The organism is Cellulomonas sp. 73-92, from assembly GCF_001898175.1.
Lineage (GTDB): Bacteria > Actinomycetota > Actinomycetes > Actinomycetales > Cellulomonadaceae > Cellulomonas.
The window spans coordinates 1-115343 of sequence record NZ_MKTH01000002.1; the positions used below are offsets into that span (position 1 = coordinate 1).

The following is a 115343-nucleotide window of genomic DNA, read 5'->3' on the forward strand; positions in this document are numbered from 1 at the left end:
CAGAAGGGCATTCGCGTCTCACGACCCGCCCATGACCGCGACCTCATCAGCGGATCCGGGCTGAACGGCCACCGCGGGATCCGCCGGGCGAGGGCCGTGATCGGCCTGGCCGATGGTGGCGCGGAGTCGCCGGGTGAGACTGCCACTCGCTTCGTCGTCCTGCGAGCGGGGCTCCCGGTGCCGCAGACGCAGATCGAGGTGACAACGAGGCTCGGCACCTTCTGGGCGGATCTCGGCTGGGAGGAGTGGCGGGTCCTCATCGAGTACGACGGGCGGCCGAAGTACCGGTCCGTCGACGACCTGATCCGCGAGAAGCGGAGGCACGACGCCCTGCTCGAGGCAGGTTGGCGGGTGCTGCGCGTCACGACGGAGGACCTGCGGTCGCCCGTCGCCCTCCTGGCTCGAGTCGAGCGGATGCTCCCCGCCGGCGTGATCCGCACCCCGCGTACAGCCCTGCGCGCCTGACCACCGGCCTAACGAGGCGCATCGACGCCCAGCTGACCACCGGGCGGACGAGACCCACCGGCGCGCAGCCACCCCGGCGTGCGCCACGCACTCCGGTTGGCCGTCGCCGGCACGCGGAGTACGGCACCCTCGGCCTCCACCGGCCTAGCGCGTCGAGTTCGACCGCCGCCACGTGACAGGCATCGAGGTCGGTCTTCGCCGGCACGCCAGGGCCAGTGGGACCGGCATCCGCCACGGGTGCGGCGGCATGGCGGTCGATCGTGCCGGTCGACCGCGGCGACGGGAGGGACGGCGAGATCGACCACGGCCACGGGAGGGGCGGCTGGGTCGATAGGCGCCGTCGACGTCGATGGCTGCAGCTATCGACGTGACGTGAAGCTACCGACGTCGCGTGGCCGCGGGGGGCGGGAGGGGCTTCGGAGGGGGCGGAGGGGCGCCCCCGGGGGCGGGCCGGGCCGGCTGGAGCTCGTGCCGCGTCAGCGGACGGTGATGCCGGCCGCGCGCAGCGCGCGCTTGACCTCGTGCACCGTCAGCGTGCCGAAGTGGAACACGCTCGCCGCCAGCACCGCGTCGGCACCGGCCCGAGCCGCCTCGACGAAGTGCTGCGCCGTCCCGGCCCCGCCCGAGGCGATGAGCGGCACGTGGACCGCGGCCCGCACGTCCCCGATCATCTCCAGGTCGAACCCGTCCCGCGTGCCGTCGGCGTCCATCGAGTTGAGCAGCACCTCACCGGCACCGAGGGCCACGGCGCGGCTCGCCCACGCCACCGCGTCGATGCCGGTGCCCCGCCGGCCGCCGTGCGTGGTCACCTCGTAGCCGGAGTCGGTGCGCACCTCGCCCGTCACGCGCCGGGCGTCCACCGACAGCACCAGCACCTGCGAGCCGAACCGGCGTGCGATCTCCGAGACGAGCTCGGGGCGCGCGATGGCCGCGGTGTTGACGCCCACCTTGTCGGCGCCGGCGCGCAGCAGCGCATCGACGTCCTCGACCGACCGCACACCGCCGCCGACGGTCAGCGGCACGAAGACCTGCTCGGCGGTGCGCCGCACCACGTCGTAGGTCGTCTCCCGCCCACCGGACGAGGCCGACACGTCGAGGAACGTCAGCTCGTCGGCGCCCTCCGCGTCGTAGCGCGCGGCCAGCTCGACCGGGTCACCGGCGTCCCGCAGGTTCTCGAAGTTCACGCCCTTGACGACGCGGCCGCCGTCCACGTCGAGGCACGGGATCACCCGCAGCGCGAGGCTCATCGGGAGACCCCCTCGGGCTCGGAGGCCAGGATGTCGACGACGAACACCAGCGTCTGCCCCGCCAGCGCCTCGCTCTGGGTGGCGCCGAGGTCGTACGTCGGCGGCACGACGAGCAGCACCTGGGACCCCGTCGTCTGCTCGGCCAGGCCGTCGGCGAACGCCGGCACGTCGGACAGCGCGAAGCTCGACGGCTGCCCGCGGTCCCAGGTCGAGTCCACCGCCTCGCCCGTGGTCCACGAGAAGCCGGCGTACTGCACCGTGACCACGTCCGTCTTCTCCACCTGCCGCCCGGTCCCGCGCTGCAGGGGCTGGATCACCAGGGTGCTCGGCGCGGCAGTGCCCGTCGGCGTGATCGTCGGGGCACCGTCGGCCGCGAGCGTCACCCCCGGCAGGCCGGGTTGCGGCGGCACGGCCGTCCCGTCGGCCTTGGTCGGCAGCACGTCGACGACGGTGACCGCCGGGAACGCCTGCTTCGGGTCGTCGCCCGCCGGCGTCACCTGCAGCAGACGCGCCCCCACGCGCTGGCCCTTGAGGGTCCGGTAGAGGTCTGCGCCGAGGTCGCTCTCGCTGAGCACCTGCGGGATCGGGGACGTCGAGTAGTTCTCCGAGACGAGGGTCGCCGTCCGGCCGTCCTCGACCCAGTAGCGCAGCAGCACCGGCCCCCCGTCGACGAGCGCGGGGCCCGTCCCCGACCAGATCGTCCGTCGGTAGGCGTGATCGACGGTCAGCGGCGCGACATACGTCACGGTCGGCGTGCCGCCCGCGTCACCGGAGACGGTGACGTCGGGGTCACCGGGGGTCGCGGCCTGCGAGCACGCGGCGAGGAGTCCGACGGCGAGCGCGAGCAGCAGCGCGATGGCACGTCGACGCACCGTTCCCCTCCTCGTCGTTCGACCGTCCCGGCGGGCGCCCACTGTACCGACCGCCGCTGGAGGCCTACATCGACTCGATGAGCCGGTCCACCCGCTCGTCGACGGCACGGAACGGGTCCTTGCACAGGACCGTGCGCTGGGCCTGGTCGTTCAGCTTGAGGTGCACCCAGTCGACCGTGTAGTCGCGGCGGGCCTCCTGGGCGGCGCGCACGAACTCTCCACGCAACCGCGCCCTCGTCGTCTGCGGCGGCCTGCTGGTCGCCTCGAACACGTCGAGGTCGGAGGTGACCCGCTCGACGAGCCCCCGGGCCGCGAGGAGGTTGTAGAGACCCTCCGTCCGCGAGATGTCGTGGTACGCCAGGTCGAGCCGCTGGATGCGCACGTCCGCCAGGTCGAGCCCGTGCTTGGCGCGGTAGCGCTCGATCATGCGGAACTTGATCGCCCAGTCCAGCTCCCGGTCGACGAGCGACAGGTCGCCGGTGCGCAACGCCCGCAGCGCCCGCTCCCACAGGTCGAGCACCGCCTTGACCTCGGGGCTCGGCCCCATCTCGCTGCCGACGAAGTCGGAGACGCGCGCCAGGTACTCCTCCTGGATGTCGATCGCGGTCACGGTGCGGCCGTTGGCGAGCGTGACGGGGTGACGGCCGGTCATGTCGTGGCTGATCTCGCGGATCGCCCGGATCGGGTTCTCCAGCGTGAGGTCGCGCACGGGCGCGCCGGCCTCGACGAGCCGCAGCAGCAGGTCGGTCGAGGCGACCTTGAGCATGGTCGTCGGCTCGGCCATCGAGGAGTCGCCGACGATGACGTGCAGCCGGCGGTACAGCTCCGCGTCGGCGTGCGGCTCGTCGCGCGTGTTGATGATCGGACGGGACCGGGTGGTGGCCGACGAGACGGCCTCCCAGATGTGGTCCGCCCGCTGCGACAGGCAGTACACCGCGCCCCGCGGCGTGACGAGCACCTTGCCGGCGCCGGTCATCACCTGCCGCGTGATGAGGAAGGGCACCAGCACGTCGGACACCTTGCCGAAGTCGCCCTGCCGGCGGACCAGGTAGTTCTCGTGGCAGCCGTAGGAGTTGCCCGCGGAGTCGGTGTTGTTCTTGAAGAGGTGGATCTGCCCGGGCAGCCCCTCGTGCTCGAGCCGCTGCTGGGCGTCGACGACGAGCCCCTCGAGGACCCGCTCCCCCGCGCGGTCGTGCGTCACCAGCTGGCGCCAGTCGTCGCACTCGGCGGTCGCGTACTCCGGGTGCGACCCGACGTCGAGGTACAGGCGGGAGCCGTTGCGCAGGAAGACGTTCGACGAGCGTCCCCACGCGACGACCTTCCGGAAGAGGTAGCGGGCGACCTCGTCGGCGGACAGCCCGCGGCCGTCGACGGCGGCGCAGGTCACGCCGTACTCGGTCTCCAACCCGAAGATGCGTCGGTCCATCGCCGTGCCTCCCTCCGTCACGGTGCCGGCGTGGCGTCGCCGGGCTCGTCGGCCACACCGGACCGCTCGGCGGCGTGCGCGCCGCCCTTCCCGGGCATGAGGCCCTCCAGCGCCGGGCCGGTCAACCGGCGGAAGGCCCGCCGCGGCCGGGTGCGGTCCAGCACGCCGACCTCGAGCCCGGTCGCCTCCAGGGTGCGCGGCTTGCCGCCGTCGTCGGTCGCCGTGCCGAGCACGCGGACGGCCAGCGCCAGAGCGTCGCGCAGCGTCATGCCGGCATGCCAGCCGTCCCCGAGCACGGACGCGAGGCGCTCGGCCTGCCCGCCCATGACGACCCAGCCGTGCTCGTCGGCCACGGAACCGTCGTAGGACAACCGGTAGATCTGGTCGGTCGCCGGCTCGCTGCCCACCTCGACGACCACCAGCTCGACCTCGAGCGGCTTCGACTCCGTGGTGAACACCGTGCCGAGCGTCTGGGCGTAGGCGTTGGCCAGGCCGCGGGCCGTGACGTCCACCCGGTCGTACGAGTAGCCGCGCAGGTCGGCGTAGCGGACGCCGGCGACCCGCAGGTTCTCGAACTCGTTGTACTTGCCCACCGCGGCGAACGCGATGCGGTCGTAGATCTCCGAGACCTTGTGGAGCGCCCGCGACGGGTTCTCCGTCGCGAAGAGCACGCCCTCGTCGTACTGCAGCACGACGACCGAGCGCCCGCGGCTGATGCCCTTGCGCGCGTAGTCGGCCCGGTCCTTCATCAGCTGCTCGGGCGAGACGTAGAACGGCATGCTCATCTCGGGGCCCCCGCGGAATCGTGAGCGCGGCGAACAACTGCGTGGGGTGAGGTCATCGGGGATCGCCTCCCCGGGCCGCCCGACGAGCCGCGAGCACGCCGTCGGTCGCCGCCGCCAGGTCGCCGTCGGGCACGCGCCGGTAGCCGCCCGCGCCCACGGTGGCCACCACCGGGTAGATCGCACGCTCGGCGTCGGGGCCGCCGGTCGCCGAGTCGTCGTCCGCCGCGTCCATGAGGGCCTCGACGGCGACGGCGACGGCCCCCACCTCGTCGAGCCCGGGCCGCCAGCGCTTCTTGAGGGAGCCGCGCGCGAACACCGAGCCCGACCCGACCGCATGGTGGTCGTGCTCCTCGTAGCGACCGCCCGTGACGTCGTACGAGAAGATCCGGCCCGTGGCCCTGTCCAGGTCGTAGCCGCCGAAGAGAGGCACCACCGCAAGGCCCTGCAGCGCAAGCCCGAGCTGGCTGCGGATGATCGTGGCCAGCCGGTTCGCCTTGCCGTCCAGCGACAGGAGCGAGCCCTCGATCTTCTCGTAGTGCTCCAGCTCGAGCTGGAACAGCCGGACGAGCTCGACGGCGAGGCCCGCCGTGCCCGCGATGCCGACCGCGGAGTACTCGTCCGCGGGGAACACCTTCTCGATGCTCCGGCTGGCGATCATCGAGCCCATCGTGGCGCGACGGTCGCCGGCCATGACGACCCCGCCCTCGTAGACCAGGGCGACGATCGTCGTCCCGTGCGGCGCGGACAGCTCGGCCGCCCACGAGCCCGCTGGCAGCGCCCGGTTGCCCGGCAGCAGCTCAGGGGCGTAGGAGGAGAGGAAGTCGACGAACGATGCGGTCCCCGGCGTCGTGAACGCGTCCGGCAGCCGCCCGGAGGGGTTGGCGTCGGTACGGCTCATCTGGGCTCACTGACCGCCCTTCTGGACGAACCCGCGCACGAACTGCTCCGCGTTCTGCTCCAGCACGTCGTCGATCTCCTCCAGGAGGGCGTCGACCTCGGTGTCGCGGCTCTGGGCGGCGGGGGCGACGGGTTCCGGCTCGTCCCCCGGCTCGTCGTCGCGGTGCGGCTGGACGTACTCGTTGCCGGCCATGTCGAACTCCCGTCGATCGCTCCTGATCCCACACTAGGCCCTCGTCCCGACAGAACGCGGTGGCCGGCCGGTGTCAGCCTTCGAGGGCCTTGAGCAGGGTCGTCGCGTCCGGGCTGGCGTCCAGCAGGGCGCCGACGTGGGCGCGCGTGCCGCGGGACGGGTCGCGCATCGGGACGCGCTGCAGGGAGTGGGCGCCGGGGACGTCGAAAACCACGGAGTCCCAGCTGGCCGCCGACACCTCGCTCGGGTACCGGCGCACCGCCTCGCCGCGGAAGAACGCCCGCGTGTCGTCGGGCGGCTCCTTCACCGCGGCGGCCACCGCCTCGTCGTCCACGAGCCTCTCGACGGCGCCCGCCGCCTCCAGCCGGAAGTACAGCCCACGCTCCGGGCGCACGTCGGACCACTGCAGGTCCACGGCCGCCAGCCGCGGGTGGTCCCACGCCAGGTGGTCGCGGCGGCGCATGCCCTCCAGGAGGCGCAGCTTGGCGAGCCACTCGACCTCGCGGGCGCACGACGACGGGTCGTCGGCCAGCCGCCTGAGCAGCGAGTCCCAGCGGGCGAGGACGTCCGCCGTCTGCTCGTCGGGCGCCACGCCACCCAGCGCCGCCCTGACCGTGTCGAGGTACGTGCGCTGCACCTCGATCGCGGTGAGCTGCCGGCCGTCCGCCAGGTCCAGCGGCTTCCCGAGCGTCAGGTCGTGGCTGACCTGGTGCACGGCGTCGACGGGGTCCGCGAGCCGCAGCCCGTCGATCGCCGCCAGCGCCGCCCGCGTCGCCGCGTCCTGCTGCGCCCGCTCGAGCAGCCACAGGACGAGGGAGGTGGTGCCCATCCGCAGGTACGTGGCGGTCTCGAGCATGGTCGCGTCGCCGATGATGACGTGCAGCCGGCGCCAGCGCGCCGGGTCCGCGTGCGGCTCGTCGCGCGTGTTGACGATCGGCCGGCGCAGCGTCGTCTCGAGGCCGACCTCCGCCTCGATGTAGTCGGCGCGCTGCGAGATCTGGAAGCCCGCCTCCTCGCCGTGCTGGCCGAGGCCCACCCGACCGGCCCCGGTGAAGACCTGGCGCGTGACGAGGAACGGCATGATCCGGGAGGCCAGCTCGACGAACGGGACGGCCCGGTCGACGAGGTAGTTCTCGTGCGTCCCGTACGTGGCGCCCTTGCCGTCGACGTTGTTCTTGTACAGCGCGACGTCCGGCAGAGCCTGCGTGCTCGCCAGGGCGCGGACCGACTGGAGCATCACGAGCTGGCCCGCGCGGTCCCACCGCACCACGTCGAGGGGGTTGGTCACCTCCGGGCTGGAGTACTCGGGGTGGGCGTGGTCGACGTACAGGCGCGCCCCGTTCGTCAGTACGACGTTCGCCGCCCCGGGGTCCTCGTACTCCTCCACGGTGGCGCGCGGCAGCAGCTGCGTGCCGTCGCCCGAGGGCGCCGGCCGGAGCGGGTCGTCCGTCAGCAGCGACGGGTGCGCGGAGGCCCGCTGCAGGTGGAAGCCGCGCGCGTCCTTGAGCGGGTCCTCGTCGTCGTAGTCCCACCGCGCCCTGGCGCGGGCCCCCTCCCGCGCCGCCGCGTGGACGGCGACGACGTGGGACGAGAGCAGCATCGGGTTGGCGAGCGGGCGGCCCGGCTGGAGCACGCCGTACTCGGTCTCGATGCCCATGATCCGGCGGACGGTCACGGGCTCCACCCTAGGGCGGCTACAGGTACTGCCCCGTGCTCGTCACCGTCTCGATGGTGCGAGAAGTGTCGACCCCCTTCTTGCCCTGGACGATCGTGCGGATGAAGACGATGCGCTCGCCCTTCTTCCCGCTGATGCGCGCCCAGTCGTCGGGGTTGGTCGTGTTCGGCAGGTCCTCGTTCTCGCGGAACTCCTCGACGCACGCCGTCAGCAGGTGGTCCACGCGGATGCCCCGCTGCCCGCTGCCGAGGAAGTCCTTGATCGCGGACTTCTTCGCGCGGTCGACGATGTTCTGGATCATCGCCCCGGAGTTGAAGTCCTTGAAGTAGAGCACCTCCTTGTCACCGGACGCATAGGTCACCTCGAGGAACCGGTTCTCCTCGCTCTCGGTGTACATCCGCTCCACGGTGCGGGTGATCATCGCCTCGACGGCGTCGGCCGGCGAGCCGCCGTGCTCGGCCAGGTCGTCGGCGTGGATCGGCAGGTCGGCGGTGAGGTACTTGCCGAAGATCTCCTTGGCGCCCTCGGCGTCCGGCCGCTCGATCTTGATCTTCACGTCGAGGCGTCCCGGCCGCAGGATCGCCGGGTCGATCATGTCCTCGCGGTTCGAGGCACCGATGACGATGACGTTCTCCAGGCGCTCGACGCCGTCGATCTCGGAGAGCAGCTGCGGCACGATCGTCGTCTCCACGTCGGAGGAGACGCCCGTGCCGCGGGTGCGGAACAGCGACTCCATCTCGTCGAAGAAGACGACGACCGGGTGCCCCTGCGAGGCCTTCTCCCGCGCCCGGGCGAAGATCAGGCGGATGTGCCGCTCCGTCTCGCCGACGTACTTGTTGAGGAGCTCGGGGCCCTTGACGTTGAGGAAGTACGAGCGCGCCTCGGCGTCGGGACGGCCGGCGGCCGCCGTGGACGCGAGCGAGTGGGCGACCGCCTTGGCGATGAGCGTCTTGCCGCATCCCGGCGGGCCGTACAGCAGCACGCCCTTCGGCGGCTTCAGCCCGTGCTCGCGGAACAGCTCGGGGTGCATGAACGGCAGCTCGACCGCGTCGCGGATCGCCTCGATCTGCGGCCCGAGGCCGCCGATGTCCTCGTAGTCGATGTCCGGGACCTCTTCGAGGACGAGTTCCTCGACCTCGGCGCGCGGGATGACCTCGAACACGAAACCGCTGCGCGAGTCGATGGTCAGGGCGTCGCCGATGCGCACGCCCGAGGCCGTCACCTGGCCGGCGAAGCGCACCACACGCTCCTCGTCGCCGCGCCCGACGACGAGCGCCCGGTCGTCCCCGATCATCTCCTTGACCGTCACGAGCTCGCCCACGCGCTCGTAGCCGCCGGCCTCGACGACCGTCAGCGCCTCGTTGAGCATGACCTCCTGGCCGGGGGCCAGCCGGGAGAGGTCGAGGGACGGGCTGGCCGCGACGTGCATCTTGCGGCCCGCCGACATGATGTCGACGGTCCCGTCGTCGCGCGCGCCCAGGAAGACCGCGTACGTCCCCGGCGGCTTGGCCAGCTCGTCGACCTGCCGCTTGAGCTCGACGATCTGCTCACGCGCCGCGACGAGGGCCTCGGTCAGCCGCTCGTTCTTGGCGGCCAGCACCGACAGCTCGCGGTGCAGGTCGCGACCGGCACCCGCCGGTGTCGCCGAATCCGTCATCCCGGCCTCCTTCGCACGTGTGCCGCACGCCGGTGTGCCTGCTCTTCTCGACACACTAACCACGCGGGGAGACAGAACTCACGCCGTGACACGGACGAAACCTCGCGTCCCACGATCCGGACGACGTCGACCGGATCGCGATCAGCCCTCGGGCGGCCGCCCGACGGCGCGGCGCGCCCGGCGGATCTTCTTGGGCGACACGGGCGCATCGCCGAAGTCCTCCTCGGTCCAGACGGCGTCGTCCTCGGTCGCCGACGGCACCGGGTACGCCCCCGGCGCCGGGCGGCGCTTGCGGACCGGCGGCTCGACGCCGTCGGCCAGGCGCCGCGTGGTGAGCAGGAAGCCGGTGTGACCGACCATCCGGTGGTCGGGCCGGACCGCGAGCCCCTCGAGGTGCCATGTCCGCACCATCGACTCCCAGGCGGTCGGCTCCGTGAACCGGCCCTCGTCGCGCACCGCCTCCGCGAGCCGCGACAGCTGGGTCGCCGTCGCGACGTAGCAGCACAGCACCCCGCCCGGCGCCAGCGCGTCGGCCGCCACCGCGAGGTTCTCCCACGGCGCGAGCATGTCGAGCACCACGCGGTCGACCGTGCCAGGCTCCGCGATGCCCGGCAGGGCGTCGGCGAGGTCACCCACCGTGAGCCGCCACGCCGGGTGAGGCGCGCCGAAGTAGCCCTCGACGTTGCCCTGCGCCACCGCCGCGAAGTCCGCGCGCCGCTCGACGGAGTGCACCAGCCCGTGATCGCCCACGGCGCGCAGCAGGTACGTCGTCAGCGCGCCGGAGCCGACGCCGGCCTCCACGACGCGCGCGCCCGGGAAGACGTCCGCCATGGTGACGACCTGCGCGGCGTCCTTCGGGTAGACGACCGCCGCGCCGCGCGGCATCGACACGACGTAGTCCGACAGCAGCGGCCGCAGCGCCAGGTACTCGACCCCGTAGGTCGTGCGCACGACGGTCCCCTCGGGGCGCCCGACGAGGTCGGCGTGCGGCACGAAGCCCTTGTGGGTGTGGAAGGCGCCGCCCTCCTCGAGGGTGATCGTGAAGGGGTGGCCCTTGGTGTCGGTCAGCTGCACGCGGTCGCCGAGGCGGAAGGGGCCGCGGCGGCCGGCCGCACCGGTCGGCTCGCCGGTCTCGTCGCGCAAGCGGGGATCGTGGGCGTCGTCGGGCACGGTGGGCTCGCTCGTCTCGTCGGTCGTCGTCACGGCCGGAGCGCCGCCACGACGTCGGGGGTCTTGATGAGGGCGGCGACGCGGCCGTCGACGAGCGCGACGAGGACCGGCGACAGCCGGGACGCCTCGGAGAGAGCGGCCAGCAGGGGCTCGCCGGTGAGGCGGCCGTCGACGACGGCTCCCCCGGGCAGGGGTACGGCCACCGCGGTGACCGGGGTGAGACCCGCCTGCTCGCGCGGCACCGACGAGGCAGCCGCCGCGTCGATGTACGCCGAGGGCCTGCCGTCCGGCGAGAGCACGACGACCTCGCTCGCACCCGCCGCCGCCGCCCGGGCGCCCGCCGCCGCGACCGACTCCTGGAAGCCCACCGCCACGGCCGGCCGCCCGATGACCTGCACCGACAGCCCGCGCACCGCGCGCTGCTGGCGCGCGCCGTGCAGCACCTGCGAGGCGCCGGACCACAAGAACATCGCCACCATGACCGTCCAGATGACGGTGTAGATCGTCGGCTGCCGGCCCTGCGCCAGCGGCCACAGCAGCGACCACGCGACGACGCCGACGGCGACGACCCGCCCGCACCACGCCGCGGCGACCATGCCGCGCATGCGGTCCTTCGTCACCGCCCACACCAGGGACTCGAGCAGCTGGCCACCGTCCAGCGGCAGGCCGGGCAGCAGGTTGAACGCGCCGACGAAGCCGTTGGAGAACGCCCCGGACCACAGGATCCACTGGATGAGCGACCCGTCCGGCACCGCCCGTGCGGCCGCGAGGAAGATCCCGCCCAGCACGAGGTTGGTCACCGGTCCGGCCACCGCGACGAGCGCGGCGCTGCCTGGCCCGGGGGCGGCGTTGCCGAAGGACGTGTGCCCGCCCCACAGCGTGAGCACGAAGGCCGTGGGCTGCTGGCCGCGGGCGCGCCCGACGAAGCCGTGCGCGAGCTCGTGGCAGAACACCGATCCGAAGAGCAGCACGACGAAGACGAGGGCGACGACGTACGCGCCCGTGCCGAGGCCGGTGGCGGCCTGGACGGAGGGCGTGAACGCCCCGGTCAGGACGACGGCCGCGAGCAGGAAGCTCGGCGAGAGCACCACCGGCGCGCCCGCGATCCGGCCGATCACCCACCCGCGGGGGGTCTGGCTCGGGGCGGGTCGCTGCGCACTCACCGGACCAGCGTAGGGGCGCGGCAGCGGCACGGTGTCGGCGCCCGCTCCTACGCTCGTGCTGTGAGCATCGAGGAGACCGAGCAGGTCGAGGGCGCCGACGACATCGCCGTCACGGGTGACGACGACGTCGAGCGCCCGGCGTCCCGCCCCGGGCTGTCCCCCTCGCGCGCCAACGACTTCCAGCAGTGCCCCCTGCTGTTCCGCTACCGCGTCGTCGACCGCCTCCCGGAGCCGACGAGCGCCGCGGCGGCGCGCGGCACGCTGGTGCACGCCGTGCTGGAGCGGCTGTTCGACCTGCCGGCCGCCCAGCGCACCCTCGAAGCCGCGCGCTCGATGCTCCCCGGCCAGTGGCGGGAGCTGCGCGAGCGGGCCCCGCAGTACGACGAGCTCTTCACCGACGAGGTCGACGAGGCCGCGTGGCTCGGCGGTGCGGGCGACCTGCTGGGGACGTACTTCACGCTGGAGGACCCGACGCGGCTCGAGCCCGAGTCGCGCGAGCTGCGGGTCCGACTCGACCTCGACGACGGCCCCCAGCTGCGCGGCATCGTCGACCGCGTCGACGTCGCCCCGAACGGCTGGGTCCGGATCGTCGACTACAAGACAGGCCGCTCGCCACGCCCCGGCTACGAGGGGCACGCGCTGTTCCAGATGCGGTTCTACGCGTACGTGCTGTGGCGCACGCGAGGCGTCCTGGCGCGCCTGCTCCAGCTGGAGTACCTCGCCGACGGCCAGGTGATCCGGCACGAGCCGAGCGAGGCCGAGATGGCCGTCCTCGAGGCGCGGGTGCGGTCGCTCTGGACGTCGGTGCAGGAGGCGGCGCGCACGGACACGTGGCCGGCCCGCCCGTCGGCGCTCTGCGAGTGGTGCTCGTTCAGCGCGTTGTGCCCGGCGTTCGGGGGCACCCCTCCCGCCGTCGACGACGACGCCGTCGAGCGCGCGACGGGTGTCAGACCCGATCGCCCCTGAGCTCGAGCACCTCGCCGGCCGCGATCCGCGCCAGGTCGTCGAGCCGCACGGTGAGCAGCGAGTCGGCCACCGAGAGGCGGTGGTCGTCGGGCAGCTCGACCTCGGACTCGACGGCGAGCACGTGAGCGCCGGAGGCCAGCCCGGCGGCGACGCCGACGCGCGAGTCCTCGATGACGACGCACCGCTCCGGGGCGACGCCGAGCCGGCTCGCCGCCAGGAGGTAGGGCTCGGGGTCGGGCTTGGCGTGGGAGACCTCGTCGCCGGGCACGACGACGGCGAAGGCGCCGTCCGCGTCGCGCACCGCGGGTCCGGTCAGGTTGCGGTACGACGAGGTGACGAGCGCCTGCGGCACCCCGGCCGCCCGGAGCGCGGCCACGAGCTCGCGAGCACCGGGCTGCCAGCGGGCCGACTCGGACTGCCGCGCGATGATGCGGGTGGACAGGCGCGCGATGATCTCGTCGGCCGGCAGGTCCACCCCCGCGGCCTGCAGTGCGCTGGCGTAGACGGGCAGCGCGGTGCCCACCAGCGCCAGCCCGTCCTCGAAGGTCCAGGTGCCCCCGCGCTCCGCGACGAGCGCCGCCTCCTCCTCACGCCACAGCACCTCGGTGTCGACGAGCGTACCGTCGAGGTCCCAGAGCACCGCGGCGGGCAGGGGCGCGGGCGTCATGACAGGACCTCCGGAATGGTGGGGGTGAGGTGACGAGGCTACCCCGGCCGACGTCCGGACGGCTCCGGCGGCCAGCGCTTAGGCTGGTCGGATGAGCGAGAGCCAGGCCGGTGACCTGCCCGTCGGCGCCACGGTGCTGCTGGCGGCGTTCGAGGGCTGGAACGACGCGGGCTCGGCCGCGACGCAGGCCGTCGCCTACCTCTCGGAGGTCTGGGACGCCGAGCAGGTCGACGAGCTGGACCCGGAGGAGTACCACGACTTCCAGGTGAACCGCCCCGTCGTCGGGCTCGGCCCGGACGGCACGCGCGAGATCACCTGGCCCACGACGTCGGTCTCGCTGGCCACCGCACCGGTCACCGGCCGGTCCGTCGTCCTGGTCCACGGCATCGAGCCCTCCATGCGCTGGCGTCGGTACTGCACCGAGCTGCTCGACATCGCGGCCGGCCTCCACGTGGAGTGGGTCGTGACGATCGGCGCGCTGCTCGCCGACGTCCCGCACACCCGCCCGATCCCCGTGACCGTCTCGGCCGACGACCCCGACGTCGCGCAGGCGCTCGACCTCGAGCGCAACACGTACGAGGGGCCGACGGGCATCGTCGGCGTGCTCCAGCACGAGGCGGCCGCCCGCGGTCTCAAGGCCGTCTCGCTGTGGGCGGCCGTGCCGCACTACGTGGCCCACCCGCCGTCGCCGAAGGCGACGCTCGCGCTGCTCCACCAGGTCGAGCAGCTGATCGGCGAGCCGATCCCGCTCGGTGAGCTGCCCGAGGACGCCGCGGCGTGGCAGGCCGGCGTCGACGAGCTGGCCGGCGAGGACTCGGAGATCGGCGAGTACGTGCGCCAGCTGGAGGAGGCGAAGGACACGGCCGAGCTGCCCGAGGCCTCCGGCGAGGCGATCGCCCGCGAGTTCGAGCGCTACCTGCGGCGCCGCGACAAGGGCTCGGGAACCTAGAGCCGCACGCCCAGCAGGGCGTCCAGCGCCCGGGCGACGACCCCGGGAGCCCCTTCCACCGGCGCCACGGCACCGGCCAGCGCGGCGTCGGCCCACGCATCGACGGCGGCGAGCGCGGCAGGTGCGTCCAGGTCGTCCGCGAGCGCGGCGCGCACCGCGGCGAGCGTCTCGTCGGCCGCCGGCCCGCCCACGCCCGACAGCGCGGCACGCCACCGACCCAGGCGCGCCTCGGCGGTGGCGAGGACCTCGTCGCTCCAGTCCCAGTCGTCCCGGTAGTGGTGCGCGAGGATCGCCAGGCGGATCGCCATGGGGTCCACGCCGGCCGCCCGCAGCGTCGAGACGAGCACGAGGTTGCCCCGCGACTTGCTCATCTTCTCACCGTCGAGCCCCACCATCCCGGCGTGGACGTGCGCGCGCGCACCCGACGACGGGGAGCCCGTCAGCGCCCGCGCGTGCGAGCAGCTCATCTCGTGGTGGGGGAAGGCCAGGTCGGAGCCGCCACCGAGCACCGACAGCGGCGCGCCGAGGTTCCCCAGGGCGATGACCGCGCACTCGATGTGCCACCCGGGACGTCCACGGCCCAGCGACCCGCCGTCCCAGGCGGGCTCGCCGGCGCGCTCCCGGCGCCACAGCAGGGGGTCGAGCGGTCCCTTCTTGCCGGGCCGCCCCGGGTCGCCGCCGCGCTCGGCCGACAGCGCGAGCATCTCGTCGCCGTCCAGGCGGGCCGCCTCCCCGAACTGGTCGTCCGCCGCGAGGTCCGCGTAGACGTCGCCCAGCTCGGCCGCGCTGAGGGCGTCGGCCGTCGGCACCCGGTAGGCCGTGCCCGCCGCCAGCATCTGCTCGACGGCGGACACCACTGCCGGGATCGACTCGACGGCGCCGAGGTAGGCGTCCGGCGGGATGACCTGCAGGGCCGCCATGTCCTCGGCGTAGAGGGCGATCTGCTCGGCGGCGAGCGCGCGCCAGTCGACGCCGGTGGCGGCCGCACGCTCGAGCAGCGGGTCGTCGACGTCCGTGACGTTGGACGCGAACCGCACGGCGACGCCCGCATCGCGCCACGCCCGGCCCAGCAGGTCGAACGCCACCGCCGTCGCGGCGTGCCCCAGGTGCGTCGCGTCGTACGGGGTGATGCCGCACACGTACAGCGTCGCGGCGCCGTCCTGCACGGGGTCGACGAGCGTCCCCGTCGCCGTGTCGAGCACGCGCACCGCCGGTCCGTGTCCGGGCAGCCTGGGCAGGGAGGGGGTGGGCCAGCTCAGCACGCCCCGAGCGTAGTCGCGCGTCGCCGACGGCCCCGCGGCCGTCCGGCGGACAATGCCCGGGTGCCCGACGAGGTCTACCAGCAACGCGGCGAGGCGTGGGTCCGGACCGACGCCGCCGACTCCCCCGACCGCACCGGACCCACGTGGGTCGTCGTCCACGACCTCGCCGACCTGCCGGCCGTCGCCCGGGCGTGGGGCCTCGACGACCACACCGTCGCTATGCTGGCGCACCGCGTCGCGACGTTGACCAGCGCCGACAGCCCGCGGACCGCGTACGCGCACGTGGACCGCTCCCCCGCCGGCGACCTGCTGATGTCCACCCCGACCACGTGGTTCGACGAGACGACCCGCCAGGTGTCCACGGGCGAGGTGACGACGGTCTCGTGCCCGGACCTCGTGCTGACGGCCGAGGCCGGCCCGGGCGGTGTCCTGTCCCGCGTCGTCGACCGGCTCACCGATGGCATCCCGACGCCGGACAGCGGCGCCCGCGAGGTCCTCGCCGCGCTCCTCTTCACCGTCCTCGGGCAGGCCAGCGAGGTCGAGCTGGGGCTCGGCGAGGCCGTGCAGGCGACCGAGCGGCTCGTCTTCTCGCAGCACCATGCCGACCCGGTGCAGCAGATCTACGACCTCAAGCGGGAGATCGCCGAGGCGCGTCGTGCCCTCAGCCCGCTCATGGCGGCGCTGCCCGAGTTCGAGGCGCTGGCCGACGACGAACGCGTCCAGCGGCACGGCTGGACGTGGCTCGACAACGTGCAGGCGACGGTCGACCGGCTCGACCGCCACCTCGTCGGGCACGACGAGCTGCTGCGCGACATGCTCTCCGCCCACCTGGCGCAGGTGAGCGTGCGGCAGAACGAGGACACCCGCAAGATCTCCGCGTGGGCGGCGATGATCGCGGTCCCCACACTGATCGTCGGCATCTACGGCATGAACTTCCACCACATGCCCGAGCTGACCTGGACGTTCGGCTACCCGCTCGCCCTCGCGGTCATGGCCGGCATCTGCTGGTGGCTGTACCGCGCCTTTCGGAAGAGCGGCTGGCTGTAGCCCCGCGCCTCGGCGCCGGGTGGCCGGCCTGGGCGCGCGCTGGGCTCATCAGTTGAGGATCGCGGCGTTCGCCTCGAGCGCGCCCGTGACCAGGAGGATCACGACGACGACCGCCAGGCCGATCCGGTACCGCACGAACCCCAGGTAGCTGTACGTCGTCACGATCTTGAGGAAGGCGATGATGACGAGGTAGCCGACGACGAACGCGACGATCGTCGCGATGATCGTCGCGCCGAACCCGGGCGTGTTGCCCTTGCCGAACTGGTCGAAGCTGGTCGCCAGCTCGAACAGGCCGGAGCCGAACACGGCGGGGATCGCCAGCAGGAACGAGTACCGCGCCGCGGCCTCGCGCGTGTAGCCCAGCAGGAGCCCGCCGGTGATGGTCCCGCCCGAGCGCGAGACGCCGGGGACGAGGGCGAGCGACTGCCACAGGCCGAACAGCAGGGCGTGCCGTGGCGTCAGCTCCTGCACCGTGCGCTGCTTGGCGCCGCGGCGGTCCGCCCAGCCGAGGATCAGGCCGAAGACGACGAGCACCGTGGCCACGATCCACAGGTTGCGCAGCGCGCCCTCGATGGCGTCCTTGAACGCCAGGCCGAGCACGACGACCGGGATCGAGCCGATGACGATGAACCACGCCATGAGCGCGTCGTGGTCGGCGGGCTTCCCGACGGGTGCACCGGCGCGCGAGCGCCAGTCCGTGCCCAGCCCGCCGCGCACCGCGCGCCACCAGTGCACGCAGATGCGCACGATGTCCCGGCGGAAGTACAGCACCACCGCCGACTCCGTGCCGAGCTGGATGACGGCGGTGAACGCCGCGCCCGCGTCGTGCCCGGTCAGCAGCTCGCTGACGATGCGGATGTGCGCGCTCGACGAGATCGGGAGGAACTCGGTCAGGCCCTGGATCAGCCCCAGCAGCAGGGCGGCGCCTGCACCCAGTCCATGCGTCATGGTCGGTCACCTTATCCGCGCGAGCCGTGCGAAACGGGCAGTGACGCCCCGCTAGGGTGCGGTGGCATGGAGCACCGCCGGCTGGGACGCACGGGGTTGCAGGTGTCCTGGCTCGGACTGGGCACCATGACGTGGAGCCGCGACACCGACGAGCACGACGCCCGGGAGCTCCTGCGCGACTTCGTCGACGCCGGCGGCACGCTCGTCGACACCTCGGCGTCGTACGCCGAGGGCGGCGCGGAAGCGCTGCTCGGCTCCCTGCTCGGCGGCGCGGTCGCCAGGCGCGACGTCACCATCGTCACCAAGGGCGGGGTCCGGCGCACGGCCGACGGCGCCGTGGTCGACGCCTCACGCGGCGCCCTGCTCGACGCCCTCGACGGCTCGCTCGACCGGCTCGGCACCGACCACGTCGACGTCTGGCTGGTGCAGACCCCCGACCCCCGCACCCCGCTCGAGGAGACCGCCTCGGCGCTGCGCCTGGCCGTGAGCTCGGGCCGCGCGCGCTACGTCGGGCTCTCGAACCACGCCGGCTGGCAGGTGGCCCGCGCCGCGTCGCTGCTCGAGGCGGACCCGGGGCTGGCCGCCGTCGAGGCGGAGTACTCGCTGCTGCAGCGGGGCGTGGAGCGCGAGGCGCTGCCGGCGGCGGAGAACCTCGGCGCCGGGCTGCTCGCCTGGTCGGCGCTGGGGCGGGGCGTGCTCACCGGCAAGTACCGCCGCACCGTCCCCGCGGACTCCCGGGCCGCGTCCGCCCACCTCGCGGGATTCGTGCAGCCCTACCTCACCCGCCCGGCGGCCGCCGTGGTGGAGGCGCTCGTCACCGCCGCCGACGGCCTGGACCGCACGCCCGCCGAGGTCGCCCTCGCCTGGCTGCGGGACCGCGTCGGGGTCGCCTCCGCGCTCGTCGGGCCGCGCACGCCGGTGCAGCTGCACCAGCTGCTGGCCGCGGACGACCTCGAGCTGCCGCGCGAGCTGGCGACCGCGCTCGACGACGTCAGCGCGCCGACGCTCGGCTACCCCGAACGTCTGACCGTCGGCTGACGGCGCGCCCGGTGCCGCTCAGCGGCTGACGGGCTCGTCCACGTCGTTCTCGTCGGACCAGTCGCCGTCGTCGACGTCCACCTCGTCGTCGAGGTCGTCGTCCACGTCGTCCACGTCGTCCTCGTCGGACTCCTCGTCGTCGGACTCCTCGTCCTCCGCCTCCTCGTCCTCCTCGCCGAGGTAGAACGGGGTGGCCTCGCCGTACACCGTGCCGAGCGCGTCGTCGTACACCTCGAACGCGTCCGCGAGAACGTCGTAGGCGTCGTCGACCGCGGGGTCGTCCTCGCCGTGGCGGGCCTGGACGGCGTTGAAGTGGGCTTCGAGCGCGGCGATCAGCCGGTCGAGAGCGGCACGCGGGTCGACGGTCATGCCCTGACGGTATCGCCGCGGGGGGCACAATGGCACAGCGTCCGCGCGTCGGATCGGCCACGCGCGCGGCATGACGGGTCGAGGTGGTGCATGGACGGAGAACTCACGACGGGCAACCGTGCCCGGGCGCCGCGACGCTTCGTGCGGATGGGCGGTCAGTACGAGGTTCGGATGCTGACGATCCCCCGCTCGACCAGCGGGAGCGATGCCCGCAAGATGCTCACCGACGAGGCGGAGTACGGCCGCTGGGAGCTCAGCCGCACCCGCCTGTACCCCGGCGGCGAGCGCAAGGTGTGGCTGCGCCGCAAGATCATCCGGGTCCGCCCGACGTTCGACGAGGACCCCGAGGACTGACCGCGATCGGACGCCGAGGCGGGTCCGTCAGCAGGTCGACAGCAGGCGGTCCAGGACGCGGCAGCCGAAGCGGAGCGAGTCGACCGGCACGCGCTCGTCGACGCCGTGGAACATCGCGGTGAAGTCGAAGTCGGCTGGCAGCCGCAGGGGCGCGAAGCCGTAGCCCGCGATGCCGAGCCGGGCGAGCGACTTGTTGTCGGTGCCCGCGGCGAGCATGTAGGGCAGCACGACCGACCCCGGGTCCTCCGCGATCACGGCGGCCGCCATCGCCTCCACCAGCGGGCCGTCGATCGGCGCGGCGGGAGCGATGTCGCGGTGCACGTTCGTGATCCGCACGTGCTCGCCCGCCAGCGCGCGGACGGTCGCGTCGAACTCCTCCTCGCGGCCCGGCAGGTAGCGGCCGTCGATCGTCGCCTCCGCGCGGCTCGGGATGACGTTCGACAGGTAGCCGGCGTCCAGGCGCGTCGGGTTCGTCGTGTGCTGGAGGGTGGCGCCGACGAACCGCGAGGCGGGGCCGAGGGCCGCGACGAGGGCGTCGATCGTCGCGTCGTCGTGCTCGTCGAACGGCAGGCCGGTCAGGTCGGCCACGCCCTCGAGCAGGCGGCGGACCGTCGGGGTCAGCACGCGCGGCCACGGGTGGGCGCCGATGCGCGCCACGGCCTCGGCCAGATGGGTCACCGCGTTATCACGGTTGACCTGGCTGCCGTGGCCGGCGCGGCCGTCAGCGACGAGGCGCAGCCACGCCAAGCCCTTCTCGGCCGTCTGCAGCAGGTAGGCGCGGCGACCGGCGACCTCGACGGAGTAGCCGCCGACCTCGCTGATCGCCTCGGTGGCACCCTCGAACAGGTCCGGGCGGTGGTCGACCGCCCAGCTGGCGCCGTGGACGCCGCCGGCCTCCTCGTCGGCGAACATCGCGACGACGACGTCGCGGGCCGGCCGGCGGCCCTCCCGGGCCATCTGGCGGACCACCGCCAGCACCATCGCGTCCATGTCCTTCATGTCCACCGCGCCGCGGCCCCACAGGACACCGTCGACCTCCTCGCCGGCGAACGGCGGGACGGTCCAGTCCTCGGCGCGGGCGGGCACGACGTCGGTGTGGCCGTGCAGCACGAGCGCCGGGCGGCTCGGGTCGGTGCCCTCCAGGCGCACGACGACGTTCGCGCGCCCGGGGGTCGACTCGAAGAGCTCCGGCTCCAGGCCGACGTCCGAGAGCAGCGCCGCGACGTGCTCGGCCGCCGCGCGCTCACCGGGGCCGGAGCCGTCGCCGTAGTTGCTCGAGTCGATCCGGATGAGCTCCTGGCAGATCCGCGCCACCTCGTCCTCGGCGCGGAGCGGCTGGGCGTGGGGAGCGGTGGTCATGCCCGGCACCGTACCGCGGGGTCCGGCGGGCCCCGTCGGGTCCCCGGTCCCGGCAACCGGGATGGCCACCGTGTCCGCCGCGGTGGGGCCTCAGCGGTCCCCCGGGGTCAGGCGGCCGGGCCGGCCAGCCCGCGCCGCGCCAGCAGGGGCGCGATGTCCGGCGCACGGCCGCGGAGGTCCTCGAACGCCTGGAGGGCGTCGAGCGAGCCGCCGCGGGAGAGGACCTTGGCGCGGAAGGCGTCCCCGTTCTCGCGGCGCAGCCCGCCGTGCTCGCCGTACCAGGTGACCGTGTCGGCGTCGAGCACCTCCGACCAGATGTACGAGTAGTAGCCAGCCGAGTAGCCGCCGGAGAACACGTGGTTGAAGTACGTCGAGCGGTACCGCGGCGGCACGGGTCCGTAGGCGATGCCGGCGCGCTCGAGCGCTGCGCGCTCGAAGGCCTCGACGTCGTCAGGGCTCGTGGGCACCTCGTCGGGCGTCAGGCGGTGCCACGCCTGGTCGAGGAGGGCCGCGCCGAGATACTCGGTGGTGGCGAAGCCCTCGCCGTCCTGCCGGGCGTCGAGCAGGGTCTGCACCCACTCGGCCGGCATCGGCTCGCCGGTGACGCGGTGCACCGCGAAGCCCCGCAGCACCTCCGGCTCCCACGCCCACATCTCGTTGACCTGGCTGGGGTACTCGACGGCGTCGCGCGGCACGGCCGTGCCCGACTGCGACGGGTACCGCACGTCGGAGAAGATCGCGTGCAGCGCGTGGCCGAACTCGTGGAAGAGCGTCGTCACCTCGTCCCACGTCAGGAGCGTCGGCTCCCCCGGCGGCGGCTTGGGGATGTTGAGGTTGTTGACCACGACGCAGCGCTCGTCGAGCAGCCGGGACTGGTCGACGAGGTTGTTCATCCACGCGCCGCCGCGCTTGCTGTCGCGGGTCCAGGGGTCGTGGAGGAAGAGGGCGCGAGGCGTGCCGTCGGTGTCGAACACCTCGTAGACGCGCACGTCCGGGTGGTACCCGGTGAGGTCCTCGCGCCGCGCGAAGGTCAGGCCGAAGACGAGGTTCGCCGCGCGGAACACCCCCTGCTCCACGACCCGGTCCAGCTCCAGGTAGGGACGCATCGCGGACTCGTCGAGCGCGCGCCGCTCGCGCCGCACGCGCTGCGCGTAGAACGACCAGTCCCACGGCTCCAGATCGGCGCCGGGCTCGTCGTGCTCGAGCGCCTGCTGCAGCGCCGCGGCCTCCGCGCGCGCGTTCGCGACCGCAGGGCCGACGAGGCCGCCGAGCAGGTCGGCGACCGCGTCCGCACCGTGGATCGTCAGGTCGGAGGCGACGTAGTCGGCGTGGTGGGCGTACCCGAGGAGGCCGGCCCGCTCGGCCCGCAACGCCACGGTCTCCAGCAGGATCGGCCGCGTATCGTGCTCGCCGCCCAGGCCGCGGGTCGACGACGCCTCGAAGACCCGGCGCCGCAGCGTGCGGTTCTCCAGCTGGGCCAGCACCGGCTGGCCGGTGGGCAGGATCAGGTCGATGAGGAACGCGCCCGGCTCGTCGTGCCGCTCGGCGGCCGCGGCGGCGGCGGCCTTGGCGTCGTCCGGCAGGCCCGCCAGCTCGTCCTCGTCGGCCACGAGAACGGCGGCGGCGTTCGTGGCGGCCAGCAGAGTGCGGCCGAACCGCGCCTCCAGCGTGGTCAGCCGCTCGTTGATCTCCCGCAGCCGCGCCTGCGCCTCGTCGGCCAGCCCCGCGCCGGCGCGGCGGTGGGCGACGCGCCGCCGCTCCAGCAGGTACGCCGTGTCCGGCTCGAGCTCGAGCCGGCCTTCATCGGCCTGGCGGCCCAGCTCCTCGACCCGTGCCGCCAGGGCCGCGTCCAGCCAGATCGCGTCGTGGTGCGCGGCGAGCAGCGGCGCCACCTGCTCCTCGATGGCCTCGAGAGCGGGCGTCGCGTCCGAGCTCAGCTGGTTGCAGAAGACGTTCGCCACCCGCTCGAGCACCCGGCCGGTGCGCTCGAAGGCGACGAGGGTGTTCTCGACCGTCGGCGGCTCCGCGGTGCTGGTGATCGCCGCCACCTCGTCCCGCTGCTCCGCCATGCCCGCGAGGAAGGCGGGCAGGTAGTGCTCCTCGCGGATCGCCGCGTAGTCCGGCAGGCGGTACGGCAGGACCGAGGGCGCGGCGAAGGGGTTCGACGGGTCGAGAGGGGTCACGCCCTCATCATGGTGGACGCCGCGCCGTCCCAGGCGCGCCAGGGCAGCCCGTGGGCGGTGGCGACCGGCTCGCTGAACAGCTCGCCGGCGTGCGTCGTCAGGCCCGCAGCGAGCGCGCGGTCGGCCGCGAGCGCATCCCGCCAGCCCCGGTCCGCGAGCGCCGCCAGGTAGGGCGCGGTGACGTTGGTCAGCGCGACGGTGGACGTCACCGGGACGGCGCCCGGCATGTTCGCCACCGCGTAGAAGACGCTGCCGTGGACCTTGTAGGTCGGGTCGTCGTGCGTCGTCGGGTGGGTGTCCTCGAAGCACCCGCCCTGGTCGACGGCGACGTCGACCAGCACCGAGCCCGGCCGCATCCGGGCGACGAGCTCGTTGCTCACCACGTGCGGAGCCTTGGCGCCGGGGACCAGGACGGCACCCACGACGAGGTCGGCGTCCAGCAGCTCGCGCTCGACGGCCCACGCGCTCGACGCCAGCGTCCGTACGCGGCCGCCGAACTCGGCGTCCACCTCGCGCAGCCGGTGCATCGACAGGTCGAGCACTGCGACGTCGGCGCGCATCCCGACGGCGATCTCGGCGGCGTGCCGCCCGACGGTGCCGCCGCCGATGATGACCACCTTCGCCGCGTCGACGCCGGGCACCCCACCCAGGAGCAGGCCGCGGCCGCCCTCGTTGCGCATGAGGTGGTAGGCGCCCACCTGCGCGGCGAGCCGCCCGGCGACCTCGCTCATCGGGGCGAGCAGCGGCAGCGAACCGTCCGCCAGCGCCACCGTCTCGTAGGCGATCGACGTCGTGCCGGCCGCCAGCAGCGCGTCCGTCCCGGGCCGGTCGGCGGCCAGGTGGAGGTAGGTGAACAGCACGAGGTCGGGACGCAGGAACGCGTACTCCTCCGCCACCGGCTCCTTCACCTTGCAGACGAGGTCGGCCGACCATGCCGTCGCGGCGTCGGGGACGATCGTGGCGCCGGCCGTCCGGTACTGCGCGTCGCTGATGGCCGAGCCGCCGCCCGCGCCGGTCTCGACGAGCACCTCGTGCCCCGTCGACACCAGCCGGTGGACACCGGCGGGCGTCACGGAGACGCGGTACTCACGGTTCTTGATCTCGCGCGGGATGCCGATCCGCATGGTGTCGCTCCTCGTCGAACGCTGCTGACCAGACCGAGTGTGAACTTCCTCGATTTCGTCGCGATGAACACGGCGGTTCCTTCGCTATTGTGCGTCCATGTCCGTCGATTCTTCGCGCGGGGCCGTTGCCCGGCCCGGCAGCCGCACACGCTTCGGCGCGCTCGACGACGTCGACCGCGACATCCTGCGCGAGCTCGAGCGTGACGGGCGCATCTCCAACAAGGACCTCGCCGACCTCGTCGGCGTCGCACCGTCCACGTGCCACGCGCGGGTGCACGCGCTGCGGGAGTCCGGCGTCATCCGGGGGTTCTCCGCGGACGTCGACCCGCGGGCCCTGGGTCGCGGGCTCCAGGCGATCATCTCCGTGCGGCTGCAGGCGCAGGCGCGCGCACGGCTCGGCACGTTCGCCCGCGAGCTCGCGGGCCGGCCCGAGGTGCGCGACGTGTACCTGCTCGGCGGCACGGACGACGTGCTGGCGCACGTCCAGGTCGCCGACAGCGACGCCCTGCGGCAGTTCGTCATCGACCACCTGTCGACGCGGCAGGAGGTGGCGCACACGCAGACCTCCCTCGTGTTCGAGCACGTGCACCAGCCCGCGTCGATCCCGCCGCGCTGACGCCCCTGCGGTGCCCGACCCGTTCCGCAAGTCGCGCGCCGGCGCGCCCGCCGGGTTCTTCCGCTGCGAGGCGGCCGGGCTCGAGTGGCTGCGCGCCGCCGGAGGCGCCCGCGTGGTCTGGGTGCTCGGCGTGGGCGACGACCACCTCGACCTCGTCCGCCTGTCCCCAACCCGCCCGACGCCGGACGCGGCCCGCGCCTTCGGCCGAGACCTGGCCGCGACCCACGACGCAGGGGCGGCCGCGTTCGGCGCCCCGCCCGACGGCTGGCCGGGCGACGGCTTCTTCGGGCCGCTGGACGCGCCCCTGCCGATGGCCGCCGGGCACCACGCCTCCTGGGGCGAGTTCCTCGCGGAACGGCGGCTCCGGCCCCTGGCCGGGTGGCTGCGACGTGCCCGGGCGGCCGACGAGGCCACGCTCACCGGCCTCGACCGCCTGAGCGACCGGCTGGCCGGCGGTGACCTGGACGACGACGACGCCCCCGCCCGGCTGCACGGCGACCTGTGGTCGGGCAACGTCGTCTGGACCGCGGAGGGCGCCACCCTCATCGACCCCGCGGCGCACGGCGGGCACCGCGAGACCGACCTGGCGATGCTGGCGCTGTTCGGCCTGCCTTTCCTCGACGAGACGCTGGCCGGTTACCAGGAGGTGCATCCGCTCCGCACCGGCTGGCGCGGGCGTGCGGGGCTGCACCAGGTGTACCCGGTGGGGATCCACGCGCTGCTGTTCGGCGGCGGGTACGCGGCGCAGCTGGGGCGGCTCGTCGAACGCCGGGCGTGACGTCACCCGCGTGGCGGCGCGGCTCACGGCGCGCTCGACCTCGCCCCGACCGCGTCGCGGCGCCGCTCGGCGTGACGTCGCCCGCGTGGCGGTCGACTCGCGCGCAACCGGCATGCCAGGCTCACCACCCGTGAGCGAGGGCCGGCCACCGGGGGTCAGCGAGCCGGTGTGGCTCAGCGGGCCCGCCGCCGCGTCCCCGCCCCCGGCGAGGCGGTCCTCGCTGCTGTCGTCGTTGCTCGTCGTGCTCGCCGTGGTGGCGGTCGTCTGGCTCGGTGTCCGGATCCTGGCACCGGGCCTGCTGCGCTCGGGACCACCGCCGGGGCACGAGGAGCAGCACCAGCCGCTCGGTGAGCCTCCGCTCGGCCACCCGACGGACGGGCCGTACACCTTCATGCAGACGCAGGCGGACGTCGTCACGCCCGTCGCCTACAGCCCGTGCCGACCCATCCACTACGTGGTGCGCCCGGACGGCGAGCCCGCCGGCGGCGATGCGCTCCTCGCCACGGCGCTCGCCCGGATCTCGCAGGCCAGCGGCCTGCAGTTCGTCGCCGACGGCGCCACCACCGAGGCGCCGGGCAAGGACCGGTCGGCGTACCAGCCGCAGCGCTACGGCGACCGCTGGGTCCCGGTGCTCGTCGCCTGGTCGAACCCCGCCGAGACGCCGGAGCTCGCCGGCGACGTCGCAGGCAGCGCCGGCTCGGCGTCCGTCGTGTCCGGAGGCACCTCGTTCTACGTCACCGGAGAGGTGGTCCTGGACGGGCCGTCGATCGCCGGCCTGCTCGCCGAGGGGCCGAACGGCCAGGCCGTCGCCGAAGGCGTCGTCACCCACGAGGTGGCCCACCTCGTGGGGCTCGGGCACGTCGACGACCCGGGCGAGCTGATGAACCCGACCGCCGCGCTGTCGCAGACCTACCTGGCGCACGGCGACCTCGCCGGGCTGGCCCGCGTCGGCACGGGTCCGTGCGCGCCGCGGCTGTAGCGGCCCGGGCCCGCGTCGCCTCCCGCGGCACCGTGCGCGCCACCCTGTGAGGGGTCCCAGGTTCATCGCTTACCCTGAGCGTCTCATCGCGCCAGGAGCACCCCATCTCGTACCGCCCCGTCGTCCTCGTCCACGGCACCCGCACGTCGTCCGCCATCTGGCGCCCGCAGGCCGCGGCGCTGCGCGCGCACGGGCACCCGGTCATCGCGGTGGACCTTCCCGGCCACGGCGCGCGCCAGGACGAGCGGTTCACGCTCGAGGGGGCGCTGGCCACGATCGACGCGGCGGTGCGCTCGTGCGACCGGCCGCCCCTGCTCGTCGGGCTCTCGCTCGGCGGCTACGCCTCCCTCGCCTACGCGGGCCGGCACGGGGACAGCGTCGCCGGCGTGATGCTCTCCGGCTGCTCCGCCGAGATCAAAGGCAAGCCGGTCGGGCTCTTCCGGCGCGTGGCGTCGCGCGTCACCGACTGGCTGCACGTCGGCGGGGAGGGTTGGCACGTCGTCACCGACATGCTCGCCGCTCTCGCGGGGTACTCGCCCTTGGCCGACCTGCGCCGACTGACGATGCCCGTCCAGCTCGTCAACGGCCGGTTCGACCCCTTCCGCCTCGACGAGTGGCGCTATCGGCGGGCCATGCCCGGCGCCCGCGTGACCGTGGTGCCGCACGCCGGTCACGACGTCAACACCCACGCGCCGGCCGCCTTCACGAGCGCGCTGCTGGACTTCCTCACCGAGCTGCGCCCGCCGAGGACGGCACCGGTCGCGGTCGGCGCCTGACGCAGCGGCGGTCGGCAGCGGCACGAGATCGCCGTCGTCGCCTGACGCAGCGGCGGTCCGCGGCACCCCGACGCGACCTTCACCCGTCCACCACCGGTGCCGCCCACCCCACGCCCGTGCGCAGCAGCGCCGCCCGCGTCACGGAGTCGGAGCCGAACCTGGCGGCGACGGCGTCCAGCGCGACGTGCAGCCCGGTGCGATCCGGTGCGAGGTCGAGGGTGCCCTGCACGTAGGTGTCGTCCGACAGGTGGGTGAGCGCGACGCCGACGAGCGTCAGGCCACGCTCGCGGATCAGCGGCCCCACGGCTCCCAGCAGGTCCACGGCCGTCGCCGCGAGGACCTCGCCAGAGGCCGTGGGATGAGTGAGCGTGCGCGACCGGGTGGCGCGGCCGTAGTCGTCGAACCGCAGCCGCAGCACCACGGCCCGGGCCGCCAGGTGGGCCTTCCGCATCCGGCGGCCGGCCCGGTCGACGAGCCCGAGCAGCGCGGCGCGCACCTCGTCGGGCGTGTGCGGTCCGTGACCCAGGGCACGCTGCGCCCCCACCGAGCCCCGCCCCCGCCCGACGACCACCCGTTCCGGGGTGGCGCCGTGCACCACCGCGAAGAGGTGACCGCCCGCGGCCGGGCCCAGCGCTCCCACGAGGACCGACCGCGGCAGCGCCGCGACGTCGCCCGCCGTGCGCAGCCCGTACGAGTGCAGCTTGGCCGCCGTCACGTCGCCGACCCCCCACAGGCGCTCCACCGCCAGCGGGTGGAGGAAGGCGTCCTCGTCCTGCGGCTCGACGAGGAGGAGCCCGTCCGGCTTGGCGACCCGGCTGGCGACCTTCGCGAGGAACGGGGTGCGCGCGACGCCGACGGTGATCGGGAGCCCCACCTGCTCCCGCACCTGGGCTCGCAGCCGCCGGGCGATCTCCACGGGCGCGGCGTCGATCCGGTGCAGCCCGCCGACGTCGAGGAACGCCTCGTCGATCGAGACGCCCTGCACCACCGGCGTGGTCCGGCGGAAGAGGTCGAACACGGCACGGCTCGCCGCCACGTACGCCTCGAAACGCGGGGGCACGACGATCAGGCCCGGGCAGAGCGCGCGGGCCTGGCGAGCACCCATGGCGGTCGCGACCCCGCACCGCTTCGCCTCGTACGACGCGGCGAGCACGACGCCCCCACCCACCGCCACCGGGCGGCCGCGCAGGCGCGGCGAGTCGCGCTGCTCGACCGACGCGTAGAAGGCGTCGAGGTCGGCGTGCAGGATCGACGCTCGCGAGACCGGCACGGGCGGCACGTTGGGCACGAACACATGTTCGACCCGAGCACCGACACTCCCCGGGCCCGCCGCACGGCTCGTCGGTGATGGACCAGCGGACGTGCGCAGACGCTCGCCTGTCGTCGCTGGGGCGATTCGGCCGCGCCGCAGCGAGACGCTCCCGTCGTCAACCAGCACGCGAGCGTGTTGCCCACGGGTCGCCGCAACCATCCATCGGCCACCGTGGTCCGCCGTCCGCTTCGTGGACGGGAGCCCAGATCAGCGGGAGAGGCTGAACTCGATGACGGCACGGCCGGCGGCGTACAGCGCGTCCGCGACCGAGCCCGGATCGCTGAGGTACCCACTGACCATCGCGCCGTCGCGGAGCATGACGAGCTCGTCGGCGACCCGGTCCGAACCCGGGACGCCGAGCTCGTCGAGGAGCTCGGCGATGGCGCCCTTGAACCAGCGCCGGTGCCGGTCCACCACGCGGCGCACCGGATGCTCGGGGTCGGCGTACTCGGCCGCTGCGTTGATGAAGGGGCAGCCACGGAACCCCGGGGTGCAGCTCTCGGCCCCGATTGCGGCCGCGACCATCCTGAACACCTCGGGGACGGAACCGGCCGCCGCGCGGGCGCCCGCGACGGCGTCGCGCTCCCACTGAGCCCGCCGCTCGAGGTAGGCGACGATCAGGTCGTCCTTCGTCGGGAAGTGCCGGTAGAAGGTCACCTTGGTGATCCCCACCCTGGCCACGATCTTGTCCGCGCTCACCGCGCGCAGGCCCTGCCCGTAGAAGAGCTCGGTCGCGGCATCGATGATCCGCTCCCGCATCGGCACCGCGCCGGCCCCCGTCGCCGCGCTGTGGGCGCCGTAGCCGGCCGCGTCGGCCGTGTCGTCCCGTGTCATGTGGCCCACGAGTCTGCCACACCTCCACCCCATCTCGGGGCCGCCCGGCGGCGGCCGTGGACTGCTCTTGCGCTCCTCCCCCGAGCCACGTATGGTCGGTGGAGTTACTAGTAAGTCTACCTTCCTATCGAGGAGAAGCACCATGAGCGATCCCACCCCCGTCGTGTTCATCCACGGCCTGTGGATCCACTCCGCCGCCTGGCAGCCCTGGGTCGATCTGTACCGCGCCGTCGGCTACGCCCCGATCGCCCCCGGCTGGCCCGGGGACGCGCCCACGGTCGAACAGGTGCGCGCCAACCCGGCGGCGGTGGCAGACAAGGGCCTCGACGACATCACTGACGCCTACGCCGCGGTGATCGCCGGGCTGGGCGCCGCGCCGATCGTGGTCGGCCACTCCTTCGGCGGTCTCGTCGCCCAGAAGCTGCTGGCCGGCGGTGCCGCGGCCGCCGCCGTCGCGATCGACCCTGGGCAGATCAAGGGTGTCAAGCCCCTGCCGTTCGCGCAGATCCGCTCCGGGCTGCCTGTGCTGTCCAGGCCCGGCAACAAGACGAAGGCGGTCTCGCTGACGAAGAGCCAGTTCCGGTACGGGTTCGGCAACGCGGTCAGCGCCGAGGAGTCCGACGAGCTCTTCGCGGCCTGGGCGATCCCCGGGCCTGGCAAGCCCCTCTTCGAGGCCTCGGCCGCGAACTTCTCGAAGGCCTCACCCGCGGCGGTCGACACCAGGAAGCGCGATCGCGGGCCGCTGCTCATCGTCAGCGGAGGCCGGGACCACACCGTCCCTGAGGTCGTCGCCAAGGCCGCCCACGCTCTCTACGCCGGTTCCGGCGCCGTCACCGACTACCGCGCGTTCCCCGACCGCGGCCACTCCCTGGTCTTCGACCACGGCTGGCGGGAGGTCGCTGACTACACGCTGACCTGGCTGAACCGCCAGGGACTGTGAGCTTCCCGACGTTCGACCAGCATCCATCCCCACGAAAGGACTCCGTCATGCACACACCATCACCGATCCGCACCCGGGCGACGCGACTCGCAGTCGCCGGGCTCACCCTGCTCGGCGTCGTCGCCTTCCCCAGCGTCGTCGCCGCGGCTCCGAACGGGCCCGGCTCCCCCTCGGGTGCGAAGCCCACCATCGTGCTCGAGCACGGCGCCTGGGCGGACGGCTCCAGCTGGGACGCGGTCGTCACCCGGCTTCAGAAGGACGGCTACACCGTGGACGTGCCCCCGAACCCGCTGCGCGGGGTGACGGCCGACTCGGCCTACCTCGCCAGCTACCTGGCCACCGTGCCCGGGCCGATCGTGCTCGTCGGCCACTCCTACGGAGGGTTCGTCACGACCGACGCCGCGACCGGCAACGCGAACGTCAAGGCGCTGGTCTACGTCGACGCCTACATCCCCGCCCAGGGCGAGACGCTCGACGGGCTCACCACGCAGTTCCCCGGCAGCCAGATCGCCCCGACCGCGCTGAGCTTCGTCCCGTCCGCCGGCGGCGTCGTCGACGCCTACGTCAAGCCGGCCCAGTTCGGAGCCATCCTCGCGAACGACCTGCCGGCCAACCGCGTCGCCGAGCTCGCCGCCACCCAGCGGCCGATCGCCGCCGCGGCGCTCGGCGAGCCGTCCGGTCCCCCGGCGTGGGCGACGATCCCCAGCTGGGCGGTCATCGGCACCGACGACCACGCCATCCCGCCGGCCGCGCTCGAGTTCATGGCCCAGCGCGCGCACGCCGTCGTCACGACGATCGACGCCTCGCACCTGTCGCTGATCTCCCGGCCCGGAACCGTCACCCGCGTCATCGAGCAGGCCGCCGGCCACACCTCCTGACCCGGGCCGTCGCTGCCACCGGTGCCCCGTCCCGTCCGGGCTCCGGTGGCAGCGCCGCCCCCGGCGGTCCGGCCTCAGTTCGTCGACCGGTGCTCGACGAGGGTCGCCGGGCGACGCGCCCGAACGTGAGCTCGAGCAGCGGCGCGACGACCGGCCGCAGGCAGAGCTTTGCGCACACAGATCGCCTGCCGTGCCAGAGGGCACAGAGCGTCAGCGTGCATCGACGGGGGCGCCGTGCACCGTCGGCGTTGCATGGTTTGCTGCATCGAGCAGGCCGTTGACACACCGAAGGCGGCCTCGGTCCAACAACCAAAGCCGCCTTCAGGTCCGCTGTCTCAACGGTCTGCTCTCCGGCGGGCCTCCCCGCCGGAAGTGGTCTGCCCGCTGAGGCGGGCCGACCAGACGATAGTCGTCACCGCGTCCTCCGGAAGCTGCTGTCCTGGCACCGGGCCTGGCTAGCGAGCAGCCCGAGCCGCATCCAGTGCCTGAGGCCCGCTGTCACACGCTCCTGCAGCAGACCCAAGCGCTCGTCGCGCGCGGTCGATACTCGGAGACTTTGCGCTGGCTGCTTCCACCCCCCGACGGCACAGCGAGCCAAAGGGAAGCCAAGGATCCCCGACTGCTCAGGCTCGCGCTCGCCGCAGCCCACCTTTCACAATCGCCTCTGGCGCCGTCGATCCGTGCAGAGCTGCGCGGCGACCTAGCCGACCGCGTCGTCCAGGTTCGCCTTGGCCTGCTCCAGTTGAGCGAGTCGGAGCTCACATCGTTGTGGAGCGATGAAGTCGAACGCGCGATGACCAGCCAGGATTGGGAGGCACTGCTCCAGGCAGTGTTCCGTCTCGCGGACCTCGGGGTGAACGCAAGTCATCGGCTCCACTCGCTTGTGGAGCGCGGAATGCTCCCCGAGTACACGCAACGGCTTGCTCATGCCGTGGCACGCCTCCGCCGGGAGCCGGAAGAAGCCCTCGCGATCATTCGAGCCCTTGCTCCGAATGACATCGCCGCGACAGACAAGCTCGTCGACACTCTCGAGGTGATGGGTCGAGTCGACGAAGCCGTGGCGGCCTGTGCATCTGCCTTCAAACGCTTCCGAGATCCCCGGTTCCTCGTGCAGCGAGGCCTGATGCTGTTTCAGCACGGCTCGGGGCCCGAAGTTGAGTCCGGCCTCCGCGAGGCACTTCAAGTCGCAAAGGCGCCGACCGATCGCCTTGAGCTGGCACGTCGGCTCGCGAGACTGGAGGCCGCCGCCGGCGAGTGGGCGAGCGCCGAAGCACTCCTCGCTGATGCGGTCCGCCAGGTCGACCCCGTGCCCGACATCGCCGTGTGGAACCTAGTTCAGGTTCAGTTGGGCGGAGCGGCAGACGCTCGAGCCGCGGCAACCATCTCCCGGTATCGCCCTCGCTGCCGGACCCGCGACGAGGCTGCACTCTGGTATCGCGCGGTGCGTGCAGTTCCATGGGATGACCGACTCGCCTCCGAGGCGATAGCTCTTGCAACGCAATTCGCCGAAGATCCTCAGTTGGCCACGGCTCTCCTCACGCATGTCGTCACCGCAACACGGCCCACTCCGCAAGAAGCGACGTCGGAAGGCGCTGAAGTTGAAGCGGAGGCCGATCAGGAGTCAGGCCCGCTCGACGACCGCCCTGTGGTCTTGGGCGACCTCCATCGTCAGGCGTTTCAAGCGCTCGATGGCTTGATCGAAAGACATGGCGACGCCACGGGAGCTCGAGTCTTGAAGTTCACAACCCCCGAAGAGTCGCTTGCGGAGATCACCGAACTACTGAAGGCAGCCGCACCACCCGACCTTACCGATCTCAGAGAGGCCATCGCGCGCGGGCAAATGCCCGCTGGCCTGCTGGCCGACGCTCACCGAAGGCCGTATGCGCTCGCACTCGTACAGCGTGCCGCAGGTCTACTCTTCGCGGTCGCGTCCGCCGACGATGAGCATGAGCACGAGGTCCAAACTGCGCAAGAGGCGAGAGGCGCGCGCGTGGTCGTGGACGTCTCGACGCTCCACGTACTCTCATGCCTGACTGAGTGCGATTCCCTGGTCGGCCAGGTAGCGGAGCGCGTTCTACCCCGGTCCGCCCGCGAAGACATAACCCGAGCTATGGTCGACGTGCACGGTCTCGCAGCAAGTTCCGGCTCCATGGCTTGGGATCGAGCCTCCGACAGGCCTGTCTTCTTCGAGCGGACCGACGCGGAGTACCGTCTGGTGCGTTCGCGGGCAGAGGCGCTTGCGCACCAGGCCAGTAGAGCCACGGTCGCCGACGTCAAGGACTCCTCGCTTTTTGGCGACTCCGTTCACGTGGCCGAGGACTCTCCCTGGCTTGCGGCCATCGAGTTGGCTGCCCAGGAGTCCTTGACGTTGTGGTGTGACGACGTCGCAGTCCGCCGTTTGGCTCGTAGCGTCGGCGTGAAGGCCTTTTCGACAATGGCTCTCTTGGACGCCTGGTCCAGCGCTCGCCTCGAATCCGCCGAATCTCCAGAAGAAATCGAGGCGGTGATTGAGTCACAGGAAAGGATCGCGCGCGAACTGCTCGCCGAGTATGTCGTAGATGTCCCCGTGAGTACGCAGCAACTTGTCGCCCAGGCCGCGACGGACGGGTGGCAGCCTGCTGCAGCGGGACTGGCCATCTCGAGGCCGGCTTGGTGGGTCTGGCAGACCGATCCGTTCGTTGAGTTCCGGCAGCTGATGACGGCGGTGCGATCTGGGGACTACAAGCGGCTTCCGGACTGGCAGTATGCCGGGATGCTCGGCGCAGCTCGCGCCGCAGCGACGCCCGAGGCCGCGCGTGATGTCCTCGCGGGACTCGCCTTGCTCGGCTGGAACGATGATCTGCAACCCGAACCTCCGTTCGACGACCTCATGCGAGGGTGTGAGAACGCCCGCCGTGCGGCCGAGACGCTCGAGGGAGTCGGCGACCCTGTACTCGCTCTCCCCGCTGCCCGCGCAACCCTCGCAAAGACGGGTGTCGAGCGATCCGAAGAGGTGATCCGAGCACTGATCACCGATCTCGGTACCGACGCCTAGGCCCTGGACTATCAGCGTGGCGGTCGCACGCGACCTAGCGTCACCGGCCGTCCCAGATCCAAGGTTGCGGGACAACCACGCGTGGCCTCCGACACGCCGACGACACGCCGGCGTGGGCCGTCCCAGAACCTGTCCCGAAACGCCGCGTCCCACTTCTTGTCACAGAGACAGGTTTCGGGATGATCCCGCGTCCACGATTTGGAGGGCGAGCGGCATCGCCCGCAAACGTGCCGTGGGTGCACGGCCGCACATGGGATCGTCGGCACGTGGCTTCCGACCTACGCGAGGTGCTCGACCGGGCCGACTGGGTGGTCGTCTTCGGCGACCTACATGGAGACACGACGGCATTCCGCCTGCTGGCCGACCGAGCCGTACGGCAGATGGCCCTCACACGGGTGCTGATCAGTGTCGGGGACTTCGGCATCGGGCCGTGGGGCGGCGGCACACAGGACAAGACGGTGCGCCGCACTGACGACCTCCTGCAGAAGCTCGATGCCTTCCTGTTGATCACCCCGGGCAACCACGACAACTGGGACACCATCACCGAGGCGACCACCAACCGCGTCGACGAGTTCGGCTTCGGGGTCCTCGGGACCTACGGCCGCCTCCGGGTCAGCCCCCGCGGTCACCGTTTCACCATCGGCGGACTACCGTTCGGCTCTCTCGGTGGGGCGGTGTCCGTCGACCGTGCACTCGCGGATGCGACGCCCGGGCCCAGGTCCATAGTCGGCAAGTGGTGGTGGCCCACGGAAGCCCCCGACCGCACCGACCTGCAAGCGCTCGGCACCCGGCCACTGGAGGTCCTGATCACCCACGATGTGCCCGACGGTGTGCCTCTGATCGGACAAGGCGACTGGGAGCCCCGGCTCATCGAACAGTCGAACCGGGTCCGGGCCATCGTCCGCGAGGCCGTGGAGGCAACCCGACCCGTGATCTGCTTTTGCGGGCACTGGCACCAGCGACGCACCCACCACCTGCGCACCGGCAGCGGCGGCGTCACCCGCGTAGAGGTGCTCTCCGAGGAACACACCGCGGGCAACGCCGTCGTCCTCGACCTGGCCCAACTGGCACACCCGGTCCAGGAGCTGGCCGACCGGTGGCATCGCTGGCTGGAGGCCGGAGGATCGGCGCCCGGCACCTCCGTGAAGCCAGGAACCACGCCGTGAGAGAGGTGCAACGAGCCGAACGACGCAGTCGCTTGACCACGTGTTGTCGTGCGGTGAGGCGCATGTGGCCATCCTGCGGAACCCCACTCACGCGCGGCAAGACGAGATCGGACGCGAGCCGAGAGGCGCATCGCACCCCGACGCGTCGGCAAGAGGGCGAGAATTGCTGCACATGACGGTCCCCGAGCCGGATGTTGTGTGCGCGCGGCTGGACGAGCTCGTCGAACTGTGGCGCGAAGACCCGTACGGGTCGGTCGACATGAAGCGGCGCGGTATGGACAGCATCGGGTTGACGATCTACGGCCTTGCCGCTCACGCGCACGCCCTCGCCGCCGCGGTTCGGGTACTCGACAAGGCCGGTGGCGAGCCAACGATGGTGCCCCTTGTCCGCCAGATCCTCGAGTGCGCGGTGACGGCGGCGTGGGTCGAGAAGTACGGGCAACGCGCGGTCCTCGCGGTTGTGCACGACGACGCTCGCGGCCGCGTGAACACCTTCAAGCAGTTCGTGGAGTCAGGCACGCCAGACGACGGCTCAGTGGCCGAGTGGCAGGCCGCGCTCGACCTGCTGGACCCCGACCGAAGCCGCTCGAGCGAGCACTTCGAGCAACGGTGCGCCGAGATCGAGGGCCTCGGCGGCACGTACGCGATGTACCGAGCACTCTCGGGCATCTCCCACGCGAGCGGCATGGTTTCCGAGATGTACCTCCGACAGGTCGATCAGCCGACGAAGGACCAGCCCGGCGTCGTACTCGCCCGAGGGCCGGAGGAGTGGGCCCGCGATGCGGTCCTGGGCACAGCCCTCACGTACCTGCTGCTGGCAGCCGCGGCATGGGACCGCGTGGACGGACAGCACCGATCCCGGTCCCGGCTCAAGCAGATCGCGAGCGAGATAGGGGTCCGCCTTGCATGGCAGGAGAGCGCCGTCGGACTGAGACGCCAGCACGAGTGGGAGCGCGCCCGTCGCAGGCGCCGCTCGCCGCAATCGAGTGGGTCACCGGGAAGTCGACAGGTCGTCGCATCGACCGGCGGCGCCAGCGCGGACCCCCGTGATCGACGAGCCGTCGGACCCAGCGACTAAGGTCCGGCGCATGGCGATGCTGAGGTCGCGAAGGCTTGAGGCCCTGTTCGATGGTGAGCTCGACGCCGTCACACCGGAGAAGATCCGGTCCCTCATCGACGGCCAGGTGGGGGAAGCCTTCGACCTGGACTTCAAGGGGCAGCTCTACGGCGGCAGCGACAAGGAGAAACGCGACCTGTGCAGTGACGTCGCCGCACTCGCGAACACCGCCGGCGGCTTGCTCGTCCTCGGTGTCGTTGAGGACGACCAGTCGCGCGCCGCCGACGCGGCCGGCGTCGACGTATCAGATGGGGAAGTCGGACGCATTCGCCAGATCGTTGCGGCCGGCGTGTCTCCACTGCCCCAGTTCGACGTTGTCAAGGTCCTCGATGCGGCGACGCCGGGTCACGGCTTCCTCCTGATCGAGGTGCCCCGCAGCGTGCTCGCCCCGCATGCCGTACTCGTCGGAGAGTCACTGAGGTTCCCGACGCGGAACGGAGCCACGACTCGACATCTCTCCGAGCCGGAAGTGGCGGTCGCGTACCGTACGCGGCTGGCCGGCGAGGCCGAGCGAACCGGCCGCCTCGCTCGCATCGAGGCCGACATGCACAACCGGCTCGACCTTTCCGAGGATCCGTGGCTAATCGTCTCGCTGGTGCCGGACCTGCCGGGCGACTTCACGATCAGACGAGAGACGTTCGCCGAGTTCCAACAAGAGATGCAGCGGAAGCGGTTCCTCTTCCTCGATGGGGGTGGAACCAACTTTCCCCACGCCGACGTGGGCCACAACCGCCTCCGCGCCGATGATGTGTTCCGCGAAGACCATCCACAGCCGCACTACCGAGCGATCGAGATTCACACCGACGGATCGGGCACCGCGGCGGTCCGGCTGTACAGCCTCGGAACGCCGACCCGTGCGTTCGCCGGCCAGGACTCGCCGCTGTGCACCGTGTCCGACGAGGCACTGGCTGCAGCCCTCATCGGCACGTTGCAGTGCCTGGCGTCGAACGCCGCGGACCGAGCCCATGCTTCCGGCATGGCAGCGCTCCGCGCATCGCTGTTCGTGGCAGCCAACGCGCCGCAGACGGCTTTAGGCTCGATCCGCAGCGGCTTCGTCAGCACCAGCGGGCACACCGTCCACGCGAACCCTGAGCCGGTGGAAACCTTCGCCCCGCTCGACGAGCTCGTCTCCAGCGGCCGAGACCTTGTCGAAGCTGCCGCACGGCTGCATCACGGCGTCGGGCATGCTTTCGGCGAGCCCGAATTGCCTCAGCTGACGCTCGACGGTCAGTTGGCATGGCCGTTCTGGAGCCGCGACCGCCGACCGTACGTCGATGCATGGGCGGACGACAACGGCGTCGAGATCATCGGCAAGCCGGCCGGTCACTAACTGCGCACGTGGGGAAGCCGGCGCTGAGGCGGCTCACCAACTCACGCGGCGGATCCCTCGCTTCGCTACGTTGCAACTCGTGCGTCTCGACGACTCGAACCCGATCCACGTCGTCCTCGACCAGGACGGCGGCTGGTGGGCTCAGTGGGGCACCCTGGCCGTGACGTCGCTCTTCGTAGACTCCGTCCGTGGAGCGAGCCCAGCCGCTGGTGGGGCGGTCGCGCGAGGTCGAGTACCTCGCCAACGTCTGGCCGCCGACCGGCGCGCCTTGGCGGTCAGCGGTGACCCTCGCGTCGGGAGACCCAATTAGTGCCAAGCCACCCGCAGCGCGTCCATCACCGATGCGCCACAATGAGCGGCAGGACATCGACAGGGGGAAGCGGCTGTGCGCCTTCAAGCGATCGAGATCCGGAACTTCAAGGGCATTGCCTACGCCCAGGTGAGCGACTTGGCCACCGAGTCGGTGGTGACAATAAGCGGAAGAAACGGCACCGGCAAATCACTCTTTCTCGAAGCCGTGGTGGCGGCATGGTCTGAGCGCTACTCCCTCGCCGAATCAGTCGGACCGTGGAGTGATGAACTATCGATATCGCTAGTGCTCACTCTCGCTAACGACGAATGGGATCTCGTCGACGATTGGCACCAAAGGATGTACTCGGGGCCCGCGCCGCGGGAGCCGGAAGTTTCATACGAAGTGCGAGCCAATAGAGCGGGCGTACAGGCCCGCTCACGCGACTCCACCACCGCGCAAATTCTACGAAGCCAGCCATTCCAACGAGAGCACCCATTCTCCCGAATCGATTTGCTGGCGGCGACTCGGCTAGTTGCCGGCAATGAGAGTGCGGTGGTGGACCTCGCGATGCTTAATCCAGAGCGCGTTGACCAGGACCGCTGGAACATGCTCGACTCGTTCATAAGGCAACGCTCGCCCATGTCGCTGCCGAGCATAGCAAGCTACTTGGTGACACTCGATTATCAGGCATTCCTTGCAGGGCGACAGGGGCTCGACGTCCCCAATGAGTACGAGCGGCTTCAAAGCGCATTCGGCACGGCCACTGGCAAGGGCCTGCACCTACCCGAGTATGACCCCGTGCACGGAAGCAACATCGAGGTCGAGGTGTCCGCAGGGCACCGGCACGGGTTAGGCGCCCTCAGTAGCGGCGAAAAAGAGATGCTCGCCATAATGTACTTTGTCCGACGACTCTCCGCCTCGGGCGGGATTCTTTGCATCGACGAACCGGAGCAGCACTTGCATCCCACACTGCAAGCTGCTCTCTTTAAGGCGATGGAGGGCCTCGCGGAGCGTGCCCAGATTCTCGTGGTGAGCCACTCGGTTAACCTGATCACGGCTGCACCCCTCGGCGGATTGATAGACCTCAAGGCTCCCGACGACGGTTCTGCGAATCAACTGGAACGCCTGAAGGAGAAACCGGATCGGCTTGAGCTGATGGGGGTGCTGGGCGTAACGCCTGCAAGCCTGCTCCAGAGTGATGCCATCTTGGTCGTCGAAGGGGAAACAGACGCAAAGTGGCTCGGCACGCTTTTCCCAATCGAACTAGGTCGAACACATGTGATCGTCGCGGGCAACGCTGACAAAGTTCTGGCCGCGCACGACGCCTTGTCTAGTCTGCCCATCGAATTGCCCTGGCTGTGTCTCCGCGACCGCGATTTGCTGAAGGATGACGAGATTGCCGAGATGCAGAGTCGGTACCCAGCGCTTCACGTCTGGCCAAAGAGGGCGATCGAGAGTGTCCTATTGGACGGTCGTCTAATAAGTAGGGTCCTGGTTCTCAATGGGGTGAATGTGACACCTACTGAAGTAGAGGGTTGGCTCCGAGAGTGCGCGGAACCACTTCAGGAGGAGGTACTTGCTGCGATCGTGGAGCGGGAGTTGTCCCGCGCATTTCCTCCGCCCGTACCTGCAGCAGGGACTGGCAGGTTCGCGAGGATGGAGCAGGTGTATCGCGGATATGTAGAGGTGAATCGAAACCGCGCTGACGAGTTGACGACCGTCCTTGAACGAGAGCGCACACTGCTGGAGAGCAGATGGCCAACGGAATGGCATAAGCTTGCGGAACCCAAGGCTCTGATGGGAAATCTGCAGAGAAGGACTCCATTGTTCCGGACAGTGTCGGCGCTTGAAACTGCACTCCTGGTCCGTGCTCGAGAGGAACCTGACTTCAGGCCGGAAGGCTTTGAGGAGTTCCGCTTGCGGCTCGCTTCGACGCTGGGGGGCGGCGCGCCGCAGGCGCGCGCTTGACTTGAAGTGGCAGCAACCTAGAGAAGCTGCGGCACACCCCGGGGGGTGCACGTCCGATAGCGGAGCCAGTGCCCGGAGGTGGCGCCGGCCAACCACTCGTGCCAGCGGAGGGTTGGACCTTGGTGCGGGTCAACGTCCCGAGCCCGGGGTCAAGTCGACGGTCGAGGCGCACCGCAGGAGGAACAAGCTTGGCGATCGGACGGACGCCGGACTGAATCCGACCGCCGGACCGGGCAGGGTGGCCAGGAGCTGGTAGCCACCGCAGGCGCGAAGCCCGCAGCAATGTCAAAGGGGCAAACCGCTGGGAAGAGTCTCCCCTCCTATGCCACCACTCTGGCCTCGGCAACCTGGACCAGGTCTGAAGAACGTGCGATAGTCGCACTATGCGGCTAACCCTGAGCCGAGAGGCCTCAGAAGGAGCGCGGGTGGATGTGAACGAGTACCTGGAGTTGGTCAGCAAGGTCGTCATGGCCAACCGAGACGAGGTCGAACAGGACCTCGCGGCCGCTCGTCGCTTTCGCGACCATGTCCGCACCGACCTGGACCAGGCAGAACGACGGGTAGCCTCGTTCGAATTCCTGCTGTCGCTGGCGACGGGCTCGGGCCGAGCCGTTCAGCGCACGACACTCCACGAGGCCATGCGCCTGGTGCTCCAGTCAGCGCCGGGACGCCGCATGCCCGCAGGTGACCTGGCAAGGGAGATCAACCGCCGTGGCCTCTACCGAATGCGTGACGGCCGCCTCGTCGAGCCTCAACAGATTCATGCCAGAGCCGGAAACTACGACTGGTTCGACCGGAGCGACCGGGGCATTGGCCTCGTGTGACGGAGGTACCGGCAGCCGACTCGGCGGCGAAACTGCCGATCGTAGCCGGACGTCGGAGGCGCCCCCGAAGGCGGCCTCCTCGATCGAAGTAGCAGCGTGACTCGGGGCTGGTGTTGAACAGGCGGGCGCGTTGAAGCGGGCTTGATGGGCCCTGGCGACCGCTGCCCCACTGCGTGTCGGCCGAGCGCTTCTAGAGGCACTGCCCATTCCATCCTCAGGCCATCTCACAGCTGGCGGCGAGGCGTTGACGGCGGGGTGGGCCGCCTACCCGAACCTACAGACGTTTGCGCCTTCGTCCACGCAACCGCCACAGCAACCGAACCTGGGGCGGCTCTGCCAGCGGGCTCGGGGCCGATGCAGGCTCGGTGCGGGACGGTCACTCACCGCCGCCGAACATCGCGATGATCGCCTGGCGCGAGATGAACCACTGTCGACCGAATCGGACGGCCGAGATGTCGCCATCCTCGATCGCCCGGCTCACGGTGCGAGTGTCGATCCGAAGCAGCTTGGCAAGTTCCGTGCGGGTCACAGTGGGTCGATCTGCGGCGAGGAGCCCCGACCAAGTCGTAATCGTTTCGTCCTTCGGGGTCCCGTCCAGGCTGAGAGAGGTGCTGGGTGTGGTAGCGATCGTCATGACATGCATATGTGCGGCAGCCGACCGCGATGCGTCACTTCGACCCCGCCGCACCGGGGATACTCCGAACATTGGCGGGCACGAACACCACCGGCAAGCTGCGCGTGGCACGGTGCCATGCGAGTTCGCGCCCTCTGCAGCGATGGGGCGTCCACCTCGGTCCTGCGCCTTCGCCCCGCGGAATCGCTCGCTGAAACGCAATCGGAACTGTCGACAACCCCCTAGATCTCGTACGTGTCCGAGCGTGGTCCCGCACGCCGTCGCTGGATCCGGCTCCACAGGAGGCTCAGCACGTGACCGAGGAGCAGCACCACCGCGGCAAGCATGAAGAGCAGGCCGATAGCGACGATCACGAGTCCGAGTGGGGCGGCGGCGGCCTCTACTTGCTCACGCCACCGGATGCTTCCGGTGAGTGAGAGCGCCAGGGCGATGACGATCCATCCTGCGAAGGTCCACGTCGTCCCGAGAATCCAGAATTGCTCGATTCGACGGTCACGCTTGCGTTCGTCGACCAACGCAGCTAGTGCTGTTTCGACCTGAAGCCGATGCCGGTTCTTCGCCTCGCCGTCCGGCATCGCGTTGAGAATCTCGAGGTCTCGCTTGAGTCGCTCCTGCCGACGCCCGTCGGCTGACAGCGCCGGCACGCGCGGGAGCAGCGCCAGTGCCGCAGCGCCGATCGTGACAACCGCCGTGCCGATGTCCACGCACAGGCATCGACGGGGGCCTCCGGAACCTTGAGGTCGCTGAACGGAGCGGCGACTCCCTCGAGGCTGAGCTCCATCACCCGCACTCGGCGGCGGCGCGCCGATCGACGGCTTCGAGACGCCGATTCCTCTCTGGCGCGCTTGCCGCCAACCGGACGCGCCCTAGGCCTCCGGGGCTTGGGACAACCGACCGAAGGCGTCCGCCGCCGCCCGCTGTGTCGTCGGGAGCACGTGGCTGTACAGATCCATCGTGATCGCGATCGTCGAGTGCCCGAGGCGCTCCTGCACGACCTTCGGGTGCACGCCGGCCTCGAGGAGGAGCGTCGCGTGCGTGTGCCGCAGGTCATGGAGGCGGATGAGTGGAATCTGCTCAGGCGCCGAAGCCTGCTCGTTGTAGCGCCGCACTGCTGCACCGAATCGCTTCGTGACCTGGTCCGACACGAACATCTTCCCGTCTGCCCCGACGAACACGGGCTTGTCCCGGGCCACGAGTCGAGGATCGAGGTACGACATCAACCGCAGCTGGGCCCGGAGTGCCGCTACCGCTGCGTCATCGATGTCGATCGGGTGGGTGCCCGCGTGGCCTCCGGCGCTCTTCGGCACCGACTCGACGTCCCGCGTCACCTGGCCCTTCTCTCGCACCTGGACCCGCGAGCGTCGGACAGAGATCGACCCAGCAACCAGGTCGATGTCCCCCCATCGCAGCCCGAGCAGCTCACCTCGGCGGACGCCGGTGTGAGCGGCGACAACCCAGGCGTAGCGCAACGGATCGATCTCCTCGTCGACCACCCAGTTCAGGAAGAGCCTGAGCTCCTCGGCCCGCCACGGTGTGATCTCGGGCTTGGCGGAACGGACCTCGCGTGCCGTCGGAGGGTTGGCACGCCGATAGCGCGCGGAGTTGGTGGCGAGGAGGTTGTCGTCGACCGCGGCCTGCAAGATCGCGCCGATCAGCGTGTGGCACTTGCGAACGGTGTTGGGACCAATCGGCTCTCGGGGTTGCTCGTCCCCGTCCTCGACGGCTGCCGTGCCGTCCTCAAGCCGCTGGTAGAGCGAAGCGAGTGTCGTCGGCCGGATGGCCTTCAGCGGAACGGGGCCGAGCGTGGGCAAGACGTGAAGGCGCAGCAACCTCCGATAGCCGGCCTTCGTGGTGGCTGCGCCTCGAAAGCCGTCGAGCCACGTGGCGGCGAACTCTCCGAAGGTTGTTTCCTTCGACCTGGTCAGCTTGCCCTCGTCGAGGTCGGTCAAGACCCGACGCAGGTACGAGATGGCCTCCTTCTGCTCGACGAAGCCACCTTTTGATGCCAGCCGCTTGCCGGCGTCCGGGTCGTCGATGTCGATCGGCTCGTGCCAGAGCGCGCGGTACCGCCGACCGCCCTTGGTCTCGTACGAGCCGATGCTGCCTTCACCTGCGCCGCGACGGCGACTCTTGCGGCCGTTGGAACGTGTCATGCCCGGTACATGTGCGGCAGCGCCGCGTCTCGGTGGCGCTCGGAGTGGGGCAATCGTCACCAAAGCCGCTGATCAGACCGGGTGAAACCTCCAGAGGACCGGCCGCTCGAACGGCGAAACGTCCGAGTGCACGTAGATGCCCACAGATGCGGCCGAAGATCGTTGTGACATCGAGTCCGACGCTAGTCGGCGCCGCGGCGGATGTTTCCGCAGGTCAGAGGCCATTTCTCAGGCCTCTGTGAGTGTCCGGAAGGGGACTTGAACCCCTACGCCCTATACGGGCACTAGCACCTCAAGCTAGCGCGTCTGCCATTCCGCCACCCGGACGAGGTGGTCACCCCGGGGTCCGCGGACCCCGCAGGTGCGCCGAGAAAGATAGCACGGAGCGGCGCCTGCCCCAGCATCGCGTCTGCGGCAGACTGGCCCGGAACGATGCGACCAGGAGGGGCGATGGCCAGCACGTCCGAGACGGACACCAGGGCGTTCGAGCAGACGGCACCGCGATGGCTGCGCACGGCCGGAGGGGTGTCGTGGCGGCTGCTCGTCGTCACCGGCGCCGTCGTCGTCGTGTTCTTCGCGCTGTCGAAGGTCCAGCTCGTCGTCATCGCCGTGTTCCTGGCGCTCGTCATCACCGCCGTGCTGCGGCCGGTCGTCAACTGGCTGTCCCGGTGGGTGCCGCGGGGCCTGGCCGTCGGCCTGGCCCTGCTGCTCGGGACCGCCTTCCTCGCCGGGATGCTCACTTACGTCGTCTACTCGGTGGCCAACCAGTGGACGTCGCTGTCGAGCCAGTTCGGCCAGGGCATCGACCAGATCACGCAGTGGCTCACCGCCGGACACCTGCCGTTCCAGCTGACGAACGAGCAGCTGACGGCCGGGATTAACCAGGGCGTGCAGTGGGTGCAGAGCCACGCCGGCCAGATCGCCGGTCAGGCCGCCGCCAGCGCCGGCTCGGCCGTCGAGGTGTTCACCGCCGTGATCATCGCGGTGTTCTGCGCGATCTTCTTCCTCGCGCGCGGCGCCGAGATGTGGACGTGGTTCCTCAACCAGCTGCCCGCCCGGGTCCGCAGGGGCTGGATCTCCGCCGGTGTGGCGGGGTGGAGCTCGTTCTCCGGCTACACGCGCGGCATCGTCATCATCGCCGTCACCGACGGGCTCCTCGCCTTCATCTGGCTCGCGGTGCTGCGCATCCCGCTCGCCGCGCCGCTGGCGGTGCTGGTGCTGCTGGGCGCGTTCGTGCCGCTCGTCGGCGCCCCGGCGGCGATGGTCGTGGCGATGATCGTCGCGCTCGCGACGAAGGGCGTGGTCTGGGCCCTGCTCGTCGGCCTCGGCATCGCGCTCATCGGGCAGTTCGAGGGCCACGTGCTCCAGCCGTTGGTCATGGGCCGGCAGGTGTCGCTTCACCCCATCGTCATCGCGCTGTCGGTGGCCACGGGCGGCCTGGTCGCGGGCATCTTCGGCGCCGTCGTCGTGGTGCCGCTGGTCTCGGTGACATGGGCGGTGTTCTCGCACCTGCGCACGCTGGACCCGCCGATGAGCGAGCTCGAGGTGGAGGCCGCCACCGGGCAGGTCCCCGTGGTGGCGCAGGCCCCGCCCGGGGACTAGCTCATCGGAAGTCCCGGCTCGACGTGCGCACCCGCAGCGACAGCGGGGCGAGGTGCTCGGCGACGAGGTTCGTCGCGTCGTCGTTGCGTTCCAGGCGGCCGCGCACGACGAGCGCCTTCGAGGTCCGTGCGGTGCGCCGGAACCTCTGCCACAGCCCCGCCGAGCAGATGACGTTGAGCAGCCCCGTCTCGTCCTCCAGCGACAGGAACGTCACCCCCTGCGCGGTGCCCGGCCGCTGCCGGTGCGTCACCACGCCCGCGACCGCCACCCGCCCGCCGGGCACGGGGTCCCGGTAGGTGTCCGCCACGCGCAGCACACCCGCCTCGTCGAGGCCGCCGCGGACGAACTGCGTGGGGTACGAGTCGACGGACACGCCCGTCGCCCACACGTCGGCGGTCGCCTCCTCGACGACCTCCAGGCCCGGCAGGGTCGGCGCGGTCACGCCGACCGACACCCCCGGCAGGGTGTCCGGCCCCTCGGCGGCCAGCGCGCCGGCCGCCCACAGCCCCTCGCGCCGGCTGACGCCCAGCGGGGCCAGCGCGCCCGCCGTCGCGAGCGACTCGAGCTGGGCGGTCGTCAGGTCCACGCGGCGCACCAGGTCGTGGAGGTCCGCGAAGGGCCCGTGCGCCGTCCGCTCGTCGACCAGCCGCGTCGCGGTCTCCTCGCCGATGGCCCGCACCGGCGCCAGGCCGAGCCGGATCGCCAGCGATCGCTCGTCGTGCCCCAGCATGCCGGGGGCGGGCACGTCGCCCGTGCCGCTCGGCCGGGGCCGCAGCAGCGGCTCGCCGCCCGGCGGGGTCGGCCCCACGCGTTCGACGAGCGCCTGCACGCCGGAGGCCTGCACGTCGGGGCGCAGCACGCCGATGCCGTGCCGGCGGGCGTCGGCGACGAGGCTCTGCGGCGAGTAGAAGCCCATCGGCTGGGCCGCGAGCACACCCGCGTAGAACGCGGCCGGGTGGTACACCTTCAGCCACGCGCTGGCGTACACCAGGTAGGCGAACGAGTACGCGTGCGACTCCGGGAACCCGAAGTCGGCGAACGCCTTGAGCTTGTCGTAGATCTGCTCGCCGACGTCCCGCGCGATGCCGTTGCGCGCCATCCCGTCCAGCAGACGCTGGTGCAGCGCCTGCATCCGCTCGAGCGACCGCTTCGAGCCCATCGCCCGGCGCAGCTGGTCCGCCTCCGCCGGCGTGAACCCGGCGGCGTCGACCGCCATCTGCATCAGCTGCTCCTGGAAGAGGGGCACGCCCTTGGTCCGCTCGAGCGACGGCCGCAGCAGATCATGGAGGTACGTCACCTTCTCGCGTCCCTTGGCCCGCTCGATGTACGGGTGCACCGACCCGCCCTGGATGGGCCCGGGCCGGATGAGCGCGACCTCGACGACGATGTCGTAGAAGTTCTTCGGGGCCAGCCGCGGCAGCGTGCCCATCTGCGCGCGCGACTCCACCTGGAACACCCCGACCGAGTCCGCGGCGCTCAGCAGCTCGTAGACCTTCGGGTCCTCCTGCGGCAGGCCGTGCAGCGTCAGCCGCTCGCCGGTGTGCCGCTCGACCTCGCCGAACATCAGCCGCAGCGCGGTGAGCATCCCCAGCCCGAGCAGGTCGAACTTCACCAGGCCGGCGTCGGCGCAGTCGTCCTTGTCCCACTGGAGCACGGTGCGCCCCGGCATCCGCGCCCACTCCACCGGGCACACCTCGATGACCGGCCGGTCGCACATCACCATGCCCCCGGAGTGGATGCCCAGGTGCCGCGGCAGGCGCAGCATCCGCTCCGCCAGGTCGATCACCGCGTCCGGGATCTCGGCCTCCGCCTCGGCGGACGGCGGCAGCACCGACGGCACCACGTCGTGGCCGCCCTCGACGGGCGTGCCGGGCGCCGGTTCGGGCGCCGCGGGTCCGGACCGATACACCGTCCACCACTCGCTGGGGATCCTCGGCCCGCGCAGGCTCCCCCACCGTTCGATCGACGTGCTCCACGCGTCCTGCTGGCCGACGTCGTAGCCGAGCGCCCTGGCCGCGTCGCGCACCGCCGAGCGCGGACGGTAGGAGATGACGTTCGCCACCTGCGCGGCGTGCTCACGCCCGTGCGTGGTGTAGACGTACTGGATCACCTCCTCGCGCCGCTTCGACTCGATGTCGACGTCGATGTCCGGCGGGCCGTCCCGCTCGGGGGCGAGGAATCGCTCGAACAGCAGGTGGTGCGCCACGGCGTCGACCGCGGTGACCCCGAGCGCGTAGCAGACCGCCGAGTTGGCGGCCGACCCCCGGCCCTGCGCGAGGATCCCGTTCCTGCGGCAGAACTCGACGAGGTCGTAGACGACGAGGAAGTACCCCGGGAAGCCGAGGTCCTCGATGACGCGCAGCTCGTGCTCGATCTGCGCGTACGCGCCCGCGACGCGCTCGTGCCCGGGCGGTCCGTAGCGCTCGAGGGCGCCCCGGCGGACGAGCTCGCGCAGCCAGCTGGCCTCGTCGTGCCCCGGCGGCACCGGGTACGGCGGCAGCCTGGGCGCGACGAGGGACAGGTCGAAGGCGCACTCCAGCGCCAGCTCCGCGGCGGTCGGCACCGCCCGCGGGTGGCGGCGGTGCAGCGCGAGCATCTCGGCCGCCGAGCGCAGGTGCGCCATCGGGGCGCCGGGCAGCCAGCCGTCCATGTCGTCGAGCGCGGAGCGTGCCCGCACGGCCGCGAGCGCCGCCGCGAGGTCCGCGTCGCGCGGCGTGGCGTAGTGGACGTTCCCCGTCGCGACGAGCGGCAGACGGGCACCGGCGGCGAGCTCGGCGAGCGCGTCGGAGAGCTCGGCGTCGTGGGCGTCCCCGGAGGCGGTGACCTCGACCGCGACGTTGTCCCGCCCGAACAGCGCCGTCAGCCGGTCGAGCTCGGTGCGTGCGGCGTCGAACCCGCCCGGGACCACCCCCGCGGTCCCCGACGGGTCGCCGCCGGACAACGCGCGGCGCACCGAACCCTTGCGGCAGCCGGTCAGCACCAGCCACCGCCCGGCGGCGCGCTCCGCCAGCTCCTCGAGGTGGTACTCGGCGGCGCCCTTCTCCCCGGTGCGCAGGTGCCCCTCGGCGATGGCGCGCGACAGCGCCCGGTAGCCGTCCGGCCCGCGGGCCAGCACGACGAGGTGCGTCGCCCGCGGGTCGGGGACGGCCGTCGGCGGGTCGAGCACGGGCAGGCCGGGCGTCGCACGGGTCCGCTCGCGCGGGTGCCGGCGCCCGTCGGGTGCGGGCAGGTGCAGCTCGGCGCCGAACACCGTCGGCAGCTCGACCGCCTTGGCGGCCTGGCTGAACCGCACCACGCCGTACAGCCCGTCGTGGTCCGTCACCCCCAGGGCCTCCAGCCCGAGCCGGGACGCCTCGGCGGCGAGCTCCTCCGGCTGGCTGGCCCCGTCGAGGAACGAGTAGGCGGTGTGGGCGTGCAGCTCCGCGTAGCGGACGTCAGTCATACGTCGCCTCGCACGTCCACCCCTGGCCGGGGGTCCCGACGAGCAGCACGCCGCGCCCGTCGTCGAGCGCCACCTGCAGGTGGGCACGCACCACCGGGCCGACCGACCCCGGCGCCCACCACCGCTCGCACACCGGCCACGGCCCCGCCCACCCGACGACCGCCGACGAGCGCGTCTCCTGGGTGGCGGCGACCGACGAGCGCCCCCCGCCCAGGGGCGAGCGCACGCCCTGGCTCCCGTCGACGGACCCGTCCCTCCCCGGCCGCCCGTCCCCTGTCGCCGTCGGCTCGTCGGGCGGCCAGACGACGACCGCCGGTTCCCCCACGAGCCCGGTCCGCTCGTCGTACCGCACCGCGTTCCCGAGGGCGTCCCGCAGCTCGACCCGGCACGAGGCCGTCAGCACCGTCGCCGGCGCCGGCTCGGGCAGTCGCCCGGGCCAGGGTCGGTCGACCGGCCGTGGCGGGTCGATCTGCTCGCCCCACGCCCGCAGGTGGACCTGCTCGCGCACGTCGCGTCCGCCCGCCAGGGTGGCGACGAGCACCCCCGAGCCGCCGATGATCCCCTGCACCCGCTCCAGGGCGCGGTGCGCACGCAGGTCCCCACCCGACGGGCCGCCCCACAGGCGCCCCTGCTCGGCGGCGGCCGGCAGCACGTCGAGCGCGGTGAGGGTCAGGCGCACCAGCGTCACCGGGTGCTCTTCGTGCCCCGGCGACCCGGCGGTCAGCCATCCCTCGAGCTGCCAGCGGATCCGGTCGGTCATCCGTGCCGGGGTCAGCCCGCCCCAGCCGCCGAGGTCGGTGCGCCACGTGCGGGCGAGCACCGTGCCGTCGTCGGTGGCCGCCGCCACCTCCAGCCGGCCGCAGGCGACGCCGCGCGCCACCAGGTCGTCGTGCAGCTGCTCGGCGAGCCGCCGTCCGGCGAAGGTCGCCTGGTCCACCCGCTCCAGCGGCGGGTCCAGGTCGGCCGTCGCGACGAGGTCGGCCTCCGGGCGCCGGCGCGCGGGCGGCCGCTCGTCGAGCCCGTTCGCCAGCAGGTGCGCCCACGTCCCGAGCCGCCCGAACCGCGCGTGCACGCTGCCCGTCGGCAGCGCCGCCAGCCCGCCGAGCGTCCGCAGCCCGAGCCGCTGCAGCAGGTCGACGAGGTCCGCCACCTGGGCCGCCTGCTCGTCGGTGACGGTGGCGTGCACCAGCTCGTCGATCCCGTACCCGGCGAGGAACGCCGCCGAGCATCCCGCTGTGACCACCGCCCCGGTGCGCGCCGCCAGCACCGCCGCCAGCAGCCCGTCGGCCGTGCCCACGCCGCACTCGAAGCCCGTGCCCGCCACGGCATCGACGAGGGCGACCGCCAGCGCCTCCTCCGAGCCGTGGTACCGGCTCGCGCCACCCGCCGGCAGCAGCAGCAGGCCGGGCCGGGCGACCTCGACGCCGGCGACGACGCCCTCCACCGCGGTGGCGACCGGCTCGAACGCGCGCACGTCCCGCGCGTCGTCGGCGGCCAGCAGCACGAGCTCGGGGCAGCAGCCCTGCGCCTGCCGGCGGCGCATGCCACGGCGGACACCCTCGGCACGGGCGAGCGCCGAGGTCGCGACGATCCGCTGCCCGTCGTGCACCGCCGCCGGCAGGTGCCCCGGGATGCCGACCGCCGCGGCCGCCGCGGCGACCGGCCAGTCCGGCACCCAGACGACAGTGGTCCGGGTGATGAGGGACGTGCTCATCCGACGAGCCTCAGTCCTTCGCCCGGCGCCGCCACGGGGGCCACCGCCGGCTCGTCGGGCACCTGCGCACCCAGCGGCAGGACGAGGTCGACCGTGCGCCCGGCCCCCACCCCGCGCCCCGTGCGCGCCACCCGCAGCCGGTGCGCGCGCAGCCAGCCGTCGCCGGTGCCGACCCCGGTCCACCGGCCACCCTCGACGACGAGCGTGGTGCCCGCGCCCGGCCACGCGTACGTCGGCATGAGCACCGCCCCGCGGTCCCGGGCTCGCGCCGCCAGCCGTCGCCGGTCGGCGTCGGTCAGCCGCGCCCCGGGGCCGACGACGACGACGTCCAGCCCGTCGAGCAGCGCCGCCACCACCGCCGGCGCGTCCGCCCCCGGCGACGGCACCATCGCCAGCCGCTCGAGGTCCAGCCCGGCCTGCGATGCCGCCAGCACCCCGAGGTCCGGGCGCCCGACGACGGCGACCCACGCGCCGTGCGCGCACGCGTGCGCCAGCAGCGCCAGGACCAGCGAGGTCGACCCCGTCACCGCGGTGGTGCCGCCGCGGCGCAGCCCCTCGGGCAGCAGCGGCGCCAGCGCCGGCGGCACCGCCATCGGGGGCCGCTCGGCCGTGATGAGGGCGGCCGGCCGCGCTGGTTCGTCGTCCGCTGCCGGGACCGACGGCACCGCGGACGGCGCCGCCGGGGCCGCGCGGACGCTGCGTGCCCCCGTGCGCAGCTCCGCGCGTGCCAGCGCCTCCCACGCCAGCGCCGCGCGCTCGGCCCGGGCCTGCGCCGCCACCTCGCGGGCCTCCGCCACGGCCGTCATGCCCTGCCCCCTACCAGCTCGTTCTCGAACACACGTTCGATGATGCCAGTACACGCCGACACGCCCTCCGTGTCAATCGACCGCGAGCGCCGACGGCCGCCACGGACCATGCTGGGACGCACCACCGACGCAGGAGGTCACCGATGACGTCCCTCGACCGCCCGGTCGCGGAGGACCCCTACGGCAAGCTGCCGCCCGTCCCCTCCTTCACCCTCACCAGCCCCGACATCACCGACGGGTCCCGGCTGCCCGCCGTGTACGCCGTGGACGGCGGCAACCAGTCCCCCGCCCTCGCCTGGAGCGGCTTCCCGGCCGGCACCCGCTCGTTCCTCGTCAACTGCTTCGACCCCGACGCGCCCACGCCCTCCGGCTACTGGCACTGGACCGTCGTCGACGTCCCCGGGACCGTCACGTCCCTCGACCACGGCGCGGGCGGCCACGGCGGCGCCCACCTGCCGCGCGGCGCGTTCCACGTGCGCAGCGACGGCGGCGACGACGGCTACGAGGGCGCCGGACCGCCCCGGGGCGACCGGGCGCACCGCTACGTCTTCGCCGTGCACGCCCTGGACGTGGACGAGCTGGGCGTCGGGCCGACGACGAGCCCGGCGGCCGTCGCGTTCACCGCCCGCGGCCACACGCTGGCCCGGGCGACGCTCACCGCCACCTACTCGCGGTAGCCCCAGGCCCGACGAACCCGCGGCCGGGCGGGCTCGCGCGGTCCTGGCACGACGAGCCGGCGTCGGTCGCGGTCGAGCGCCACGCGCCCCGACGGGTCGCCAGGTCGTGCCGCTCCGGGACGACGAACCAGCGGGCGGTCGCGGCACGACGAGCGTCGCCGCGGCGAGCTACCGTGCGGGCATGCCGACGCTGACCTGGGTGCCCGCCCTCGCGCGCCCCGACCTGCTCGCACCGGCGACCGCGGCCGCGCTCACCTCCTGGGCCGCGGCCGTCGCGGAGGTGGCCGACGAGGTCCACGTGACCGAGATCGACCCCGACCTCGCCGACACCGCCGCCCTCAACGAGGCCTACGGCCTGCCGTCGTCGGGCTCGGTCAACTGCGTGCTCGTCGTCGGCCGGCGCGAGGGCACCGAACGCCTCGCGGCCGCCGGCGTGCGCGCCACCACGCGCGCCGACGTCAACAACGTCGTCAAGCGGCTGCTCGACGTCCGGAAGGCCACCTTCCTGCCGATGGACCGCGCCACCGCCGAGTCCGGCATGGAGTACGGCGGCATCACGTTCCTCGGCCTGCCTGGGCACTACCGGGTGCTGATCGACGCCTCGGTGGCGAGCACCGATCCCGACGCCGGCGACCGCGTGGTCATCGGCAGCGGCGTGCGCCGCTCCAAGCTGTCCCTGCCCGGGGCGCTGCTGGCGAGCGCGCCCGGCATCGAGCTCGTGGAGGGGCTGGCGCTCTCGTGAGCGACGCGAGCGCGGGCGCCGCCACGACCGGCCCGGCGGACGGCGAGGCGCGCGCCGCCGCCGCGCTGGCGGCCGCCGGCGTCCCCTACGCGATCACCCGGCACGGCCGGGTCAGCTCCCTGGCCGAGGCCGCCGCGGCCCGCGGCCTGGAACCCGCCGACGTGCTCAAGACGATCGTCGTGCGACGTGGTGGCGACGACTTCCTCTTCGTCCTGGTCCCGGGCGACCGGACCATCTCCTGGCCCAAGCTCCGCGCGCTGCTCGGCATCAGCCGGATGTCGATGCCGGACGCCGCCACCGCCAAGGACGTCACCGGGTACGAGCGGGGCACCATCACCCCGTTCGGCTCGCTGCGCGCCTGGCCGGTGATCGCCGACGAGCGCGTCACCGGCGGACGCAGCGTCTCCATCGGCGCCGGCGCGCACGGCGTCGCCGCGACGCTCGTCGGCGACGACGTGGTCCGCGCGCTGGGGGCGACCGTCGCCGACGTGACGGACCCGGAGTCCTGAGCACCGGTCGACGACCCGCTCAGCCGGCCGCCGGGACACCCCGCCGGGGGCGCCGCGGCCGGACGAGCCCGACGAGCGACACGATCGCCCACACGCCCTCGAGCAGCAGGAACCCCCACTGGCTCGTGACGGCCGCCTGGACGGCGAGCGTGCCGGAGCCCACGAGGTTGAGGACGAGGTACCGCACGGACGTGGTCTCGAGACGCCCGGCCTGCGACGCCGCGAACGCGGCGAGCACGAGCAACGAGCCGACGACCTGGACGACCTGACCTGCCATGACGCGCACCTTCCGGGAGCGTCGTCTTGTCGGGCCGGGTACGGCGCACCTCGTCCGGCGGCCCGCGGCGACGGGCCGGCCCTCAGGATCCCATGCGTGCGGGCGGGCCGGCGCTGGCCCGCCGCGCCGGACGCCGATGCGCAGGGTCGTGAAACCGCCCGGCACGTTCGGCCGCGGAAGCCGCGCACGTCACAGGCCCGGACGACTAGGTCCAGGCCTCGGACGGCCGGTTCGCGCGAGCTGCGAGCCGGCACCGGCTCAGAGCAGGGCTGCCACCGGGATCCGCACCGACCCGGTCACGGTCGGCGGGTCAGGAGCTCCACGTGGTCGCCGGCGTGCAGCACGACGTCGGGCAGCGGCTCTCCCCGGCGCCGGCCACGGCTGTAGCCGACTGCCGCATACCCGTCGGGCCACGAGACGTCGCCCAGCCGCGCCCCGACCAGGGTGGAGTCGTCGGTGACCGCGACGGCGACGACCTCGTGACCGGGCAACGTGCTGCGGCCGTCCGCACCTCCGTCGGCGGTGTGCGGGTGCACCGCCAGCTGGCGTGCGATGGTGCGCAGCACGGAGGTGCCGGTGACCCAGCCGACCACCTGGTCCGCGCCGTCGTCGACCACGGGGATGACCTCCTCGCCATGGGTCTCGAGGTGACGCAGCACCTCGACGAGGGACTCGGAGGCGAAGACGGGGCGGGGCGCGCGCTGCCGGACGACCGGCGCGCCGAGCACCGCCTCGCCCGCCGGTTCCGCCGGCTGCGCCGTCGGGATCCGGATCGACGGCGACGCGACGTCCATCGCCTGGTCGGCACGCAGGTCGGTGAAGGATCGCCACGGCGCGGTCCGGTCGATGTCCTGGCCGCGGCGGAGCAGCTTCGTGGTGTAGATGGTGCCGTAGCTCACGCGCCGGGAGATGAGGGTGGAGATCGCCACGGTCAGCATGATCGACAGGGTGATGGAGTAGTCCCCGGTCATCTCCACCACGCTGGCGAGCGCGGTGAGCGGGGCGCGGGTGGACGAGCCGAAGACGCCGGCCATGCCGACAGCGGCGTACAGCGCGGGGTCGCCCGCGCTGGCGCCGAACAGGTGGCTGACCAGCGCTCCGTAGAGCACACCGGTCATCAGACCGATGAACAGGGAGGGGGCGAACACGCCCCCCGAGCCGCCGACCCCCAGCGTGAGGCTGGTGGCCAGGATCTTCGCCAGCAGGAGCACCAGCACGAACCAGGTGGCGTAGCTGCCGGCCAGGGCCTTGAACATCACCGGGTAGCCCACCCCGTACATCTGCGGCACCAGGAGCAGCAGCAGGCCGACCGCCAGGCCACCCACGATGGGTCGGGCCCACTCCGGGCGGCTGCCCCAGAGGCGGTCGCAGCGGTCCTCGATCCAGTACAGCGCGGCCCGGAACAGCTGGCCGACGAGGGCCGAGAGCACGGCGAGGACGGCCACGAGCACGTAGTCCGACGAACCGTGCAGCGTGATCCCGTGCGGGAACTGGGACAGGAAGGGCTGGTTGCCCAGGATGGGGCGCGCCACGGCGTCGGCCAGCATCGCGGACAGCATCACGGCGAACAGGGCGTCGCCCGACATGTCCCGCAGGATGATCTCGACACCGAAGAACACGCCGGCGATCGGTGCGTTGAACGTCGCCGCGATGGCCCCGCCCGCGCCGCAGGCGACGAGGATCCGCAGCCGGGCCTCGGGCACGCGCACCCACTGGCCGAGCGTCGAGGCGAGGGCCGAGCCGATCTGCACGATCGGGCCTTCGCGCCCGACGCTGCCGCCGGTCCCGATGGTCACCGCCGAGGCCATCGCCTTGATCGCCGCGACCCGAGGCCGCATCCGGCCGCCGTTCTCCGCCACCGCGACCATCACCTCGGGCACCCCGTGGCCGCGCGCCTCGCGGGCGTAGCGGTAGACCACCGGGCCGTAGACGATGCCGCCGATGACCGGGACGAGCACGTAGAAGGCCGACCCGAGCCAGGGCAGGTGGGAGCTGGCCACGCGGCCGGCCTGCCCGAACTCGCCCTGACCCGTCATCAGCCAGGTGACCAGCTGGATGAGGTAGCGGAAGCCGACGGCGGCCAGGCCGGAGGCAGCCCCGACCCCCACTGCTAGCGTGAACAGGCCGAAGCGGGAGCTGCGGAGCCAGGACGACGATGACGACACGCGTGTAATGATGCAACTGTTGCATGGCTACATGCGAATCCGGGAGGGGTGGGCATGCCGAAAGGAGCGCCGGACGGGGTAGGCGCGGCGGTCGACGCCACCCTCACCGCCTCCCGCGCGTTGCTCGGTGTCGTCGCCCGCTCGGTCGCCAACGCGCTCGAGCTCGTCACGCCGCCCCAGTTCCGGGTCCTCGTCATCCTGTCGGCCGAAGGCCCGCTGCGCACCGGCACGCTGGCCGCCCGCATGGACGCGGTGCCGTCGACCTTCACCCGCTCCCTCGACAGGATGGAAGCCGGCGGCTGGATCACCCGGCGCGAGAACCCCGACAGTCGCCGCGAGGTGCTCGTCGACCTCACCGAGTCGGGCAGGCACCTGGTCGAGGAGGCCACGGCTCGCAGGCGTCAGGAGATCCGCAGCGTGATCACCCACCTGTCGCCCGACGAACGAGCGGCCGTCATCCGCGGCCTGACGCTCTTCGCCTCCGCCGCCGGCGAACCGCCGATCGACGACCTCCTCGTCCCAGGGCTCTGACGCCGGGAGGCACCGCCTCCGCGCTCAGACCCGCGTCGCCCAGAAGGCCACGGCCGCGGCCGCCGCGACGTTGAGCGAGTCGACCCCGCCCGCCATCGGGATCCGCACGACGAGGTCCGCCGAGGCGACGGTCCGCGGCTTGAGGCCGTCGCCCTCGGCACCCAGCACCAGCGCCAGCCGCTCCGGCGGGTCCGCGACCAGGTCGTCCAGGCTGATGGACTCGTCGGAGAGCGCCAGGGCCGCGACGACGAACCCCGCGGCGCGCAGGTCGTCCACCCCCGCCGGCCACGGGTCGATCCGCGTCCAGGGCACCTGGAACACGGTTCCCATGGAGACACGCACCGAGCGCCGGTACAGCGGGTCGGCGCAGCGCGGCGTCACGAGCACGGCGTCGACGCCCAGCGCCGCGGCGGAGCGGAAGGCGGCCCCGACGTTCGTGTGGTCGACGATGTCCTCGAGCACCGCCACGCGTCGCGCCCCGGTCAGCACGTCGGCCAGGGCGGGCAACGCCGGCCGCTGCATCGCCGCCAGCGCGCCACGGTGCACGTGGAACCCCGTGATGGCCTCGAGCACGGGCTCCTCGGCGACGTAGACCGGCATGTCGCCGACGGCCGGCGCGGCCGCCAGCATCCCCAGCACGTCCGGCAGCCATCGAGGCGCCAGCAGCACCGAGCGAGGCCGGTGCCCCGCCTCCAGCGCGCGGCCCAGCACCGTGGAGCTCTCGGCGATGTACAGGCCGGCCCCTGGCTCGTGCCGCGAGCGCAGCGCGACGTCGGTGAGCGACACGTAGTCGGCGAGCCGCTCGTCGGCCGCCTCGGTCACGGGCAGCACGTGCGGAGTCAGCATGCTCCGATCCTGTCAGCCCGCGGCCGCCGCCCGGCGCAGCGCCCGGCCCCCCAGCGCGGCCACCACCGCGCCCGCCAGCGCAAACAGCGGCACGGCGACGAAGGCGGTGTGCATCCCCACCTGGTCGGACAGCCAGCCGAGGAGGAACGGCGCGACGCCGATCGACAGCGAGCCCCACAGGGTGGCGTCGCCCTGGGCGCGGTCGGAGTGCCCGGGCGAGGCGGCCAGCAGCAGTGCGATCGACAGCGGGTACTGCACGCCCAGGCCCAGGCCGGCCAGCACCAGCCCGGCCAGCGCGACGCCCGTGCTCGTCGTGGTCCACAGCACGGTCCAGCCGACGACGGTGAACAGGAAGCCCGCGGCGAGCAGGCGGGCGGGCGCGAGCCGCAGCGAGAGCGGCCCGACGATGAGCCGGATGGCCGTCATGCCGGCCACGAGCCCGGCCGTGGCGGCCGCCGCGATGCCGGCTCCCGCCCCCGTGCGCTCGATGACGAGCTTCGTCGACCAGTAGGTCGTGGCGTTCTCCACGGCGACGGCCGCGACGACGCCGCCGACGAACATGACCGCGGCCGTGCCACGGCGGCGGCGGGCGGGCGCGGCGTCACCGCGCGCCACCACCGGGACAGCCCGGCGCGGCAGGCTCTCGGACTCGGGGAGGCGGGCGATGAGCACGATGACGACGACGGCGAGGCCCGCGGTCACCAGCACGCCCGGGCGCCACCCCCAGCCGACCGCGACCGCGGCACCGACGGCGAGCGGGCCCAGGAGGCCGACGCCCGAGCCGACGGCGTTGCCCTCGCTGATGGCCGCCGATGCGGCCGGCCCCTGGTGCAGCGCCAGGCCCACCTGGGTGGCCGAGATCAGGACGTTCCCGCCCAGCGAGAGCACGAGCATCGCGGTGAGGGTCCACCCCAGCGCCGGCCCGGTGAGGAGCCCGCTGACGCCGACGACCACGAGCACCAGCGACCCGAGGATGGCCCGGCGGCGTCCCCACCACAGCACCGCGCGGGGCGCGAGGAAGGCCGCCGCGAGGCCGCCCGCCGCCATCGCGGTCCCGTGGAGCCCCACGAGCGCGTCGCTGATCCGCAGGTCACGGCCCAGCAGGGGCGCGCTCGGGTTGAAGCTGTACAACAGCCATCCCCACACCGTGTACGGGCCGTACAGGGTCAGGGTCAGGCGGTCGCGGACGACGCGGGTCCGCGCGGCCGGATCGCTCCGCGGTCGAAACGATACGAGTGGCACCCCCGAAGCCTAGAGCCTGCACAGCGGCACGACGGCCGCGCGCCCGGAGCCGGTCCGGGACGCGCGGCCGTCGGGGTGCGTGGGGTCAGGACTCCTCGACCGCCGCCGAGGCGAACTGGCTCTCGTACAGCCGGACGTAGGCGCCCCCGGACTCGAGCAGCTGGGCGTGCGTACCCTGCTCGACGATGTCGCCGTGCTCCATGACGAGGATGAGGTCCGCGTCCCGGATGGTCGACAGCCGGTGGGCGATGACGAACGACGTCCGGCCCGCACGCAGGGCCGCCATGCCCTTCTGCACCAGCACCTCGGTGCGGGTGTCCACCGACGAGGTGGCCTCGTCGAGGATGAGGATCGTCGGGTCGGCGAGGAACGCCCGGGCGATGGTCAGCAGCTGCTTCTCGCCCGCCGACAGCGACCCGCCCTCGTCGTCGATCTTCGTGTCGTAGCCCTTGGGCAGGGTGCGCACGAACCGGTCGACGTGCGTGGCCGTCGCCGCGGCGACCACCTCGTCACGGCTCGCCTCGTCCACGCCGTAGGCGATGTTCTCGGCGATGGTGCCCTCGTACAGCCAGGTGTCCTGCAGCACCATGCCCATCTGCGAGCGCAGCTCGTCGCGCGTCAGGGTGCGGGTGTCGACGCCGTCCAGCGTGATCCGCCCGCCGTTGACCTCGTAGAACCGCATGATGAGGTTGACCAGGGTGGTCTTGCCGGCGCCGGTGGGCCCGACGATGGCGATCGTGTGCCCCGGCTCGGCCACCATGGAGAGGTCCTTGATGAGGGGCTTGGCGGGGTCGTACTGGAACGCCACGTGCTCGAACTCCACCCGGCCCTTGACCGGCTGGGCGAGCTTGGCGGCCGGCACCGGGTCGGCGGACTGCTCCTCCGCGTCCAGCAGCTCGAACACCCGCTCCGCCGACGCGACGCCGGACTGCAGCAGGTTCGCCATGGCCGCGATCTGCGTGATCGGCTGGCTGAACTGGCGGCTGTACTGGATGAACGCCTGCACGTCACCGAGCGTGAGCGTGCCGGACGCCACCTTGAGGCCGCCGACGACGGCGACGATGAGGTAGTTGAGGTTCGAGACGAAGCCGAGCGCCGGCTGGATGATGCCCGAGATCGCCTGGGCCCGGAAGCTCGCGTCGTAGAGCTTGCCGTTGCGCTCGGCGAACACCTTCCCCGCCTCACGCTGCCGGCCGAAGACCGTCACCAGCGCGTGCCCGGTGAACATCTCCTCGATGTGCGCGTTGAGCTCGCCGGTGTGCGTCCACTGCTTGACGAACTGGGGCCGCGACCGCTTGGCGATCGCCGTCGCGATGACCATCGCCAGCGGCACGGTCACGAGCGCGACGAGCGCCAGCTCCCACGAGATCGAGAACATCATGACGAGCACACCGACGACGGTGAGCACGGACGTGATGAGCTGCGACAGCGTCTGCTGCATGGTCTGGGCAACGTTGTCGATGTCGTTCGTCACGCGGGACAGCAGCTCGCCGCGCGGCTGGCGGTCGAAGTACGACAGCGGCAGCCGGCCGAGCTTCGCCTCCACGTCGTTGCGCAGCTGGCGCGCGGTGTTCTGCACCATGCGCGTGGTGAGCCGGAACTGCAGCCAGCCGAACACCGACGACACCGCGTAGATGCCGAGCACCAGCAGCAGGATCATCGCCAGGCGGTGGAAGTCCACGCCCTGGCCGACGTGGACGTCGTGCATCCCGGCCAGCAGGTCGGCGAACTGGCCCTGGCCCTTGGCCCGCAGCCCGGCGATCACCTGGTCGATGCTCACCGTGCTGGGGTCGACGCCGGCGGGCAGCTGCTTGGCGATCATCCGGCCGACGAGGCCCTCGAAGATGACGTTGGTGCCCTTGCCGAGGATCTTCGGCCCGACGACGGCCGCCGCGACCGACAGCACGCCGAGGACGAACACACCGACCAGCCGAGTGCGCTCGGGGCGCAGCAGGCCGACGAGCCGCTTGCCCGAGCCTTTGAGGTCCTTGGCCTTCTCGCCCGGCATGCCCATGCCGCCCATCGGGCCCATCGGGCCACGCCGCTGCGGCGGGCGCGGCGGGGTCACCGCCGGGGTCGTCTCGCCGTTCTCCTGGGCGCTCATGCCGCTTCCTCCACGCTCAGCTGCGAGTAGACGATCTCCTGGTACGTCGGGTTGCTCTCGAGCAGCTCGGCGTGGGTGCCGACGCCGACGACCTTGCCGTCGTCCAGGACGACGATCCGGTCGGCGTTGCGGATGGTCGCGACGCGCTGGGCGACGACGAGCACGGTGGCGTCCCGGGTCTCGGGGACGAGCGCCGCGCGCAGCGCGGCGTCGGTCGCGTAGTCGAGGGCCGAGAACGAGTCGTCGAACAGGTAGATCGCGGGCCTTCGGGCGATCGCCCGCGCGATCGCCAGGCGCTGGCGCTGGCCGCCGGAGACGTTGGTGCCGCCCTGCGCGATCGGCGCGTCCAGGCCGGCCTCCATCGCCTCGACGAAGTCCTTCGCCTGCGCCACCTCGAGGGCGTGCCACAGCTCCTCGTCGGTCGCGTCCGGCGCCCCGAACTGGAGGTTCGACCGGACGGTGCCGGAGAACAGGTAGGGCTTCTGCGGGACGAGCCCGATGAGGGCCCAGAGCTCGTCGGGCGCGACGTCGCGCACGTCGACGCCACCGACCGTCACGGACCCGCCGGTGACGTCGTAGAGCCGCGGCACCAGGTTGACCAGCGTCGTCTTGCCCGACCCCGTCGAGCCGATGATCGCCGTGGTCCTGCCGGGCTCGGCCACCAGGTCGATGTCCTGCAGCACCGCGTCCTCGGCGCCCGGGTAGCGGAACTCGACGCCGTGGAGCTCGAGGAGCCCGCGCTCCGGCCCGGCCGGCAGGGCGACCGGCTGGATGGGCGGCAGCACGGTGGGCTTGGTGTCGACGACGGCGGCGATGCGCTCGGAGGCGACCATGGCGCGCGGGATCATGACGAAGATCAGCGAGCTCATCATCACGGCCATGAGGATGAAGACGATGTAGCTGATGAACGCCGTCAGGGCGCCGATCTGCATCTGGCCGTTGTCGATGCGGCGTGCGCCGAACCACAGCACGGACACGCTGGTGGCGTTCATGACGAACATCACCAGCGGGAACAGCACGGCCATGAACATGCCCGTGCGCACGCCCGCCTCGTAGACGTCGTCGTTCGCCTGGCCGAACCGCGCCCGCTCGCGCCCCTCGCGGACGAACGCCCGGATGACGCGGACGCCGGTGAGCTGCTCGCGCATGACGCGGTTGACGGCGTCGATCCGCCCCTGCATCTTGCGGAACCAGGGCACCATCTTGGTCACGACGAAGGCGACGATGATCGCCAGCACCGGCACGACGACCAGCAGCACGCCGGACAGTGCGACGTCCTCGCGCAACGCCATGATGACGCCGCCGACCAGCATGATCGGCGCCATCAGCATGATGGTGAACGTCATGAGGACGACCATCTGCACCTGCTGCACGTCGTTCGTCGTGCGCGTGATGAGGGTCGGGGCACCGAAGGAGCCCATCTCCTGCTGCGAGAAGGCCTGGACCCGGTCGAACAGGCGGGCGCGCATGTCGCGGCCGAGCGCCATCGCGGTGCGGGAGCCGAGGTAGACGGCGCCGATCGCGCAGACGACCTGGGCGAGGCTGACGGCGAGCATGATGCCGCCCAGCCGCCAGATCTCGTGGGTGTTCCCCGCCGCGACACCCTTGTCGATGATGTCGGCGTTGAGGCTGGGGAGGTAGAGCGTCGCGACGACCTGCACGATCTGCAGGGCGACGACCGCCAGCGCGGTGCCCGCGTACGGGCGCAGGTGCTCGCGGAGGAGCCGGACCAGCATGGGTCTCCCTCTCGGAGATGGACGGTTCTAGACGGTGGCCTCGTCGGGGTCGAGCACCCCGTGGAGGAAGAAGTCGGCGACGAGGTCCGGGTCGACGTCCTGAGCGGCGAGGCCCTGTCGGAGCCGGCCCGCGGACTGGATGATGGTGCCCGTGACCAGTGCCTCGAGCATGACGATCGCGGCGTCGATCGGGTAGCGCAGCCGTCCGGCGTCGGGCTCGAGCACCCGCCGCAGCTGGGCCCGGACGAGCGCCTGGGTCGCCTGCTGGCGCTCCGCCCACGACTCGTGCGGGCCGCGGTGCACCCCGCCGGGGCCGGGTGGACCAGATCCGCGATGGTGCCGGTTGACCATCGACATCCACAGCGCGAGGTCCGCCATCCGCGCGACGCCGGTGCGGATCACCAGGCCGAGGCGCTCCTCGACGGGCAGCCCCAGGTCGATCGCGCCCAGCTCCGCGAGGTACTCCCCGGGGTCGAGCGCCGAGGCGATCGCCTCCCGGACGAGCGACTCCTTGTCGTCGAACACACGGAAGAGGGTGCCCTCGGCGACCTCGGCCGCCTCGGCCAGCTCGCGTGTCGTCACGTCGGTGCCGCGGGTCCGCACGACGGGAAGCACGGCCTTGAGGATGGCGAGGCGGCGCTCGTCGGGCGGCAGCGGTGCGGCGCGACCCGACCGCGCTCCAGTGATCTGCACCCGGAGAGACTAAATGAGTGAGCACTCACTCAGCAAGTCCCAGTGCCGCGACGGGGCGCGCGACCAGGAGCGTCACCCGTTCGGCCCAGCACCCGCACGACGGGAGCCATGCGCCGGGACGGGTCCCGACCGCATGGCTCCCGGTGAGGCCGGCTCACTCCCCGGGCGGTGCTTCCTCCGGGGCTTCCTCCGACGAGGCGGGCGGCACCGAATGGCCGCGCGGCGCGGGCGGCACACCGCCCGGGCGCTGGCCGGCCTCGACCTCGGGGTTGAACGGCATGCCGCTGCGGGTGCCCGCGTCCGTGGCGTCGGCGGTCGCTGCCTCGGACTGCCGGCGGGCCTCGGCGAGTGCCTCGGCCGCGGTCGGCAGCGACATCGGCGGCAGGTTGCCCGTCGGCAAGGCCGCGGACCGCTCCCCCGGGACCGCGGGCGACGGCTCGGTGGGCGGCACGCCGCCGCCACCGGTGAAGCCACGAGCCAGCTGGCCGAGCGCGCCGGACAGCTCCGACGGCAGGAACCACATCGTGCTCGACTGGCTCTGAGCGATCTTCGGCAGCGTCTGCAGGTACTGGTAGGCCAGCAGCTTGGGGTCGGCGTCGCCGCGGTGGATCGCGTCGAACACCTGGAGGATCGCGCGCGCGTCGCCCTCGGCGCGGAGCACGGCCGACTGCGCGTCGCCCTCGGCACGGAGCACCGCGGCCTGCTTCTCGCCCTCGGCGGTGAGGATCTTGCTCTGCTTGACGCCTTCCGCGGTGAGGATCGTGGCGCGGCGGTCACGCTCGGCGCGCATCTGCTGCTCCATCGAGCTCTGGATGCTGGGCGGCGGGTCGATCGCCTTGAGCTCGACGCGGTTGACCCGGATGCCCCACTTGCCCGTCGCCTCGTCGAGCACGCCGCGCAGCTGGCCGTTGATCTGGTCGCGGCTGGTCAGGGTCTGCTCCAGGTCCATGGTGCCGATGACGTTACGGAGCGTGGTGACCGTCAGCTGCTCGATGCCGGTGTAGTAGTTCTGGATCTCGTACACCGCGGCCCTCGGCTCGGTCACCTGGAAGTAGATGACCGTGTCGATGGACACGACGAGGTTGTCCGAGGTGATGACCGGCTGCGGCGGGAACGAGACGACCTGCTCGCGCAGGTCCACGCGGGCGCGCACCCGGTCGACGAACGGCACGAGCAGGTGCAGGCCCGCGTCCAGGGTGCGGGAGTACCGGCCCAGGCGCTCGACGATGTAGGCCTCGGCCTGGCGCACGATCCGCACCGCGCGGACGAGCGCGATGATGACGAAGAGCGCGATCAGGGCAAGGACGACCAGGCCGATGGTTTCGGCGACGTTCATGTCACTCCTCGATGGGTTCGACGACGGCGGTCGCGCCGTCGATCCGGGTCACGCGCACCGGCGTCCCCGTCGCGATCCGCGCATCCGTGCTGGTGCGCGCGGTCCATACCTCGCCGCCGATCTTGACGCGGCCGCCACCGGGCGCGACGTCGGTGACGGCCACCGCATGGCGTCCCACGAGCGCGTGCACGTTCGTCTCCACCAGTCGCTGGCGGCGACGGAGGTGCTTGAGCAGCCACGGCCGCAACGTGAACAGGAGCAGCCCGGACACGACGACGGCGACGATCACCTGCACGACGACCGGGGCGTGGAGCCCCGCGGCAAGGGCGGCGGCGAGGGCGCCGCCGGAGAACATGAGCAGGACGAGCCCGAGCGAGAGCTCCTCGGCGATCGCGAGCACCAATGCGGCTCCGAGCCACCACAGCCAGGCCACGGCGTCCCCCTCCCGAGTGACGGCCGCCAGCGGCCGCGCTCACCTCGACACTAGCGCGCCAGGGAAGGGACCCGAGGGGTCTTCGGGTCCTGACCAGTCAGTGCGCGCCGCTGCGCACGCTGGTCGGCACGGCGCGCGCCGACCAGCGGTCGCCGTGCCGGTCCAGCTCGAGCCCGAGGCCGAAGGTGGCGGACAGGTGCTCCGCGGTCAGCACCTCGTCGAGCGGCCCGGCCGCCTCCACGTGCCCCTGCCGCAGCAGCAGCGCGTGGGTGAACCCCGGCGGGATCTCCTCCACGTGGTGCGTCACGAGGACCAGGACCGGTGAGCGCGGGTCGCGCGCCAGCTCGGCGAGCGCCCCGACGAGCTCCTCGCGCCCACCGAGGTCCAGGCCGGCCGCCGGCTCGTCGAGCAGCAGCAGCTCGGGGTCGCTCATGAGCGCGCGGGCGATCTGGACACGCTTGCGCTCGCCCTCCGACAGGGTGCCGAAGTACCGGCGCGCGAGGTGGTCGACGCCGAACACCGTGAGCAGGTCCCCCGCACGCGACTCGTCGAGGTCCTCGTACTGCTCGCGCCAGCGGCCGGTGACGCCGTACGCGGCGGTGATGACCACGTCGCGCACCAGCTCGCCGGACGGGATGTGCTCGGCCAGCGCGGCGCTGGACAGGCCGATGCGGGGCCGCAGCTCGAACACGTCGACCCGGCCCATGCGCTCGCCGAGGACGTCGGCCGTCCCGCTGGTCGGGTGCATGCGCCCGGACGCGATCTGCAGCAGCGTCGTCTTGCCGGCGCCGTTGCGCCCGAGCACCACCCAGCGCTCGCCCTCGCGCACGGTCCACGAGAGACCCTCGAGGATCGTCGTCGTGCCGCGGACGATCGTCACGTCCTGCAGGTCGAGCACCTCGGTCACGGCGAACATCCTCCCAGAACGGCCCGGGCGCTCAGGCGTCGATCTTGTTGGGGTCGAGCGCGCCGGCGTGGTCGACGATGAAGTCGCGCCGGGGGCCGACGTCGGACCCCATCAGCATGTCGAACACCTGCTCCGCTCGTTCCGCCGCCTCGACGGTCACCCGCCGCAGCGTGCGGTGGCGTGGGTCCATCGTCGTCTCCGAGAGCTGCTGGGAGTCCATCTCCCCGAGACCCTTGTACCGCTGGATGTCGTCGGAGTACCGCCTGCCGGCCTTCTCGAGCTTCTTCAGCGTGGCGACGAGCTCGGCCTCGGAGTACGTGTAGAGGTACTTGTCCTCGTCGGCCTTGCGGCTGCCCATCAGCTCGATGCGGTGCAGCGGCGGGACGGCGGCGTACACGCGGCCGGCCGCCACCATCGGCTTCATGTACCGGTAGAAGAGCGTCAGCAGGAGCGTGCGGATGTGGGCGCCGTCGACGTCGGCGTCGGTCATCATGATGACCTTGCCGTAGCGGGCCTGCTCCAGGTCGAACGTGCGCCCCGATCCGGCGCCGACCACCTGGATGATCGCGGCGCACTCGGCGTTGTGGAGCATGTCCGAGATCGACGCCTTCTGGACGTTGAGGATCTTGCCGCGGATGGGCAGCAGGGCCTGGTAGTCCGACGAGCGGGCGAGCTTCGCGGTGCCGAGGGCGCTGTCGCCCTCGACGATGAACAGCTCGCTGCGCTCGACGTCGTCGATGCGGCAGTCCGCGAGCTTCGGCGGCAGCGAGCTCGACTCCAGCGCGGTCTTGCGGCGCGAGATCTCCTTCTGCTTGCGGGCCGCCAGGCGCCCCTGCATCTCGGCGACGATCTTGTCGAGCAGCGTGTTGACCTGGGTCTTCACGGCGCCACGCGTCGAGGTGAGCAGCGCGGTGAGCTCGGTGCCGACCACCTTGGCGACGATGCCGCGCACCGCGGCGGTGCCCAGCACCTCCTTGGTCTGCCCCTCGAACTGCGGCTCGGCCAGGCGCACGGTGACGACGGCGGTGAGGCCGGCCGTCAGGTCGTCCTTCTCGAGGCGCTCCTCGCCGTTCTTCGTCGACACCTTGAGCCGGCGGGCGTTGGCGGTGACCGCGTCGCGCAGCGCCTTGACCAGGGCCTGCTCGAATCCGGCGACGTGGGTGCCGCCCTTGGGCGTCGCGATGATGTTGACGAAGGAGCGGACGTCGGTCTCGTAGCCCGTGCCCCAGCGCACCGCGACGTCGACGTCGCACGTGCGCTCGACCGCCTGCGGGGTCATGTGGCCACGCTCGTCGAGCACCGGCACGGTCTCGGTGAACGTGCCGGAGCCGGTCAGGTGCCAGACCTCCGTGACCTTCGGGTCCGGCGCCAGGTAGTCGACGAAGTCGACGACGCCGCCGGTGTGGCGGAAGGTCTCGACGTGCGGCCCCTGCTCGCCCGGCGTGCCCGGCAGGCCGCGCTCGTCGCGCAGCGTGATCTCGAGGCCGGGGACGAGGAAGCTCGTCTGGCGCGCGCGGGTCGCCAGCTCGTCGTACGAGAAGACCGCGGAGGGAAGGAAGATCTGACGGTCGGCCCAGTAGCGCACCCGCGTGCCGGTGACGGTCCGGCCGACCTTGCCCACGGTCCCCAGCACGGAGCCGGAGACGAACGGCTCGAACGGGGCCTCCGGCCCCGCGCCGGCGAACTCGCCCGGCTCACCGCGGTGGAAGGCCATCTTGTAGGTGCGCCCGTTGCGGTCCACCTCGACGTCGAGGCGCGCCGACAGCGCGTTGACCACCGACGCGCCCACGCCGTGCAGGCCGCCGGACGCGGCGTACGAGCCGCCGCCGAACTTCCCGCCGGCGTGCAGCTTGGTGAAGACGACCTCGACGCCGGTCAGCCCGGTCTTGGGCTCGATGTCGACGGGGATGCCGCGGCCGTCGTCGCGCACCTCGACCGAGCCGTCGGCGTGGAGCACCACGTCGATGTGCTGGCAGAACCCGGCGAGCGCCTCGTCGACCGCGTTGTCGATGATCTCCCACAGGCAGTGCATGAGGCCGCGGCTGTCGGTGGTGCCGACGTACATGCCGGGACGCTTGCGGACCGCCTCCAGGCCCTCGAGCACCGACAGGTGCCGGGCCGTATAGCTGGACTGGGAGTCGGTCGTCGTCACGCCAAGGATCGTAACGGGGGGCGCCGACCGCCCCTGGGCGGCGCGCGGCGGGTGCCGGCCGGGGCGGCGTCTCGCGATGTGGACAGGAATGTGTCAGGCGCGTGTCGTGAATGTGCAGGAAGGCACGCGCAGATCACGGGGACGTGACGGGACGTCACGATTCTGTACGCGGTGGGCGAACCTTGTCCTTCGGGTGGCATGGATCGGCACCAGGGGTGGTTCTATGGATTCGTGACCGCGACCCAAACCCTCGCCCCGCTGACCGCAGCCGACCGTTGCGACCGTTGCGGCGCCCAGGCCTACGTCCGCGTCGTCCTCCCGTCGGGCGAGCTCCTCTTCTGCGCGCACCACGCGCGCGAGCACGCCGACAAGTTCTCCTCGCTGGCCACCCACGTGCAGGACGAGACCGACCGCCTGCACGCCGAGCACGGCGCGGGCGCCGGCGTCGTCGGCTGACGGGAGCAGCTACTCCCGGCCCGTCGGCCCGTCCGTGACGGCGCGGTTCCCGCCGGCGCGCTTGGCCTCGAAGAGCAATCGGTCCGCGCGCCGCAGCACGTCCGTGTAGTCCTCGCCGGGCTGCGCCATCGTGGCGCCGACGGACATCGTCACGTGCAGGACGTCGTCCTCCAGCCCGATGCGGCACTCCTCGACATAGGCGCACAGGCGCGTCGCGAAGGCGGCGAGGTCGTCGTGCGCCACGAGCCCGACGAACTCGTCGCCGCCGTAGCGGAACGCGCGCCCCGGTCCCGGAAGGCAGTGGGCGAACGTGTCGGCGACGACCTGCAGCGCACGGTCTCCGACGAGGTGGCCGTAGCCGTCGTTGACGTCCTTGAACCCGTCGAGGTCGCAGAGCAGGACGCCGAGCGGCAGGCCCTCGTGAGAGAGCGCCGCCAGCCGGTCGACCAGGTATGCCTCGAGCGAGCGCCGGTTGCCCAGCTGCGTCAGCGGGTCGGTGCTGGCGGTCACCTCCAGCTCGCGCAGCCGCAGCTGCTCGGCGAAGCGCTCGGTGTCGTCACGGAACGTCTCGATCGCACCGACGATGCGACCTTCGCCGTCGCGCAGCGGCGCGGCGCGCACCTCCACCGGGACCATGTGGCCGGCGCGGTGGTGGAGCAGCACCTGCGTGGTGCGCACCCGGCCGTCGGCCAGTGTCTCCAGCAGCGGGCAGCGGGGGCCGCACATCTGGCGGCCCCCGTCGTCCACGTGGTTGAGCAGCCCGTCGCCGCACCAGTGGCCGAGGATCTCCCGCTGGGAGTACCCGCTGATCACCTCGGCGGCCGCGTTCCAGTAGGTCACCGTGCGGTCGTGGTCGACGACGTAGACGCCGTCGGGCAGGGCGTCCAGCACGTCGGCCGGAAGCGATGCGGCGTCTGACACAGCGGTTCGTCCCTCGTCTTCGGTGCGGCTCTCGGAAGGGCCATTACACCGACGCCCACCCGGCCTGCCTACGGCGCCACAACCTCTCATCACACGATCGAGTGATGCCGCGGGCCGTCGCTGCGCTCTCCGCGGCGTGCCCTCAGAGGTCCAACGTCCCGGAATGGCCGGTGACCAGGGCCGGGGCGGGCACGTCGGGAAGGCCCTGACCCTGGCACACCCTCCCGACGTGCCGCCGCGCTCACGCGCGCCGCCGGGCGCACCGCCTGCTCAGCACCACGGCCGCACCGCCCGCGACGAGCAGCACACCCGCCGCCCCGGCCAGGAGCCCTGCGCGGGTCCCCGTCTCGGCCAGCTCCGGCACGGCCGTCAGGGTCTCCCCCGCTTCGCCGCAGGCGCCGCGGGCCAGCACGCGGCCATCCGCGCCCCGCGTCACCTGGACGAACCCGAGCGGGCCGGCCACGTTCGACACGGTCACGTGCGGCGACGCGATCTCGCCCGGGCCGGTGAGCCCGACCGTCGGGGACTGCCAGATCGGCGACGCGCACGACGGCGCCTCACCGGCCCGCCACGTGTACAGCTCGAACGTCAGGGTCGTCCCCTGGGCCGGGTGCCCGGTCACCGTCGCCTCGTCCCAGACCTCCGCGGGCCTGCCCAGCACCACCGTCCCCGCGGCCCGGGCGGCGGTGACGATCGCGAGCTCGTCGTCCACGATCGTCTCCTCCCGGGCGCCGCACGCGCCGCGCGAGAGCTCCCGACCGTCCGCCCCGCGGGCCACCGCGACGAAGCCCAGGTCGCCCCGGACAGGGTCGACGACCACGTCGGGCGACGTGGTCTCGCCGGTCACCAGGGGCACCGCCGGCGAGGTCCAGACGGGCTCGTCGCACACCGCCTCGGTGCCGACCGGCCAGGCGTACAGCTCGAACGTGAGCGTGCCGCTCGTCGGCACGGTCCCGGTGACGCTCGCGGTGTCGTGGACGACGACCCGGTCGCCGAAGACGGCCTCGCGGTCCGCGATCGCCGACGTGGCCACGTCGAAGGTGTCCGCAGCGACGGTCTCGTCGGCCGCCCCGCACTCGCCCCGCGCCAGCACCGTGCCGTCGGTGCCCCTGACGACGGCGACGAAGCCGAGGTCGCCCAGCAGTGTCGTGACGTCGCCGGAGGGCGAGACGACCTCGCCCTCGGCGGACAGCGTGAGCGCCGGCGACGTCCAGACGGGCGCCGTGCACGCCGGAGCAGCGCCGTGCTCCCACTGGTAGAGCTCGAACGCGATGCTCGCCCCCACGGGGATGTCACCGGCGACCATCGCCACGTCGTGCGCCAGCACCTGGTCGCCCAGCACGGGCGCCCGCTCCGCGACCGCCGTGGTGGTGACCACGAGCGGCCGGGGTGCGAGCACGAACTGCTCGGTGGCCGCAGCGAGCGACGTCTCGAACGGCTCCACGCGGTCGTCACCCGCGAACCGGTGGGTGAAGACGTAGGTGCCGGGCAGCCCGGCGCCGGTCGCCGTGACCGGCAGGGTGAAGGCACCGTCCCCGGCCGACGGGTAGCTGCCGTTCGCCGCCGGCAGGTCGACCTGTCCCAGGAGCGTCGCCTCCCCCCGGTGCTCGTCGGCCACCTCGACGCCCTCCGGGAAGTACCAGAGGGACTGGGTGATCGTCGGGCGGTCGGCGGTGAAGCCGGCGCCGCCCATGAACGCCGGATGATCCTCCGGGAACCCGCTGACGACGACGTCGTCGGCCAGCCCCAGCGGCCGCCCGCCGGCGTCGGAGCGGACGACGACCTGCGACGTCGCCGTCGCCCGATGGCGCACGGACGCGGTCTCGACGGGCAGCCCGAAGCCGTCGCGCCAGTCGCCTCGCAGGTAGGGCCGCCAGGCGTCCGGCTGCTCCGCGACCGACATCCGCCACACCCAGGTGACGAACCCGCCGGTGCCGACGCCGGGGATCGTGACGGGGTAGGTGCCCGGGGCGGTTACCGTCAGCGTCGCCTCGCCGAGGACCGTGGCCCCGGGCGGTGGGGCGCCCTGGCTGGTCGACGGGGGCGTCGAGCCGGTCGCGTACGCGGTGCCGACGAACGTCACGGGCACCGGCTGCCCAGCCACGCTCAGCCAGCGGTCCCCGGGCGCCGTGGCTACGGAGACCTGATCGACGAGCGCCGCGCCCTGCGACACGACCTTGGAGCCCACCACGGTCGAAGCCGTCGGCTGGAACTGCGCGACGACGTCGAACGTGATGGTCGGCGAGACGCGCTCGGTCGGGTCCGCACCCGCGGGCCGGTGGCCGTAGGTGATGACCGTCTGCACGTTGCCGGACCCCTCGAGGCGCGTCATCGTCACGCGCGGCACGTTCCTGTAGACGACGTTCGCACTCACCGGTCCCGTTCCGGTGGCCGTCCATGCCAGCGTGAGGGGACCTGCACCGGTTGTGCCGGTGTACACGGCGCTACCTGTGGCGTCGAAGATCGCCGGACCTGAGAGCGTCAGGGTGAAGCCAAGACCCGGCATCCACCCACCGGCTGAGCTCGTCACGCCGATGTTGTGGATGTCTCCCGTGCGCGTTCCGACTCCTGCCGGTGTCGGCAGAGCTGCCGCGTACGGCCCCGCGGTTGCGGCCGCATCGGCGAGGAAGGCATTCGCCCGATCCTGCACGGGCCTGGGGGTGTTCGCGGCGTAACGGGTCTTGCGGGTTTGCGCGCTGATCCCGTTTGCGCCGGTCTCCCACCTCATATGGCTCAGGAAGCTGAGTGCGGCGCGGCTCACCGGGTCGTTCTCCCATCGGTGCGCCGCCATCGCCGCCGTCAGCAGCGGATCGTCGATGGTTCCGACGGCGCGCGGTGTCGTACCCATGGGGATGTCACCGCCGGCCGTGATGCAGAAGGCCACGTCGTCCTCGTAGCCGATCGGCGGCACCATCGCACCTAGCCAGGAGTCGCCCCACCCCGTGATGCCGGTGATGACGACACCGGGCTCGAGCCGCCCGGGCGCCGCGGCCACCGCGGAACCGGCCGAACCGATCCCGGCGCCGAGCACCAGCGCGACGAGGAGCAGCGACACACCCGTTCGGGCGATGCCACGGGTGCGCCGCGTCGGGACGCGATGAGAGGATCTCCTTGCACGCATTCGAGTTCCATTTCTGCCAAGAGGTCGACCTTGATTCGTGCTAGAGGGGGTCCGGGCTGCCACCTGGGCCCCCTCGCTTCATGCGCGTCTGTACGCCGCTAGCACTCCCACGAGTTGCCCTCGGTGTCCATGCACAGCTGCAAGTCCTCGTAGGTCACCGTGGTTTCCCAGTGACCTTCAGTCGTCGGCGGCACCGGCTGCGGCGCTGTGGCGCCACGGGGACCTGCGGGCGCCTTGGCGGCCGACGAGTGCGTCCCGCTCGCCGTCGGTGGGGCCGTCGAGCGGGCAGCAGCCGCCTGGGCCTCCGTCCACGAGGCGACCGCCTCGGTGACCGCCGCCTGAAGGCCGGCGACCGAGTCCGCAGTGGAGGTCACCGCTGCGGACGCCGCCGCCAGGGCCGGCACGTCGGCCGATGGCACCCCCACGACGAGCGGCTGTGCCGAGTCGACAGCACCCGCGAGGGACTGCCGCACGGCGTCGTCGGCCACGCGTCCGGCAGACGCAGCGAGCACGTCGCGGGCCGCCGCGAGCGTCTCATCGAGGTGAGCGCGCGCCGCCGACCATTCGGCCTGCGCGCGTGCGAGCTCCCACGAGGACATCTCGGCAGCGGTCGCGGATGTCGCCGTCCTCAGCGCGTCGCGGGACGACACGATCTGCGCCGTCGCCACGTCGAGCTCCTCGACGGTGGCCTCGTGCACGTGAGCCGCAGTCAGGGCAGTGTCGAGCGCCGCGGCGAGGTCGGTGCGCACACCGTCGTCGGCCACGCGCTCCGCCGACCGGGCGAGCGCGGCCCGTGCGGCCCGCACAACCGTCGCCAGGTCGCGCACGGCCTCGGTCGCTCGGCCCGCTGCGGCGTCGACGGCGGCAATCTCCGCCAGGCGACGGTTGTCGCGCGCGAGGGCCGCCGCCCCCGACGCGGCGACGAGGACACCGACGAGCACCGTGGCGACGACGACCCACCGACGGGCACGCCCGCGCGCCCGCGTCGCCTCCACCGTCGTCGGACCGTCCTCCAGCCCCGCCGTCATCGCTGCCCCCTGGCCGGACGCGGCACCCCTCCGCGTCGTCTGGCACCGCAGTGTGGCGGACGATGCACAGCCGCGTCCCAGAGTTTCCACAACTGCCGCCCCCGTCGTCGGACGATCATCCGCACGGCCTAACGAGAATGGGATGTTCCGGACCAGAACGGCTCACCCGGAGACGCCGACTGAGGCGAGCCTCGCTTCGCTGATCAGCACCATCGTCGTGAGCGAGCGGCCTTGACGAGCAAGAATTGGCGTGACGAATGCGGTCGATCGACCGCGTAAACACGGTCCCCGATCCATTCAAACGACCTGGCGGCTCCAGCCAGGTGCGCGGTCACCACGTCGCGCGGCAGACGGCCGTCGGCCCGCGGGCGGGTCGCAACCGACCACGGCGGCTCCCCCCGAGTCCAACTCCCGCTCCGACGCCCACTCCGACCCCGACTTCGACTCCGACTCCAGCTCGAGCCCCGGCTCCAGCCCCGGCTCCAGCCCCGGCTCCAGCCCGGCCCCAGCCCGGCCCCAGCCCGGCCCCGGCTCCGGTCCCCGCGGCGTCACGACCCACGCGTTGGGCCCCTGACATCCCGCGGGACTTATCGATAATCGACATATCGACTCTCGATAAGGTGGCTCTCCCGTGATCAGCACCGCCAGCCGCCGCTGGCTCACCAGCACCGCCGTCGTCCTCGGGGTGTCGCTCGCGATCCTGGCGTCCGCGACGGTGGTCACGGCCGTCCTGGCGGCGCGTGGCGAACCCGTGTCCTTCACCCTCCCGAGCTCCCTCACCGCGACGGTGCTCGGGGTGCCCACGGGCCAGTACGCGCTCGCCCACGGCGTCGAGCTCAGCCCGAGCGCCACCGTCGCGGTCCGCATCACCGAACCGACCGGTGCGCAGTCGGCCTGGGGCACCCTCCTGTGGCTCCCGTCGGCGCTCCTCGGCGGTGCGGCGTTCGCCCTGGTGCTGCTCGCCGTGCTGCGGGCGCGCCGTGGCGAGGTCTTCAGCGGCGGCATCGTCGGGATCACGCGCGCCGTCGGGCTCCTCCTGCTCGTCGGCGGTCCGCTGGTCCAGCTCCTCACCGGCGTCGGGACGTCGCAGCTCACCGACAGCGTGCTGCCGGGCCGCGCGGACTTCTCACCGGCATTCACCTTCGACGGGCCGATCGTCGGCCTGTGCGTCCTCGCGCTGGCCGAGGTCATGCGACACGGCCAGCGGCTCCGCGAGGAGCTGGACGAGGTGATCTAGGTGCCGCCCACCGAGAAGCACAACGTGGTCGTCACGCTCGATCGGCTGCTCGAGGCGCGCCACATGACGCTCACCGAGCTGGCCGACCGGGTGGGCCTGACGCTCGCCAACATGTCGATCCTCAAGAACGGCCGCGCGAAGGCGATCCGCTTCTCGACCCTCTCGGCCATCTGCGAGGTGCTGGAGTGCCAGCCCGGAGACATCCTCGCCTTCCGGCGGTAGGCACGACGAAGGGGACGACCCGCGGGCCGTCCCCTTCGTCGTACGGACCTCAGTCCAGGTAGTCCCGCAGCACCTGCGAGCGCGACGGGTGGCGCAGCTTGGACATCGTCTTCGACTCGATCTGGCGGATCCGCTCGCGCGTCACGCCGTAGACCTTGCCGATCTCGTCGAGCGTCTTGGGCTGGCCGTCGGTCAGGCCGAACCGCATGGAGACGACGCCCGCCTCACGCTCCGAGAGGGTGTCGAGCACCTGGTGCAGCTGCTCCTGGAGCAGCGTGAAACTCACGGCGTCGGCGGGGACCACGGCCTCGGAGTCCTCGATGAGGTCACCGAACTCGCTGTCACCGTCCTCGCCCAGCGGCGTGTGCAGGGAGATGGGCTCGCGGCCGTACTTCTGGACCTCGACGACCTTCTCGGGGGTCATGTCGAGCTCCTTGGCCAGCTCCTCCGGGGTGGGCTCGCGGCCCAGGTCCTGGAGCATCTGGCGCTGCACGCGCGCGAGCTTGTTGATGACCTCGACCATGTGGACCGGGATCCGGATGGTGCGTGCCTGGTCGGCCATCGCCCGCGTGATCGCCTGGCGGATCCACCACGTGGCGTACGTCGAGAACTTGTAGCCCTTGGTGTAGTCGAACTTCTCGACGGCACGGATCAGGCCGAGGTTGCCCTCCTGGATCAGGTCGAGGAAGAGCATGCCGCGGCCGGTGTAGCGCTTGGCGAGCGAGACGACGAGGCGCAGGTTCGCCTCGAGCAGGTGGTTCTTCGCGCGACGACCGTCCTGCGCGATCCACTCCAGCTCGCGCACGAACCGGCGGGTGTCGGCGTCGGCCTTCGTCTTGTCGAAGCCGACGAACTCCTTGCCCAGCTTCTCCTCGGCGAACAGGCCGGCCTCGATCCGCTTGGCGAGCTCGACCTCCTGCTCGGCGTTGAGGAGCGCGACCTTGCCGATCTGCTTGAGGTAGTCCTTGACCGGGTCGGCGGTGGCTCCGGCGGTGACGACCTGCTGCGCCGGGGCGTCGTCGTCGTCCGCGTCGGAGTAGACGAAGCCGCCGGTGTCCTCGCCAGCCTCGTCCTCGGGGGCCTTGGCCGGCGCCTCCTCGTCCTCGGCGCCCTCGTCCTCGGCCACGACCGTCTCGGCGTCGGTGTCGACGACCTCGGCATCCGCCTCGACGTCCTCGACGTCCGCCTCGACCTCCTCCGCCAGGTCGATGTCGCCCTCGGGCTCGACGTCGTCGACCTCGTCCTCGGTCTCCTCGAGGTCCTCGGCGTCCCCGTCGACGGCGGGCGCGATCGCCTTCGGCGCCTTGGGCGCCGTCTTGGCGGCCGGCTTCGCGGTCTTCGCGCCCGGGCGCTTCGGAGCGGCCGGCGTCTCGTCGACCGTCGCGGTCACGCGGGTCTTCGCCGCGGTCGCGGCGGACGTACGACGACGAGGCACGGCCCCGGCAGCGGGGGTTTCGGGCTCAGGCGAGAGGGCAGGGGTCAACGTCTTGGACGACACGTATTACCTTTCGGCAGCTATCGGCGGCACCGGCACCGAGCCACGGTCCGACGGACAGACGGATATTGTACCGGCGGCCCTCCGGGCGGACCGGCTGCACGCTGTCCGCGGGGCGGGTGATCCGGGTCCGGGTGCTCCTGTGCTCGAACGAGCGGCGCGCGCCGAAGATTCCCGTGGACGCTCAGAGATCCGGCTTGACCGTCATCACCGGGCACGGGGCGTCGAAGAGGACGCGCTGCGCGTTCGCGCCGAGGATCAGCTTGCCGACCGGGCTGCGCCGCCGCAGGCCGAGGATCACGAGCTCCGCCCGCGACTCCTCCGCGGTGCCGAGCAGGTCGTCCGCGACGTCGCCGCCGACCAGCACCCGGATCTCGTGCTCCACACCGGCGGCCTCGAGCTCCTCGTGCACGGAAGCGAGCGCGACGTCGAGGTCGTGCTGCTGCTCCGAGGGCTCGTCGGACCGGGTGCTTACGACGACGATCACCCGCTCCTTGCGCAGCGCCGACTCACGCACGGCCGCGTCGAGCGCGGCACGTCCCTCCACCGTCGCGAGGTACCCCACCACGATCGACATGCGTCCTCCTGGACCGGACCAGGTCCCCGACCTGGCGGCGGACCTGGCGCGACGCTACCGCCTTGCCACCCCCGCCACGACACGTGACCGGCGGGTCTCACCGCGAGGCGCGGACCCACCCCGGCGGGACGCCGTACGAGAGCGACTGCGCGAGCAGGAGCGCCAGGCGGTAGCCGTCGTCGTCCGCCAGGGCCCGTTCGAGGAAGATCCGTGCCCGGGCCCCGTCGCCCCGCCACCAGGCGAGCAGGCCGAGCAGGGTGAGGGCGGGCGCCTGGTGGCCGCGCTCGCCGTGGGCGACGACCGCGACCAGCACGGCTTCGTGGACGCGGGTGGCGGCCGGCGGGGCGGGCACGCCGTCCAGCGGGTCGACGATCAGCGCCAGCGCCCGGCCCAGCGCGGCGTCGTCCTCGCGGCTCGGCCGGTCGCCGCGGGTGCACCGTTCGGGGAGGTCGCCCTGGCCGGGCACGAGGGCGACGAGGACGGCGTCACGCACCCGGACGTCGGCCAACCCCGCCTCGAGCCGCCCGAGCGAGGCGGCGGTCGGCCCGCCCGCGCGCTCCAGCTGCTCGTCGACCGCCCGGCGCCACGCCGCCACGCCGTCGGCCCGCCAACGCTCGACGGCGGCCGCACCGTCGTCGTGCGCGAGCCGTCCACGGACCTGCCACCGCCGGCGCACCCGCGCGACCGACCGCCGGGACTCGCTGCCGGCGGAACGGATCCGACCCACGTCCTCGCGGCAGCTCGCGACCGACGAGCCGGCCAGCACCATCTGCGCGCTGACCTGGGTCGACGACAGGTCGGCCAGCGGGCGTCCGCCGGGCGGGCAGCACGTGTCGTCGCAGTCGAGCGACAGGTAGCCCGTCGACGTCACCGCCCAGGCCGGCACCTCGCCGTACGGCGCCTCGGCGGCCTCCCGGAAGTGCGCGACGGCGGCCGCGACCACGGGGTCCGGTCCCCGACGCGGGTCGTCCCGCGTGTAGACGACGAGCACCGCCCGGTCCGCACCGTCACCGTCCAGGTGCGCGACGACCTCCCGTGCGAGCTGCGGCCCGTCCTCGGGGCTCGCCAGGTCGGGGAGGTCGACGCGGACGGCCAGGCCCACCCTTCCCCGCGGCGGACGCAGGCTCACCGCCACCACCGACTCCGACGGGTGGAACCCGAGCTGGTACGGGATGAGCGAGAGCATCTCGCGAGGCTCGGTGACGCGGAGGGTCGGGGTGTCCATGGGCCGACCTCAGCGGACGCGCGCACCCCTCGCCCGGTGACCACCCGTCCCTGTGGACCGCGCCTGCCGCCCACAGGCCGCGGGTCGCCTCATGGCGCGCGCGGCTAGCCTGTGCCGGTGCACTGGCCCCGTCGCTCCGGACCCGTGGCCGCGCTCGGCCTGGCGCTCCTGGGGGTCACCCTGTCCGCGTGCGCGACGAGCGCTCCGGCCAACCTCGTCGCCACGACCGACGCCGCCCCCACGCCGACGGCCTCCGAACAGCTGCTGACCGACCAGCCGGCGCCCGACACCGCGACGGGCAAGCTCGCCGCCGGCTTCCCCACGCAGCTGATCCCCGTGCCCGAGGGCTCCGAGATCCTCGTCTCGTCGGCGACGCCGCAGGCCGGCGGGACGGTCCAGGTCAGCCTCAACGTGCGCAGCACCCAGGACGCCGCGGGGCTCCTGGCGGCGATCCGCGCCCCGCTGCTCGCCGCGGGCTTCACCGAGTCGCCCCCGGCCCAGCCCGACCCGAGCCTGGCCGCGCAGGGATCCTTCGTCCGCTCCGGCGGGACCGAGTTCGTGCTGGTGGGCATCCTCGACCGCGACGGCCAGCGGACCCTCACGCTGGGCGGCACCGTCAAGCCCTAAGGGCCGTCGCGCCCGCGGGCGCCTCGCCTAGTCTGGCCGGATGAGCGAGACGACGTCCCCCACGCGGACCGGCGACGTGCGCGGACGTGTCGACGCGCTGCTCGCGGAGCACGCGGAGCGCGTTCGTCGCGAGGTGACGGCGGTCGCGCCGCAGGCGGGCCCCCTGGCCGACTCCGTCGCCGCGCTCCTGTCCAGCGGCAAGCGGCTGCGGGCCTCGTACGCCTACTGGTCGTGGCGTGCCCACGGCGGTGTGCCCGGGACGCCCGACGAGGACGCGGTGCTGCGGGTCGGGGCGTCGCTCGAGCTGTTCCACGCGGCCGCGCTGTTCCACGACGACGTCATCGACGACTCCGACACCCGGCGGGGCCGGCCGGCGGCGCACCGCGAGTTCGCCGCGGCCCACCGTCGCGACGGCCTCAGCGGCGACGACGGCCGTTACGGCGCCTCGGTCGCCATCCTGCTCGGGGACCTGGCGCTCATCGCCAGCGACGCCGAGTTCGCGGCCGCGGTCGCGGTGCTCCCCGCCGAGGCGGCACGGTCCACCCGCACGGTGTTCGACGAGATGCGCACCGAGGTCACCGTCGGGCAGTACCTCGACCTGCTGGCCCAGTCACAGCCGTGGGACGACGACGCCGACCGCGTCGAGGCCCGCGCGCGGCAGGTGATCCGGTCCAAGTCGGCGCGGTACTCGGTCGAGCACCCGATGGCGCTGGGCGCCGCGATGGCGGGGGCGGACGACGAGGCACTGACCGCCTGCCGCGCCATCGGCCTGCCCCTGGGTGAGGCCTTCCAGCTGCGCGACGACCTGCTCGGGGTGTTCGGCGACCCGGCCGTCACCGGCAAGCCCGCCGGCGACGACCTGCGCGAGGGCAAGCGCACGGTCCTCGTCGCCCGGGCGCTGCGGCGCGCGCACGAGGCGGGCGACGCCGGCACCCTCGAGCTCCTGCGGTCGCGGCTCGGCGACCCCGCCCTCTCGGCGTCGGACGCCGCTCGCCTCGCGGCGGCGATCTCCGCCACGGGCGCCCCCGACGAGGTGGAGAAGCTCATCGACTCCCTCGCCGGCTCGGCGCTGGACCTCATCGAGCAGCGGACGTGGCCGGCCGAGGCGCGCGCGCAGCTCGCCGCCCTCGCGCGGCAGTCGGTGGACCGCCACTCCTGATCACGTCCCGCCGCCGGCCACCCCGGCCGGGCGCTCGACCTCCACGCACTGCCCGTGCCCGCCCGTGCACCACCGTCGGCACCGCCTCGCGCGGCGGACGGGGACCGGGGCCCGCGCAGGGCGTCAGAGCTCGGACTGCGCCACCCGTCGCACCTCGGACTTGCGGCCCGCCAGGAGTGCCGCCAGCGGGCTGCAGCCCAGCGCGTCGTCCGGCGAGAACAGCCAGACGATCGCCGCCTCGTCGTCGAAGCCGACGTCCGCCAGCACGGTGAACGTGCCCTGGAGCGCCGAGAGCACCGTCCACTCGGGGGCTCCGTCGGCCGCGCCGCGCTGCGAGGGGTTGGCCATGTTCCCCGGGACCAGGAACGCCGCCGGGACGTGCAGCACCGGCGGCTCGCCACGGCGGACGCCGACGAGGCGACGCTCCTCGACCAGCCGCCTCGCCTTGGCCAACGGCAGCTCCAGGCGGTCGGCGAGGTCCGAGAGGGTGAGCCATTCGTCGACGAGGTCGTCGATCTTCGTGCTGTTCACCCGCACAGCCTAGGGAGGCCGGGTGAGATCGGGACGCTTCGGACACCCGCCTTCCCCACGTGTTGACCACCAGATACAGTGAACTTTCGTCACATCAGCCACACGTGTCACTCACGCCACGCGAAGGAGAGTCATGGCCTCCGCCAACCCCAGGACGGCGGCGATCCGCCGCGTCGCCACCGGGACCGGCGCCACGCTCGTCCTGACGGCAGCCGCCGTCGGGGCCGCCGCCCCTGCGCACGCCGATGCGCACTACACGGTCCAGCGCGGTGACACCGTGAGCCACATCGCGGCCCGCACCGGCGTCTCGGTGGCGAGCATCGCCGCCGCGAACGCGTTGGCGAACCCCTCGTACATCCGCATCGGCCAGGTGCTGACCATCCCCGGCCGCACGACCGCGACCCCCGCGCCGGTGGCGACGCCGGCGCAGCCCACCACGAGCAGCTACACGGTCGTCCCGGGCGACACGCTGACCGCCATCGCCGCGAGGCTGCACACGACGGTCGCCGCCCTCGTCTCGGCCAACGGCCTCAAGAACCCCTCGCTGATCCGGATCGGCCAGGTGCTGACCGTTCCCGGCGCGGCTCCGGCGGCCGTCGCCGCGCCGGCGCCCGCGGCATCGGTGCCCACGTCGGTGCCCACGTCGGTCCCCACGTCGGTCCCCACGTCGATCACGACGAGGACGAGCTACACGGTCGCTCGCGGCGACACCCTGAGCGGCATCGCCGCGCGGTACGGGACGACGGTCGCCGCGATCCAGTCGGCCAACGGGCTGAAGAACGCCTCCTTCATCCGCATCGGACAGGTGCTGTCCGTGCCGGTCACGGCGACCGCCATCCCGCTCGTCGGGAACTCGTTCGCCGGCCGGACCTACCCGGCGGCCGTCGTGGCCGCCGCCAACGCCAACCGCGCCACGCTCCTGGCGATCGGCGTGCCGACGAAGGACCAGATGCGCGGCCTCGTGGTGACCACGGCGAAGGCGATGGGCGTCGACCCGGCGCTCGCCCTGGCCGTCGCGTACCAGGAGTCGGGCTTCGACCAGTCGCAGGTCTCCCCCGCCAACGCCATCGGCACGATGCAGGTGATCCCCTCGTCCGGGCAGTGGGCGAGCGACCTCGTCGGGCGCCAGCTCAACCTGCTCGACCCGCGCGACAACGTCACGGCGGGCGTCGTCATCCTCAAGCAGCTGCAGCGCACCAGCCCGGACCTGCCCACCGCGATCGCGGGCTACTACCAGGGCGCCACCTCCGTGCTGCAGAACGGCATGTACGCGGACACCCGGCAGTACGTCGCCAACGTCCGTGCGCTGATGACGCGCTTCGCCTGAGTCGCGGACGTCCGGTCCCGTGCCGCTGCCGGTGCCACGCCGAAGCCCGACCTAGACTTCGCCCGTGGGAACCACCGTCACCGACCCCCTCGTCGGCCGTCTCGTCGACGGCCGCTACGAGGTGGTGTCACGCATAGCGCGGGGCGGCATGGCGACCGTCTACCTCGCGATCGACCGGCGGCTGGACCGCGAGGTCGCGCTCAAGGTGATGCACCCGCACCTGGCGGAGGGCGCCACCGGCTCGGACTTCGTCGCCCGGTTCCGGCGGGAGGCGCGCACCGCCGCACGCCTGGCGCACCCGGGCCTCGTGAGCGTCTTCGACCAGGGCGTCGACGGCGACACCAGCTACCTGACCATGGAGTACGTCGACGGCACCACGCTGCGCCGCGAGCTGGCCGAGCAGGGCGCGCTCACGGTCGGCGGGGCGCTGCGCATGGCCGAGCAGGTGCTCGACGCGCTCGCCGCGGCGCACCGCGCCGGCCTGGTGCACCGCGACATCAAGCCCGAGAACGTGCTCATCGACGGGGACGGCCGGGTCAAGCTCGGCGACTTCGGGCTGGCCCGCGCCGTGACCGAGGTGACGTCGACGACGACCGGCACGGTGTTCGGCACCGTGGCCTACCTCGCCCCCGAGCTCGTAGCACGGGGCGTCACGGACGCCCGCACCGACGTCTACGCCTGCGGCATCCTGCTCTTCGAGACCCTCACCGGGCGCCAGCCGTTCACCGGCGAGACCCCGCTGCAGGTGGCGTTCCAGCACGTCAACTCCGACATCCCGGCACCGTCGAGCCTGGTGCACTGGCTGCCGAGCGAGATCGACGAGCTCGTCGGCGCACTGGCAGCGCGCGAGCCCGCCGACCGTCCCGTCGACGCCGGCGCCGCGTTGACGCTGCTCCGCCGCACGCGCTCGGAGCTGGACGACGAGACGCTCGCGCGCCGTGCGGACGTCCCGCCGACCGTCGTGCTGCCGGCCGCCACGGACCTGGACGTCGACCCCGAGCCCGACGACGTGGCGAGCGGCGGGGCCGTCGGCACCGCCAACGGGACGCTCGACCGCGACCAGCACCCGACGACGAGGCTCGACGGGCTCCACGGCACGACCGTCGCCCTCCCGATCGGCGCCGGTCTCTCGCCCGCGGGGACGAAATCCGGGACGCCCCGTCGGCGCCATCGCGCGCTCGCCGCCGTGATCGCCCTCGTCGTCCTGGCCGCTGCCGGCGCCGGGACCTGGTGGTACATCAACGTGGGGCCGGGCTCGTACACCAAGGTGCCCGACATGACCATGGGCGTGACGACCGAGAAGGAGGCGCAGGACCTCCTCACGGCGCAGGGCCTGAACGGCATGGCCGACCCCGAGTTCTCCGACACCGCTCCCAAGGGCACCGTCTTCAAGCTCGACCCCGGCCCCGGCACGAGCGTGCCCAAGGGCAGCGGCGTCACCTACAGCGTGTCCAAGGGCGTCGACCTCGTGACGATGCCGGACGGCGTCGTCGGCCAGCTTCAGGACAAGGCCGCCACCGCCCTCAAGGACGCGCAGCTCAACCCGGTGTACGGCCCTCAGCAGTACAGCGACACCGCACCCCTCGGCCAGGTCATCAGCGCCACCGTGAAGTCGACCGGTCAGCCCGCGACGACCGGCATGCAGGTCAAGCGGGGGTCCGACATCGTCCTCGTCGTGTCCAACGGCCCGGTCCCGACGAAGGTCACCTCGGTGGTGGGCATGACCGTGCCCGACGCCACGGCACAGCTCGCCACGGACAGCCTCAAGCTCAACGTCGCCGACCAGCAGTTCAACGACACCGTCGCGGCCGGCCAGATCATCTCCCAGGACCCCGTTTCAGGGGCCGCCGCCCACCACGGCGACACCGTCAACGTCGTGGTGAGCAAGGGCCCGGAGATGATCCCCGTGCCGAACGTCATCGATATGAAGGTCGACAAAGCGACCCAGACGCTCCAGGCAGCCGGTTTCCAGGTACAGATCGTCAAGCCCTATGGCATCGCGCCGCTCAACCGTGTCAGCACCCAGCAGCCAGCTGGAGGCAAGGACCAGACCGCCCCGAAGAACTCGACCATCACGCTCTACGTCGTGTAGACGCAGCCTGCCGGCAACAGAGCACGTGGGCTGCGCCGGCATCGTCTGCGGTCACGACCGGCGGAGCAGCTCCACGACCTGGAAGGCCATCTCGAGCGACTGCTGGTGGTTCAGCCGCGGGTCGACGCGGGTCTCGTACCGGCGCGCGAGTCCCTCGTCGTCGATCTCCTCGGTGCCGCCCAGGACCTCGGTGACGTCGTCGCCGGTGAGCTCGATGTGCAGGCCGCCGGGGACGGTGCCCAGCTCGCGGTGCACCTCGAAGAACCCGGCCACCTCGTCCATGACGTCGGAGAACCGGCGGGTCTTGTACCCGGAGGCGGACACGATGCCGTTGCCGTGCATGGGGTCGCACACCCACGTCACCGGCCGGCCGTCGGCCGTCACCTTCTCGACGAGGGCGGGCAGCCGGTCGCGGACCTGCCCGGCCCCCATCCGCGTGACGAACGTCAGCCGCCCCGGCTCGCCGTCCGGGTTGAGCCGGTCGATGAGCGCCACCGCGTCGTCGCCCGTCGCCGTGGGCCCCAGCTTCACGCCCAGCGGGTTGCGCACCCGGGAGAAGAAGTCGATGTGCGCGCCGTCCAGCCGCCGCGTGCGCTCCCCGATCCACAGGAAGTGCGCCGAGCAGTCGTAGGGCGTTCCGGTGCGGGAGTCGATGCGCGTCAGGGGCCGCTCGTAGTCGAGCAGCAGCCCCTCGTGGCTCGCGTAGAAGTCGACGTGGCGCAGGGCCTCGAAGTCGGCGCCGCACGCGACCATGAACCGGATCGCGCGGTCGATCTCGGTGGCGATCTCCTCGTAGCGCGAGTACGCCGGGTTGTTCGTCATGAACCCGCGGTTCCACCGGTGCGCCTCGAGCAGCGACGCGAAGCCGCCGGTGGTGAACGCACGGACCAGGTTCAGCGTCGACGCGGACGTGTGGTACGCGTCGAGGAGCCGGGTCGGGTCGGGGGTGCGCGCCTCGGGCGTGAACTCCCAGCCGTTGACGATGTCGCCCCGGAACGCCGGCAGCGTCACGCCGTCGCGGGTCTCGGTGTCCGACGAGCGCGGCTTGGCGTACTGCCCGGCCAACCGACCCATCTTGATGACGGGCAGGCTCGCCCCGTAGGTGAGGATGAGCGCCATCTGCAGGACCGTCATCACCTTCTGACGGATCCGGTCGGCGGTCGCCTCCTCGAAGATCTCCGCGCAGTCGCCGCCCTGCAGCAGGAACGCCTCGCCGCGCCCGGCGGCCGCCAGCTTCGCCTTCAGCTCGTCGGCCTCACCGGCGAAGACCAGCGGCGGCAGTGCGGCCAGCCGCTCCCGCGCCCGGCGCGCCACGTCCTCGTCGGGCCAGGCGGGCTGCTGGTCCACCGGCAGCCGCCGCCACGCGTCGAGGCCCTCGAGCACGCCGGGCCCGGGCTCGACGCTCATGCGTTCGCGCCCTCGGCGACCGGCTGCCCGATGTCCTGCAGCAGGGCGCGGAACCAGGCCTGCGTGGTGTCGAACGGCTTGCCGCCGGCGATGCGCGGGAACTCGATGGCACGCAGGCGGTCGCCCTGCTCCTCGTCGTGCCCGATCACGCCGGACTCGCCGCGCAGCGCGCACTCGACCGCGAGGTCCGTCATGGACTTGATGAGGCGCAGGTCCTCGGCGTTCGCGGCCGCGGAACGGGCGAAGTAGCCCGACTTCTGGACCATGACCTTCTCCGCGCCGAGCTTCTTCGCGAACTGCTTGGCGAACCACTGGCCCGGGTTGATGGTGTCGAGGCGCACGTGCCCGAACGCGTCGCGCTGGACCTCGTGGCCCGCCGCCTCCAGCTGCGCGACGATCTCGGGCAGCCCGGCGCCCTCGGACAGGAAGATGTTGACGTTCCCGATCCGGTCCATGACGGCGCGCAGGCGCTTCGCCTCGCCGTCGATGTCGATCGGCAGCTCGGGGACGAGCACCGCGTGGATGTCCCAGCGCTCGCGCGACAGCCCGATCTCCGGCACCCACTCCTGGGTGTCGAGCCAGCGACGGTACTCGGCGGCGGACGCGGCGGTCAGCCAGCCGCAGTTGCGGCCCATGACCTCGTGGACGATGAGCATGCGCGGGCCGGAGCGGTGCTCGCCGATGACGTTCTGGGCGAAGCGCGCGGTCTGCTCCGCCGCGGTCCAGGCGCCCAGGGACTGGCGGATCGGCACCACGTCGTTGTCGATGGTCTTCGGCAGGCCGACGACGGTCAGCTCGTAGCCGTTGTTGTGCAGGTAGGCCGCGAGATCGGCCGCGGTGGTGTTGGTGTCGTCGCCGCCGATGGTGTGCAGCACGTCGACGCCGTCGGCCTTCAGCTGCTCGGCCGCGACCGCCAGCGGGTCCTCACCGGGCTTGACGAGGCCGCGCTTCTCCGCGTCGGCGCGGTTGGTCAGCTTGACGCGGGAGTTGCCGATGGGCGAGCCGCCGAACCGGTGGAGCACGCCGGCGTGCTTGCGGACCTCGTCGGACACGACGACCTTCTCGCCGAGCAGCAGGCCGTGGTAGCCGTGCTGGTAGGCGATGATCTCGACGTCCGGCGCGATCTCCGTGTACCGCTCGATGAGGCCGCCCACGGCCGAGGAGAGGCACGGGGCGAAGCCGCCCGCAGTGAGCAGAGCGACGCGGCGGACGGACATGTGAGCACACCTCTCGATCGACCAGGACACGCGTGGGGGCGCGACAGCGCGCGCCGATCATCCTAGCCACGCGACCTGCGGCCCTCCCGGGCCGTCCATCCTGCGTCAGGAGGGCTGCTCGGTGCTCTCGTCGACCGCGGGCGAGCCGTCCTCGTGACCCTCGTCCTCGTCCTCGTCGGGCGGCTGCGGCGGCTCGACGGCGGGGACCGGGCGCCCGCCGGGGGCCACGTGCGCGCCCAGCTCCTCGCCCGCCTCCGCGAGACCCGCCGCGATGCGGGCCTTCATCGTGGCGGCGTACATGTCGACGTACTCCTGGCCCGAGAGGCTGAGGAGGGCGTACATGATCTCGTCGGTCACCGAGCGGAGGATGAAGCGGTCGTCCTCCAGCCCCTGGAAGCGGGAGAAGTCCAGCGGCTCGCCGATGACGGTGCCGATCCGCATGATCTTGGGGATCTTGCGGCCGATCGGCTGCGCGATGTTGGTGCCGACCATCACCACCGGGATGACGGGCGCCCCGGACTCGAGCGCGAGGCGCGCGACACCGGTCTTGCCGCGGTACATCCGCCCGTCCGGGCTGCGCGTCCCCTCGGGGTAGATGCCGAAGAGCCCGCCCTCCTGCAGGCGTCGCAGGCCCGTGTTCAGCGCGGCCTCGCCCGCCTTGCCGCCGCCGCGGTCGACCGGGATGGTGCCGACGCCGCGCATGAAGCCCGCGACCAGGCGCCCCTTGATGCCCTTGCCCGTGAAGTACTCCTGCTTGCCGATGAACACGATCTCGCGCTCGAGCATCAGGGGCAGGAAGAAGGAGTCGATCACCGCGAGGTGGTTGCTCGCCAGGATGGCGGGGCCCTCCGTCGGGACGTTCTCGGCACCGCGGACCCAGGGCCGGTACACGAGCTTGAGCAGGGGTCCGACGAAGATGTGCTTCATCAGCCAGTAGAACAAGGAGCCCTCCTCGTGCCGCGGCCAGCCCGGGCGACGCGGACTGCTCGGACCGACTCTAGAGTGCCTACATGGTCCAGCGACCGGACGACGAGGCCGACCCGCGCGACTTCGACGCGCGCTGGGCCGAGATCGTCGCAGACCTCGGGGAGCCGGAGGGAGTCGACCTCCCCGCGGCGCAGGCGACGCCGCCGGCCGGTCACGTGGTGCGGGGCGCGGACGAGCGGGTGCTGTCCGGCCGCGACTGGGCCGGCACCGACCAGATCGACGCCGCCGAGGAGGCCGTCGACGAGCAGGAGCACTTCGTCCCGCCGGACCCCGGTCCCGTCCTGGGCTCCGACCCGCTGCGGGTGCTGACCTGGGCCGTCGCGATCGGCGTGCCCGTCCTGTACGTCGTCCTGCTGGTCGCGTGGCACGACCCGCCCGGCTGGCTCGCGCCGGTGGCGGGCGTGGTGCTGCTCGCCGCCGTCGCCGTGCTCGTCTGGCGCATGCCGCACCGCCGCGACCAGGACTCCGACTCCGGCGCCGTGGTCTGACGCGGTGGCGGGCGCCGTTGCCCGCTCGTCAGTCATCGCGCTACCGCCGGGCCAGGTCCCCCGCGCCGACGATGCCGGCGTCGTTGCCCATCGAGGCGACCGCGAACCGCGCCTCGGGATGGTGCCCGCCCGCGGACAGGTGGGCGCTGAACGCCGCCCGCGCCGGGGCCATCACCAGCTCGCCCGCCGCGGACAGGCCGCCGCCGACGACGAAGAGCTCGGGGTCCAGCAGGGCCGCGACCGAGGCGGCGCCCTCGCCGACCCACCGGCCGATGGTCGCGAGCAGCTCGACGGCGAGCTCGTCGCCCTCCTCCGCCGCGGACGTCACGTGGTGGCCGGAGATCTTGCGCCACTTGCCGCCGGCAAGCTCGATGATCCGGGCCGCGCGGTCGGGACGCGTCTGGGCGACCGCCTGCGCGTCGCGCACCAGGGCGCTGCCCGAGACGTACTGCTCCCAGCAGCCCATCTGCCCGCACCCGCAGTAGTGCCCGTCAGGCACCACCCGCATGTGGCCGATCTCGGCCGCCACGCCCCAGCGGCCGCGCAGCAGGATGCCGCCGGAGACGATCGCGCCGCCCAGGCCGGTGCCCAGCGTCAGGGTGACCATGTCGTCGACGTCGCGCGCGACCCCGAACTGGAACTCGGCCCAGCCGGCCGCGTTGGCGTCGTTCTCGACGACGATCGGCACGTCCGTCCGCAGCGCCGTGGCGACGGCCCCACGCAGGTCGTGGTCACGCCAGGGCAGGTTGGGCGTGAAGCTGACGGTGGCGCGGTCGGCGCTGACGAAGCCCGGCGCCGCCAGGCCGATCGCGCCCACCTCGTGGTCGGCCATGAGCTCGCGGCACACGTCGACCACGCCCAGGTCGACGCTGTGCGCATCCGTGGCGTCGGTGTCCCGACGGGTCTGGGCGAGGATCGAGCCGTCGGTGTCGACGACCCCTGCGGCGATCTTCGTCCCGCCGATGTCCACGCCGATCGCCAGCATCGTCAGCGGTCTCCTTCGTCCACGCGCGTGCGCCCCGAGCGGGCGCAGCCGCCCTACGCTAGCGCCCGGCCGCGCCCCTCGGGCGAGCCCATGGAGCGGAACACGCGGGCATACCCGGGACGTTGAGTACAGGGAATAGGCCGAAGGTCCCGTATCCTCTGCATACGTCGTTGCCTGCCGATGGAGTCAGCCATGACCGCGTCCGTCACCCCGCTCGCCGTCGAGCTCGGCCGGGAGACCAACCTCAACGACCTGCTGGCCGCGCGGGTCGCGCAGACACCCGAGGCCGTGCTCGTCGAACGCAAGACCGGTCCGGGCGGCGCCTGGCAGCCCATGACGGCGCGCGAGTTCGACGCGCACGTCGTCGCGGTCGCCAAGGGCCTCGTCGCCAGTGGCGTCGACCCCGGGGACCGGGTCGCGATCATGGCCCGCACGCGCTATGAGTGGTCGCTGCTCGACTGGGCGCTGTGGGCCGTGGGCGCGGTCGGCGTGCCGGTCTACGAGACCTCGTCCGCGGAGCAGGTCCACTGGATCCTCTCGGACTCCGCCGCGTCGCTCGTCGTCGTCGAGAACGCCGGCCACGCCGCGGTCGTCGCGCAGGTCCGCGACCAGCTGCCCGCCGTGCGCGACGTGCTGGTGATCGACGACGGCGCGATCGACGCGCTCGTCCTGGCCGGCGCGCAGGTGCCCGACGAGGAGGTCGAGCGCCGCCGCCACCTCGCCACGCTCGACGACCTCGCGACGATCATCTACACCTCCGGCACCACGGGCCGGCCCAAGGGCGCCGAGCTGACCCACGGCAACTTCGCCGAGCTCGCCGTGAACACGGTCCGCAAGCTCGAGGTCGTCGTCACCGGCGACGACGTCCGCACGCTGCTGTTCATGCCGCTGGCGCACGTGTTCGCGCGGTTCATCCACGTGCTGACTGTCGCCGCCGGCGCGGTGCTCGGGCACGCCCCGGACACGAAGACGCTGGTCGCGGACATGCAGTCGTTCCGGCCGACCTTCGTGCTGTCGGTGCCGCGGGTGTTCGAGAAGATCTACAACTCCGCCGAGCAGTCCGCGGCGACCGGTTTCAAGCGCGGCATCTTCCAGCGCGCCGCCAAGACGGCGATCGTCTACTCCCGGGCCTTGGACACGCCGCGCGGGCCGAGCCCGTGGCTGCGGCTGCAGCACCTGGTGGCCGACGTGCTCGTGCTGCGGAAGATCCGGGCGGCGCTCGGGGGTCAGGTGCAGTGGGCGATCTCCGGGGGCGCGCCCCTCGGCGAGCGGCTCGGGCACTTCTTCCGCGGCGTCGGCCTGCGCGTGCTGGAGGGCTACGGCCTCACCGAGACCACGGCACCCGTGTGCGTCAACCTGCCCGAGCACACCAAGATCGGCACGGTCGGCCCGGCCCTGCCCGGGTGTGGCCTGCGCATCGCCGACGACGGCGAGATCGAGGCCTACGGCATCGGCGTGTTCCGCGGCTACCTGGACAACGACGCGGCGAGCGTCGACGCGTTCGACGACGGCTGGTTCCGCACCGGCGACCTCGGGGCGCTCGACGAGGACGGGTTCCTCACGATCACGGGCCGCAAGAAGGAGATCATCGTCACCGCCGGCGGCAAGAACGTGGCTCCCTCGGTGCTCGAGGACCGGCTCCGCGGCCACCCGCTCGTCAGCCAGGTCGTGGTCGTCGGCGACCAGCGGCCGTTCATCGGCGCCCTCATCACGCTCGACCCCGAGGGCGTCCCCGGCTGGCTCACGGCGCACAGCAAGCCGGCGATGTCGCTCGAGGAGGCGGCGAAGGACCCGGACGTCCTGGCGTCCCTCGACCGGGCGGTGGAGCGGACGAACCAGGCCGTCTCGCGCGCCGAGTCGATCCGCAAGTACCGGATCCTGCCGACCGACCTGACGATCGCCAACGGCTACCTCACGCCGAAGCTGTCCGTGCGCCGGCAGGAGGTCCTCAAGGACTTCGCCGCCGAGATCGAGGCGCTCTACTCGTCCCACTGACCGCCGAGCGCATGGTTGGTCGCCGAGATCGACGATTCCAGGCGCCGAAACCGTGGATCTCGACGACGAACGATGCGCTCGGTGTGCAGGTCAGACGCGCTGCAGGCGCGCCAGGAGGGTGGTCGACGGCAGCACGCGCGCGCCGTCACGAGCCACGTCGCGCGCCACAGCCTGGTCGCCCGTGACGACGACCACGACCCGTCCGGGCGGCTCGGCCCGCACGAGTCGGCGGATGAGGTCGTCGGCGATCTCCCCCACCGAGAAGAGCACCCGCACGCCGCGTGGCTGCGGCACGGCGCCCTGTCCCGGCTGCCCGTCGAAGCAGCACGTCACCTCCGCACCGGTGCGGGCCGCCATCCCCGCGAGCGCGTCGACCAGGCGGCGGCGCTGGTCGTCGAGCGTCAGCCGCGGCCAGGCGGTCTTCGTCACGTTGTAGCCGTCGACGACGAGGTGGGCGTACGGCTGGCGCAGCAGCTCGTCGAGCAGCGTCGGGTCGTCGGCGCTCCGGCCGCGCGACCCTTCGTGGACCGGGCCGGGCTGGTTGGCCGCGACCGCCACCAGGTCGGCCGGGTGGTCGAGCACCGGGGGCAGCGCGAGCTCGGTGCGCAGCCCCGAGGCGGCGTCGACGATCGTGTCGAGCAGCAGCCGCGCACGGGTCGCCGCCAGCTGCTGGGCGACCTTGGCCTCCGCCCGCTGCGCGCCACGCTCCCGCTCGGCCGCGGCGCGGTCCGCCGACGCCACGTCGCGCTCCTCGCGCGCGGCGGCCAGGGCGGCGGTGGCCTCGTCGTGCACGGCGGCCGCGTCCAGCCCCGCGCGGCGCGCCTCCTCGCGGGCCCGGTCGGCGTCCGACCGCAGCCGTCGCAGCTCGCGCTGCAGCCCGGCCAGCTCCTCCCGGGCGACCCGCTCGCGCTCGCGCGCGACGCCCAGCTCGGCACGCAGCCGGTCCGCCTCGGCCTGCAGCCGCTCGTGCCGCCGGTCGGGTTCCGTGGGCGGCGCGACGGGCCCCGGCGCGACGAGGCCCGCGGCCAGCTCGGGCCACACGCCCAGGTGCAGCAGCCACGCCCCCGTCGCGGCGGTGAGCGGGTCGTCCTCCGCCAGGCCGCGGCGGCGCGCGCCCGCCTCGACCGCCGCATCGCCGTCGCCTCCACCGGGAGCGGCGGTCTCGCCCAGCTCGTCGGGCACCTCGTCGGGCGCCGCGGTCCCGCGCACCTCGTCCGACGCCTCCCCGGAGGCCGCCGCCAGCCGCTCGGCGAGCTCCGGGTGCGCCTGCGACCAGGCGCGGGCCACGTGCGCCCGGAAGCCGTCCTCGCCGAGCTGGGTCCACAGCGGCCCGGCGCCGGCCACCGCGCGCCGGCGGGGCGCGAACCGCTGCACCGCCCGCAGGCCGGCCGGGACGTCGCGGGGCTCCATCGCCGCGAGCACGTCGGCGGCGAACCGCACGAGCGCCGCCCGCAGCGCCTCGGGGACGTCGGTCGGCGCGGGCCTCTCGTCGGCGGCGGTCATCGGCCCAGGGTAGGTCGGCGTGCCCGCGCGGGAGTGTCAGTCGCACTCGTTAGCGTGCTGGCCATGCCGTCCGACCGTCGCCTGCGCCCCGTGTGGGCCGGCGAGGCGGCGGCCCCCGGCGGGGCGGCGGTGCAGCTGAGCCTGGACGAGGTCGGCCTGCCGCTGAGCGACGTCACCTTCGTCGTCGTCGACCTCGAGACCACCGGCGGGCGCCCCTCCGACTCCGCGATCACCGAGATCGGCGCCGTCAAGGTGCGCGGCGGCGAGGTGCTCGGCGAGTTCCACACGCTGGTGGACCCGGGCGGCCCGGTGCCGCCGTTCATCCAGGTGCTCACGGGGATCACCACGACGATGCTCATGGGCGCGCCGCCGATCGAGGAGGTGCTGCCGGCCTTCCTGGAGTGGGCGGCCGGCTCCGTGCTCGTCGCGCACAACGCGCCGTTCGACGTCGGTTTCCTGCGCGCCGCCGCCGCCTCGATGGGCTACCGGTGGCCCGGCTTCCGCGTCGCGGACACCGTCAAGCTGGCGCGCCGCGCGGTCACGCGCGACGAGGTGCCCAACTACAAGCTCTCGTCGCTCGCCGCCTTCTTCCGCGCGACCACCACACCGAGCCACCGCGCGCTCGACGACGCCCGCGCCACGGTGGACGTGCTGCACGGGATCTTCGCGCGCCTCGGGCCGCTGGGCGTCACCCACCTCGAGGACCTCGAGACGGCGTCCGACCCGGTGCCCCCGGACGTCCGGCGCAAGCGCACCCTGGCCGACGGCCTGCCGGACTCCCCCGGCGTCTACCTGTTCCGCGGACCGCGCGACGAGGTGCTCTACGTCGGCACGTCCACCACGTCGCTGCGCAACCGCGTGCGCTCGTACTTCACGTCGGCCGAGAAGCGGACCCGCATGGTCGAGATGGTGCGGCTGGCCACGCGGGTGGACCCGGTGCCGTGCGCCACGCCGCTCGAGGCGCGCGTGCGCGAGCTGCGCCTCATCGCCGAGCACTCCCCCCGCTACAACCGCCGTTCGCGCTTCCCGGAGCGGATGCCCTGGGTGCGCCTGACCAGCGAGCCGTACCCCCGGCTGTCGGTGGTGCGCGAGGTGCGCGACGACCCGGGCTCCGCCTGGATCGGTCCGTTCGCGTCCATGGGGGCCGCGCAGCTCGCCGTCGAGGCGCTGCACGAGGCCTTCCCGATCCGGCAGTGCACCAAGCACCTGCCTCTGCGACCGGCCGCCGGGGCGTCGGTGTGCGTGCTCGGGGAGATCGGCCGGTGCGGCGCGCCGTGCGTCGGGGGCATCGAGCAGGGCGCGTACGACGCGGTCGTGGGCGCCGTCCGGGCGGCCATGACGGCGGACCCCGGCCCGCTCGTCGAACGGCTGGCGACGCGGATCCGCACGCTCGTCGCCACGGAACGGTTCGAGGACGCGGCGGCGGTGCGCGACCGGATGTCGGCCTTCCTGCGAGGCGCCACGCGCGCCCAGCGCACCGCGCCGATCGCCCGCATCCCCGAGCTCGCGGCGGCGCGCCGGACCGACGACCGCGGCTGGGAGCTGGTGCTCGTCCGGCACGGGAGGCTCGCCGGCACGGCGCGCGTGGGCCGGCTCGACGACCCGATGCCCGTCATCGCCTCGCTGCGCGCGACGAGCGAGCACGTGCCGGCGCCGGTCGCTCCCGCCAGCGCCGCCCACCCCGAGGAGACCGACCTGATCCTGGCCTGGCTGGAGCAGCCGGGCGTGCGGGTCGTCGACGTCGCCGGCGAGTGGAGCTGCCCGGTGCGCTCGGCGCAGCGCGTGAACCCGGTGGCGGCCGTCGCCCTCGACCTGGCGCTGCCGCGGCCGGGCGCCCGGGTGGAGGCGGAGCTGGCACCCGTGGTGCCCCTGCGCCCCGCCCGCACGGCATGATGGCGCCATGCTCACCGCCATCGTGCTCATCGACAGCGACGCCGCCCGCATCCCGGAGGTGGCGCAGAAGATCTCGGACGTCCCCGGTGTCAGCGAGGTCTACTCGGTCACCGGCGACGTCGACCTCATCGCGTTGGTGCGCGTGCGGGCGCACGAGGAGCTCGCCGACGTCATCGCCGACCACCTGAGCAAGATCGAGGGCGTGCTGCGCACGCAGACGTACATCGCCTTCAAGACCTACTCGAAGCACGACCTCGAGGCCGCGTTCTCCATCGGCCTCGAGGACTGACCCGCCTCAGGCGGTCGTCGCGGCGCGCCAGCGCTCGAGGACGGCCGCCGCGGCGCCGGAGTCGATGGCCGTCTCGGCCAGCGCGACACCGGCGATCAGCCGCTCCGCCAGCGTGCCCGTGCCGGTCCGCGTCCCGTCGGCCACCAGCCCGGCTGCGGCGTTGAGCAGCACCGTGCGGCGCACCGGCCCGGCCTCGCCGGCCAGCACGCGCCGCGCGACCGAGGCGTTGTGCACGGCGTCGGCGCCGCGGATGTCCGCGAGCTCGATCGGCGCGAAGCCGAGGTCGGACCAGTCGACGAGGGACTCGGTGACCGCCCCGTCGCGGACCTCCCAGATCCGCGAGGGCCCGGTGGGTGCGAGCTCGTCGAGCCCGTCGCGCTCACCGCGGAAGACCAGCGCCGACACGGGCCGGGTCGCCAGCACGCCGGCGACGAGCGCGGCGATCCGGGCATCGGCGACGCCGATGGCGGCGGCCTGGGGCTGCGCCGGGTTGGTGAGCGGGCCGAGGAAGTTGAACACCGTCGGCACGCCGATCTCGCCGCGGACCGGGCCGACGAACCGCATCGACGGGTGGAACACCCGCGCGAAGCAGAACGTGATGCCGACCTCCGTCGCCAGGGCGGCGACGCGCTCGGGCGGCAGGTCGAGGTTGATGCCGAGGGCCTCCAGCACGTCGGCCGAGCCGGACGACGACGAGGCGGCGCGGTTGCCGTGCTTGACCACGGTCAGCCCGGCCCCGGCGATGACGAGGGAGGCCATCGTCGAGATGTTGACGGTGTGCGCCCGGTCGCCGCCGGTGCCGACGATGTCGACCGAGCGCACCGGGACGGTGAACCGCGCGGCGTGGGCCAGCATCTCGTCGGCCAGTCCGGTCAGCTCCTCGACCGTCTCGCCCTTGGCCCGCAGGGCGACGAGAAAAGCAGCCTGGCAGGACGGCGGCGCCTCACCGCGCATGATCTCGCCCATCGCCCACACCGCCTGCTCGCGCGTCAGGTCCTGGCGCGCGATGAGCGGGGTGAGGACCTGCGGCCAGGTGGTCATCGCGACGTGGCGCTCCCGGCGAGCAGGCCGACGACGGCCTCGCGCACCGCGATCGGGTCCAGGGGCCGGCTCACGGCGGCGTCCGCGTCCGACCACGACGCCAGCCAGGCGTCCTGCGGCCGGCCCAGGAGCACGAGGATCGGCGGGCAGTCGTACGTCTCCTCCTTGAGCTGGCGCGAGAGGCCCATGCCGCCGACCTTGTCGGCCTCGCCGTCGAGGATCAGCAGGTCCGGGCCCCCGGCCTGGACGCGCTGGATGACCTCGTCGGCGGTCGCCGCCTCGAGCCAGGTGATGTCCGGTGCACCCCGCTCGAGCCGGCGCCCGATGGCGAGGCGCACCTGCGCGCGCGCGTCCACGTCGTCGCTGTACAGCAGGATCGTCGGCCCGGTCGGCTCGATCAGCTCGCTCTCCACTGCGCCCCTCTTCGGTCGTTCGTCGACTGCACGCCTGTGACTGCACGCATCTTGGCACGTCCGCCCGTGCCGGCGGTGGCCGCGCCGAGCCCGCGGGCGACGGGCGACGACCTGACACATCGCGATCGAATGTCATGGGTCTTAGGGCCCATCAACACCCCTGATCGGCCATAATGGCGAACGTGTCGACCGCCACGGCCTCCTCCAGGACAGCGCCCCACGTGACCGTCAGCCGGCCCAACCCGGTGTCGGTCGGCACGATCGTGTGGCTCGCGTCCGAGCTGATGTTCTTCGCGGGGCTGTTCGCGATGTACTTCTCGACGCGCGCGGCCGTCCCCGAGGTGTGGGCCCGCGACACCGTCCACCTCAACGTGCTGTTCGGCTCGATCAACACGACGGTCCTCGTGCTCTCGTCGGTCACGTGCCAGATGGGCGTGTGGGCGGCCGAGCGGTTCCAGCCCGCGCGCACCGGTGCGCTGTGGCAGGTGGGCCGCTGGGGCCTGCACGAGTGGATCACGCTGACGTACCTCATGGGCGCGTTCTTCATCGGCGGCCAGATCTTCGAGTACGCCGGCCTCGTCCACGAGGGCATCACGATCTCGTCGACCCCGTTCGGGTCCGTGTTCTACCTCGCCACCGGGTTCCACGGCCTGCACGTGCTCGGCGGGCTCATCGCCTTCCTCTTCCTCCTCGGCCGTTCGTTCGCCGCCAAGCGGTTCGGCGCCCACGAGGCCACCACCGCGGTCGTGACGTCGTACTACTGGCACTTCGTCGACGTCGTCTGGATCGCGCTGTTCTCGATGATCTACCTGGTGAAATGACGACCGAGCGAGACGAGGTCCGACACGTGAAGTCACTCGCGGCCCGGCGGCACGACCGGAGGGCGCCGATCGTCCTGCTGGCGTTGGCGCTGGTCCTCACGGGCGCCCTGTACGCCGTGCTGGCGGCGCCGAGCCGGGCGGACGCCGCCCCGGTGACGACGCAGGCCGACGCGCAGGCCGGCGAGAAGCTGTTCCAGGCGAACTGCGCCACGTGCCACGGCATGGGCGCCGTCGGCACGTCCGTCGCGCCGTCGCTCGTCGGCGTCGGCGCCGCCGCGGTCGACTTCCAGGTCGGCACCGGCCGGATGCCGCTGACCATGAGCGGCCCGCAGGCGCAGGTCAAGCCCGTGCAGTTCACGCCGGACCAGATCTCCCAGCTCGCCGCCTACGTCGCGGGCCTCGGCCCGGGCCCGGAGATCCCGACCGCCGACATGGTCGACCCGAGCAAGGGCGACCCGGCCACCGGCATGGCGATCTTCCGCACCAACTGCGCCATGTGCCACAACGCGGTCGGCGCCGGCGGCTCGCTGACGCAGGGCAAGTTCGCCCCCAACCTGTGGCAGACGACGCCGACGCACCTCTACGAGGCGATGCTCACTGGGCCGCAGTCGATGCCGGTGTTCAACGACGCGAACATCACCCCCCAGGAGAAGCGTGACGTGATCGCGTTCATCAGCCAGCAGGGCGGCACGCAGCCCGGTGGCCTGGACCTCGGCTCCCTCGGCCCCGTCAGCGAGGGCCTGTGGGCGTGGGTCGTCGGGCTGGGCCTGCTCATCGGCGCGGCCGTCTGGATCGGGGCGAAGTCCTCGTGAGCCAGGTCGACAACTACCAGGGCCCCACCGGCAACCTCCCCGACGGGCACGGGCGGGCGCCGGAGCGGTTCGAGAACCCGGGCCTGCCGGCGCACAAGCCTCGCCTCGGTGACGTCGACCCCAAGGTCGACAAGCGCCGGCAGCGGATCGTGCTCGCGCTCTTCGGGGTCTCGACCCTCGGCACCATCGGCTTCCTCGTCGCCTACTTCGCCCTGCCGACCGGCCGCGACGTCGCGACGATCCACCGCTCCAACCTGTGGCTCGGCCTCGGGCTGGCGGCCTCGCTCCTGGGCATCGGCCTCGCGGCGATCCAGTGGGCGAAGTCGATCATGAACAACGAGGAGAAGGTCGAGGAGCGCCACCCGATGGCCTCCCGGCCCGAGGTGCGCGAGGCCGCCGTCCGCAACCTCGCCGAGGGCGCCAAGGACTCCGGGATCAGCCGGCGCGGCCTGCTCAAGAGCGCCGTCGTCGGTTCGCTCGCACTGTTCCCGCTGACGATCGCCGTGCCCCTCATCGGCGAGATCGGCGGCGACTGGAACGTCGGCAAGCTCAAGCACACGATGTGGAAGAAGGGCCTGCGCCTGACGATCGACCCGTCCGGCCGGCCGATCAAGGCCTCGGACGTCACCATCGGCTCGGTGTTCCACGTCATCCCCGACGGACTCGACAAGACACCCGACCCGCTGGAGGAGAAGGCGAAGGCCGTCGTCCTCGTCGTCCGCCTCGACCCGCAGGTCGTCAAGTCCGAGCAGATCCCCGGCGCCTCCTACCAGGGCATCTTCGCCTTCTCGAAGATCTGCACCCACGTCGGCTGCCCCGTCGCGCTGTACGAGCAGCAGACCCACCATCTGCTGTGCCCGTGCCACCAGTCGACGTTCGACGTCGCCGACGGCGCGCGCGTGATCTTCGGGCCGGCGAAGCGGCCGCTGCCGCAGCTGCCGATCACCGTCGACGACCAGGGCTACCTCGTCGCCCAGTCCGACTTCACCCAGCCCGTCGGCCCGAGCTTCTGGGAGCGGCTGCGATGACCACCACCACGCCTCCGGCAACGCCCACCGGCAAGGCCGCCGCCGCCACGGCCGACTGGCTCGACCAGCGCACCGGCATCGGCGTCGCGGTCAAGGGCCTCGCGCGCAAGCTGTTCCCCGAGCACTGGTCGTTCATGCTCGGCGAGATCGCGCTCTACTCGTTCATCACGCTGCTGCTGTCCGGCGTGTTCCTCACGATGTTCTTCGTCCCGAGCGCCGACGAGGTGACCTACAACGGGCCGTGGTCCGCGCTGCAGGGCACCTCGATGTCGGCGGCGTTCGCGTCCACCCTCAAGCTGAGCTTCGAGGTGCGCGGCGGCCTGCTCATGCGCCAGGTGCACCACTGGGCGGCGCTGATCTTCCTCGCGGCGATCGTCACCCACATGATGCGGGTGTTCTTCACGGGCGCGTTCCGCAAGCCGCGCGAGATCAACTGGGTCATCGGCTTCGTCCTGCTCACCCTGGGCCTGGCCGCCGGGTTCTCCGGCTACTCGCTGCCCGACGACGTGCTCTCCGGCAACGGCCTGCGGATCACCGACGGCCTCATCCGCGGAATCCCGATCATCGGCACGTACATGTCGTACTTCGTGTTCGGCGGCGAGTTCCCCGGCACCGCCCTCATCCCCCGGCTGTTCACGGTGCACGTGCTGCTGGTGCCGGGCGCCATCCTGGCGCTCGTCGGGCTGCACCTGGCCCTCGTGTTCCTCCACAAGCACACGCAGTTCCCGGGCTCCGGGCGGACGAACAACAACGTCGTCGGCTACCCGCTGTTCCCCGTGTACACGGCCAAGGCCGGCGGGTTCTTCTTCATCGTCTTCGGCGTCATCGCCCTCATGGGCGCCGCGATGCAGATCAACCCCGTGTGGAACTACGGCCCGTACGACCCGGCGCCGGTCTCGGCCGGCGCCCAGCCCGACTGGTACATGCTCTTCCTCGAGGGGTCGCTGCGCCTGACACCCGGCCAGCTCGAGGTGGTGCTCGGCAACTTCACGGTGCCGCTCAACGTGCTGATCCCCGGGCTGGTGATCCCGCTGCTGCTCCTCGGGCCGCTGGCGGTCTACCCGTTCCTCGAGGCGTACGCGACGGGCGACAAGCGCGAGCACCACCTGCTGGACCGGCCGCGCAACGCGCCGTTCCGCACCGCCTTCGGGATCTCGATCCTCTCGGCCTTCTTCGTGCTCGTCCTCGGCGGGTCGAACGACCTCCTGGCCACCCATTTCCACCTGTCGCTCAACGACATCACGTGGACGCTGCGGTTCGCCTTCTTCCTCGTGCCGCCGATCGTGTTCGCCGTGACCCGCCGGGTGTGCCTGGCGCTGCAGCGCAAGGACCGGGAGCTCGTGCTCCACGGCCACGAGTCGGGCCGGATCGTGCGGTTCGCCTCCGGCGAGTACGTCGAGGTGCACACGCCGCTCGACGAGGACGAGCGGTGGATCCGCGTGCAGCACGAGCCGATCCGGCCCGTGCAGATCGCACCGGGCGAGGACTCGCGCGGCGTGCGACGGAAGGGCTACAAGTCCGACCTGCGCCGCCAGCGGGTGTCCCGGCTGTTCTTCGAGACCCGCGTCGAGCCGGTGACGCCGGCCGAGTACGCGGCCGCCCAGGAGCACCTCGCGGTGACCGCCGGGCACGGGGACGGGGCTCGTGAGCAGATCGGCGCGGGCACCGGACCGGAGCGCATTTCGCACTCCTGACGTGCGGAATCATCCGCGGCGAGCCGCGGTTGCACCGATGGGCGTGCCGCGCCGACGCGTGGTACCACTGACAGTGGCCCGCCGGCGGAGAACCGCGGCCGGCGACGCCCCGCACGAGACCTCGTCATGGCAGAACGCCGTGACCGGACTGCAGGAGAGGCACTGATGGCTGACTACACCCTTCCGGACCTGCCCTACGACTACGCGGCGCTCGAGCCGCACATCTCCGGCCGGATCATGGAGCTGCACCACGACAAGCACCACGCGGCGTACGTCACGGGCGCGAACACGGCGCTGGAGAAGCTCGCCGACGCCCGGGACAAGGGTGACCTGGCGGCCGTCAACCTCCACGAGAAGAACCTGGCCTTCAACCTGGGCGGCCACGCGAACCACTCGGTGTTCTGGCAGAACCTGTCCCCCGAGGGCGGCGAGCGTCCGGACGGCGAGCTCGGCGCGGCGATCGACGAGTTCTTCGGCTCGTTCGAGAAGTTCCAGGCGCACTTCGCCGCCAACGCCACCGGCATCCAGGGGTCCGGCTGGTCGATCCTCGCGTGGGACACGCTGGGCTCGAAGCTCGTCGTGTTCCAGCTGTACGACCAGCAGTCGAACGTCCCCCTCGGCGTGGTGCCGATCACCGTGCTCGACATGTGGGAGCACGCGTTCTACCTGGACTACCTCAACGTCAAGGCCGACTACGTCAAGGCGTGGTGGAACATCGTGAACTGGCAGGACGCCGCCGCGCGGTTCGCCCGTGCCCGCGCCACCAGCCTCATCCTGCCCGCCTGACCTGGCGGCACCACCGTCCCGAGACGTCCGGGCGGGCGGGGCCTCGGCCTTGCCTGCCCGGACCTTGAGCTGTGCACGTCAGCTGGTGCGCGGTGCGTCACCAGGAGCGAGTCGCAACGGCTGTGCCGGTCACCGTCAACTGCCGGCACCTCTGAGACCCGCGGTCGACTCTCGCCGAATCAGGCGAAAGTCGACGACCACCTTCCGGGCCGCCGGCCGTTCCTCGCGTGGCACTCCATCGAGCTGGAGCCGAATCCGCTCTGCAAGCAGTGCGACGGCCTGCTGGGCGATGGTCTCCCGCCCGGGATCGATCGTGCTGAGCGGGGGCCGCGAATAGCTCGACTCCTCGATGTTGTCGAAGCCGATGAGAAGAACATCGTCCGGAACCCGCAGGCCGTGATCCTGCAGCGCCGCCAGTGCGCCGAGGGCGAGGGTGTCGGTAAACGCCACCACGGCGTCCGGCTTCACTCCACTTGCGAGGATCCGGGTCATCGTTCTCGCACCCGTGGCGTGGAAGTAGTCCGGCACACCGATGACCGCCCGACTGTCCACCTCCAGCCCCCGCGCCTGCAACGCAGCATGGAATCCCCTGAACCGCAAGGTGCCGCTGCTCGCGGACGAGTCGTCCTTCAGGCCGAGCGGGACAACCGTTCTCGCGCCCAGGTCCAAGACATGCTCGGTCGCTGCTCGCGCGCCGTCGACGTTGCTCATCGTCACGTGGTCGACACCGGCGTCGAACACCCGCTCGCCCAGCAACACCAACGGGAAGTCCACGTCGAAGAGAGCAGCGTCGTCCTGGCCCAGGGCCAGGGGCGAGTACAGGACCCCGTCGAACCGTGACCTGTAGCTCCCGTCGAGGACGCGCAGCTCCCGTTCTCGCTCGTCGTTCGTCTGCTCGATGAACACGGTGAGATCCAGCTTGGACGCTTCACGCATCACTGCGTCGGCGAGCTCAGCGAAATACACACCCCGAAGCGCAGGCAGGACCAGTGCGATGGCGCCGGTCCGGCCACGACCGAGATTCCGGGCCGAGACGTTCACGTGGTAGTCGAGCTCGCGGATGGCATCGTCCACCCGCTCCTTGGTCTCCGGGCGCAGGTAGCGGTACCCGTTGAGGACATTCGAGACGGTCTTGACCGACACGCCGGCGCGCAGGGCGACATCCCGAATGGTCGCGGACCCGCTGACCTTTCGGGCCACAACGCCCTCCCTCGCCTCGATCCGACCTCGTTTCACACCATTTCGTACGCCAATTGTGTCGATACCTGGTGCCTGGTGCGGGTGTCATCCTAGAGGGCACGGCGCAGTTCCCTGGCCCGCTCTCCGAGAGCGCGTCAACCGGTGCGGCAGCGTGGGGGCCGCGGTGAGCAGCCCCCACGCCGTTGTCGAGATATGACCGTTACGCCGGCGTGACCTCGAGCCTCACCGAGCACGTGACCCGCTGAGCGTCGCCTGCGACGACGACGGTGGCCTGATAGATCCCCGCCGGCAGCCCCGCCGCCGCCGTCACCCGGATATCGGCCTTCTTGCCCGCCCGGATGCTGGCCAGGGTGTCGGTGGAGACGCTGAACTTGTCCGCGTCAGGGCCGCTGAGACTGACCGACAGCACGCCCGTCGTCTCGCTCTCGGTGTTGGTCACCGTCAGCTTCTTCGGGTCGAGCGGGGCGTAACCCTCGGGCACCTGCCCGAAGTCCGCGCCGCCCTGCCGGATCGTCAGCCCATGCTCGAAGATCCGCGGCAGGAAGTCCGACAAGCCCTGCCACCACACGTCGAACCCATGGGGTCCGGGCACGATCGTCTTGACGGTGGGAATGCCGTACTTGCCGAGGTTCGTCTCCATTCCTGCGATGGCGTTCACGGCACCGCTGTCGAGATCGCCGGCGAAGAAGTCGACGATCGTCGTGCCCGCCTTCGCCACTGGTCCGGACGTGTCATTGAGGGAGCCGGAGGCGAAGGGCGGGGAGAAGATGCCGTACGCGGAGAAGGTGCCGGGGTGGTTGACCAGGGCGCCCTGCGTCCCGCGCGCGCCCCACGACAGTCCAGCGAGCGCCATCTCGGACGGGTCGTGCGAGATGTTGAACGTCGACTGGGCGAACGGGATGACCTTGCTGGACAGATCGTTCCAGAAGTCCGAGATGCCGGGGTAGCCGGGCATGACGACCACCATCGGCGCGATCTCGCCTCGGGCGTAGAGGTTGTCGAGGATCTGCGCGGCGCGCCCGACCTCGGTCCAGGACGCGAAGTTCTGACCCATCCCGTGATAGAGGTACAGGACCGGGTACTTCTCGGCCCGGTTGGGGTCGTAGTCCGGAGGGGTCCAGACCTTGAGGCTCATGGTCGGGTTGCCGGGGTAGGCGCTGGCGTACTGCAGCGTCGCGACGGCACCGGACTCGTTGGCCGGAACATCGGCGAGGAGCGGCGTCCGCACGCCGCCGGGCACGAACAGCTGGCTCTCCACGTTGTTGGTGTTCTGCGTGTCCTGCGGATCGTGGTACGCGGTCCCGTTGACCTCGTAGCGCCAGTAGTAGTAACCGTCGATCGGGCCGATCGTCGTCCGCCACCGGTCACCCACCTTGGTCAGCGGGATCCGGAACCACTGGCCGTTGGGGGCCCAGTCGCCCCACAGCACGACATCCTTCGCGTTGGCCCACTGGGTTCCGGTCTCGAAGGTGACCATGCCGTTGGCATCGATGTCGGGGGTGGTGATGCTCCCCGTGGCGGGCGGCGTGTAGGGCTCGGTCAGCGCGCGATGACCTGCGCTGAACCCGTCGTGGCTCGACCCCGGCTGGAAGACGCGCGAGGCGAAGTCGCGCAGGTTCTCGCGCCAGGTGTCCCAGACCGCGCCGGTCTTCGGGTCCACACCGTCAAACTGGAACTTCACGCCCGCCGACGTCAGAGCGAGCATGGCGTCCCGGGTGGCGTTGTAGCTCGGGTCGAGGGTGTTGCCGACATAGAACCGGATCAGGTCCGTGCCCTTGTTGACGGCCTTCGCCAACGGCGCCGTGATGGCGACGTCGCTCGGCAGATACCCGGACATCGACCCGATGGCGCCGAAGGCGCCCGGGTCGGAGAGCGCGAAGCCCAGGGCCTGGGAGGCGCCCCGACCGATGCCCGCGACGGCGCGCCCGTCGCCGGTGCCGATGACGTTGTAGGCGCCCTCGACCGCGGGAACGATGCGGTTCAGGACCTCGGCGCGGTAGTCCGTGGCACCGGGGTCGGCCATCACGACCAGCATCGAGGCGAGGTCACCACTGGCCGAGAGGTTGTCAAGGATCTGCTTCGCCCGGCCGAGCTCCTGCCACTCGCGGTACGACTGGCCCGCATCGTCGAGCAGGTACAGCACGGGATACGGCTTGGCCCGGTTCGGGTCGTACGACGGCGGCGTCCACACCATCACCGAGTGAGAACCCGAGGCGCCGGACTGGTAGGCGAGGTCGGACATCGTCCCGCCGCCCGCCGCCACGTCGTCCATCCACGCGACCTCGGGACCCGGCACGAAGAGTGTGTTCCAGTTCGGGTGCGACGTCACGTCGACCCCGCTCGCCGGGTTGCGGAAGACCTGCTTGGAGCGATCCGCCATGGGCGCCACGTACTGGTAGTAGTAGAGCCCAGGCTTCATCGGACCGATGTCGGCCATGCAGTTCTGGCCGCTCGCGTCGAGTCCGACCGCGGCCCACGTCCCGGACGGCCCGATGTTGCCCTCGAGCTCTGCCCCGGCGCCGGTCGAGTTTCCGCAGGTCTGCGACGGGACGATCGACTTGGGGACCGTGAAGTAGTGGTAGATGCCGCTCTGGGACTCCCAGCCGTCCGGCGAGGCCGACGCGGGCGACGCGGACACCACCAGTCCGGATGAGACGACGGCGAGACCGAGCGCAGCGGCGACCCACCTCACTCGTGGGTGACTCTGATGTGGAGCATGCAACATTGGATGCCTCTCGTGGATGGACTCCCCGCGTTGTGAGCGGGTTGCACTGCCGTGTATGCACCGTGCCAGCGGCGACGGATGGGCGTCGGCCACGTGATGCGTGCCGAACCCGATGTCCGGCGCCGCCGAGGTGAGGTGTCTCCCGAACCCCCTTCCGCCGGTGACCTCCGAGGGCGACCACGGTCACGACGGGGGAACCGTCTCGCCGAGCGTCCTCACTGGGCTGCCCGTCAGTTGTAGTACACCGGTGTACTACTCGGCAAGGGGCACCCGTTGGGGTCTGACGACGGCCCGCTCATAGGGTGGCCTCATGGACTTCGACGCAGCGGCCGCCACCTGGGACGACGATGAGCAGCGGGCACGCCGCACGCAGGCGATCGCCGCGGAGATCCGGTCCCGGCTCGGTGAGCGCACCTACCACCGTGCGCTCGACTTCGGCTCCGGCACCGGCGCGCTGAGCCTGCTGCTCACCGATCGGTTCGACGAGATCCTCCTCGTCGACACCTCCCCCGGCATGCTCGCGGCCGCCGCCGGCAAGATCGCCGCCGCCGGGCCCGCGCTCGCGGCGCGCGTCCGCCCCCTGCCCGTCGACCTGACGAGCCACGACCCCGCGGGCAGGCCCGAGCCCGGCTCGGTGGACGTCGTCTACACGTCCATGGCGCTGCACCACGTGCCCGACGTGGTCCGGCTGCTGCGCACGTTCCACGCGCTGCTGGCGCCTGGGGGCCTGCTCCTGGTGGCGGACCTCGCCGCCGATGCGGACGGCAGCTACCACGGGCACGACGAGGCGTTCGGCGGTCACCACGGGTTCGCGCCGGCGGACCTGCGGACCGCGCTGTCGGCGGCCGGGTTCGCGACGGCGGAGGTCAGCACCGTCTTCGTCGTGCGCCGGGCGGTGGACGGCGGGGAGCGGGACTACCCGGTGCTCCTGGCCGTCGCCAGCCGCGTGCCCTGAGGGGGCCCCCGTCAGTGGGCGTGCTGGCCGCTGCTGTACTCGAGCACCCAGCCGACGAGCCCGACGACGCCGAACGGCAGCGCGATGGCGAGCATCCACCAGCCCACGGCGAGCGCCGCGAACCCGAGTGCCGCACCCACGGCCAGCACGAGCGGCCACCAGCTCCACGGGGCGAACACGCCCTGGTCGCCCGCGCCCTGCGCGATCTCGGCGTGCTCGTCGTCCTCCGGCCGTCGGTCGATGCGGCGGGCGAGCAGCCCGAAGTACCCGCCGATCATCCCGACGAGCCCGCCGACGAGCGGCAGGCCGGCCGAACCGACGGGCTCGCCGTGGCTGAAGGCCGCGTAGATCAGCCCGACCGGGACGAAGAACAGCACACCGGCCAGGAACAGCTTCGCCTCGAACCTCATCGGGAGCCCCCGCTCGCGCCGACCATCGGCTCGGGTTCGACGTGGTCGAGCGCCGCGACCTCCGGGTGGTGCAGGTCGAACGCCGGGCGCTCGGAGCGGATGCGCGGCAGCGACGTGAAGTTGTGCCGCGGCGGCGGGCAGCTCGTCGCCCACTCCAGCGAGTTGCCGTAGCCCCACGGGTCGTCGCGCGTCACCATCGGGGCGCTGCGCCACGTCCGGTAGACGTTGTAGAAGAACGGCAGCATCGAGATCGCCAGGATCCCCGAGCCGATGGTCGACAGCTGGTTCATCCACGTGAAGCCGTCGGCGGGCGAGTAGTCGAAGTAGCGCCGGGCCATGCCGCGCACGCCGAGCCAGTGCTGGACGAGGAACGTCGTGTGGAACCCGATGAACAGCAGCCAGAAGTGGACCTTGCCGAGCCGCTCGTCCAGCATCCGTCCCGTGAACTTGGGCCACCAGAAGTAGAAGCCGGCGAACATCGCGAACACGACCGTGCCGAACACCACGTAGTGGAAGTGCGCGACGACGAAGTACGTGTCGGTCAGCTGGAAGTCCAGCGCCGGGCTGGCCAGGATCACGCCGGTGAGGCCGCCGAACAGGAACGTCACCATGAACCCGAGGGTCCACAGCATCGGCGTGTCGAAGGTCAGCTTGCCCCGCCACATCGTGCCGATCCAGTTGAAGAACTTCACGCCGGTCGGCACCGCGATGAGCATCGTCATGAACGAGAAGAAGGGCAGCAGCACCGCGCCGGTGGCGTACATGTGGTGCGCCCACACGGTCACCGACAGGGCGGCGATCGCGATGGTCGCGTACACCAGGCCCTTGTAGCCGAACACCGGCTTGCGGCTGAACACCGGGATGATCTCGGTCACGATGCCGAAGAACGGCAACGCGATGATGTAGACCTCCGGGTGCCCGAAGAACCAGAACAGGTGCTGCCAGAGCACCGCGCCGCCGTTGTCGGGGTTGAACACCTGGGCGCCCAGGCGCCGGTCCGCGCCGAGCGCGAACAGCGCCGACGCCAGCGGCGGGAAGGCCATCAGCACCAGCAGCGACGTGATGAGGATGTTCCAGGTGAAGATGGGCATCCGGAACATCGTCATGCCGGGCGCGCGCATCGTGACGATCGTCGTGATGAAGTTGACCGCGCCGAGGATGGTGCCGAACCCACCCAGCGCCAGCCCGAACACCCACAGGTCGCCGCCCAAGCCGGGCGTGTAGACGGTGTCGTTGAGCGGCGCGTACGCGGTCCAGCCGAACGACGCCGCGCCCTGCGGCGTCAGGAAGCCGGCGGCGGCGATGATCCCGCCGAACAGGTAGAACCAGTAGGCCAGCATGTTGAGCCGCGGGAACGCGACGTCGGGCGCGCCGATCTGCAGCGGCATGATGACGTTGGCGAACCCGGCGAACAGGGGCGTCGCGAAGAGCAGCAGCATGATCGTGCCGTGCATCGTGAACGCCTGGTTGTACTGCTCGCTGTTCTGGAACACCTGGAGCCCCGGTGAGAACAGCTCCGCGCGGATGAGCAGCGCGAGGATCCCGCCCAGGATGAACCACACGAACGCCGTGATGAGGTACAGGTAGCCGACCGTCTTGTGGTCGGTCGTCGTGATCCACTTGACGATCGTCCGGCCCATGGTCTGCTGGCGCGGGGCCAGCCCGGGGATCACCTCGACGTGCGTCGCCATGTCAGCCCTGGCCTCCGATGGTCGTCACGCTCTGCTTGCGGCTGTAGTCCAGGCCGAGCTGGCCGGTCTGGCCCGCGGCGCGCAGGGCGGCGATGTGGGCGTCGTAGTCGGCCTTCGACACGACCTGGACGTTGAAGAGCATCTTCGCGTGGTAGTCGCCGCAGAGCTCCGCGCACTTGCCGCGGTAGGTGCCGATCGCGGTCGGGGTCACCTCGAAGGTGTTGGTGCGCCCCGGGATCGCGTCCATCTTGAAGAGGAACGCCGGCACCCAGAACGAGTGGGCCACGTCGCGGGAGTTGATGGTGAACATCACGCGCTCGTTCACCGGCAGGTAGAGCGTGACGACGCCGTTGTCCAGCCCCCCGGGCTGGCTGACGTCGGCCGCCTGGACCCCGGCGTCGTAGACGCCGTCGTCCAGGTAGTTGATGTCCCACGACCACTGCTTGCCGATCACCTGGACGTGCAGGTCCGCCGGCTTGTCGGTGGCGAGGATCGCCGTGGTGTCCCGGTTCGTGAAGAAGAACATCACGCCGATCATGACGATCGGCAGCACCACGTACATCACCTCGAGGGGCACGTGGTAGCGCAGCTGGACCGGCAGGGTGTCGTCGTCGTCCTTGCGCTTGCGGTAGGCGGCGACGCACCACAGGATCAGGCCCCACACCAGGACCCCGACGAGCAGGGCGGCGATCCAGGAGCCGCGCCAGAGGGTGCTGATGCGACCGGTCTGGTCGGTCACCTCGTGCGTCGAGCTCCCCGGCAGGAAGCCGCGCCACAGGAGGTCCGAGCAGCCGGACAGGAGGACGGTGGCCGCGACGAGCAGTCCCGCGCCGGCGACGGCGCGGCGACGACGTGAGCGGCGTCGGTGGTCCGGGTGCACGGCCTGCCTTCCACTACGGCCCGAGGGGCGGCGACGAAGCCTGAGGCCTGGGACTTTAGTCCCCGGCTGGCCCAGCGTAGCGCGGACGTCCGAGCCTGCACCGGGTGTTCTCGCATGTCGTGACGCGGCGTCCCGAACCGTCATGACGTGCTCCGTCGCGGGTTAGGTTCTCCCCGTGACGGTCGACCGCGTGGTGCTCGACGCCGGGGGCCAGGCCCCCCTGCTGCCCGTGGCGCGCGACGCGTTCCTCGCCGCGCTCGACGAGGGCTGGGCCGACCCCCGCCGGCTCCACTCCGAAGGGCGCCGCGCCCGCGCCCTGCTCGACGGCGCCCGGGAGGCGCTGGCCGCGGCCGTCGGGGCGCGCACCGAGGAGGTCGACCTCGCGCCGTCCCACACGGCGGCCCTCCACACGGCCGTCTCCACCGTGGCGCTGGGGCGCCGGCGGGTCGGCGCGGACGTCGTCGTCTCCGCCGTGGAGCGCGCGGCCGTGCTACACGCCGCCGACTTCACGGCCGCGCGCGGCGACGGCCGCCGCGTCACCGTCCCCGTGGCGCGCACCGGCCAGGTGGACGACGAGGCCTTCGTCGCCGCGCTGGCACGTCCGGGCGTGGCGCTGGCCGCGCTCCAGCACGCCAACGGCGAGGTCGGCACGCTCCAGCCCGTCGCGGCGGTCCACGAGGCGGCCCGCGCCGCCGGGGTGCCGCTGCTCGTCGATGCCGGCGCCAGCCTCGGGCACGTGCCGGTGGGCGACGCGTGGGACCTGCTCGCCGCCAACCCGGGCGACTGGGGCGGGCCGTCGGGGCTCGGCGTGCTCGTCGTCCGCGCCGGGGTGCGGCGCTCCCCCGACCGGCCGTCCGACGAGGACCGCTGGTTCCCGGGGGGCGTCAGCGTGCCGGCGGCGCTCGCCGCCGCGGTGGCGCTCGAGTCGGCTCTCGCCGGTCAGGCCGCGGCCGACGAGGAGCGGCGCGCGCTCGTCGCGCGGTTGCGCGACCGCATCCCGGCGGAGATCGAGGACGTCGACGTCGCCGGGCCCGCCGAGGGGCGGCTGCCGCACGTGCTGACGTTCTCCTGCCTCTTCGTCGACGGCGAGGCGGTCGTCGGCGCGCTCGACGCCGCCGGGTTCGCGGTCGGCAGCGGTTCCGCGTGCACGTCGAGCACGCTCGAGCCGAGCCACGTGCTGGCGGCGATGGGCGTGCTCACGCACGGCAACGTGCGGATCGCCCTGCCGCGCGGCACGCGGGCCGCCGACGTCGAGCGCTTCGCCGACGTGCTGCCGGGCATCGTCCGGTCCATCCGGGCCCGGCTCGGGGTGGTCGACCTGTGACCGGCGAGGTGACCCCCGGCGGTGCGGGTGTGCCGGACGAGGTGGTCGTGGACGCGCGGGGGATGCTGTGCCCCGCACCCGTCATCGCGCTCGCCAAGGCGGCGCGGTCGCTGCCCGAGGGCGCACGCGTCACCGTGCTGGCCACCGACCCCGCCGCGGCCGTCGACGTCCCCGCCTGGGCACGCATGCGCGGGCATCGGGTGCTGGAGACGACGGAGGACGGCGAGCACCTGGTGCTCACCGTCCTCCTCGGACCGGCGAAGGCCCGCTGAGCGGGCCGCAGGATCAGGCGAACGAGCCGCCGCACGCGCAGGAGCTCTGCGCGTTCGGGTTGTCGATCGTGAAGCCCTGCTTCTCGATCGTGTCCGCGAAGTCGATCGTCGCGCCCTCGAGGTAGGGCACGCTCATGCGGTCGACGACGACCTCGACGCCGCCGAAGTCGCGCACCGCGTCGCCCTCGAGCATGCGCTCGTCGAAGTACAGCTGGTAGATCAGGCCGGAGCAGCCACCCGGCTGCACGGCGACGCGCAGCCGGAGGTCGTCGCGACCCTCCTGCTCGAGCAGGCTGCGGACCTTGGCCGCGGCCACGTCCGTGAGCTCCACGCCATGGGTGGCGGTCTGGATCGTCTCGCTCATGTCGTTCTCCTGTCGCACGCCGTTGCTGTGCGCAACGGGGCTGTCGGCGCGCTTGTTCCCCGTCAGCGTACGACGCGCCGAGCGGGACTCTCGACCGCGCGTCAGCGCGGCCTGGGCGACCAGGTGCGCGCCACCGCCGCGGTGCGAGCGGTGAGGGTGCCGGCGGGGTCGGCGAGCGCGGCCGCCACCTGCGCGCGCGTCTCCGAGACGGCGTAGGCCGCGCTGATCCCCTCGGCCGCCTGCTCCCGCCGGCCGACGAGCACCTCGCCGGCGACGACGATCGTCGGCAGGCCGTGCGCCAGCGCGCGGTGCGCCACCTCCGCCACGACCTTGCCGTGCAGCGACTGCCAGTCGAACCGCCCCTCGCCCGTGACGACGAGGTCGGCGCCGGCCAGCCGCGCGTCCAGCCCCACGGCGTCGGCCACCACGGCCGCCCCGGGCACGAGCCGCGCGCCGAGCAGCGCCAGCCCGAAGCCGAGCCCCCCGGCCGCGCCCGCCCCCGGCAGCGCGGCCAGCCGGTCGGCACCGGAGCGGGCCGAGGCCGTCGGGACCGCGCCGTGGTGATGACCGAACGCCACCGGCTCGGCCAGCAGGTTCGGGCGCTCGACCTCGCCGAGCGCGGCCCCGGCGACCCGCGCGAACCGGGCCAGCGCCCGCTCCAGGTGCTGCGCCTGCTCCGGCGTCGCGCCCTTCTGCGGCGAGAAGCCCGCGGCGGCGCCCTGCAGCCCGAGCAGCGGCACGTCGACGTCGCAGGCGACGAGGACCTCCACGCCCGACCAGTCGGCCCGCAGCGCCGGCAGGCCGGCGAGGTCGTCGTCCGCCAGCTCGTCGAGCCCGCCACCGCCCCCGGCGAGGCGGCCGCCAGCGCCGGCCAGCCCGAGCCCGGCCAGCATCCCGGCGCCGCCGTCGACGGTCCCCGAGCCACCGAGGCCGACGACGATGCGGCGCGCCCCGGTCTCGCGCGCGTGCCGCAGCAGCTCCCCGAGGCCCACCGACGTGGTGCGCGTCGGGTCCCGCCGGTCGTCCGGCACGAGCGCGAGGCCGACCGCCTGGGCCGACTCGACGTAGGCCGTGTCGCCGGCGAGCAGCACGGCCGCGTCCACGTCCTCGCCCCACGGCCCGCGGACGACGAACGGCAGCAGCCGGCCGCCGATGCTCGCCCGCAGGGTGTCCACGAAGCCCGGGCCACCGTCCGCCAGGGGGGCGACGACGATCTCGTCGTGCCGTGCTCCGGCGCGCCAGCCGGCCGCCATGGCGGCGGCCGCCGCCTGCGGCGAGAGCAGCCCACCGAAGCCGTCCGGAGCCAGCAGCACGCGCATGGCCCCAGATCGTCGCACGGCGGGCCTGTGCGAGGATCGGCGTGTGACTCTCGCGACACCCGAGCGGTCGGTCTTCGTCGAGCCCGCCTCGTCGGCGTTGCTCCTGCTGGGACGCGGTGTGGACCTCGCCTCCGAACGGGGCGTCGAGTGCGCCGGCACGCTGCCGCCCGCGAGCGACCCCGACCTCGTCGAACGTGCCCGCGCGGCGCGCGACGCCCTCGGCGACCGCGCCTTCGTCCTGGGCCACCACTACCAGCGCGACGAGGTCATCGCGTTCGCTGACGTCACGGGCGACTCCTTCCGGCTGGCGCAGCAGGCCGCGGCGCGGCCCGAGGCGGAGTTCATCGTCTTCTGCGGCGTGCACTTCATGGCCGAGTCGGCCGACATCCTCACCGCAGCCCACCAGCAGGTGGTGCTGCCGGACCTGGCCGCGGGCTGCTCCATGGCGGACATGGCGGCGATCGACCAGGTCGAGGACGCCTGGGACGTGCTGACCGACGCCGGCGTCGCCGACGACACGGTCCCCGTGACGTACATGAACTCCACGGCGGCCATCAAGGCGTTCACGGGCCGCCACGGCGGCACGGTGTGCACGTCGTCGAACGCCCAGGTCGCCCTGCGGTGGGCCTTCGAGCAGACCGGCGGGGTCGACGGCCGTGGGAAGGTCCTGTTCCTGCCCGACCAGCACCTGGGGCGCAACACGGCGGTGCTCCAGCTCGGGATGGGGCTGACCGACTGCGTGGTCTACGACCCCCACAAGCCGAACGGCGGCCTCACCGCGCAGCAGCTGCGCGACGCCCGGATGATCCTGTGGCGCGGCCACTGCTCCGTGCACGGGCGCTTCTCGGCGCGCAACGTCGCGGACATCCGTGCCGCCGACCCGGGCGTGCGGGTGATCGTCCACCCCGAGTGCACGCACGAGGTCGTCACCGCGGCCGACGAGGTGGGGTCGACCGAGAAGATCATCAAGGCCCTCGACGCTGCGCCGGCGGGCACCCACTGGGCGATCGGCACCGAGCTCAACCTGGTGCGTCGGCTGGCGCAGACCCACCCCGACCAGGCGATCCACTACCTCGACTCGACCGTGTGCTTCTGCTCGACGATGAACCGGATCGACCTGCCCCACCTCACGTGGGCGCTGGAGTCGCTCGCGGCCGGCCGCGTGGTCAACCGCATCGTCGTCGACGCCGACGACGCCCACTGGGCGCGCGTCGCGCTGGACCAGATGCTGGCGCTGCCGGGCTACTGACGTGGGCACCGGGAACCCGCTTCGGGTCGGGCTCTTCGTCTTCGACGAAGCCGAGGAGCTCGACGTCGTCGGCCCCTACGACGTGCTGGCCTGGTGGGCGCAGCACTCCGACCTGCGTCCCCAGGTGCTGACGTTCTCGGCCGACGGCGCCGGCGTGCGGTGCGCCAAGGGGCTGTCGCTGGTGCCGGACACGTCGGCCGACGAGGTGGGCCCGCTGCACGTGCTGATCTACCCGGGCGGGCACGGAACCCGCGCCCTGGCCGCCGACCCGGAGCACCTGGCCTGGGTGCGCCAGATGCGCGCGACGACCCCGGTGCTGGCCTCCGTGTGCACCGGCGCGCTGGTGTTCGCGGCCGCCGGGCTGCTCGCCGGCCGGCCGGCGACGACCCACTGGGACGCCTTCGACGAGCTCGCCGAGCTGGACCCCTCGATCCTCGTCGACACCGAGGCGCGCTGGGTCGACGACGGCGACACGGTCACCTCCGCCGGCGTCTCGGCGGGCATCGACATGGCGCTCCACCTCGTCGACCGGCTCGACTCCCGGGACATGGCCCGGCGGGTGCGCCGCGGCATCCAGTACGACCCGGAACCACCCGTCTGACCGCCGCTACCCTTACGGGGTGATCGGTCGCAACAAGAACGCGGACGCCGCCCCCGTGCAGCAGCCACCCGTCGAGGATCCGGCGGCGGGCAAGGGCCACCCGACCCCGAAGCGCAAGGTCGCCGAGGCGGCCAACAAGCGCCCCCTCGTCGTCGACGACCGCCGCCAGGCGGCCAAGGACGCGCGCACCAAGGACCGGGCCAAGCGCGACCTGCAGTACAAGGCGATGCTCTCCGGCGACGAGCGGAACATGCCACCGCGCGACGCCGGGCCGGTCAAGCGGTTCGTGCGCGACCACGTCGACGCGCGCTTCAACCTCGGCTCGTACTTCCTGCCGCTGGCGGTCGTCTTCCTGCTCTTCGCGTTCGTGGCGCAGTACCTCGGGTCGCTCGGCTTCTCGCTCGTCGTCGCGGCGCTGTACCTCTACGTGCTCGCGGTCGTCGTCGACTCGGTGATCCTGTGGCGTGGCCTGCGCAAGCGGCTCATCGCCAAGTTCGGCCCGACCTCGACGAGCGGCAACCTCATGTACGGCGTGCTGCGTGCCACCCAGCTGCCGCGCACCCGCCTGCCGCGCCCGCAGGTGAGGCGCGGCGGCGCGCCGGTCGTGCCGAAGGCGCCGAAGAAGTAGTCAGGCGGCCGGCAGGGCGATCGTGGGCGGCACCGGCGCGCCCTCGTTGAGGAGCACCGCGCGGCGCACGCGCTGCTCGGCCAGCGCCCGCCAGTGGTCGCCGAGCCACTCCTCGGCGTCGTAGCGGGCGTCGAAGACGGGGCTCGTCGGGCGGTCCAGCACGGCGCCGGACTCGTCCTCCAGCCGCCACTCCCAGCGCGGTCGCATGCTCAGCCCGCCCTCCGCTCGTCGGCCGCCAGCGCGTGCGTGATGCGGCGCGCGAAGAACGGCCCCTCGTAGATCAGCCCGGTGTAGGCCTCCACCAGCGTGGCACCGACCGCGAGGTACTCGCGGGCGTCGGCGCCGGTCGAGATGCCGCCGACGCCGATGATGACCGCCGCAGGGCCGAGCCGGTCGCGCAGCCGCGCGACGACGTCCAGCCCGCGGGCCAGCAGCGGCGGGCCGGACAGGCCGCCGGGACCCTCGTCGTGCGCGATCGTCGTGTTGACCGCGACGACGCCCTCCAGCCCCAACTCGGCGACGAGGTCGGCGACCGCGTCGACGTCGTCGTCGGACAGGTCGGGGGCGATCTTCACCAGCAGCGGCACCGGCGCGCGGTGGGCCGCCGTCGTCGCCTCGTCGGCCGCGACGCGCACCGCCTCGAGCACCGGGCGCAGCGACTCGACGGCCTGCAGGTCGCGCAGGTTCGGGGTGTTCGGCGAGGACACGTTCACGACGAGGTAGTCGGCGTACGGCGCCAGCAGCCGGGCGCTGGTGGCGTAGTCGTCCGCGGCGCGCTCGAGCGGCGTCACGCGGGACTTGCCGATGTTGACGCCCACCACCGCGGCGCGCCCCCGGCGCGTGGCGCGCAGCCGGCGCAGGTGCGCGGCCACCGCCTCGGCGCCGGCGTTGTTGAAGCCCATGCGGTTGCGCAGCGCCCGGCGGTCCACGAGGCGCCACAGCCGCGGCGGCTCGTTGCCGGGCTGCGGCAGCGCGGTGACCGTGCCG

At 72.5% G+C, this 115343-nt stretch carries 103 protein-coding genes, 1 tRNA gene, 1 pseudogene and 1 riboswitch (1 of these 106 running past the window's edge); of the genes and pseudogenes, 45 read left to right on the plus strand and 60 right to left on the minus strand.

Features of this window, described 5'->3' with window-relative positions; genetic code table 11:
* Positions 1-465: pseudogene (locus BGO37_RS00300) on the plus strand (hypothetical protein); the annotation flags it as partial.
* Positions 466-941: 476 nt separating this feature from the next.
* Here the strand turns inward: BGO37_RS00300 and hisF are convergent.
* The 10 genes from hisF to BGO37_RS00350 form a co-directional block, all read right to left on the minus strand.
* On the minus strand, positions 942-1712 hold the full coding sequence (hisF, locus tag BGO37_RS00305) for an imidazole glycerol phosphate synthase subunit HisF (protein WP_291751033.1): 771 nt from the start codon (positions 1710-1712) through the stop codon (positions 942-944).
* Entirely contained in the window at positions 1709-2584 is an 876-nt protein-coding gene (locus tag BGO37_RS00310; protein ID WP_291751034.1) for an FKBP-type peptidyl-prolyl cis-trans isomerase, read from the minus strand. The genes hisF and BGO37_RS00310 overlap by 4 nt, the downstream gene beginning before the upstream one ends.
* A 64-nt stretch (positions 2585-2648) precedes the next feature.
* Positions 2649-4010 (minus strand): Pup--protein ligase, encoded by a 1362-nt coding sequence (gene pafA, locus BGO37_RS00315; protein WP_291751035.1) that lies wholly within the window; start codon positions 4008-4010, stop codon positions 2649-2651.
* Positions 4011-4027: 17 nt separating this feature from the next.
* Positions 4028-4795 (minus strand): proteasome subunit alpha, encoded by a 768-nt coding sequence (prcA, locus tag BGO37_RS00320; RefSeq protein WP_291751036.1) that lies wholly within the window; start codon positions 4793-4795, stop codon positions 4028-4030.
* Positions 4796-4847: 52 nt separating this feature from the next.
* Positions 4848-5693: a proteasome subunit beta gene (gene prcB / locus BGO37_RS00325; protein WP_291751037.1), complete on the minus strand. Its 846-nt coding sequence runs from the start codon at positions 5691-5693 to the stop codon at positions 4848-4850.
* 6 nt (positions 5694-5699) lie between these two features.
* Entirely contained in the window at positions 5700-5885 is a 186-nt protein-coding gene (locus BGO37_RS00330; RefSeq protein ID WP_291751038.1) for a ubiquitin-like protein Pup, read from the minus strand.
* A 73-nt stretch (positions 5886-5958) separates the two neighbouring features.
* Positions 5959-7560, minus strand: a complete 1602-nt coding sequence (dop, locus tag BGO37_RS00335) for a depupylase/deamidase Dop (protein ID WP_291751039.1) — start codon at positions 7558-7560, stop codon at positions 5959-5961.
* 19 nt (positions 7561-7579) lie between these two features.
* Entirely contained in the window at positions 7580-9217 is a 1638-nt protein-coding gene (gene arc / locus BGO37_RS00340) for a proteasome ATPase (RefSeq protein ID WP_291751040.1), read from the minus strand.
* 141 nt (positions 9218-9358) lie between these two features.
* On the minus strand, positions 9359-10360 hold the full coding sequence (locus BGO37_RS00345) for a tRNA (adenine-N1)-methyltransferase (protein ID WP_291751247.1): 1002 nt from the start codon (positions 10358-10360) through the stop codon (positions 9359-9361).
* Between the two features lie 56 nt (positions 10361-10416).
* Entirely contained in the window at positions 10417-11550 is a 1134-nt protein-coding gene (locus BGO37_RS00350; protein ID WP_291751041.1) for a site-2 protease family protein, read from the minus strand.
* A gap of 102 nt (positions 11551-11652) precedes the next feature.
* On the opposite strand from BGO37_RS00350, the gene BGO37_RS00355 reads away from it, so the two are divergent.
* A complete protein-coding gene (locus BGO37_RS00355; protein ID WP_291751249.1) occupies positions 11653-12516 on the plus strand; it encodes a PD-(D/E)XK nuclease family protein in 864 nt (287 codons plus the stop codon).
* Here BGO37_RS00355 and BGO37_RS00360 read toward each other — a convergent pair.
* On the minus strand, positions 12497-13183 hold the full coding sequence (locus tag BGO37_RS00360) for an HAD family phosphatase (protein WP_291751042.1): 687 nt from the start codon (positions 13181-13183) through the stop codon (positions 12497-12499). The genes BGO37_RS00355 and BGO37_RS00360 overlap by 20 nt on opposite strands.
* Before the next feature lie 91 nt (positions 13184-13274).
* On the opposite strand from BGO37_RS00360, the gene BGO37_RS00365 reads away from it, so the two are divergent.
* Entirely contained in the window at positions 13275-14132 is an 858-nt protein-coding gene (locus tag BGO37_RS00365; protein ID WP_291751043.1) for a PAC2 family protein, read from the plus strand.
* Here BGO37_RS00365 and mshC read toward each other — a convergent pair.
* Positions 14129-15394: a cysteine--1-D-myo-inosityl 2-amino-2-deoxy-alpha-D-glucopyranoside ligase gene (gene mshC / locus BGO37_RS00370; RefSeq protein ID WP_291751044.1), complete on the minus strand. Its 1266-nt coding sequence runs from the start codon at positions 15392-15394 to the stop codon at positions 14129-14131. The genes BGO37_RS00365 and mshC overlap by 4 nt on opposite strands.
* Before the next feature lie 60 nt (positions 15395-15454).
* Between mshC and BGO37_RS00375 the strand changes: the two genes are divergently transcribed.
* Positions 15455-16441 (plus strand): magnesium and cobalt transport protein CorA, encoded by a 987-nt coding sequence (locus BGO37_RS00375; RefSeq protein ID WP_291751045.1) that lies wholly within the window; start codon positions 15455-15457, stop codon positions 16439-16441.
* 48 nt (positions 16442-16489) lie between these two features.
* On the opposite strand, the gene BGO37_RS00380 is transcribed toward BGO37_RS00375, so the two are convergent.
* On the minus strand, positions 16490-17389 hold the full coding sequence (locus tag BGO37_RS00380; protein WP_291751046.1) for an undecaprenyl-diphosphate phosphatase: 900 nt from the start codon (positions 17387-17389) through the stop codon (positions 16490-16492).
* A 66-nt stretch (positions 17390-17455) separates the two neighbouring features.
* On the opposite strand from BGO37_RS00380, the gene BGO37_RS00385 reads away from it, so the two are divergent.
* Entirely contained in the window at positions 17456-18427 is a 972-nt protein-coding gene (locus tag BGO37_RS00385) for an aldo/keto reductase (protein WP_291751047.1), read from the plus strand.
* 18 nt (positions 18428-18445) lie between these two features.
* On the opposite strand, the gene BGO37_RS00390 is transcribed toward BGO37_RS00385, so the two are convergent.
* The gene (locus BGO37_RS00390) at positions 18446-18796 is read right to left on the minus strand and encodes a primosomal protein (RefSeq protein ID WP_291751048.1); all 351 of its coding nucleotides are present in this window, start codon (positions 18794-18796) and stop codon (positions 18446-18448) included.
* Between the two features lie 147 nt (positions 18797-18943).
* Here BGO37_RS00390 and BGO37_RS00395 point away from each other — a divergent pair, with 147 nt between their 5' ends.
* Positions 18944-19150, plus strand: a complete 207-nt coding sequence (locus BGO37_RS00395; protein WP_291751252.1) for a DUF5703 family protein — start codon at positions 18944-18946, stop codon at positions 19148-19150.
* Between the two features lie 27 nt (positions 19151-19177).
* On the opposite strand, the gene BGO37_RS00400 is transcribed toward BGO37_RS00395, so the two are convergent.
* From BGO37_RS00400 to ald, 3 genes are all read right to left on the minus strand, one after another.
* Positions 19178-20509 (minus strand): M20/M25/M40 family metallo-hydrolase, encoded by a 1332-nt coding sequence (locus tag BGO37_RS00400; RefSeq protein WP_291751049.1) that lies wholly within the window; start codon positions 20507-20509, stop codon positions 19178-19180.
* Between the two features lie 107 nt (positions 20510-20616).
* Entirely contained in the window at positions 20617-22692 is a 2076-nt protein-coding gene (locus tag BGO37_RS00405) for a M3 family metallopeptidase (protein WP_291751050.1), read from the minus strand.
* Positions 22689-23816 (minus strand): alanine dehydrogenase, encoded by a 1128-nt coding sequence (gene ald / locus BGO37_RS00410; protein WP_291751051.1) that lies wholly within the window; start codon positions 23814-23816, stop codon positions 22689-22691. The genes BGO37_RS00405 and ald overlap by 4 nt, the downstream gene beginning before the upstream one ends.
* Positions 23817-23913: 97 nt before the next feature.
* Here ald and BGO37_RS00415 point away from each other — a divergent pair, with 97 nt between their 5' ends.
* From BGO37_RS00415 to BGO37_RS00430, 4 genes are all read left to right on the plus strand, one after another.
* Complete coding sequence (locus BGO37_RS00415) at positions 23914-24432, plus strand: Lrp/AsnC family transcriptional regulator (protein ID WP_291751052.1); 519 nt, start codon at positions 23914-23916, stop codon at positions 24430-24432.
* 10 nt (positions 24433-24442) lie between these two features.
* On the plus strand, positions 24443-25210 hold the full coding sequence (locus BGO37_RS00420) for a fructosamine kinase family protein (protein ID WP_291751053.1): 768 nt from the start codon (positions 24443-24445) through the stop codon (positions 25208-25210).
* A gap of 130 nt (positions 25211-25340) precedes the next feature.
* Positions 25341-26189 (plus strand): matrixin family metalloprotease, encoded by an 849-nt coding sequence (locus tag BGO37_RS00425; protein WP_291751054.1) that lies wholly within the window; start codon positions 25341-25343, stop codon positions 26187-26189.
* Positions 26190-26293: 104 nt separating this feature from the next.
* Positions 26294-26965, plus strand: coding sequence for an alpha/beta hydrolase (locus BGO37_RS00430; RefSeq protein ID WP_291751254.1), 672 nt, complete (start codon positions 26294-26296; stop codon positions 26963-26965).
* 79 nt (positions 26966-27044) lie between these two features.
* Here the strand turns inward: BGO37_RS00430 and dinB are convergent, their stop codons facing one another.
* Complete coding sequence (gene dinB / locus BGO37_RS00435) at positions 27045-28253, minus strand: DNA polymerase IV (protein ID WP_291751055.1); 1209 nt, start codon at positions 28251-28253, stop codon at positions 27045-27047.
* Positions 28254-28484: 231 nt separating this feature from the next.
* Positions 28485-29111: a TetR/AcrR family transcriptional regulator gene (locus BGO37_RS00440; RefSeq protein WP_291751056.1), complete on the minus strand. Its 627-nt coding sequence runs from the start codon at positions 29109-29111 to the stop codon at positions 28485-28487.
* 142 nt (positions 29112-29253) lie between these two features.
* Here BGO37_RS00440 and BGO37_RS00445 point away from each other — a divergent pair, with 142 nt between their 5' ends.
* From BGO37_RS00445 to BGO37_RS00480, 8 genes are all read left to right on the plus strand, one after another.
* The gene (locus BGO37_RS00445; protein WP_291751057.1) at positions 29254-30051 is read left to right on the plus strand and encodes an alpha/beta hydrolase; all 798 of its coding nucleotides are present in this window, start codon (positions 29254-29256) and stop codon (positions 30049-30051) included.
* A 47-nt stretch (positions 30052-30098) separates the two neighbouring features.
* Positions 30099-30929 carry an alpha/beta hydrolase gene (locus BGO37_RS00450; protein WP_291751058.1) on the plus strand — a complete coding sequence of 277 codons (831 nt, stop codon included), beginning with the start codon at positions 30099-30101 and terminating at the stop codon, positions 30927-30929.
* Positions 30930-31410: 481 nt separating this feature from the next.
* Entirely contained in the window at positions 31411-33963 is a 2553-nt protein-coding gene (locus tag BGO37_RS00455) for a hypothetical protein (protein WP_291751059.1), read from the plus strand.
* A gap of 266 nt (positions 33964-34229) precedes the next feature.
* The gene (locus BGO37_RS00460) at positions 34230-35129 is read left to right on the plus strand and encodes a metallophosphoesterase (RefSeq protein WP_291751060.1); all 900 of its coding nucleotides are present in this window, start codon (positions 34230-34232) and stop codon (positions 35127-35129) included.
* A gap of 172 nt (positions 35130-35301) precedes the next feature.
* Positions 35302-36207, plus strand: a complete 906-nt coding sequence (locus tag BGO37_RS00465; RefSeq protein ID WP_291751061.1) for a DUF5677 domain-containing protein — start codon at positions 35302-35304, stop codon at positions 36205-36207.
* 10 nt (positions 36208-36217) lie between these two features.
* A complete protein-coding gene (locus tag BGO37_RS00470) occupies positions 36218-37576 on the plus strand; it encodes a helix-turn-helix domain-containing protein (protein ID WP_291751062.1) in 1359 nt (452 codons plus the stop codon).
* 385 nt (positions 37577-37961) lie between these two features.
* A complete protein-coding gene (locus BGO37_RS00475; RefSeq protein ID WP_291751063.1) occupies positions 37962-39836 on the plus strand; it encodes an ATP-dependent endonuclease in 1875 nt (624 codons plus the stop codon).
* A 425-nt stretch (positions 39837-40261) separates the two neighbouring features.
* The gene (locus BGO37_RS00480; RefSeq protein WP_291751064.1) at positions 40262-40660 is read left to right on the plus strand and encodes a hypothetical protein; all 399 of its coding nucleotides are present in this window, start codon (positions 40262-40264) and stop codon (positions 40658-40660) included.
* Between the two features lie 376 nt (positions 40661-41036).
* Here the strand turns inward: BGO37_RS00480 and BGO37_RS00485 are convergent, their stop codons facing one another.
* The 4 genes from BGO37_RS00485 to BGO37_RS00500 form a co-directional block, all read right to left on the minus strand.
* Entirely contained in the window at positions 41037-41294 is a 258-nt protein-coding gene (locus BGO37_RS00485; protein ID WP_291751065.1) for a helix-turn-helix domain-containing protein, read from the minus strand.
* 221 nt (positions 41295-41515) lie between these two features.
* Entirely contained in the window at positions 41516-41998 is a 483-nt protein-coding gene (locus BGO37_RS00490) for a hypothetical protein (RefSeq protein ID WP_291751066.1), read from the minus strand.
* Positions 41999-42160: 162 nt separating this feature from the next.
* Positions 42161-43507 carry a site-specific integrase gene (locus BGO37_RS00495; RefSeq protein WP_291751067.1) on the minus strand — a complete coding sequence of 449 codons (1347 nt, stop codon included), beginning with the start codon at positions 43505-43507 and terminating at the stop codon, positions 42161-42163.
* Between the two features lie 183 nt (positions 43508-43690).
* A tRNA-Leu gene (locus BGO37_RS00500) sits at positions 43691-43774 on the minus strand.
* 123 nt (positions 43775-43897) lie between these two features.
* On the opposite strand from BGO37_RS00500, the gene BGO37_RS00505 reads away from it, so the two are divergent.
* Positions 43898-45049 (plus strand): AI-2E family transporter, encoded by a 1152-nt coding sequence (locus BGO37_RS00505; RefSeq protein ID WP_291751068.1) that lies wholly within the window; start codon positions 43898-43900, stop codon positions 45047-45049.
* Position 45050: 1 nt separating this feature from the next.
* On the opposite strand, the gene dnaE is transcribed toward BGO37_RS00505, so the two are convergent.
* Genes dnaE through BGO37_RS00520 form a run of 3 tightly spaced genes read right to left on the minus strand, consistent with a single transcriptional unit; the run spans position 45051 to position 51011 of the window.
* A complete protein-coding gene (gene dnaE, locus BGO37_RS00510; RefSeq protein WP_291751069.1) occupies positions 45051-48491 on the minus strand; it encodes a DNA polymerase III subunit alpha in 3441 nt (1146 codons plus the stop codon).
* Positions 48484-50205, minus strand: coding sequence for a DNA polymerase Y family protein (locus BGO37_RS00515; protein ID WP_291751070.1), 1722 nt, complete (start codon positions 50203-50205; stop codon positions 48484-48486). Before BGO37_RS00515 ends, dnaE begins: the two co-directional genes overlap by 8 nt.
* Entirely contained in the window at positions 50202-51011 is an 810-nt protein-coding gene (locus BGO37_RS00520; protein WP_291751071.1) for a hypothetical protein, read from the minus strand. Before BGO37_RS00520 ends, BGO37_RS00515 begins: the two co-directional genes overlap by 4 nt.
* A gap of 143 nt (positions 51012-51154) precedes the next feature.
* Between BGO37_RS00520 and BGO37_RS00525 the strand changes: the two genes are divergently transcribed.
* From BGO37_RS00525 to BGO37_RS00535, 3 genes are all read left to right on the plus strand, one after another.
* A complete protein-coding gene (locus BGO37_RS00525; protein ID WP_291751072.1) occupies positions 51155-51688 on the plus strand; it encodes a YbhB/YbcL family Raf kinase inhibitor-like protein in 534 nt (177 codons plus the stop codon).
* A gap of 181 nt (positions 51689-51869) precedes the next feature.
* Positions 51870-52430 carry a YbaK/EbsC family protein gene (locus BGO37_RS00530; protein ID WP_291751074.1) on the plus strand — a complete coding sequence of 187 codons (561 nt, stop codon included), beginning with the start codon at positions 51870-51872 and terminating at the stop codon, positions 52428-52430.
* Positions 52427-52939, plus strand: coding sequence for an aminoacyl-tRNA deacylase (locus BGO37_RS00535; RefSeq protein ID WP_291751076.1), 513 nt, complete (start codon positions 52427-52429; stop codon positions 52937-52939). Before BGO37_RS00530 ends, BGO37_RS00535 begins: the two co-directional genes overlap by 4 nt.
* A 19-nt stretch (positions 52940-52958) precedes the next feature.
* On the opposite strand, the gene BGO37_RS00540 is transcribed toward BGO37_RS00535, so the two are convergent.
* Together BGO37_RS00540 and BGO37_RS00545 are read right to left on the minus strand one after the other, a co-directional pair.
* A complete protein-coding gene (locus BGO37_RS00540) occupies positions 52959-53216 on the minus strand; it encodes a hypothetical protein (RefSeq protein WP_291751078.1) in 258 nt (85 codons plus the stop codon).
* Between the two features lie 15 nt (positions 53217-53231).
* Positions 53232-53297: riboswitch (guanidine-III (ykkC-III) riboswitch) on the minus strand.
* 215 nt (positions 53298-53512) lie between these two features.
* The gene (locus tag BGO37_RS00545) at positions 53513-55381 is read right to left on the minus strand and encodes a chloride channel protein (RefSeq protein WP_291751079.1); all 1869 of its coding nucleotides are present in this window, start codon (positions 55379-55381) and stop codon (positions 53513-53515) included.
* A gap of 54 nt (positions 55382-55435) precedes the next feature.
* Here BGO37_RS00545 and BGO37_RS00550 point away from each other — a divergent pair, with 54 nt between their 5' ends.
* Complete coding sequence (locus BGO37_RS00550) at positions 55436-55912, plus strand: MarR family winged helix-turn-helix transcriptional regulator (protein WP_291751080.1); 477 nt, start codon at positions 55436-55438, stop codon at positions 55910-55912.
* A 24-nt stretch (positions 55913-55936) separates the two neighbouring features.
* On the opposite strand, the gene BGO37_RS00555 is transcribed toward BGO37_RS00550, so the two are convergent.
* From BGO37_RS00555 to BGO37_RS00595, 9 genes are all read right to left on the minus strand, one after another.
* On the minus strand, positions 55937-56758 hold the full coding sequence (locus BGO37_RS00555; RefSeq protein WP_291751081.1) for an RNA methyltransferase: 822 nt from the start codon (positions 56756-56758) through the stop codon (positions 55937-55939).
* Between the two features lie 12 nt (positions 56759-56770).
* On the minus strand, positions 56771-58000 hold the full coding sequence (locus BGO37_RS00560; RefSeq protein WP_291751082.1) for a sugar MFS transporter: 1230 nt from the start codon (positions 57998-58000) through the stop codon (positions 56771-56773).
* 85 nt (positions 58001-58085) lie between these two features.
* The gene (locus tag BGO37_RS00565; protein WP_291751256.1) at positions 58086-60032 is read right to left on the minus strand and encodes an ABC transporter ATP-binding protein; all 1947 of its coding nucleotides are present in this window, start codon (positions 60030-60032) and stop codon (positions 58086-58088) included.
* Between the two features lie 68 nt (positions 60033-60100).
* Complete coding sequence (locus tag BGO37_RS00570) at positions 60101-61840, minus strand: ABC transporter ATP-binding protein (RefSeq protein ID WP_291751083.1); 1740 nt, start codon at positions 61838-61840, stop codon at positions 60101-60103.
* A gap of 27 nt (positions 61841-61867) precedes the next feature.
* Entirely contained in the window at positions 61868-62533 is a 666-nt protein-coding gene (locus BGO37_RS00575; protein ID WP_291751084.1) for a TetR family transcriptional regulator, read from the minus strand.
* 154 nt (positions 62534-62687) lie between these two features.
* Positions 62688-63869: an SPFH domain-containing protein gene (locus tag BGO37_RS00580; protein WP_291751086.1), complete on the minus strand. Its 1182-nt coding sequence runs from the start codon at positions 63867-63869 to the stop codon at positions 62688-62690.
* A 1-nt stretch (position 63870) separates the two neighbouring features.
* A complete protein-coding gene (locus BGO37_RS00585) occupies positions 63871-64302 on the minus strand; it encodes an NfeD family protein (protein ID WP_291751087.1) in 432 nt (143 codons plus the stop codon).
* Between the two features lie 97 nt (positions 64303-64399).
* Entirely contained in the window at positions 64400-65209 is an 810-nt protein-coding gene (locus BGO37_RS00590) for an ABC transporter ATP-binding protein (RefSeq protein WP_291751089.1), read from the minus strand.
* 31 nt (positions 65210-65240) lie between these two features.
* The gene (locus BGO37_RS00595) at positions 65241-67361 is read right to left on the minus strand and encodes a DNA topoisomerase IV subunit B (RefSeq protein ID WP_291751091.1); all 2121 of its coding nucleotides are present in this window, start codon (positions 67359-67361) and stop codon (positions 65241-65243) included.
* A 198-nt stretch (positions 67362-67559) separates the two neighbouring features.
* On the opposite strand from BGO37_RS00595, the gene BGO37_RS00600 reads away from it, so the two are divergent.
* Positions 67560-67817, plus strand: coding sequence for a hypothetical protein (locus BGO37_RS00600; RefSeq protein WP_291751094.1), 258 nt, complete (start codon positions 67560-67562; stop codon positions 67815-67817).
* A 9-nt stretch (positions 67818-67826) separates the two neighbouring features.
* On the opposite strand, the gene BGO37_RS00605 is transcribed toward BGO37_RS00600, so the two are convergent.
* The 3 genes from BGO37_RS00605 to BGO37_RS00615 form a co-directional block, all read right to left on the minus strand.
* Positions 67827-68738, minus strand: coding sequence for a GGDEF domain-containing protein (locus tag BGO37_RS00605; protein WP_291751097.1), 912 nt, complete (start codon positions 68736-68738; stop codon positions 67827-67829).
* A gap of 241 nt (positions 68739-68979) precedes the next feature.
* Positions 68980-71793, minus strand: a complete 2814-nt coding sequence (locus BGO37_RS00610) for a hypothetical protein (protein WP_291751098.1) — start codon at positions 71791-71793, stop codon at positions 68980-68982.
* A 164-nt stretch (positions 71794-71957) separates the two neighbouring features.
* Positions 71958-72887, minus strand: coding sequence for a hypothetical protein (locus BGO37_RS00615; RefSeq protein ID WP_291751099.1), 930 nt, complete (start codon positions 72885-72887; stop codon positions 71958-71960).
* Positions 72888-73518: 631 nt separating this feature from the next.
* Between BGO37_RS00615 and BGO37_RS00620 the strand changes: the two genes are divergently transcribed.
* Positions 73519-74124: a DUF2975 domain-containing protein gene (locus tag BGO37_RS00620; RefSeq protein WP_291751100.1), complete on the plus strand. Its 606-nt coding sequence runs from the start codon at positions 73519-73521 to the stop codon at positions 74122-74124.
* On the plus strand, positions 74125-74346 hold the full coding sequence (locus tag BGO37_RS00625) for a helix-turn-helix transcriptional regulator (RefSeq protein WP_291751102.1): 222 nt from the start codon (positions 74125-74127) through the stop codon (positions 74344-74346). It abuts the gene before it with no gap.
* A gap of 49 nt (positions 74347-74395) precedes the next feature.
* On the opposite strand, the gene BGO37_RS00630 is transcribed toward BGO37_RS00625, so the two are convergent.
* The 3 genes from BGO37_RS00630 to BGO37_RS00640 form a co-directional block, all read right to left on the minus strand.
* Entirely contained in the window at positions 74396-75781 is a 1386-nt protein-coding gene (locus BGO37_RS00630; protein ID WP_291751104.1) for an RNA polymerase sigma factor, read from the minus strand.
* Between the two features lie 244 nt (positions 75782-76025).
* Positions 76026-76418 (minus strand): universal stress protein, encoded by a 393-nt coding sequence (locus BGO37_RS00635; protein WP_291751106.1) that lies wholly within the window; start codon positions 76416-76418, stop codon positions 76026-76028.
* A 97-nt stretch (positions 76419-76515) separates the two neighbouring features.
* A complete protein-coding gene (locus BGO37_RS00640; RefSeq protein ID WP_291751108.1) occupies positions 76516-77643 on the minus strand; it encodes a DUF4192 domain-containing protein in 1128 nt (375 codons plus the stop codon).
* Positions 77644-77760: 117 nt separating this feature from the next.
* Between BGO37_RS00640 and BGO37_RS00645 the strand changes: the two genes are divergently transcribed.
* Both BGO37_RS00645 and BGO37_RS00650 read left to right on the plus strand, forming a co-directional pair.
* Positions 77761-78270, plus strand: a complete 510-nt coding sequence (locus tag BGO37_RS00645) for a hypothetical protein (protein ID WP_291751111.1) — start codon at positions 77761-77763, stop codon at positions 78268-78270.
* Positions 78271-78310: 40 nt separating this feature from the next.
* On the plus strand, positions 78311-79429 hold the full coding sequence (locus BGO37_RS00650; RefSeq protein WP_291751114.1) for a polyprenyl synthetase family protein: 1119 nt from the start codon (positions 78311-78313) through the stop codon (positions 79427-79429).
* 123 nt (positions 79430-79552) lie between these two features.
* On the opposite strand, the gene BGO37_RS00655 is transcribed toward BGO37_RS00650, so the two are convergent.
* Positions 79553-79960 (minus strand): Rv2175c family DNA-binding protein, encoded by a 408-nt coding sequence (locus BGO37_RS00655; RefSeq protein WP_291751117.1) that lies wholly within the window; start codon positions 79958-79960, stop codon positions 79553-79555.
* 133 nt (positions 79961-80093) lie between these two features.
* On the opposite strand from BGO37_RS00655, the gene BGO37_RS00660 reads away from it, so the two are divergent.
* Positions 80094-81287 carry a LysM peptidoglycan-binding domain-containing protein gene (locus BGO37_RS00660; RefSeq protein ID WP_291751119.1) on the plus strand — a complete coding sequence of 398 codons (1194 nt, stop codon included), beginning with the start codon at positions 80094-80096 and terminating at the stop codon, positions 81285-81287.
* Positions 81288-81351: 64 nt separating this feature from the next.
* The gene (gene pknB / locus BGO37_RS00665) at positions 81352-83379 is read left to right on the plus strand and encodes a Stk1 family PASTA domain-containing Ser/Thr kinase (RefSeq protein WP_291751121.1); all 2028 of its coding nucleotides are present in this window, start codon (positions 81352-81354) and stop codon (positions 83377-83379) included.
* 51 nt (positions 83380-83430) lie between these two features.
* Here pknB and BGO37_RS00670 read toward each other — a convergent pair whose 3' ends face one another.
* The 3 genes from BGO37_RS00670 to BGO37_RS00680 form a co-directional block, all read right to left on the minus strand.
* Positions 83431-84786 (minus strand): class II 3-deoxy-7-phosphoheptulonate synthase, encoded by a 1356-nt coding sequence (locus tag BGO37_RS00670; protein WP_291751123.1) that lies wholly within the window; start codon positions 84784-84786, stop codon positions 83431-83433.
* Positions 84783-86003: a pyrophosphate--fructose-6-phosphate 1-phosphotransferase gene (locus BGO37_RS00675; protein ID WP_291751125.1), complete on the minus strand. Its 1221-nt coding sequence runs from the start codon at positions 86001-86003 to the stop codon at positions 84783-84785. The genes BGO37_RS00670 and BGO37_RS00675 overlap by 4 nt, the downstream gene beginning before the upstream one ends.
* Before the next feature lie 105 nt (positions 86004-86108).
* Positions 86109-86945 carry a 1-acyl-sn-glycerol-3-phosphate acyltransferase gene (locus tag BGO37_RS00680; RefSeq protein ID WP_291751127.1) on the minus strand — a complete coding sequence of 279 codons (837 nt, stop codon included), beginning with the start codon at positions 86943-86945 and terminating at the stop codon, positions 86109-86111.
* A gap of 68 nt (positions 86946-87013) precedes the next feature.
* Between BGO37_RS00680 and BGO37_RS00685 the strand changes: the two genes are divergently transcribed.
* Positions 87014-87478, plus strand: coding sequence for a hypothetical protein (locus tag BGO37_RS00685; protein ID WP_291751129.1), 465 nt, complete (start codon positions 87014-87016; stop codon positions 87476-87478).
* A gap of 40 nt (positions 87479-87518) precedes the next feature.
* On the opposite strand, the gene BGO37_RS00690 is transcribed toward BGO37_RS00685, so the two are convergent.
* The gene (locus BGO37_RS00690) at positions 87519-88463 is read right to left on the minus strand and encodes an ROK family glucokinase (RefSeq protein WP_291751131.1); all 945 of its coding nucleotides are present in this window, start codon (positions 88461-88463) and stop codon (positions 87519-87521) included.
* Positions 88464-88655: 192 nt separating this feature from the next.
* Between BGO37_RS00690 and BGO37_RS00695 the strand changes: the two genes are divergently transcribed.
* Entirely contained in the window at positions 88656-90458 is a 1803-nt protein-coding gene (locus tag BGO37_RS00695; RefSeq protein WP_291751134.1) for a long-chain fatty acid--CoA ligase, read from the plus strand.
* 90 nt (positions 90459-90548) lie between these two features.
* On the opposite strand, the gene BGO37_RS00700 is transcribed toward BGO37_RS00695, so the two are convergent.
* On the minus strand, positions 90549-91961 hold the full coding sequence (locus tag BGO37_RS00700) for an NYN domain-containing protein (protein ID WP_291751136.1): 1413 nt from the start codon (positions 91959-91961) through the stop codon (positions 90549-90551).
* Between the two features lie 63 nt (positions 91962-92024).
* On the opposite strand from BGO37_RS00700, the gene BGO37_RS00705 reads away from it, so the two are divergent.
* Together BGO37_RS00705 and BGO37_RS00710 are read left to right on the plus strand one after the other, a co-directional pair.
* On the plus strand, positions 92025-93854 hold the full coding sequence (locus BGO37_RS00705) for a DEDD exonuclease domain-containing protein (protein ID WP_291751137.1): 1830 nt from the start codon (positions 92025-92027) through the stop codon (positions 93852-93854).
* 7 nt (positions 93855-93861) lie between these two features.
* The gene (locus BGO37_RS00710) at positions 93862-94143 is read left to right on the plus strand and encodes an Lrp/AsnC ligand binding domain-containing protein (RefSeq protein WP_291751139.1); all 282 of its coding nucleotides are present in this window, start codon (positions 93862-93864) and stop codon (positions 94141-94143) included.
* Between the two features lie 6 nt (positions 94144-94149).
* On the opposite strand, the gene trpD is transcribed toward BGO37_RS00710, so the two are convergent.
* Both trpD and BGO37_RS00720 read right to left on the minus strand, forming a co-directional pair.
* The gene (gene trpD, locus BGO37_RS00715) at positions 94150-95184 is read right to left on the minus strand and encodes an anthranilate phosphoribosyltransferase (protein WP_291751140.1); all 1035 of its coding nucleotides are present in this window, start codon (positions 95182-95184) and stop codon (positions 94150-94152) included.
* The gene (locus tag BGO37_RS00720) at positions 95181-95597 is read right to left on the minus strand and encodes a hypothetical protein (RefSeq protein ID WP_291751142.1); all 417 of its coding nucleotides are present in this window, start codon (positions 95595-95597) and stop codon (positions 95181-95183) included. The genes trpD and BGO37_RS00720 overlap by 4 nt, the downstream gene beginning before the upstream one ends.
* A gap of 173 nt (positions 95598-95770) precedes the next feature.
* On the opposite strand from BGO37_RS00720, the gene BGO37_RS00725 reads away from it, so the two are divergent.
* The 5 genes from BGO37_RS00725 (at position 95771) to BGO37_RS00745 (ending at position 100738) form a co-directional block, all read left to right on the plus strand.
* Entirely contained in the window at positions 95771-96418 is a 648-nt protein-coding gene (locus BGO37_RS00725; protein WP_291751145.1) for a heme-copper oxidase subunit III, read from the plus strand.
* A 26-nt stretch (positions 96419-96444) separates the two neighbouring features.
* Positions 96445-97230 carry a c-type cytochrome gene (locus BGO37_RS00730; protein WP_291751146.1) on the plus strand — a complete coding sequence of 262 codons (786 nt, stop codon included), beginning with the start codon at positions 96445-96447 and terminating at the stop codon, positions 97228-97230.
* An 83-nt stretch (positions 97231-97313) separates the two neighbouring features.
* Positions 97314-98258, plus strand: coding sequence for a ubiquinol-cytochrome c reductase iron-sulfur subunit (locus BGO37_RS00735; RefSeq protein WP_291751258.1), 945 nt, complete (start codon positions 97314-97316; stop codon positions 98256-98258).
* On the plus strand, positions 98255-99952 hold the full coding sequence (locus BGO37_RS00740; RefSeq protein WP_291751148.1) for a cytochrome bc complex cytochrome b subunit: 1698 nt from the start codon (positions 98255-98257) through the stop codon (positions 99950-99952). Before BGO37_RS00735 ends, BGO37_RS00740 begins: the two co-directional genes overlap by 4 nt.
* A gap of 165 nt (positions 99953-100117) precedes the next feature.
* Positions 100118-100738, plus strand: coding sequence for a superoxide dismutase (locus BGO37_RS00745; RefSeq protein WP_291751150.1), 621 nt, complete (start codon positions 100118-100120; stop codon positions 100736-100738).
* Between the two features lie 135 nt (positions 100739-100873).
* On the opposite strand, the gene BGO37_RS00750 is transcribed toward BGO37_RS00745, so the two are convergent.
* Positions 100874-101938: a LacI family DNA-binding transcriptional regulator gene (locus BGO37_RS00750; RefSeq protein ID WP_291751152.1), complete on the minus strand. Its 1065-nt coding sequence runs from the start codon at positions 101936-101938 to the stop codon at positions 100874-100876.
* Between the two features lie 199 nt (positions 101939-102137).
* A complete protein-coding gene (locus tag BGO37_RS00755) occupies positions 102138-104576 on the minus strand; it encodes an alpha/beta hydrolase-fold protein (protein ID WP_291751155.1) in 2439 nt (812 codons plus the stop codon).
* 397 nt (positions 104577-104973) lie between these two features.
* On the opposite strand from BGO37_RS00755, the gene BGO37_RS00760 reads away from it, so the two are divergent.
* Positions 104974-105618 carry a methyltransferase domain-containing protein gene (locus BGO37_RS00760; RefSeq protein WP_291751157.1) on the plus strand — a complete coding sequence of 215 codons (645 nt, stop codon included), beginning with the start codon at positions 104974-104976 and terminating at the stop codon, positions 105616-105618.
* Between the two features lie 11 nt (positions 105619-105629).
* Here BGO37_RS00760 and BGO37_RS00765 read toward each other — a convergent pair whose 3' ends face one another.
* From BGO37_RS00765 to coxB, 3 genes are read right to left on the minus strand one after another with little or no spacing between them, the layout of a single operon-like run.
* The gene (locus tag BGO37_RS00765) at positions 105630-106028 is read right to left on the minus strand and encodes a cytochrome c oxidase subunit 4 (protein WP_291751160.1); all 399 of its coding nucleotides are present in this window, start codon (positions 106026-106028) and stop codon (positions 105630-105632) included.
* The gene (gene ctaD, locus BGO37_RS00770; RefSeq protein WP_291751163.1) at positions 106025-107719 is read right to left on the minus strand and encodes a cytochrome c oxidase subunit I; all 1695 of its coding nucleotides are present in this window, start codon (positions 107717-107719) and stop codon (positions 106025-106027) included. Before ctaD ends, BGO37_RS00765 begins: the two co-directional genes overlap by 4 nt.
* A gap of 1 nt (position 107720) precedes the next feature.
* Positions 107721-108599 carry a cytochrome c oxidase subunit II gene (coxB, locus tag BGO37_RS00775; RefSeq protein ID WP_291751165.1) on the minus strand — a complete coding sequence of 293 codons (879 nt, stop codon included), beginning with the start codon at positions 108597-108599 and terminating at the stop codon, positions 107721-107723.
* Between the two features lie 175 nt (positions 108600-108774).
* Between coxB and BGO37_RS00780 the strand changes: the two genes are divergently transcribed.
* Complete coding sequence (locus tag BGO37_RS00780; RefSeq protein WP_291751168.1) at positions 108775-109923, plus strand: aminotransferase class V-fold PLP-dependent enzyme; 1149 nt, start codon at positions 108775-108777, stop codon at positions 109921-109923.
* Positions 109920-110195, plus strand: a complete 276-nt coding sequence (locus BGO37_RS00785) for a sulfurtransferase TusA family protein (protein WP_291751170.1) — start codon at positions 109920-109922, stop codon at positions 110193-110195. Before BGO37_RS00780 ends, BGO37_RS00785 begins: the two co-directional genes overlap by 4 nt.
* 13 nt (positions 110196-110208) lie before the next feature.
* On the opposite strand, the gene erpA is transcribed toward BGO37_RS00785, so the two are convergent.
* Both erpA and BGO37_RS00795 read right to left on the minus strand, forming a co-directional pair.
* Positions 110209-110559 (minus strand): iron-sulfur cluster insertion protein ErpA, encoded by a 351-nt coding sequence (gene erpA, locus BGO37_RS00790; RefSeq protein WP_291751172.1) that lies wholly within the window; start codon positions 110557-110559, stop codon positions 110209-110211.
* Between the two features lie 101 nt (positions 110560-110660).
* Positions 110661-111878 carry a glycerate kinase gene (locus tag BGO37_RS00795; RefSeq protein WP_291751175.1) on the minus strand — a complete coding sequence of 406 codons (1218 nt, stop codon included), beginning with the start codon at positions 111876-111878 and terminating at the stop codon, positions 110661-110663.
* 43 nt (positions 111879-111921) lie between these two features.
* Here BGO37_RS00795 and nadA point away from each other — a divergent pair, with 43 nt between their 5' ends.
* The 3 genes from nadA to BGO37_RS00810 are packed head-to-tail and all read left to right on the plus strand — an operon-like array spanning position 111922 to position 114356.
* Entirely contained in the window at positions 111922-113127 is a 1206-nt protein-coding gene (gene nadA, locus BGO37_RS00800; RefSeq protein WP_291751176.1) for a quinolinate synthase NadA, read from the plus strand.
* 1 nt (position 113128) lies between these two features.
* Positions 113129-113728 carry a DJ-1/PfpI family protein gene (locus tag BGO37_RS00805; protein ID WP_291751178.1) on the plus strand — a complete coding sequence of 200 codons (600 nt, stop codon included), beginning with the start codon at positions 113129-113131 and terminating at the stop codon, positions 113726-113728.
* Positions 113729-113747: 19 nt separating this feature from the next.
* Complete coding sequence (locus tag BGO37_RS00810; protein WP_291751179.1) at positions 113748-114356, plus strand: DUF3043 domain-containing protein; 609 nt, start codon at positions 113748-113750, stop codon at positions 114354-114356.
* Here the strand turns inward: BGO37_RS00810 and BGO37_RS00815 are convergent, their stop codons facing one another.
* Both BGO37_RS00815 and BGO37_RS00820 read right to left on the minus strand, forming a co-directional pair.
* A complete protein-coding gene (locus tag BGO37_RS00815; protein WP_367188077.1) occupies positions 114357-114563 on the minus strand; it encodes a hypothetical protein in 207 nt (68 codons plus the stop codon). It lies immediately after the preceding gene.
* 2 nt (positions 114564-114565) lie between these two features.
* On the minus strand, positions 114566-115343 hold the 3' portion of the coding sequence (locus BGO37_RS00820; protein WP_291751181.1) for a quinone-dependent dihydroorotate dehydrogenase. The gene runs 263 nt beyond the window's last position; only the last 778 of its 1041 coding nucleotides appear in the window; the start codon falls outside the window, past its right edge — the gene reads right to left on this strand; its stop codon occupies positions 114566-114568.

What these genes read in the sequence shown, in the direction of transcription:
- BGO37_RS00705 (WP_291751137.1), top strand. Translation starts at nt 92,025, where the DNA reads ATGCCGTCCGACCGTCGCCTGCGCCCCGTGTGGGCCGGCGAGGCGGCG.
- BGO37_RS00565 (WP_291751256.1), bottom strand. Translation starts at nt 60,032, where the DNA reads ATGGGCCCGATGGGCGGCATGGGCATGCCGGGCGAGAAGGCCAAGGAC.
- BGO37_RS00700 (WP_291751136.1), bottom strand. Translation starts at nt 91,961, where the DNA reads ATGACCGCCGCCGACGAGAGGCCCGCGCCGACCGACGTCCCCGAGGCG.
- BGO37_RS00600 (WP_291751094.1), top strand. Translation starts at nt 67,560, where the DNA reads ATGGATCGGCACCAGGGGTGGTTCTATGGATTCGTGACCGCGACCCAA.
- BGO37_RS00640 (WP_291751108.1), bottom strand. Translation starts at nt 77,643, where the DNA reads ATGGACACCCCGACCCTCCGCGTCACCGAGCCTCGCGAGATGCTCTCG.
- BGO37_RS00635 (WP_291751106.1), bottom strand. Translation starts at nt 76,418, where the DNA reads ATGTCGATCGTGGTGGGGTACCTCGCGACGGTGGAGGGACGTGCCGCG.
- BGO37_RS00570 (WP_291751083.1), bottom strand. Translation starts at nt 61,840, where the DNA reads ATGCTGGTCCGGCTCCTCCGCGAGCACCTGCGCCCGTACGCGGGCACC.
- BGO37_RS00615 (WP_291751099.1), bottom strand. Translation starts at nt 72,887, where the DNA reads ATGACGGCGGGGCTGGAGGACGGTCCGACGACGGTGGAGGCGACGCGG.
- BGO37_RS00670 (WP_291751123.1), bottom strand. Translation starts at nt 84,786, where the DNA reads ATGAGCGTCGAGCCCGGGCCCGGCGTGCTCGAGGGCCTCGACGCGTGG.
- prcA (WP_291751036.1), bottom strand. Translation starts at nt 4,795, where the DNA reads ATGAGCATGCCGTTCTACGTCTCGCCCGAGCAGCTGATGAAGGACCGG.
- BGO37_RS00395 (WP_291751252.1), top strand. Translation starts at nt 18,944, where the DNA reads ATGGGCGGTCAGTACGAGGTTCGGATGCTGACGATCCCCCGCTCGACC.
- BGO37_RS00815 (WP_367188077.1), bottom strand. Translation starts at nt 114,563, where the DNA reads ATGCGACCGCGCTGGGAGTGGCGGCTGGAGGACGAGTCCGGCGCCGTG.
- trpD (WP_291751140.1), bottom strand. Translation starts at nt 95,184, where the DNA reads ATGACCACCTGGCCGCAGGTCCTCACCCCGCTCATCGCGCGCCAGGAC.
- BGO37_RS00690 (WP_291751131.1), bottom strand. Translation starts at nt 88,463, where the DNA reads ATGCTGGCGATCGGCGTGGACATCGGCGGGACGAAGATCGCCGCAGGG.
- BGO37_RS00515 (WP_291751070.1), bottom strand. Translation starts at nt 50,205, where the DNA reads ATGAGCACGTCCCTCATCACCCGGACCACTGTCGTCTGGGTGCCGGAC.
- arc (WP_291751040.1), bottom strand. Translation starts at nt 9,217, where the DNA reads ATGACGGATTCGGCGACACCGGCGGGTGCCGGTCGCGACCTGCACCGC.
- BGO37_RS00450 (WP_291751058.1), top strand. Translation starts at nt 30,099, where the DNA reads ATGCACACACCATCACCGATCCGCACCCGGGCGACGCGACTCGCAGTC.
- BGO37_RS00725 (WP_291751145.1), top strand. Translation starts at nt 95,771, where the DNA reads ATGGCGAACGTGTCGACCGCCACGGCCTCCTCCAGGACAGCGCCCCAC.
- BGO37_RS00540 (WP_291751078.1), bottom strand. Translation starts at nt 53,216, where the DNA reads ATGGCAGGTCAGGTCGTCCAGGTCGTCGGCTCGTTGCTCGTGCTCGCC.
- prcB (WP_291751037.1), bottom strand. Translation starts at nt 5,693, where the DNA reads ATGAGCCGTACCGACGCCAACCCCTCCGGGCGGCTGCCGGACGCGTTC.
- BGO37_RS00685 (WP_291751129.1), top strand. Translation starts at nt 87,014, where the DNA reads ATGGTCCAGCGACCGGACGACGAGGCCGACCCGCGCGACTTCGACGCG.
- BGO37_RS00505 (WP_291751068.1), top strand. Translation starts at nt 43,898, where the DNA reads ATGGCCAGCACGTCCGAGACGGACACCAGGGCGTTCGAGCAGACGGCA.
- BGO37_RS00555 (WP_291751081.1), bottom strand. Translation starts at nt 56,758, where the DNA reads ATGCTGACTCCGCACGTGCTGCCCGTGACCGAGGCGGCCGACGAGCGG.
- hisF (WP_291751033.1), bottom strand. Translation starts at nt 1,712, where the DNA reads ATGAGCCTCGCGCTGCGGGTGATCCCGTGCCTCGACGTGGACGGCGGC.
- ald (WP_291751051.1), bottom strand. Translation starts at nt 23,816, where the DNA reads ATGCGGATCGGCATCCCGCGCGAGATCAAGAACCGTGAGTACCGCGTC.
- BGO37_RS00445 (WP_291751057.1), top strand. Translation starts at nt 29,254, where the DNA reads ATGAGCGATCCCACCCCCGTCGTGTTCATCCACGGCCTGTGGATCCAC.
- BGO37_RS00440 (WP_291751056.1), bottom strand. Translation starts at nt 29,111, where the DNA reads ATGACACGGGACGACACGGCCGACGCGGCCGGCTACGGCGCCCACAGC.
- pafA (WP_291751035.1), bottom strand. Translation starts at nt 4,010, where the DNA reads ATGGACCGACGCATCTTCGGGTTGGAGACCGAGTACGGCGTGACCTGC.
- BGO37_RS00330 (WP_291751038.1), bottom strand. Translation starts at nt 5,885, where the DNA reads ATGGCCGGCAACGAGTACGTCCAGCCGCACCGCGACGACGAGCCGGGG.
- BGO37_RS00415 (WP_291751052.1), top strand. Translation starts at nt 23,914, where the DNA reads ATGTCCGTCGATTCTTCGCGCGGGGCCGTTGCCCGGCCCGGCAGCCGC.
- BGO37_RS00385 (WP_291751047.1), top strand. Translation starts at nt 17,456, where the DNA reads ATGGAGCACCGCCGGCTGGGACGCACGGGGTTGCAGGTGTCCTGGCTC.
- BGO37_RS00660 (WP_291751119.1), top strand. Translation starts at nt 80,094, where the DNA reads ATGGCCTCCGCCAACCCCAGGACGGCGGCGATCCGCCGCGTCGCCACC.
- BGO37_RS00745 (WP_291751150.1), top strand. Translation starts at nt 100,118, where the DNA reads ATGGCTGACTACACCCTTCCGGACCTGCCCTACGACTACGCGGCGCTC.
- BGO37_RS00530 (WP_291751074.1), top strand. Translation starts at nt 51,870, where the DNA reads ATGCCGACGCTGACCTGGGTGCCCGCCCTCGCGCGCCCCGACCTGCTC.
- BGO37_RS00760 (WP_291751157.1), top strand. Translation starts at nt 104,974, where the DNA reads ATGGACTTCGACGCAGCGGCCGCCACCTGGGACGACGATGAGCAGCGG.
- BGO37_RS00520 (WP_291751071.1), bottom strand. Translation starts at nt 51,011, where the DNA reads ATGACGGCCGTGGCGGAGGCCCGCGAGGTGGCGGCGCAGGCCCGGGCC.
- BGO37_RS00465 (WP_291751061.1), top strand. Translation starts at nt 35,302, where the DNA reads ATGACGGTCCCCGAGCCGGATGTTGTGTGCGCGCGGCTGGACGAGCTC.
- BGO37_RS00390 (WP_291751048.1), bottom strand. Translation starts at nt 18,796, where the DNA reads ATGACCGTCGACCCGCGTGCCGCTCTCGACCGGCTGATCGCCGCGCTC.
- BGO37_RS00710 (WP_291751139.1), top strand. Translation starts at nt 93,862, where the DNA reads ATGCTCACCGCCATCGTGCTCATCGACAGCGACGCCGCCCGCATCCCG.
- dnaE (WP_291751069.1), bottom strand. Translation starts at nt 48,491, where the DNA reads ATGACTGACGTCCGCTACGCGGAGCTGCACGCCCACACCGCCTACTCG.
- erpA (WP_291751172.1), bottom strand. Translation starts at nt 110,559, where the DNA reads ATGAGCGAGACGATCCAGACCGCCACCCATGGCGTGGAGCTCACGGAC.
- BGO37_RS00550 (WP_291751080.1), top strand. Translation starts at nt 55,436, where the DNA reads ATGCCGAAAGGAGCGCCGGACGGGGTAGGCGCGGCGGTCGACGCCACC.
- BGO37_RS00740 (WP_291751148.1), top strand. Translation starts at nt 98,255, where the DNA reads ATGACCACCACCACGCCTCCGGCAACGCCCACCGGCAAGGCCGCCGCC.
- BGO37_RS00695 (WP_291751134.1), top strand. Translation starts at nt 88,656, where the DNA reads ATGACCGCGTCCGTCACCCCGCTCGCCGTCGAGCTCGGCCGGGAGACC.
- BGO37_RS00650 (WP_291751114.1), top strand. Translation starts at nt 78,311, where the DNA reads ATGAGCGAGACGACGTCCCCCACGCGGACCGGCGACGTGCGCGGACGT.
- BGO37_RS00470 (WP_291751062.1), top strand. Translation starts at nt 36,218, where the DNA reads ATGGCGATGCTGAGGTCGCGAAGGCTTGAGGCCCTGTTCGATGGTGAG.
- BGO37_RS00485 (WP_291751065.1), bottom strand. Translation starts at nt 41,294, where the DNA reads ATGACGATCGCTACCACACCCAGCACCTCTCTCAGCCTGGACGGGACC.
- BGO37_RS00525 (WP_291751072.1), top strand. Translation starts at nt 51,155, where the DNA reads ATGACGTCCCTCGACCGCCCGGTCGCGGAGGACCCCTACGGCAAGCTG.
- BGO37_RS00580 (WP_291751086.1), bottom strand. Translation starts at nt 63,869, where the DNA reads ATGAACGTCGCCGAAACCATCGGCCTGGTCGTCCTTGCCCTGATCGCG.
- ctaD (WP_291751163.1), bottom strand. Translation starts at nt 107,719, where the DNA reads ATGGCGACGCACGTCGAGGTGATCCCCGGGCTGGCCCCGCGCCAGCAG.
- BGO37_RS00675 (WP_291751125.1), bottom strand. Translation starts at nt 86,003, where the DNA reads ATGTCCGTCCGCCGCGTCGCTCTGCTCACTGCGGGCGGCTTCGCCCCG.
- BGO37_RS00795 (WP_291751175.1), bottom strand. Translation starts at nt 111,878, where the DNA reads ATGCGCGTGCTGCTGGCTCCGGACGGCTTCGGTGGGCTGCTCTCGCCG.
- BGO37_RS00380 (WP_291751046.1), bottom strand. Translation starts at nt 17,389, where the DNA reads ATGACGCATGGACTGGGTGCAGGCGCCGCCCTGCTGCTGGGGCTGATC.
- BGO37_RS00765 (WP_291751160.1), bottom strand. Translation starts at nt 106,028, where the DNA reads ATGAGGTTCGAGGCGAAGCTGTTCCTGGCCGGTGTGCTGTTCTTCGTC.
- BGO37_RS00400 (WP_291751049.1), bottom strand. Translation starts at nt 20,509, where the DNA reads ATGACCACCGCTCCCCACGCCCAGCCGCTCCGCGCCGAGGACGAGGTG.
- BGO37_RS00365 (WP_291751043.1), top strand. Translation starts at nt 13,275, where the DNA reads ATGAGCGAGAGCCAGGCCGGTGACCTGCCCGTCGGCGCCACGGTGCTG.
- BGO37_RS00360 (WP_291751042.1), bottom strand. Translation starts at nt 13,183, where the DNA reads ATGACGCCCGCGCCCCTGCCCGCCGCGGTGCTCTGGGACCTCGACGGT.